Source organism: Halomonas elongata DSM 2581, from assembly GCF_000196875.2.
In the GTDB taxonomy this organism is placed as follows: Bacteria; Pseudomonadota; Gammaproteobacteria; order Pseudomonadales; family Halomonadaceae; genus Halomonas; species Halomonas elongata.
Window position 1 is genome coordinate 679,052 of record NC_014532.2, and the last position, 114,251, is coordinate 793,302.

The 114,251-nt window shown below is 62.5% G+C and carries 103 protein-coding genes and 4 tRNA genes (2 of these 107 running past the window's edge); 69 read left to right on the top strand and 38 right to left on the bottom strand.

What is annotated here, in order from left to right; translation table 11 throughout:
- Positions 1 to 55, bottom strand: the start of a protein-coding gene (uraD, locus tag HELO_RS03115; RefSeq protein WP_013331346.1) for a 2-oxo-4-hydroxy-4-carboxy-5-ureidoimidazoline decarboxylase. The gene continues 470 nt to the left of window position 1, outside the view; the window shows 55 of its 525 coding nt (coding positions 1-55); it begins with the start codon at positions 53 to 55; its stop codon lies off the left edge, out of view.
- Between the two features lie 199 nt (positions 56 to 254).
- On the opposite strand from uraD, the gene uraH reads away from it, so the two are divergent.
- The 3 genes from uraH (at position 255) to HELO_RS03130 (ending at position 2,781) form a co-directional block, all read left to right on the top strand.
- On the top strand, positions 255 to 608 hold the full coding sequence (gene uraH, locus HELO_RS03120) for a hydroxyisourate hydrolase (protein WP_013331347.1): 354 nt from the start codon (positions 255 to 257) through the stop codon (positions 606 to 608).
- A 51-nt stretch (positions 609 to 659) separates the two neighbouring features.
- Complete coding sequence (locus HELO_RS03125; RefSeq protein WP_013331348.1) at positions 660 to 1,916, top strand: urate hydroxylase PuuD; 1,257 nt, start codon at positions 660 to 662, stop codon at positions 1,914 to 1,916.
- Between the two features lie 124 nt (positions 1,917 to 2,040).
- Entirely contained in the window at positions 2,041 to 2,781 is a 741-nt protein-coding gene (locus HELO_RS03130; RefSeq protein ID WP_013331349.1) for a GntR family transcriptional regulator, read from the top strand.
- 43 nt (positions 2,782 to 2,824) lie between these two features.
- On the opposite strand, the gene HELO_RS03135 is transcribed toward HELO_RS03130, so the two are convergent.
- From HELO_RS03135 to HELO_RS03145, 3 genes are all read right to left on the bottom strand, one after another.
- Entirely contained in the window at positions 2,825 to 4,273 is a 1,449-nt protein-coding gene (locus tag HELO_RS03135; protein WP_013331350.1) for an NCS1 family nucleobase:cation symporter-1, read from the bottom strand.
- Positions 4,274 to 4,348: 75 nt separating this feature from the next.
- Positions 4,349 to 5,731 carry an NCS1 family transporter gene (locus HELO_RS03140; protein WP_013331351.1) on the bottom strand — a complete coding sequence of 461 codons (1,383 nt, stop codon included), beginning with the start codon at positions 5,729 to 5,731 and terminating at the stop codon, positions 4,349 to 4,351.
- A gap of 112 nt (positions 5,732 to 5,843) precedes the next feature.
- Positions 5,844 to 6,584: an aspartate/glutamate racemase family protein gene (locus tag HELO_RS03145; RefSeq protein ID WP_013331352.1), complete on the bottom strand. Its 741-nt coding sequence runs from the start codon at positions 6,582 to 6,584 to the stop codon at positions 5,844 to 5,846.
- A 590-nt stretch (positions 6,585 to 7,174) separates the two neighbouring features.
- Here HELO_RS03145 and puuE point away from each other — a divergent pair.
- Entirely contained in the window at positions 7,175 to 8,110 is a 936-nt protein-coding gene (puuE, locus tag HELO_RS03150; RefSeq protein ID WP_013331353.1) for an allantoinase PuuE, read from the top strand.
- Between the two features lie 134 nt (positions 8,111 to 8,244).
- On the opposite strand, the gene HELO_RS03155 is transcribed toward puuE, so the two are convergent.
- Positions 8,245 to 9,612, bottom strand: coding sequence for a YfcC family protein (locus HELO_RS03155; protein WP_232519613.1), 1,368 nt, complete (start codon positions 9,610 to 9,612; stop codon positions 8,245 to 8,247).
- A gap of 477 nt (positions 9,613 to 10,089) precedes the next feature.
- Between HELO_RS03155 and HELO_RS03160 the strand changes: the two genes are divergently transcribed.
- The 8 genes from HELO_RS03160 (at position 10,090) to HELO_RS03195 (ending at position 19,500) form a co-directional block, all read left to right on the top strand.
- Positions 10,090 to 10,626: an ureidoglycolate lyase gene (locus HELO_RS03160; protein WP_013331355.1), complete on the top strand. Its 537-nt coding sequence runs from the start codon at positions 10,090 to 10,092 to the stop codon at positions 10,624 to 10,626.
- Positions 10,623 to 11,474 (top strand): bifunctional allantoicase/(S)-ureidoglycine aminohydrolase, encoded by an 852-nt coding sequence (locus HELO_RS03165; protein WP_013331356.1) that lies wholly within the window; start codon positions 10,623 to 10,625, stop codon positions 11,472 to 11,474. The genes HELO_RS03160 and HELO_RS03165 overlap by 4 nt, the downstream gene beginning before the upstream one ends.
- Before the next feature lie 315 nt (positions 11,475 to 11,789).
- Positions 11,790 to 13,565 carry a glyoxylate carboligase gene (gcl, locus tag HELO_RS03170; protein ID WP_013331357.1) on the top strand — a complete coding sequence of 592 codons (1,776 nt, stop codon included), beginning with the start codon at positions 11,790 to 11,792 and terminating at the stop codon, positions 13,563 to 13,565.
- Between the two features lie 73 nt (positions 13,566 to 13,638).
- Positions 13,639 to 14,415: a hydroxypyruvate isomerase gene (gene hyi / locus HELO_RS03175; RefSeq protein WP_013331358.1), complete on the top strand. Its 777-nt coding sequence runs from the start codon at positions 13,639 to 13,641 to the stop codon at positions 14,413 to 14,415.
- 268 nt (positions 14,416 to 14,683) lie between these two features.
- A complete protein-coding gene (locus HELO_RS03180; RefSeq protein ID WP_013331359.1) occupies positions 14,684 to 15,571 on the top strand; it encodes a 2-hydroxy-3-oxopropionate reductase in 888 nt (295 codons plus the stop codon).
- A 293-nt stretch (positions 15,572 to 15,864) separates the two neighbouring features.
- On the top strand, positions 15,865 to 17,190 hold the full coding sequence (locus HELO_RS03185; RefSeq protein WP_013331360.1) for a glycerate kinase type-2 family protein: 1,326 nt from the start codon (positions 15,865 to 15,867) through the stop codon (positions 17,188 to 17,190).
- A complete protein-coding gene (pyk, locus tag HELO_RS03190) occupies positions 17,187 to 18,674 on the top strand; it encodes a pyruvate kinase (RefSeq protein WP_109637317.1) in 1,488 nt (495 codons plus the stop codon). Before HELO_RS03185 ends, pyk begins: the two co-directional genes overlap by 4 nt.
- Before the next feature lie 94 nt (positions 18,675 to 18,768).
- Positions 18,769 to 19,500, top strand: a complete 732-nt coding sequence (locus HELO_RS03195) for a GntR family transcriptional regulator (RefSeq protein WP_013331362.1) — start codon at positions 18,769 to 18,771, stop codon at positions 19,498 to 19,500.
- A gap of 55 nt (positions 19,501 to 19,555) precedes the next feature.
- Here HELO_RS03195 and HELO_RS03200 read toward each other — a convergent pair whose 3' ends face one another.
- A complete protein-coding gene (locus tag HELO_RS03200; protein WP_013331363.1) occupies positions 19,556 to 20,257 on the bottom strand; it encodes an FMN-dependent NADH-azoreductase in 702 nt (233 codons plus the stop codon).
- A 122-nt stretch (positions 20,258 to 20,379) separates the two neighbouring features.
- Here HELO_RS03200 and HELO_RS03205 point away from each other — a divergent pair, with 122 nt between their 5' ends.
- Together HELO_RS03205 and HELO_RS03210 are read left to right on the top strand one after the other, a co-directional pair.
- Positions 20,380 to 21,285 (top strand): LysR substrate-binding domain-containing protein, encoded by a 906-nt coding sequence (locus tag HELO_RS03205; RefSeq protein WP_013331364.1) that lies wholly within the window; start codon positions 20,380 to 20,382, stop codon positions 21,283 to 21,285.
- Positions 21,286 to 21,451: 166 nt separating this feature from the next.
- Positions 21,452 to 21,973 (top strand): DUF192 domain-containing protein, encoded by a 522-nt coding sequence (locus HELO_RS03210; RefSeq protein WP_013331365.1) that lies wholly within the window; start codon positions 21,452 to 21,454, stop codon positions 21,971 to 21,973.
- A 34-nt stretch (positions 21,974 to 22,007) separates the two neighbouring features.
- On the opposite strand, the gene HELO_RS03215 is transcribed toward HELO_RS03210, so the two are convergent.
- Entirely contained in the window at positions 22,008 to 22,499 is a 492-nt protein-coding gene (locus HELO_RS03215) for a phosphatidylglycerophosphatase A family protein (RefSeq protein ID WP_013331366.1), read from the bottom strand.
- A 260-nt stretch (positions 22,500 to 22,759) separates the two neighbouring features.
- Between HELO_RS03215 and chrA the strand changes: the two genes are divergently transcribed.
- On the top strand, positions 22,760 to 23,959 hold the full coding sequence (gene chrA, locus HELO_RS03220) for a chromate efflux transporter (protein WP_013331367.1): 1,200 nt from the start codon (positions 22,760 to 22,762) through the stop codon (positions 23,957 to 23,959).
- Between the two features lie 125 nt (positions 23,960 to 24,084).
- Positions 24,085 to 24,864 (top strand): 5'-nucleotidase, lipoprotein e(P4) family, encoded by a 780-nt coding sequence (locus HELO_RS03225; protein ID WP_013331368.1) that lies wholly within the window; start codon positions 24,085 to 24,087, stop codon positions 24,862 to 24,864.
- A gap of 31 nt (positions 24,865 to 24,895) precedes the next feature.
- Here the strand turns inward: HELO_RS03225 and HELO_RS03230 are convergent, their stop codons facing one another.
- Together HELO_RS03230 and HELO_RS03235 are read right to left on the bottom strand one after the other, a co-directional pair.
- The gene (locus HELO_RS03230; protein ID WP_013331369.1) at positions 24,896 to 25,780 is read right to left on the bottom strand and encodes an ion transporter; all 885 of its coding nucleotides are present in this window, start codon (positions 25,778 to 25,780) and stop codon (positions 24,896 to 24,898) included.
- A 27-nt stretch (positions 25,781 to 25,807) separates the two neighbouring features.
- Positions 25,808 to 26,674 (bottom strand): CYTH domain-containing protein, encoded by an 867-nt coding sequence (locus HELO_RS03235; protein ID WP_013331370.1) that lies wholly within the window; start codon positions 26,672 to 26,674, stop codon positions 25,808 to 25,810.
- Between the two features lie 108 nt (positions 26,675 to 26,782).
- On the opposite strand from HELO_RS03235, the gene HELO_RS03240 reads away from it, so the two are divergent.
- The 6 genes from HELO_RS03240 to glrR all read left to right on the top strand — a co-directional run bounded on the left by HELO_RS03240 (position 26,783) and on the right by glrR (position 34,677).
- A complete protein-coding gene (locus HELO_RS03240; protein WP_041602377.1) occupies positions 26,783 to 27,463 on the top strand; it encodes a TIGR00153 family protein in 681 nt (226 codons plus the stop codon).
- A 60-nt stretch (positions 27,464 to 27,523) separates the two neighbouring features.
- A complete protein-coding gene (locus tag HELO_RS03245; RefSeq protein ID WP_013331372.1) occupies positions 27,524 to 28,789 on the top strand; it encodes an inorganic phosphate transporter in 1,266 nt (421 codons plus the stop codon).
- A gap of 318 nt (positions 28,790 to 29,107) precedes the next feature.
- Positions 29,108 to 30,421 (top strand): amino-acid N-acetyltransferase, encoded by a 1,314-nt coding sequence (gene argA / locus HELO_RS03250; protein WP_013331373.1) that lies wholly within the window; start codon positions 29,108 to 29,110, stop codon positions 30,419 to 30,421.
- Between the two features lie 818 nt (positions 30,422 to 31,239).
- Positions 31,240 to 32,718: a sensor histidine kinase gene (locus HELO_RS03255; protein ID WP_041601875.1), complete on the top strand. Its 1,479-nt coding sequence runs from the start codon at positions 31,240 to 31,242 to the stop codon at positions 32,716 to 32,718.
- Between the two features lies 1 nt (position 32,719).
- Positions 32,720 to 33,271, top strand: coding sequence for a hypothetical protein (locus HELO_RS03260; protein WP_013331375.1), 552 nt, complete (start codon positions 32,720 to 32,722; stop codon positions 33,269 to 33,271).
- Between the two features lie 14 nt (positions 33,272 to 33,285).
- The gene (glrR, locus tag HELO_RS03265) at positions 33,286 to 34,677 is read left to right on the top strand and encodes a two-component system response regulator GlrR (protein ID WP_013331376.1); all 1,392 of its coding nucleotides are present in this window, start codon (positions 33,286 to 33,288) and stop codon (positions 34,675 to 34,677) included.
- A gap of 53 nt (positions 34,678 to 34,730) precedes the next feature.
- Here glrR and xseA read toward each other — a convergent pair whose 3' ends face one another.
- A complete protein-coding gene (gene xseA / locus HELO_RS03270; protein ID WP_013331377.1) occupies positions 34,731 to 36,092 on the bottom strand; it encodes an exodeoxyribonuclease VII large subunit in 1,362 nt (453 codons plus the stop codon).
- Positions 36,093 to 36,352: 260 nt separating this feature from the next.
- On the opposite strand from xseA, the gene HELO_RS03275 reads away from it, so the two are divergent.
- Positions 36,353 to 38,152, top strand: coding sequence for an ABC transporter ATP-binding protein (locus HELO_RS03275; protein ID WP_041601876.1), 1,800 nt, complete (start codon positions 36,353 to 36,355; stop codon positions 38,150 to 38,152).
- A gap of 41 nt (positions 38,153 to 38,193) precedes the next feature.
- On the opposite strand, the gene HELO_RS03280 is transcribed toward HELO_RS03275, so the two are convergent.
- The 4 genes from HELO_RS03280 to HELO_RS03295 all read right to left on the bottom strand — a co-directional run bounded on the left by HELO_RS03280 (position 38,194) and on the right by HELO_RS03295 (position 42,298).
- Complete coding sequence (locus HELO_RS03280) at positions 38,194 to 39,264, bottom strand: AbrB family transcriptional regulator (protein ID WP_013331378.1); 1,071 nt, start codon at positions 39,262 to 39,264, stop codon at positions 38,194 to 38,196.
- A gap of 88 nt (positions 39,265 to 39,352) precedes the next feature.
- Complete coding sequence (locus HELO_RS03285; protein ID WP_013331379.1) at positions 39,353 to 40,855, bottom strand: tripartite tricarboxylate transporter permease; 1,503 nt, start codon at positions 40,853 to 40,855, stop codon at positions 39,353 to 39,355.
- Between the two features lie 13 nt (positions 40,856 to 40,868).
- Positions 40,869 to 41,315 carry a tripartite tricarboxylate transporter TctB family protein gene (locus tag HELO_RS03290; protein ID WP_013331380.1) on the bottom strand — a complete coding sequence of 149 codons (447 nt, stop codon included), beginning with the start codon at positions 41,313 to 41,315 and terminating at the stop codon, positions 40,869 to 40,871.
- Positions 41,312 to 42,298, bottom strand: coding sequence for a Bug family tripartite tricarboxylate transporter substrate binding protein (locus tag HELO_RS03295; protein WP_013331381.1), 987 nt, complete (start codon positions 42,296 to 42,298; stop codon positions 41,312 to 41,314). Before HELO_RS03295 ends, HELO_RS03290 begins: the two co-directional genes overlap by 4 nt.
- 132 nt (positions 42,299 to 42,430) lie before the next feature.
- Here HELO_RS03295 and HELO_RS03300 point away from each other — a divergent pair, with 132 nt between their 5' ends.
- The 5 genes from HELO_RS03300 to guaA all read left to right on the top strand — a co-directional run bounded on the left by HELO_RS03300 (position 42,431) and on the right by guaA (position 48,814).
- Positions 42,431 to 43,099, top strand: coding sequence for a response regulator (locus HELO_RS03300; RefSeq protein WP_013331382.1), 669 nt, complete (start codon positions 42,431 to 42,433; stop codon positions 43,097 to 43,099).
- Positions 43,096 to 44,496, top strand: a complete 1,401-nt coding sequence (locus HELO_RS03305; protein ID WP_013331383.1) for a sensor histidine kinase — start codon at positions 43,096 to 43,098, stop codon at positions 44,494 to 44,496. The genes HELO_RS03300 and HELO_RS03305 overlap by 4 nt, the downstream gene beginning before the upstream one ends.
- A complete protein-coding gene (locus HELO_RS03310; RefSeq protein WP_013331384.1) occupies positions 44,496 to 45,524 on the top strand; it encodes an ABC transporter substrate-binding protein in 1,029 nt (342 codons plus the stop codon). Before HELO_RS03305 ends, HELO_RS03310 begins: the two co-directional genes overlap by 1 nt.
- Before the next feature lie 112 nt (positions 45,525 to 45,636).
- Complete coding sequence (gene guaB, locus HELO_RS03315; RefSeq protein ID WP_013331385.1) at positions 45,637 to 47,106, top strand: IMP dehydrogenase; 1,470 nt, start codon at positions 45,637 to 45,639, stop codon at positions 47,104 to 47,106.
- 130 nt (positions 47,107 to 47,236) lie between these two features.
- Positions 47,237 to 48,814, top strand: a complete 1,578-nt coding sequence (guaA, locus tag HELO_RS03320) for a glutamine-hydrolyzing GMP synthase (protein ID WP_041601877.1) — start codon at positions 47,237 to 47,239, stop codon at positions 48,812 to 48,814.
- A gap of 206 nt (positions 48,815 to 49,020) precedes the next feature.
- Here guaA and HELO_RS03325 read toward each other — a convergent pair whose 3' ends face one another.
- Entirely contained in the window at positions 49,021 to 50,007 is a 987-nt protein-coding gene (locus HELO_RS03325; protein WP_041602379.1) for a GlxA family transcriptional regulator, read from the bottom strand.
- A 153-nt stretch (positions 50,008 to 50,160) separates the two neighbouring features.
- Here HELO_RS03325 and HELO_RS03330 point away from each other — a divergent pair, with 153 nt between their 5' ends.
- From HELO_RS03330 to HELO_RS03345, 4 genes are all read left to right on the top strand, one after another.
- Positions 50,161 to 50,751: a cysteine hydrolase family protein gene (locus HELO_RS03330; protein ID WP_013331387.1), complete on the top strand. Its 591-nt coding sequence runs from the start codon at positions 50,161 to 50,163 to the stop codon at positions 50,749 to 50,751.
- Positions 50,752 to 50,928: 177 nt separating this feature from the next.
- Positions 50,929 to 52,014, top strand: a complete 1,086-nt coding sequence (locus tag HELO_RS03335; RefSeq protein ID WP_193875080.1) for a hypothetical protein — start codon at positions 50,929 to 50,931, stop codon at positions 52,012 to 52,014.
- A gap of 127 nt (positions 52,015 to 52,141) precedes the next feature.
- Positions 52,142 to 52,591, top strand: coding sequence for a cupin domain-containing protein (locus HELO_RS03340; protein WP_082995192.1), 450 nt, complete (start codon positions 52,142 to 52,144; stop codon positions 52,589 to 52,591).
- Between the two features lie 347 nt (positions 52,592 to 52,938).
- On the top strand, positions 52,939 to 53,802 hold the full coding sequence (locus tag HELO_RS03345) for a putative RNA methyltransferase (RefSeq protein WP_013331388.1): 864 nt from the start codon (positions 52,939 to 52,941) through the stop codon (positions 53,800 to 53,802).
- A 57-nt stretch (positions 53,803 to 53,859) separates the two neighbouring features.
- Here HELO_RS03345 and HELO_RS03350 read toward each other — a convergent pair whose 3' ends face one another.
- The gene (locus HELO_RS03350) at positions 53,860 to 54,849 is read right to left on the bottom strand and encodes a TerC/Alx family metal homeostasis membrane protein (protein ID WP_013331389.1); all 990 of its coding nucleotides are present in this window, start codon (positions 54,847 to 54,849) and stop codon (positions 53,860 to 53,862) included.
- Between the two features lie 415 nt (positions 54,850 to 55,264).
- On the opposite strand from HELO_RS03350, the gene fnr reads away from it, so the two are divergent.
- Positions 55,265 to 55,996, top strand: coding sequence for a fumarate/nitrate reduction transcriptional regulator Fnr (fnr, locus tag HELO_RS03355; protein ID WP_013331390.1), 732 nt, complete (start codon positions 55,265 to 55,267; stop codon positions 55,994 to 55,996).
- 28 nt (positions 55,997 to 56,024) lie between these two features.
- Here the strand turns inward: fnr and HELO_RS03360 are convergent, their stop codons facing one another.
- The 5 genes from HELO_RS03360 to HELO_RS03380 all read right to left on the bottom strand — a co-directional run bounded on the left by HELO_RS03360 (position 56,025) and on the right by HELO_RS03380 (position 60,739).
- On the bottom strand, positions 56,025 to 56,945 hold the full coding sequence (locus HELO_RS03360) for a U32 family peptidase (protein WP_013331391.1): 921 nt from the start codon (positions 56,943 to 56,945) through the stop codon (positions 56,025 to 56,027).
- 8 nt (positions 56,946 to 56,953) lie between these two features.
- On the bottom strand, positions 56,954 to 57,949 hold the full coding sequence (gene ubiU / locus HELO_RS03365) for a ubiquinone anaerobic biosynthesis protein UbiU (RefSeq protein WP_013331392.1): 996 nt from the start codon (positions 57,947 to 57,949) through the stop codon (positions 56,954 to 56,956).
- 95 nt (positions 57,950 to 58,044) lie between these two features.
- A complete protein-coding gene (locus HELO_RS03370) occupies positions 58,045 to 58,770 on the bottom strand; it encodes an anaerobic ribonucleoside-triphosphate reductase activating protein (protein WP_013331393.1) in 726 nt (241 codons plus the stop codon).
- 38 nt (positions 58,771 to 58,808) lie between these two features.
- Complete coding sequence (nrdD, locus tag HELO_RS03375; protein ID WP_013331394.1) at positions 58,809 to 58,976, bottom strand: anaerobic ribonucleoside-triphosphate reductase; 168 nt, start codon at positions 58,974 to 58,976, stop codon at positions 58,809 to 58,811.
- Between the two features lie 29 nt (positions 58,977 to 59,005).
- A complete protein-coding gene (locus tag HELO_RS03380; RefSeq protein ID WP_013331395.1) occupies positions 59,006 to 60,739 on the bottom strand; it encodes a ribonucleoside triphosphate reductase in 1,734 nt (577 codons plus the stop codon).
- Between the two features lie 361 nt (positions 60,740 to 61,100).
- Here HELO_RS03380 and ubiT point away from each other — a divergent pair, with 361 nt between their 5' ends.
- On the top strand, positions 61,101 to 61,673 hold the full coding sequence (ubiT, locus tag HELO_RS03385; protein WP_013331396.1) for a ubiquinone anaerobic biosynthesis accessory factor UbiT: 573 nt from the start codon (positions 61,101 to 61,103) through the stop codon (positions 61,671 to 61,673).
- Here ubiT and HELO_RS03390 read toward each other — a convergent pair.
- The gene (locus HELO_RS03390) at positions 61,615 to 62,085 is read right to left on the bottom strand and encodes a hypothetical protein (protein ID WP_013331397.1); all 471 of its coding nucleotides are present in this window, start codon (positions 62,083 to 62,085) and stop codon (positions 61,615 to 61,617) included. The two genes, ubiT and HELO_RS03390, sit on opposite strands and share 59 nt — an antisense overlap.
- A 184-nt stretch (positions 62,086 to 62,269) precedes the next feature.
- Between HELO_RS03390 and HELO_RS03395 the strand changes: the two genes are divergently transcribed.
- Positions 62,270 to 63,553, top strand: coding sequence for a dicarboxylate/amino acid:cation symporter (locus tag HELO_RS03395; protein ID WP_013331398.1), 1,284 nt, complete (start codon positions 62,270 to 62,272; stop codon positions 63,551 to 63,553).
- Positions 63,554 to 63,683: 130 nt separating this feature from the next.
- Positions 63,684 to 64,553 (top strand): glutathione-dependent disulfide-bond oxidoreductase, encoded by an 870-nt coding sequence (gene yghU / locus HELO_RS03400; protein WP_013331399.1) that lies wholly within the window; start codon positions 63,684 to 63,686, stop codon positions 64,551 to 64,553.
- 208 nt (positions 64,554 to 64,761) lie between these two features.
- Here the strand turns inward: yghU and HELO_RS03405 are convergent, their stop codons facing one another.
- A complete protein-coding gene (locus HELO_RS03405) occupies positions 64,762 to 64,968 on the bottom strand; it encodes a cold-shock protein (RefSeq protein WP_013331400.1) in 207 nt (68 codons plus the stop codon).
- 297 nt (positions 64,969 to 65,265) lie between these two features.
- On the bottom strand, positions 65,266 to 66,072 hold the full coding sequence (locus tag HELO_RS03410) for an AraC family transcriptional regulator (RefSeq protein WP_013331401.1): 807 nt from the start codon (positions 66,070 to 66,072) through the stop codon (positions 65,266 to 65,268).
- A 107-nt stretch (positions 66,073 to 66,179) separates the two neighbouring features.
- Between HELO_RS03410 and HELO_RS03415 the strand changes: the two genes are divergently transcribed.
- Complete coding sequence (locus HELO_RS03415) at positions 66,180 to 66,989, top strand: sulfite exporter TauE/SafE family protein (protein ID WP_013331402.1); 810 nt, start codon at positions 66,180 to 66,182, stop codon at positions 66,987 to 66,989.
- Positions 66,990 to 67,056: 67 nt separating this feature from the next.
- On the opposite strand, the gene HELO_RS03420 is transcribed toward HELO_RS03415, so the two are convergent.
- From HELO_RS03420 to HELO_RS03430, 3 genes are all read right to left on the bottom strand, one after another.
- Positions 67,057 to 67,944: a S66 peptidase family protein gene (locus HELO_RS03420; RefSeq protein ID WP_049786184.1), complete on the bottom strand. Its 888-nt coding sequence runs from the start codon at positions 67,942 to 67,944 to the stop codon at positions 67,057 to 67,059.
- Positions 67,945 to 68,078: 134 nt separating this feature from the next.
- Positions 68,079 to 68,399, bottom strand: a complete 321-nt coding sequence (locus tag HELO_RS03425; protein WP_041601879.1) for a hypothetical protein — start codon at positions 68,397 to 68,399, stop codon at positions 68,079 to 68,081.
- Between the two features lie 99 nt (positions 68,400 to 68,498).
- Positions 68,499 to 69,368: a LysR family transcriptional regulator ArgP gene (locus tag HELO_RS03430; protein ID WP_013331404.1), complete on the bottom strand. Its 870-nt coding sequence runs from the start codon at positions 69,366 to 69,368 to the stop codon at positions 68,499 to 68,501.
- 97 nt (positions 69,369 to 69,465) lie between these two features.
- Here HELO_RS03430 and HELO_RS03435 point away from each other — a divergent pair, with 97 nt between their 5' ends.
- The 3 genes from HELO_RS03435 (at position 69,466) to HELO_RS03445 (ending at position 71,542) form a co-directional block, all read left to right on the top strand.
- Positions 69,466 to 70,083, top strand: a complete 618-nt coding sequence (locus tag HELO_RS03435; protein WP_013331405.1) for a LysE/ArgO family amino acid transporter — start codon at positions 69,466 to 69,468, stop codon at positions 70,081 to 70,083.
- Positions 70,084 to 70,245: 162 nt separating this feature from the next.
- Complete coding sequence (locus HELO_RS03440; protein WP_013331406.1) at positions 70,246 to 70,686, top strand: DUF4399 domain-containing protein; 441 nt, start codon at positions 70,246 to 70,248, stop codon at positions 70,684 to 70,686.
- A gap of 82 nt (positions 70,687 to 70,768) precedes the next feature.
- Complete coding sequence (locus tag HELO_RS03445; RefSeq protein ID WP_013331407.1) at positions 70,769 to 71,542, top strand: META domain-containing protein; 774 nt, start codon at positions 70,769 to 70,771, stop codon at positions 71,540 to 71,542.
- Between the two features lie 79 nt (positions 71,543 to 71,621).
- Here HELO_RS03445 and HELO_RS03450 read toward each other — a convergent pair whose 3' ends face one another.
- Entirely contained in the window at positions 71,622 to 72,341 is a 720-nt protein-coding gene (locus HELO_RS03450; RefSeq protein WP_013331408.1) for a YebC/PmpR family DNA-binding transcriptional regulator, read from the bottom strand.
- A 179-nt stretch (positions 72,342 to 72,520) separates the two neighbouring features.
- Here HELO_RS03450 and HELO_RS03455 point away from each other — a divergent pair, with 179 nt between their 5' ends.
- The 5 genes from HELO_RS03455 (at position 72,521) to HELO_RS03475 (ending at position 77,435) form a co-directional block, all read left to right on the top strand.
- Positions 72,521 to 73,717 (top strand): M24 family metallopeptidase, encoded by a 1,197-nt coding sequence (locus tag HELO_RS03455; RefSeq protein ID WP_013331409.1) that lies wholly within the window; start codon positions 72,521 to 72,523, stop codon positions 73,715 to 73,717.
- A 115-nt stretch (positions 73,718 to 73,832) separates the two neighbouring features.
- Positions 73,833 to 75,731, top strand: coding sequence for an ABC transporter ATP-binding protein (locus HELO_RS03460; RefSeq protein WP_041601880.1), 1,899 nt, complete (start codon positions 73,833 to 73,835; stop codon positions 75,729 to 75,731).
- Entirely contained in the window at positions 75,728 to 76,153 is a 426-nt protein-coding gene (locus tag HELO_RS03465; RefSeq protein ID WP_013331411.1) for a RidA family protein, read from the top strand. Before HELO_RS03460 ends, HELO_RS03465 begins: the two co-directional genes overlap by 4 nt.
- Positions 76,153 to 76,428 (top strand): YrhK family protein, encoded by a 276-nt coding sequence (locus tag HELO_RS03470; RefSeq protein ID WP_013331412.1) that lies wholly within the window; start codon positions 76,153 to 76,155, stop codon positions 76,426 to 76,428. The genes HELO_RS03465 and HELO_RS03470 overlap by 1 nt, the downstream gene beginning before the upstream one ends.
- Positions 76,429 to 76,571: 143 nt before the next feature.
- The gene (locus HELO_RS03475) at positions 76,572 to 77,435 is read left to right on the top strand and encodes an outer membrane protein assembly factor BamE (RefSeq protein WP_198410724.1); all 864 of its coding nucleotides are present in this window, start codon (positions 76,572 to 76,574) and stop codon (positions 77,433 to 77,435) included.
- A 16-nt stretch (positions 77,436 to 77,451) separates the two neighbouring features.
- On the opposite strand, the gene HELO_RS03480 is transcribed toward HELO_RS03475, so the two are convergent.
- Both HELO_RS03480 and HELO_RS03485 read right to left on the bottom strand, forming a co-directional pair.
- On the bottom strand, positions 77,452 to 79,788 hold the full coding sequence (locus HELO_RS03480; RefSeq protein WP_013331414.1) for a CHASE2 domain-containing protein: 2,337 nt from the start codon (positions 79,786 to 79,788) through the stop codon (positions 77,452 to 77,454).
- Complete coding sequence (locus HELO_RS03485) at positions 79,769 to 81,034, bottom strand: FecR domain-containing protein (protein WP_013331415.1); 1,266 nt, start codon at positions 81,032 to 81,034, stop codon at positions 79,769 to 79,771. Before HELO_RS03485 ends, HELO_RS03480 begins: the two co-directional genes overlap by 20 nt.
- A gap of 787 nt (positions 81,035 to 81,821) precedes the next feature.
- Here HELO_RS03485 and HELO_RS03490 point away from each other — a divergent pair.
- The 3 genes from HELO_RS03490 to HELO_RS03500 all read left to right on the top strand — a co-directional run bounded on the left by HELO_RS03490 (position 81,822) and on the right by HELO_RS03500 (position 85,929).
- Entirely contained in the window at positions 81,822 to 83,177 is a 1,356-nt protein-coding gene (locus HELO_RS03490; protein WP_162301209.1) for a YadA family autotransporter adhesin, read from the top strand.
- Positions 83,178 to 83,893: 716 nt separating this feature from the next.
- Complete coding sequence (locus HELO_RS03495; RefSeq protein ID WP_013331417.1) at positions 83,894 to 84,637, top strand: response regulator transcription factor; 744 nt, start codon at positions 83,894 to 83,896, stop codon at positions 84,635 to 84,637.
- A 230-nt stretch (positions 84,638 to 84,867) separates the two neighbouring features.
- Complete coding sequence (locus tag HELO_RS03500; RefSeq protein ID WP_013331418.1) at positions 84,868 to 85,929, top strand: NAD(P)H-dependent flavin oxidoreductase; 1,062 nt, start codon at positions 84,868 to 84,870, stop codon at positions 85,927 to 85,929.
- 275 nt (positions 85,930 to 86,204) lie between these two features.
- Here the strand turns inward: HELO_RS03500 and HELO_RS03505 are convergent, their stop codons facing one another.
- Both HELO_RS03505 and HELO_RS19085 read right to left on the bottom strand, forming a co-directional pair.
- Positions 86,205 to 86,690: an Hsp20 family protein gene (locus tag HELO_RS03505; protein ID WP_013331419.1), complete on the bottom strand. Its 486-nt coding sequence runs from the start codon at positions 86,688 to 86,690 to the stop codon at positions 86,205 to 86,207.
- A 292-nt stretch (positions 86,691 to 86,982) separates the two neighbouring features.
- Positions 86,983 to 87,049: transfer RNA gene (locus HELO_RS19085), tRNA-Thr, on the bottom strand.
- A gap of 154 nt (positions 87,050 to 87,203) precedes the next feature.
- Between HELO_RS19085 and HELO_RS03510 the strand changes: the two genes are divergently transcribed.
- From HELO_RS03510 to HELO_RS19460, 9 genes are all read left to right on the top strand, one after another.
- The gene (locus tag HELO_RS03510) at positions 87,204 to 88,559 is read left to right on the top strand and encodes a site-specific integrase (protein WP_013331420.1); all 1,356 of its coding nucleotides are present in this window, start codon (positions 87,204 to 87,206) and stop codon (positions 88,557 to 88,559) included.
- Positions 88,546 to 89,226 carry a hypothetical protein gene (locus tag HELO_RS03515; protein WP_041601882.1) on the top strand — a complete coding sequence of 227 codons (681 nt, stop codon included), beginning with the start codon at positions 88,546 to 88,548 and terminating at the stop codon, positions 89,224 to 89,226. Before HELO_RS03510 ends, HELO_RS03515 begins: the two co-directional genes overlap by 14 nt.
- Before the next feature lie 50 nt (positions 89,227 to 89,276).
- Positions 89,277 to 89,591 carry a hypothetical protein gene (locus HELO_RS03520; protein ID WP_013331421.1) on the top strand — a complete coding sequence of 105 codons (315 nt, stop codon included), beginning with the start codon at positions 89,277 to 89,279 and terminating at the stop codon, positions 89,589 to 89,591.
- Positions 89,578 to 90,093 (top strand): hypothetical protein, encoded by a 516-nt coding sequence (locus tag HELO_RS03525; protein ID WP_232519614.1) that lies wholly within the window; start codon positions 89,578 to 89,580, stop codon positions 90,091 to 90,093. Before HELO_RS03520 ends, HELO_RS03525 begins: the two co-directional genes overlap by 14 nt.
- Positions 90,090 to 91,649, top strand: coding sequence for a DUF3631 domain-containing protein (locus tag HELO_RS03530; RefSeq protein ID WP_013331422.1), 1,560 nt, complete (start codon positions 90,090 to 90,092; stop codon positions 91,647 to 91,649). Before HELO_RS03525 ends, HELO_RS03530 begins: the two co-directional genes overlap by 4 nt.
- Positions 91,650 to 91,943 carry a hypothetical protein gene (locus HELO_RS03535; RefSeq protein WP_041601883.1) on the top strand — a complete coding sequence of 98 codons (294 nt, stop codon included), beginning with the start codon at positions 91,650 to 91,652 and terminating at the stop codon, positions 91,941 to 91,943. It begins immediately after the preceding gene.
- A 13-nt stretch (positions 91,944 to 91,956) separates the two neighbouring features.
- Positions 91,957 to 92,562 (top strand): hypothetical protein, encoded by a 606-nt coding sequence (locus HELO_RS03540; RefSeq protein WP_041601884.1) that lies wholly within the window; start codon positions 91,957 to 91,959, stop codon positions 92,560 to 92,562.
- Positions 92,559 to 93,125 (top strand): hypothetical protein, encoded by a 567-nt coding sequence (locus tag HELO_RS03545; protein WP_013331423.1) that lies wholly within the window; start codon positions 92,559 to 92,561, stop codon positions 93,123 to 93,125. The genes HELO_RS03540 and HELO_RS03545 overlap by 4 nt, the downstream gene beginning before the upstream one ends.
- A 142-nt stretch (positions 93,126 to 93,267) precedes the next feature.
- Positions 93,268 to 93,498 carry an HGGxSTG domain-containing protein gene (locus HELO_RS19460; RefSeq protein ID WP_405514833.1) on the top strand — a complete coding sequence of 77 codons (231 nt, stop codon included), beginning with the start codon at positions 93,268 to 93,270 and terminating at the stop codon, positions 93,496 to 93,498.
- A 713-nt stretch (positions 93,499 to 94,211) separates the two neighbouring features.
- Here HELO_RS19460 and HELO_RS03555 read toward each other — a convergent pair.
- The 3 genes from HELO_RS03555 to HELO_RS03565 form a co-directional block, all read right to left on the bottom strand.
- A tRNA-Thr gene (locus HELO_RS03555) sits at positions 94,212 to 94,287 on the bottom strand.
- Positions 94,288 to 94,338: 51 nt separating this feature from the next.
- Positions 94,339 to 95,652 carry a glycine cleavage T C-terminal barrel domain-containing protein gene (locus HELO_RS03560; protein WP_041601885.1) on the bottom strand — a complete coding sequence of 438 codons (1,314 nt, stop codon included), beginning with the start codon at positions 95,650 to 95,652 and terminating at the stop codon, positions 94,339 to 94,341.
- A 268-nt stretch (positions 95,653 to 95,920) separates the two neighbouring features.
- Positions 95,921 to 96,742 (bottom strand): acyl-CoA thioesterase, encoded by an 822-nt coding sequence (locus HELO_RS03565; RefSeq protein WP_013331425.1) that lies wholly within the window; start codon positions 96,740 to 96,742, stop codon positions 95,921 to 95,923.
- A 108-nt stretch (positions 96,743 to 96,850) separates the two neighbouring features.
- Here HELO_RS03565 and tadA point away from each other — a divergent pair, with 108 nt between their 5' ends.
- Entirely contained in the window at positions 96,851 to 97,318 is a 468-nt protein-coding gene (gene tadA / locus HELO_RS03570) for a tRNA adenosine(34) deaminase TadA (RefSeq protein ID WP_013331426.1), read from the top strand.
- Positions 97,319 to 97,322: 4 nt separating this feature from the next.
- Here tadA and mltF read toward each other — a convergent pair whose 3' ends face one another.
- Positions 97,323 to 98,786, bottom strand: coding sequence for a membrane-bound lytic murein transglycosylase MltF (gene mltF, locus HELO_RS03575; protein WP_013331427.1), 1,464 nt, complete (start codon positions 98,784 to 98,786; stop codon positions 97,323 to 97,325).
- A 246-nt stretch (positions 98,787 to 99,032) separates the two neighbouring features.
- On the opposite strand from mltF, the gene purL reads away from it, so the two are divergent.
- Positions 99,033 to 102,962 carry a phosphoribosylformylglycinamidine synthase gene (gene purL / locus HELO_RS03580; protein WP_013331428.1) on the top strand — a complete coding sequence of 1,310 codons (3,930 nt, stop codon included), beginning with the start codon at positions 99,033 to 99,035 and terminating at the stop codon, positions 102,960 to 102,962.
- A 129-nt stretch (positions 102,963 to 103,091) separates the two neighbouring features.
- Here purL and HELO_RS03585 read toward each other — a convergent pair whose 3' ends face one another.
- A complete protein-coding gene (locus tag HELO_RS03585; protein ID WP_041601886.1) occupies positions 103,092 to 103,301 on the bottom strand; it encodes a hypothetical protein in 210 nt (69 codons plus the stop codon).
- A 159-nt stretch (positions 103,302 to 103,460) separates the two neighbouring features.
- On the opposite strand from HELO_RS03585, the gene HELO_RS03590 reads away from it, so the two are divergent.
- From HELO_RS03590 to HELO_RS03635, 10 genes are all read left to right on the top strand, one after another.
- Positions 103,461 to 105,263: a DEAD/DEAH box helicase gene (locus HELO_RS03590; protein WP_013331429.1), complete on the top strand. Its 1,803-nt coding sequence runs from the start codon at positions 103,461 to 103,463 to the stop codon at positions 105,261 to 105,263.
- A 57-nt stretch (positions 105,264 to 105,320) separates the two neighbouring features.
- Positions 105,321 to 106,112 carry a crotonase/enoyl-CoA hydratase family protein gene (locus HELO_RS03595; RefSeq protein WP_013331430.1) on the top strand — a complete coding sequence of 264 codons (792 nt, stop codon included), beginning with the start codon at positions 105,321 to 105,323 and terminating at the stop codon, positions 106,110 to 106,112.
- 220 nt (positions 106,113 to 106,332) lie between these two features.
- Positions 106,333 to 107,271 (top strand): segregation and condensation protein A, encoded by a 939-nt coding sequence (locus HELO_RS03600; protein WP_013331431.1) that lies wholly within the window; start codon positions 106,333 to 106,335, stop codon positions 107,269 to 107,271.
- On the top strand, positions 107,268 to 108,176 hold the full coding sequence (scpB, locus tag HELO_RS03605) for an SMC-Scp complex subunit ScpB (protein WP_013331432.1): 909 nt from the start codon (positions 107,268 to 107,270) through the stop codon (positions 108,174 to 108,176). Before HELO_RS03600 ends, scpB begins: the two co-directional genes overlap by 4 nt.
- Positions 108,176 to 109,039 (top strand): 23S rRNA pseudouridine(2605) synthase RluB, encoded by an 864-nt coding sequence (gene rluB / locus HELO_RS03610; protein ID WP_013331433.1) that lies wholly within the window; start codon positions 108,176 to 108,178, stop codon positions 109,037 to 109,039. The genes scpB and rluB overlap by 1 nt, the downstream gene beginning before the upstream one ends.
- A 69-nt stretch (positions 109,040 to 109,108) precedes the next feature.
- A tRNA-Lys gene (locus HELO_RS03615) sits at positions 109,109 to 109,184 on the top strand.
- Between the two features lie 33 nt (positions 109,185 to 109,217).
- A tRNA-Lys gene (locus HELO_RS03620) sits at positions 109,218 to 109,293 on the top strand.
- A gap of 300 nt (positions 109,294 to 109,593) precedes the next feature.
- Positions 109,594 to 110,622, top strand: coding sequence for a quinolinate synthase NadA (nadA, locus tag HELO_RS03625; protein WP_041602387.1), 1,029 nt, complete (start codon positions 109,594 to 109,596; stop codon positions 110,620 to 110,622).
- Positions 110,623 to 110,754: 132 nt separating this feature from the next.
- Positions 110,755 to 112,599, top strand: a complete 1,845-nt coding sequence (gene ilvD / locus HELO_RS03630) for a dihydroxy-acid dehydratase (RefSeq protein WP_013331435.1) — start codon at positions 110,755 to 110,757, stop codon at positions 112,597 to 112,599.
- 72 nt (positions 112,600 to 112,671) lie between these two features.
- Positions 112,672 to 113,781: an oxidoreductase gene (locus HELO_RS03635; RefSeq protein ID WP_013331436.1), complete on the top strand. Its 1,110-nt coding sequence runs from the start codon at positions 112,672 to 112,674 to the stop codon at positions 113,779 to 113,781.
- Positions 113,782 to 113,813: 32 nt separating this feature from the next.
- Here the strand turns inward: HELO_RS03635 and nudE are convergent, their stop codons facing one another.
- Positions 113,814 to 114,251 carry the 3' portion of an ADP compounds hydrolase NudE gene (gene nudE, locus HELO_RS03640; RefSeq protein ID WP_013331437.1) on the bottom strand. It continues 147 nt past the right edge of the window, so the window shows 438 of its 585 coding nt (coding positions 148-585); its start codon lies beyond the right edge, outside the window; it ends in the stop codon at positions 113,814 to 113,816.

Sequence of the window (114,251 nt, forward strand, 5' to 3'; positions counted from 1 at the left end):
TGAAGGCGGCCCGATCCAGCGTGCTGGGACGGGGGGAGAGCTGCTTGTCACTCATGGCGGAGGTCTCCTTGCGGGTCGGGAAATCAGGTTAGCATTGTCGTGTTCCTACAAACTGTATACAAAAAATGTTTTGAAATGTACCCTTGATGGTACTAAAAGTGTCTTCAAAGCGACGCGTCCGCTGGCGCCGCCATCGAGGGTGAGCGTCAGGCAAGGCATGGGCACGTCGGTTCCATCGACTGGAGGAGAAACACATGGGATACCTGACGACACACGTGCTGGATACATCATCGGGGCTTCCGGGCAAGGGCATCCGCATCGAGGTCTATCGCCTCGAAGGCGACGAGCGCACCCGGCTGACCGAGGTCGTCACCAATGACGACGGTCGTTGCGATGCCCCCATCCTGGAAGGCGAGGCCTTCAGCGTCGGTGAATACGAGCTGGTCTTCCATGCCGGCGAATACCTGGATCGGCAGGGTGTGCCCGGCGATGCGCCGCGCTTTCTGGACGTGATTCCGCTGCGCTTCGGCGTGGCCGATGCGTCCCAGCATTATCATGTGCCGCTGCTGCTGTCGCCCTACAGCTACTCCACCTATCGGGGTAGCTGAGGGAAGCGTTAACCAAGACAACAACCGCATAATTCCAACGAGGCCTGACCGATGGAAGCCTATTTACTGGATTTCGCCAACCTCCTGTTGAGGTGGCTGCATGTGATCGCCGCCATTGCCTGGATCGGCGAGTCGATCTATTTCGTGATGCTGGACAACAGCCTGCGTCCTCCCAAGGCGGACGAGGACAAGCGCAAGGGCGTGTTCGGCGAGATGTGGGCCGTGCACGGCGGTGGCTTTTACCATAACCAGAAGTACGCCAGTGCCCCGGCAAAGCTGCCCGAGGATCTGCACTGGTCGTTCTGGAAGTCCTACGCCACCTGGCTTTCCGGGTTCGGGCTGTTCGTGCTGCTGTACATGGCCAATCCGAGCTTCTATCTGGTCAATCCCGGCAGCGACTGGGCGTGGGCCGCCAATCTGAGCGGCTGGCAGGCCAATGTGGTGGCGCTGCTGTTCCTGCTCGGCGGCTGGGTGGTCTATAACGAGCTGTGCAAGCGCATCAGCCCCAATATGGATCGCGACGGGATTCTGAGTCTCGCCGTGGCCGTGATGATGGTGGTGGTCGCCTATCTGAGCACCCAGATCTTCTCCGGCCGGGCCGCCTTCCTGTTGACCGGCGCGGTCATGGCCACCGCCATGTCGGCGAACGTCTTCTTCTGGATCATCCCCGGCCAGCGCCGCATGGTGAAGGCGATGAAGGCCGGCGAGACGCCGAATCCGCTGGACGGCAAGCGGGGCAAGCAGCGCTCGGTGCACAACACCTACTTCACGCTGCCAGTGGTGTTGCTGATGATCAGCAACCACTACTCCTTCGCGTATTCCCACGACCTGGCCTGGGTGATCATGACGTTGTTCATCTTCGCCGGGGCCTTGATCCGCCAGTTCTTCGTGCTGATGCACGCCGGTCAGATCAAGCCGGCCTATCCGGCTGCCGGGGTCGTCCTGATCCTGGTGGCGGTGTGGATCGGCGCGCCGGCCAGCGGCGGCGGCGATGCCACGACTGCACCCGCCGAGGCCAGCGCCACGACGAACGCCGAGTCGGGCGAGCCGGTGGCGGCTTCCGGTGTCGAGGCGGCCGGGCACGCCGAGCAGATCATCATCGATCGCTGCGCCCAGTGCCATGCCGAAAACCCGACCTATGACGGCTTCGCGGCGGCGCCGGCCGGCGTGGTGCTGGAAACGCCCGAGCAGATCCTGCGCCAGGTCGGGCAGATCAAACAAGTGGTGGCGAGTGGCTACATGCCGCTGGGCAACGTCACCAAGATGACCGACGGGGAGCGCAGCGAGATCGCCAACTGGTCGCCCTGAACCGGTTTCGACCCGCTACGCAGCGACCCGCCGCCCGCCGATTTCGGCGGGCGGCGGTCGTGTCGACGACAGGAATGCGTATACAATGAGCGGCGTATCGGGTTTGCAGGGAGATGAGCGATCCATGAACCAGCGTCGGGCCGCAACCGAGCACAAGACCAACGAAAGGGTGGGTCGTCCCGGCAAGAACGGGGATGGCCCCGAACGTCACGAGACGATCTATCACGCCATCAGCGATGCCATCATCGAGCACCGTCTGAAACCCGGTGCCCGGCTGCGCGAGGACGCCTTGTCCGAAGTGTTCGGCGTCAGCCGCACCGGCATCCGCAAGATCCTGCAGCGTCTCGCCCTGGAGCAACTGGTGACGCTGACGCCCCGGCGGGGCGCGAGTGTCACGCGGCCCACCGCCGACGAGGCCAAGGATGTCTTCGATGCCCGCCAGATGATCGAATGCGGTCTGATGCCGGAGGTCGCACGGCGCATGACGCCGGAGGCAGCCCAGGAGTTGCGTGACATGGCGCGTCGCGAACGCGAGGCGCTCAAGGGTGGCGAACAGAGTGCCGCCATCAAGCTTTCCGCCGCCTTCCACGGTCGACTGGCGCGCCTGTCGGGCAATGCCACCCTGGCGGATTTCGTCGAGCGACTCTGTTCGCGCTCCTCACTGATTCTCGCCGTCTATGGCAATGCCGGTCACCTGGGCTGCGAATCCCACGACCATGAAGACCTGCTGGGCTTTCTCGAACAGGGTAATGGCGAACGCGCCCAAGCCTTCATGAGCCGCCACCTGAAAGCCATCGAGGCGTCCCTCTCCATCCATGAGGAGGAAGAGGAAACGCCGGATCTGTATCGCATCTTTTCCGCTTGAGCGCAGACCAGCTTCCCGCGCTGGTCTTGGCGTGCTCTGACCGTCAGCCGGTGGTGACGGGCTGGCGCTGCCCCAGCATCAGCAGATAGTGGAAGAGCCCGCCCAGGGCGGCGCCGATCAGCCAGGCGTAGCCGCCCAGTGCCTCGAGAGCCGGTACCCAGACCGAAGACACCGAAAACAGCGCGGCCAGGGCGAAGGCCACCAGGGCACGACGGTTCCAGCCCTTGACGTAGTGATAGGCGCCGTCCGATTCGCAGGAGAAGACATCCTGAATGTTCAGGCGCTGGCGCTTCAGCAGGTAGTAGTCGACCACGATGATGCCGTAGAAGGGCGCTACCACCGCGCCCAGGGCGTTGACGAAGCCGGCAATGCCGATCTTGCTGATGACCGACATCCACAGGGCACCGACGAAGAAGGCGATCACGGCGGTGATCAGTCCACCAATACGGAAGCTGATGCGGCGTGGAAAGAGGTTGGCCAGGTCATAGGCCGGCGGGATGAAGTTGGCGACCAGATTGATGCCCACGGTGGCGGCGAAGAAGGTGACGGCGGCGACGATGGTCAGCGGCAGTGAATCGACGCGATCGATGATGTCCGACGGATTGGTCAGCGTCTCGCCGAACAATGCCAGGGTGCCGGCCGTGATGATCAGGGCGATGAAGGAGAAGAAGGCGACGTTGAGCGGCAGGCCCAGCAGGTTGCCGAGTTTCATCTCGCGCTCGCTCTTCACGAAGCGGGTGAAGTCGCCGAAGTTGATCACCACGGCGGCGAAGTAGGCGATCATGGTGCCGGTGATCGCCATGAAGGCGGTCACGGAATTGCCCTCGTAGTCGCTGGCGCCACTGAAGATGGTGCTGATGGCCGGAAGAAGATCGCTGCCGGCCTGGAACCAGATGATGAGCATCAGCACGACCATCACCACGTAGACCAGCGGGCCTGCCCAGTTGAGAAAGTGCTTGATGCGCTCGATCCCCTGCCAGAACAGGGCAATCTGGAAGCACCAGACGATCACGAAGGACAGCCAGTCGAGGGCCGTCATGCCGAGCCACTGGCCGCCTGGATCGCCGAACAGCGAGGTGAGCAGCAGCGACACCGCGGTGGAAGCGAAATACGTCTGCACGCCGTACCAGAAAATGCCGATGATGGCGCGCAGCATGGCCGGGAAGTTGGCGCCGTGGACGCCCATGCTGGCGCGGATCATCACCGGGAAGGGGATGCCGTACTTGACGCTTGGCTTGCCGGTCAGGTTGACCAGCACCATCACCACGAAGCCGGCGAGCACGATGGCCGCCATGACTGCCCAGCCATTGAGGCCATAGGAAATGAACAGCGAGGCCGCCAGCGTATAACCGAACAGACTCTGGATGTCGTTCGACCAGACATTGAAGATCTCGAACCAGCCCCAGGTGCGTCGTTCGGACTTGATCGGTGCGAGATCGTCATTGTACAGGCGTGGATCGCGGTGCTGGATATCCAGTTCTTGGTCCGTCATGAAACGTTGCCTTTTTGTCTTGTTGGACAATGAAGGCCCTCCACGGAAGGGAGGGCCCTCACGTTATCGCAAGGCTCAGTCGCGAAAGCGTTGGCAGGGCGCCCAGTAGTTCATCAACAGATAATAGGTCAGGCCCGCCGGGATCAGGCTGGCGTACCAGGACACGGTGGAGATGCTGAAGGCCGCGATCACGCCCACTGCAGTGGCCACCAGGGCGGCGACATTGACGCCGCGGTAGGGGCCGTTCTCGTCGTACAGCTTGCCGAGATCCAGGGTGCGGCGGCGGATCAGATAGTAATCCACCACCAGCACCGCAAAGATCGGGCCGAGGAAGGCCGAATAGGTCTGCACGAACATCTGCAGGCCAGCGGCGGATTCGTCCTTGACCAGTTCCCAGGGGAAGGTGGCGAAGGCCAGCAGGCCGACGATCACGGTGGCGGTGCGAAACTTCAGCTTGAAGGCATCCATCAGCACATAGGTCGGCGGTACCACATTGTTGAGCACATTGGTGGTGACCTGGGCGAAGGCGATGAACAGCAGGGTGGTCATCAGCAGTGGGGTATTGTCCACGGCGTTGGCGAAGACCTTGATCGGATCCGCCACGCCGGTCGCCTCGGACACCATGTAGCCGATCAGTCCCATGAACATCGTGCAGGGCAGGATCGACATGGCGTAGATCGTGGTCAGCAGGCCCGGACCTGTGCCTGTCTTGTGCTCCCGGGAATAGTCGCTGACGTTGAGCATCATGGTGCTGTAGATCCCCAGGAACAGCATGGTAGCGCCCCAGAACGGCATGCCCCAGGAGCCGTCCATGGTCAGCATGCTGGCGGAGAGTTCGTCGCCGTAGCGCTGAATCGTGCTGTAGAACATGTAGACCAGCGAGCACAGGATGAAGGCGCTGCCGATGTTCTCCAGCCATTTGATGCCCTGAAAACCCAGTACTGACAGGGCGATCTGCAGCAACTGGAAGGTGATGAAGAAGAAGATGAGGTTGTCGAAACCGAACAGGGTCGCCGAGACCATGTTCAGGGCTCCGGCGCCGATCCAGCTCTGGAAACCGTACCAGACGATGGCCGGCACGGCGCGCACCAGCCCCGGCAGGCGGGTGCCGGAAAAGCCGAAGGCGCTGCGCGCCTGAACCATGAAGGGAATGCCGTACTTGTAGCCTGGAGCACCGTTCAGGGCCAGGGCGAGGCCGATCACGAAGCAGCCGATGGCGATGGCCAGGGTCGCCTGGATCAGGTTGAGGCTTCCAACGACGCTGGAGCCCATGGTGAAGGTGCCGATCGAGACGCAGCCACCGAACCAGGCCAGCAGATAGGAAGTGCGTCCCATGATGCGCGTCTTCTGGGGCGCCAGGGATTCGTTGCCTGCCGACTTGGTGCCTGATTCGGGAGCGGGCGGTGCCGTGGGAGCGGCCTTGGCGCCATGCGGGGCGCCCGTGGGGGAAGGTGCCATGGTGATGACCTCGCAAGTGGTTCAATGATTGTCGTTGTTACCCGATTCCGACGGGAAATCGGGGAGGCTTGCGGTGTGTATCCTGAGGCGATGTCAGGAGGAGCGGATCCGGCTACTCGCTGGAGCCGGACAAGTGCTCGAAGCGGCCGACGAAGGTCTTGGGACGGGGAAAGGCAAGATCGCCATGCTTGCTGGTGCCGAGTCCCAGTCCGACCAGCGCCTCGGCCAGCTTGACGGCAGCGGTCACGCCCTCGACCACCGGCAGGCCGACTTCCTCGGCGATAACATCGGTGAGGTCGGCCATGCCGCCGCAACCCAGCACGATGGCGCCGACGCCGTCCTCGTCGCGTGCCCGTCGGCACTCTTCGATGATGCGAACCAGGGCGGCGTCACCATCGTTTTCGAGATCGAGAACGGGAATCTCGGCGGCGCGCACCCGGCGGCAGTGATGGCGAAAGCCGTACTGCTCGAGCAGATGCTCGGCGATGATGCCGGTTCTTCCCAGGGTGGTGACGACCGAAAATCGCGTGCTGATCAGGGTCGCCATATGGAAGGCAGCCTCGGCGATGCCGATCACCGGTGCGCGAGTCACTTCGCGTGCCGCCAGCAATCCGGGATCGCCGAAGCAGGCGATGATATGGGCATCCGCGCCCTCTCGGTCGCCGTTGGCCACTTCTTCCAGCACGCCCACGGCGCTGATGGCCTCATCGAAGTGACTCTCGATGGATACCGGGCCATGCGCCGGCTGAGTCGCCATGACGTGGGTATCCGGCGCGGCGATGCGCCGTGCGGCGGCGGCGATGGTGTCGGTCATGCCGCGAGTCGTGTTGGGGTTGATGACGTTAAGGCGCATGGCGGCTCCCGGATTATTTTTGTGAACAATACCGAAAAGTGTTGTACACAAAATAGAAGTGAACGATCTTGAAGGCAAGAGGTTTTTCAGTTTAATGAAAAGCGCTTTTTTCTACTGTTAAACAAGCGGTTACGGTTGTATATGCAAGCGTGAATTGTCGCCAATAAATGTATACATTTAAGTGTCCAGTTATCTTCCTCTGCTGAGCGAAGCGTGCGTCGAGTCAACTGTATACCTTTTATTCTGCCATGGCCGATTCCGCCCGGGGGCGGTTGCCATGGGACATGATGGCTGGTGAGTAATCACGATGCGCAAGGTGTCGAGCGGTGAGAGGCGGGGAACGGAGGCAGGACTTGATTTTTTGTATACAAAAGTTGAGCCTGAATAGGCAATCACCAACGCAAGATGGGCCTTGGTCAGGCGCGACTCCGACGATATTGCCCGGGAGTTGGGGCTTGCATACATAATGGGTACATTCTAGTATCTTATTGTATACACTTATTGTCGCTCAGAATGCGGCCGCCATGCGCCACGATCCATGACACCTGGCCGCTACACGAGCGTCGCGAGAACAAGAAGGAAGCTTCGTCATGACATCATCGACTCGACGCGACTATCCCCGTGACCTGATCGGCTATGGCCGTACGCCTCCCCATGCCGACTGGCCGGGGCGGGCACGCATCGCCGTCCAGTTCGTGCTCAACTATGAGGAAGGCGGCGAGAACTGCGTGCTGCACGGTGACAGTGGCTCGGAGCAGTTCCTGTCCGAGATCATCGGTGCCGAGTCCTACCCGGACCGTCACCTGAGCATGGAATCGATCTACGAGTACGGCTCACGGGCAGGTGTCTGGCGGATACTGCGCGAGTTCGAGCGCCGGGGCCTGCCGCTGACCGTCTTTGGCGTGGCCATGGCCCTGGAGCGCAACCCCGAAGTGGCGCATGCCTTCAAGGAGCTGGGACACGAGATCGCCTGTCACGGCTACCGCTGGATCCATTACCAGAAAGTGCCCGAGCATATCGAGCGCGAGCACATGCGCAAGGCGATCGAGATCTTCCAGTCGCTGTACGGCGAGACGCCGCTGGGCTGGTACACCGGCCGCGACAGCCCCAATACCCGTCGCCTGGTGCTCGACGAGGGCAGTTTCCTCTACGACAGTGACTACTATGGCGACGATCTGCCGTTCTGGACGCGCGAGGCCGACAGCCAGGGCCGCGAGCACGATCACCTGGTGGTGCCCTACACCCTGGACAGCAACGACATGCGCTTCGCCGCGCCCCAGGGCTTCAATACCGCCGATCACTTCTTCACCTACCTGCGCGATGCCTTCGACGTCCTCTATGCCGAGGGCGAGGAAACGCCGAAGATGCTCTCTGTGGGGCTGCATTGCCGGCTGATCGGACGGCCCGGTCGCTTCCGCGCCCTGCAGCGTTTCCTCGATCACATCGAGGCGCACGACCGCGTCTGGGTCACGCGGCGGGTGGATATCGCCCGGCACTGGGCCGAGCGTCATCCGGTAAGCCGGTGATTCGGTAGATGAGAATGTTCGCCCCCTTGATGGTGAACGTCTCGGCGGCTGGCCCCTGTTTCGGGGGGCAGCCGCCGCGACCGACTGCATGGTGCTGGAGAAGCCATGTCAGTGCGAGGGGCGAGAGCTGGCGGCTAGCCGACCCATTGAGTGGCTTGGGCGAACATCAGAAAGCACAGCGAGGTCAGCACCCAGGTACAGAAAAGCGGGAAGAAGAACTTGACCCACTTCTGCCAGGGGACTCCAGCCAATGCCAGAGTTGCCATGAAGTAGCCGGACGTGGGATAGAGGATGTTGCCGATGCCATCGCCGAGCTGATAGGCCAATACGGCGGTTTGTCGAGTGACGCCGATGAGGTCGGCCAAGGGGGCCATGATGGGCATGGTCACCAGGGCCTGGCCGCTGCCGGAAGGCACCACGAAGTTGAAGCCGAGTTGGGCGAAGTACATGCCGATGGCCGACAGCAGGCTGGGCAGTTCGCCGACGAGGTTGCCCAGCCCATGGACCAGCGTGTCCATGATCTGGCCATCTTCGAGCACCACGGCGACACCCCGAGCGATCCCGGCGATCATGGCGCCAACCAGGACATCGCGGAAGCCCTGATTGAACCCCTCGCAGATTTCGTCGCCCTTCAGGCCGGCGATCAAGCCGACGACAATGCCCATGATGATGAACAGGCCGGCCATTTCCATCATGAACCAGCCTTGCGCGAGTACGCCGTACACCAACAGGGCGAAGAAGCCGAAAGCGGCAAGGGCGGCGAGCTTCTGGCGAGAGCTGGCAACCAGGGCTCCTTCGTCGGTGGCGTGCTGGTAGGAAGAGCGTTTCTCCGCTTCGTTGGCGTCATCGGCCATCAGGCTCAGCGATGGGTCGTCGTGAATCCTGCGCGCATAGCGCATGACGAAAAAGATGCCGATACACAGGATGATGACGAAGGCGACTGCACGCAGAGCGAAGCCGGAATAGAGAGGCAGGCCAGACAGTTGTTGGCCGAGCCCTGTGTTGATGGGGTTGAGGACGCCGGTGGTGAAGCCGGCGGTAGTGGCGCAGAGCGCCACGGCGGCGGCGGTCACCGAATCGAAGCGCAGGGCAATCATCAAGGGCAGGATGACCGGCACGTAGACAAGCGACAGCTCCTGAGTGCCGATCAGTGTGGCCACCACGGCAAAGGTGGTCATGAGCACCGGAATCATCAGCAAGCTTCTACTGGCGAATCGTCGGCTCAGCTTGTCGACACCGATCTCGATGATACCGGTGCGTCTCAGGACCATGAACATGCCGCCGATCATGAAGGTGAAAAATACCACCTGGCCGGCACTCATCAGGCCATTGGGGATTGCCAGCATGAAATCCACCGGACCTACTGGGGTCGACTCGACGTACTGGAAGGAGGTGGCGTCGATGGTGGTGCGACCGCTGGGTCCAGGAATACGCTCGTAGGTGCCGGCAGGCACGAAATACGTGGCTATCGAGGCAAGAGCGATGAAGATGAACAGAATCACATAGATATGTGGTATCTGAAACGAGCTCTTGTGCTTTTTGCGGGACGCTCGGGCATCAGTGGTTTGAGGTTGTTGGGGCATACAGTACCTCGGGGTTGTTATTGGTGGATGAAGCGGATGTACCTTGCGGGAAACAGGTACGTTGACTCTCGAGGGGTGAGTGAAGTGCGCAGTTGACGCAAGGCGTCATGACGCCATTGCTGCCCAGTGGCTGAAACGAGGGAGGCTCGTCTATCTCTTCTTCGATATTGCCACCTCCTCGATTGAATCTTATTGTGAAAAGGATTTCCATAATTTTTTGGCAAGCCGATATATTGGTGCTCGACGGAGAACATGGCCGCTGGCGAGGGTCGTGACAGGGGATCGGTGTGCCGAGAAAAACCAATAAGCAAGAAGGCGATGGTGCCGGGCGCTTTCCAGGTGCCATAGCCGTTAGTCATGGCCGAGAGATAGCTTATCTCTCATGCAGGAGGTTATATGCTTGAACTCGAGGCACGCCCGCTGACTCAGGAGGCGTTCGCCCCCTTCGGCGAGGTGATCGATACGCGCATTGCCGATTACTTTCATATCAATGCCGGTCGTACCCGGCGTTACCATGATCTGGCGCGGGTCGAGACGCTGGGCGAGGAGGCGAGGGCGCTGATCAGCATCTTCGTCAGCCAGCCCGTCGAGGTGCCGCTGACGCTGGATTTCCTCGAACGCCATCCTCAGGGCAGCCAGGCTTTCGTGCCGATGCATGAGGAGCGCTTCTTGATCGTGGTGGCGCCGCCCGGCGAGAGTATCGATCCCGAGAGTGTGCGGGCTTTCGTCACCGACGGTCGCCAGGGCGTCAACTACCGCGCCGGTACCTGGCATGCCATTCAGTCCGTGCTGGAGCGCGAGGGTGAATTCCTGGTGGTGGACCGCGGCGGCCAGGGCAACAATTGCGACGAGTATCCCATCGAGATCCGGGTGACCCTGCCCGAGCATGAGGTCGTCGCGTCGTCAGACACTGAATTCGAGGAGAGGCAATGAGCCAGAGCCCCGTGACCCAGAGACAGTACTACGCCCCCCACGGCGGCCATCCGGGACAGAAGGTCATGACCACCGACCGGGCCATGTTCACCGAGGCTTTCGCGGTGATTCCCAAGGGGGTCTATCGCGATATCGTGACCAGCAAGTTGCCCCATTGGGAGAACACCCGGCTGTGGATACTGTCCCGGCCGCTCTCCGGTTTTGCGGAGACCTTCTCCCAGTACATCATGGAGGTCTCGCCAGGCGGCGGCAGCGAACGGCCCGAGACCGATCCGGGAGCCGAGGGTGTGCTGTTCGTGGTGGAGGGCGAGCTGGTGCTGACCCTGGGCGGCGAGCGGCATCGCATGGTGCCCGGCGGTTATGCCTTCATTCCGCCGGGCAGCGACTGGCAATTGCGCAACGAAGCCGATGAGCCGGTACGTTTTCACTGGATTCGCAAGGCCTACGAATTCGTCGACGGCATCGACGTTCCCGAGGCCTTCGTGGTCAACGAAAATGACATCGAGCCGACGGTGATGCCGGACTGCAACGAGGTCTGGGCCACCACGCGCTTCGTCGATCCGGACGACATGCGCCACGATATGCACGTGACCATCGTCACCTTCCAGCCGGGCGGGGTGATTCCCTTCGACGAGACCCATGTCATGGAGCATGGTCTTTACGTGCTCGAGGGCAAGGCGGTCTATCACCTCAACCAGCAGTGGGTGGAGGTCGAGGCCGGGGACTACATGTGGCTGCGCGCCTTCTGCCCCCAGGCCTGCTATGCCGGTGGCCCAGGGCCCTTCCGCTATCTGCTTTACAAGGACGTCAACCGGCACATGGCGCTGCCTTACAGCAAGCGTCGCTGATCGCCGCCGCTCGGCTTAACGGCGACAGTCCTCAAAGAACCCGCCCGGCGCTTGCGTCGGGCGGGTTCTTCTTGTGTATCCAGAAGGCCATGCGCGAAGGCTCGGGGCGTCGCAATGAGCCGTCATGGTGCTGTGGTCGTCTTTGTTCATGTTTTTCCGGGAAAATTTTCCATTTTTAGCAACCTATTGAATTTGCTGTCTCAAAATAACTGGAAATATTTTTCATGATGTGTTGACGGCTCCTGCCGGGTGGGCCTAGTCTCTGTATACAGAAATTATTTCCAAAGAATAAAACCCGTCACCGGAGGAATCGTCATGGCTCGCATGACCGCTGCGGAAGCTGCCGTTCACGTGCTCAAGAAAGAGGGGGTCGATGTCGCCTTCGGCCTGCCCGGCGCCGCCATCAATCCCTTCTATGCCGCGATGCGCAACGTCGGCGGTGTGGATCACGTCCTGGCGCGTCACGTCGAGGGCGCCTCGCACATGGCCGAGGGTTATACGCGTACCCAGCCGGGTAACGTCGGAGTGTGCATCGGCACCTCCGGGCCGGCCGGTACGGACATGATCACCGGCCTGTATTCGGCCTCCGCCGATTCCATCCCGATCCTGTGCATCACCGGTCAGGCGCCGGCGAACAAGCTGCACAAGGAGGATTTTCAGGCGGTCGATATCAAGGCGATCGCCGGACCGGTCACCAAGTGGGCCATCACCGTGCTGGAGCCGGCCCAGGTGCCGCGTGCCTTCCAGCAGGCCTTCCAGATCATGCGCAGCTCGCGCCCTGGACCGGTGCTGATCGATTTGCCGATCGACGTGCAGATGACCGAGATCGAGTTCGATCCGGATACCTACGAATCGCTGCCGGCCTACAAGCCGAGCGCTTCGCGCGCCCAGATCGAGAAGGCGATGGGCATGCTCAACGAGTCCGACCAGCCGCTGCTGGTGGCCGGCGGCGGCATCATCAATGCCGATGCCAGCGAGCTGCTCACCGAGTTCGCCGAGATCACCGGCGTGCCGGTCATCCCGACGCTGATGGGCTGGGGCACCATCCCCGATGACCATCCGCTGATGGCGGGCATGGTGGGGCTGCAGACCGCTCACCGTTACGGCAACGCGACCATGCTGGCGTCCGACTTCGTCATGGGCATCGGCAACCGCTGGGCGAACCGCCATACCGGTGCGCTGGATTCCTACACCGAGGGGCGCACCTTCGTCCACGTGGATATCGAGCCGACCCAGATCGGTCGCATCTTCGGGCCGGACTACGGCATCGTCTCCGATGCCAAGGCAGCGCTGGAGCTGTTCGTCGAAGTGGCGAAGGAGTGGAAAGCCGAGGGCAAGCTCAAGGATCGCAGCGCCTGGGCCGAGGAATGCCAGGAGCGCAAGCGTACCCTGCTGCGCAAGACTCACTTCGACAACGTGCCGGTCAAGCCGCAGCGCGTCTACGAAGAGATGAACAAGGCCTTCGGCAAGAATACCCGTTACGTCAGCACCATCGGGCTTTCCCAGATCGCCGGCGCCCAGTTCCTGCACGTCTACAAGCCGCGCCACTGGATCAACTGCGGTCAGGCAGGTCCGTTGGGATGGACGATTCCGGCTGCGCTCGGGGTGCGTCGTGCCGACCCGGAGACCGATATCGTCGCACTGTCGGGCGACTATGATTTCCAGTTCATGGTCGAGGAGCTCGCCGTGGGCGCGCAGTTCAACCTGCCCTACATTCACGTGCTGGTGAACAACTCCTACCTGGGGCTGATTCGCCAGGCCCAGCGTGGCTTCGACATGGACTACCAGGTGCAGCTCTCCTTCGAGAACATCAACTGCCCCGAGATCAACGGCTATGGCGTCGACCATGTCTCCGTGGTCGAAGGTCTGGGCTGCAAGGCGCTGCGGGTCACCGATCCCGAGAAGATCGGCGAGGCCTTCGCCGAAGCCCGTGAGTTGATGCAGCAGCATCGTGTGCCGGTGGTGGTCGAGATCATTCTTGAGCGGGTGACCAATATCTCCATGGGCACCGATCTCAAGGGAATCAACGAGTTCGAGGAGCTGGCCGAGAATCAGGAAGACGCGCCGACGTCCATCGCCGCTTTGACCTGAGACATGCATAACGCACAAGGGGCCGCCGAAGACAGGCCCCGCTAAAAAACCAACGACCCAGAAGGAGATCAAGATGCCCAAGTTTGCCGCCAACCTCAGCATGTTGTTCACCGAGGTGGACTTTCTCGATCGCTTCGAGGCCGCCGCCAAGGCTGGCTTCAAGGGGGTCGAATACCTCTTTCCCTACGACTTCGAGGCCGGTGAGATCAAGCAACGCCTCGACGACAACGGTCTGACTCAGGTGCTGTTCAACCTGCCGGCCGGTGACTGGGGCGCCGGCGAGCGCGGCATCGCCTGTCATCCGGACCGTGTCGAGGAATTCCGCGCCGGTGTCGACCGGGCGATCGAGTATGCCAAGGTGCTGGGCAATACCCAGGTCAACTGCCTGGCCGGCATTCAGCCCGAAGGCGTCAGCGACGACGAGGCGCGCAAGACCCTGGTGGATAACCTGCGCTTCGCCGCCGAGAAGCTCGAGGCCGCCGGCATCCTGTTGATCGCCGAGCCGATCAACACCCGCGACATCCCGGGGTTCTTCCTCAACCGTACCGAGCAGGCGCTGGCGATCTTCGATGAGGTGGGTAGCCAGAACCTGAAGCTGCAGTACGACATTTACCACATGCAGATCATGGAAGGGGACCTGGCGCCGACCATCGAGAAGCATTTCGGTCGCATCGCTCACGTGCAGCTTGCCGATAACCCCGGTCGTCACGAGCCGGGCACCGGCGAGATCAACTATCCCTTCCTGTTCGATCATCTCGATCGCCTGGGCTATGACGGCTGGATCGGCTGCGAGTACAAGCCGGCCGGGTCTACGCAGGAAGGGCTGGGCTGGCTGGATGGCGTGCGCTGAAACGTGACTGTGCCCGGCATCTCGATCGCCGGCGGTGCTCGGAGTCCTCATGTACTGACACCGCTGAGACGCGACTGCGCTTGCCCGGGCTACTTTGGCGGGATGAGCTTTTCCGTCGCCAAGACATCGCGAGGGCGCTGTGAACCCCTCCATGGGCGCTACCTTTGCCATCCATGGCAAAGGACCCTCGCTTTGTCTTGTCCCCGGCGCTCATCCCTTTGAAGCCTCGGATCCAACGACACTTTGGTTACGTGACAGGAGAAATATCATGAGCAAGATCGGTTTTATTGGCCTTGGCATCATGGGGCGTCCCATGGCGGGCCACCTGCTGGACGCCGGCCATGAGCTGACCACCGTCAAGCGCGGCAGCCTGGACGAGACCCTGGCCTCCAAGGGGATGAAGGAGCTCGACAATCCCAAGGCGGTTGCCGAAGGGGCCGAGGTGGTCATCACCATGGTGCCGGATACCCCCGATGTCGAAGAGGTGCTGTTCGGCGAAGGTGGTGTCATCGAAGGGCTCAAGCCCGGCACCCTGGTGATCGACATGAGTTCCATCGCACCGCTGGCCACCCAGGAATTCGCCAAGCGCATCCACGATGCCGGCGGCGAATATGTCGACGCGCCGGTGTCCGGCGGCGAGGGCGGTGCGATCAATGCTGCCCTGACCATCATGGTCGGCGCTACCCAGGAAGGTTTCGAGCGTGCCAACCCGCTGCTCGAGATCATGGGCAAGACCATCACCCACATCGGTGGGCACGGTGCCGGCCAGACCTGCAAGGTGGCCAACCAGATCGTCGTGGCGCTGACCATCGAGGCGGTGTCCGAGGGCCTGTTGTTCGCTTCCAAGGCCGGTGCCGACGTGTCCAAGGTGCGCGAATCGCTGCTCGGCGGCCTGGCCCAGTCGAAGATTCTCGACGTGCACGGCCAGCGGATGATCGACCGCACCTTCGATCCGGGTTTCAAGATCAAGCTGCACCAGAAGGATCTCAACCTGGCGCTCGAAGGCGCGCGCAGCCTCGACCTGGCCCTGCCCGGTACTGCCAATGCCCAGCAGTTGTTCCAGGCCTGCGCCGCGAACGGTGGCGCCGACTGGGATCACGCCGGCATCCTGCGTGCTCTCGAACGGCTCGCCGACCACGAAGTCGGTAGCCGCTGAGTTCTTCCCGCCGGCCGTCGTGGTGGCCGGCGGGGGACAGGGGAGATGACTGCTCCCTAATGGTAGGCGTCGGGTCGTCGTCTGCCAGGCCGGTTACACGGCCATTGCCCGGTGACGGACTTCCCCTGAAGCACCCCTGGTCACCGGGCCCTTTTTTGGGACGTACTGCATAAGTCCCGGTGTACCTCCCGCCATCCGCATGGTAACCGTGAAAGTCAGCGAGCGGAGCGGTTGCGACGAGAACGGCGTCCGCCGATTTATGCAGTACTTTCCTGCGTGAAGGAGACCCTCTGATGAATGCCCTTTCCCCGCTGCTTTCCTCCGATCGGCCCGAGGCCGTGCGCAGTTGGCTCGTTCGCCTCGGCGAGACCGCCGTTGAAGCCGTGCATCCGGATTCGCTGTTGCCCGACAAGCTGCCGACACCGCCGGCCGGCCGCACTCTGGTGGTGGGGGCCGGCAAGGCCGCTGCCGCCATGGCGGCGGCCCTGGAACGTGCCTGGCAGAGCCGTTATCCCGAGGCGCCGCTCGAGGGCCTGGTGGTCACTCGCTATGGCCATGGTCCACAAGGGCAGGGCGCCGAATGCCGCCATATCGAGGTGCTGGAGGCATCCCACCCGATGCCCGACGACCTGAGCGAACGCGCCGCGCGCCGCATGCTCGAGTCCGTCGAGGGGCTCGGCGAGGACGACCTGGTGATCGCGCTGATCTCCGGAGGCGGTTCGGCGTTGATGACCCTGCCGGCACCCGGGGTCGGCCTGGACGAAAAGCAGGCCCTCAACAAGGCATTGCTGCGCTGTGGCGCGCCGATCCGTGAGATCAACACGGTGCGTCGCCACCTGTCCGCCATCAAGGGTGGGCGCCTGGCCGCCACCGCGCATCCGGCGCGCGTGCTGACCTGGCTCATCTCGGACGTGCCCGGTGACGAAGCTTCGCTGATCGCTTCCGGCCCGACCCTGCCCGATGCCACCACGCCGGCCGATGCCCTGGCGATTCTCGAACGACACGGCATCGAGATATCGCCCGACGTGCGTCGGCACCTGGAAGCGCCCGGCGAGGCGCCCCGTGCCGGTGATGCAGACTTTTCCCGGGACGAAAGCGAGATCCTCGCCCGGGCCCGGGATGCCCTGGCCGCCGGTCAGGTGGCCGCCGAGGCCGAGGGCATCGAGGTGCGCCTGCTGGGTGACGATCTGGAAGGCGAGGCCCGCGAACTGGGGCGGGCCCAGGGGCGGATGGCGCTGTCCGCGCAGGATGGCCTGACCCGGCCGTTGCTGATCCTGTCCGGCGGCGAGACCAGCGTGACCGTCCGTGGTGACGGCCGCGGCGGGCGCAATGTCGAATACCTGCTGGGGCTTTTCTCGACCCTCAAGGGCGCGCCGGGCATTCACGCCCTGGCCATCGACACCGATGGCATCGATGGCTCCGAGGACAACGCTGGCGCCATCTTCGGGCCAGCCTGCTGGGAGCGCATGCTCAAACTCGGTCTTGATCCGGACGACTATCTGTCACGTAATGACGCCTATACTTTCTTTGATGCGCTGGATGACCTGATCGTTACCGGTCCGACGCGCACCAACGTCAACGACTTTCGTGCCATTCTGGTATTGCCGAGGACCTCATGACGCTGCCCCCCCATGCTCCGATCCACGAGCCGATTCGCCGCACCAAGATCGTCGCCACCCTCGGGCCGGCCAGCGACCGGCCCGGCGTGCTCGAACGGATGATCGCCGCCGGCGTCGATGTGGTACGCCTCAACTTCTCCCACGGCTCGGCCGACGACCATCGGCGCCGGCTCGTCGAGGTGCGCGAGATCGCCACCCGACTCGGCCGCAGCGTGGCCGCCCTGGGCGATCTGCAGGGCCCCAAGATCCGCATCGCCCGCTTCCGTGACGGCGCCGTGGAACTCGAGCAGGGCCAGGCCTTCGTGCTCGACGTCGCCCTGGATGGCGAGGCCGGCGACGCCGGCCGGGTCGGCTGCGACTACAAGGCCCTGGCCGACGATGTCGCCCCCGGCGATCGCCTGCTGCTCGACGACGGCCGCCTGGTGGTCGACGTCACCCGTGTGGCCGGCAGCGAGATCCACACCACCGTGGTCCAGGGCGGCCGGCTCTCCAACAACAAGGGCATCAACAAGCAGGGCGGCGGCCTCTCCGCCCCGGCACTGACCGACAAGGACAAGGCCGACCTGGCGACCGCCATCGACATCGGCGTCGACTACCTGGCGGTGTCCTTCCCGCGCAGCGCCGCCGACATGCACGAGGCTCGGGCACTGCTCGGCAGCGCCGGCGCCGAGATCGGCCTGGTGGCCAAGCTCGAGCGTGCCGAGGCGGTGGCCGACGACGCCACCCTGGACGGCATCATCGAGGCCAGCGAGGCGGTGATGGTGGCGCGCGGCGATCTCGGCGTGGAGATCGGCGACGAGGCCCTGATCGGCACCCAGAAGCGCATCATCAAGCATGCGCGCAGCCACAACCGCGCGGTGATCACCGCCACCCAGATGATGGAATCGATGATCGAGGCGCCGCTGCCGACCCGTGCCGAGGTGTTCGACGTGGCTAATGCCGTGCTCGATGCCACCGATGCGGTGATGCTCTCCGCCGAGACTGCCGCCGGCGATTTCCCGGTGGAAACCATCGAGGCCATGGCGCGGGTCTGCCTGGGCGCCGAGCGCGAGCGCATCGCCCAGGAATCCGGGCACCGCATCCACGAGGGCTTCTCGCGGATCGACGAGACCATCGCCCTGTCGGCGATGTACGCCGCCAACCACCTCGCCGGGGTGGCGGCCATCGCCTGCATGACGGCCACCGGCTACACGCCGCTGATCGCCTCACGGATCCGCTCGGGGCTGCCGATCGTCGGGCTGGCCCACAACCCCGTCGCCCAGCGGCGCATGGCGTTGTATCGTGGGGTGATCTCCCTGCCCTTCGACACCAGCGAGATGACCGCCGGCGAGCTCAACGATCGCGCGCTGGAGCGTCTGGTGGCCCAGGGCATTGCCGAGCCGGGCGACCATGTGATCCTCACCCGGGGCGATCACATGAATGCCCACGGTGGCACCAATACCCTGAAGATCCTCGATGTGGGCGATGACCACGGTGCCGGCTGAATGACGGAAAACTGTATACAAAGCTGGGGTCGACTGTGGCCAGCTAGCGTGAAACATGCGAAGGTCTCGACAAACAATCCCGGAGAGACAATCCATGAATAACGCCTGGCACAAGGAGATGCTGGCCGAGGTCAAGGCCGGCGGTCGCATCAGCGACCAGGATATCGTCGAGAAGGTCAGACGCGCGGTCTTGATGCAGCGTCTGCCGCCGGATACCAAACTGCCCGAGGTGACGCTGGGCGAGGTGTTCGGTGTCAGCCGCTCGGTCGTGCGCAAGGCGTTGACGCGCCTGGCTTCCGAGCATGTCGTCGACCAACGGCCCAACCAGGTGGCTCGGGTGCGTGCGCCGAGCATCGAGGAAACCCGCGAGACCTTCGAGGCGCGTCGTCTGGTCGAGGGGGAAGTCGTCGCGCAGTTGGCCGGACAACTCGATGACGAGATCATGGCGACCCTGGAAACCCAGGCGCGGCAGGAAACCGAGGCCTATGAACGCGGCGACGAGCCGGCGCGGATCGAGCATTCCCTGACGATCCACCACCTGCTGGCCGAGCACTCGCCCAACCGGGTGCTGGGCGCGATGCTCACCGACCTGGTGCTGCGCACTTCCATCGTCATCGCGCTCTACAAGCGTCCGAGCCTGGCATCCTGCTATCTGGAAAACGACCACCCGCGCCTGCTCGACCGGCTCGGCAAGGGAGACGGCGAGGCCGCGCGCACCTGCATCCACGAGCATCTGCACAGCCTCGAGGCCTTGCTCGACCTTCGTCCCCGCGAGAACAGTATCGATTTGATGTCGATCCTGGGGCGTACCGCCGAACAAACCTAGACCTTGCCGGACCTTTGCTCGCCGGCTTTTCCGACCAAGGCCGGCCTGGTGCCTCTCAGGCCGGTTCTTCTTGCTCTGCCGTGTGCAACGCCGGCGCGAGGTGCGCGATCAAAGCGTCCACCTGATGCTCCGCCGCGTCGATGGAGTCTGCCAGCAATTTTCCTCCGGTTTCCTGATGCTCGACGGCGATCCGGTGGATCCGGGTGATGCCGATGAACTCCAATACCGTGGTCAGGCTGGGTTCCAGGTGATTCATGTGGGCCAGGGGGCCGCCTGGACCGAGACCGCCTTCCCCCCGGGACGACAGGATGACGGCGTGACGAGGGCGTTCGGCCAGCAGCGGGATGAACGGATCTTCCGGCTGGCTCGGGTCGTAGTCCACCGTGCGGCCCAGGCGCACGACCTGATCCACCCAGGCCTTCAGTGTTGCCGGCATGCCGAAGTTATAGAGCGGAGCCCCGATGACCAGGATGTCGGCCGCGATCAGTTCGTCCACCATCTGGTCGCTTTCGGCCAGCACCTCCGCCATCCAGGATGAGCGTTGCGCCGCTGGAGTAAAGGCGGATTGAATCCATGGCTGGTCGATGAAGGAGGGCGGGGCGGCGCCGATATCCCGGTAAGTGACGGTGTCGTGCGCGTGCCGGCTTGTCCAGCCGGTGGCGAATCGGTGCGTCAGTCGGCGGCTGATGGAGCCGTGTTCGTCGGTGCCGGCACGGCCGGGGCGAGCGCTGGCGTCGAGGTGCAGGATATGAGTCATGGGTGCTGCTCCTTAGTGTGAGTCTGTTTCAGGTATCCTTCAGTAGCCAGGTCAGCCTAGAATCACGGCATGTGGGCAACAAACGATCTTTTCTTGCGCGTTGAGATGAGCTGAATTCAGTCATGAGTCCTCGTCGATTACCCTCCCTGTCCTCCTTGAGGGCATTCGAAGCGGCCGCTCGCCACGAGAGCGCCAAACAGGCAGCGCAGGAGCTGTCGGTGACCGCCACGGCCATCAGCCACCACATCCGCGGGCTGGAAGAATCACTCGGCGTGACCCTGTTCGTTCGCAAGCCCCGGCAACTGGTGCTTACCCGGCAAGGGGATGAGTTGTTCCGGGTCCTGGAGTCCGCTTTCGACGGTATCGGCGAGGTCGTCGAACGGCTGAAGACGGTGCCGGCTCGTCAGGCGGCGACGCTCTCGACGACGCCGGCGGTCGCGGCGCGCTGGCTGTTGCCCTGGGTATGCATGCTGCGCGATGCGTATCCGGACATCGATCTGCGTATCCATGCCTCCCACGACCCCGTCGCGCTGGATGGCGTGACGGCTGACCTGGCCATCCGCTACGGCGACGGCCACTGGCCGGGGCTGGTGGCGGAGAAGCTCTTCGATAACACCTTCATTCCGGCCTGCAGTCCGCATCTGGCTCTGAACGATGTGACGGAACTGCCGTCACAACCGCTGATCCACTTTCGCCCTCAGGGTGTCTCGATAGCGCCGCTGGACTGGGCCGGCTGGCAAAGGCGGGCCTGTGTGGCGGACCTCGATGTAGGCGCTGGCCTGGTGTTTTCCGATGAAACCCACGCCATCTCCGCTGCGGTGGGCGGCGAGGGCGTCGCGCTGATGAGCCGTCCACTGATCGACGACGAACTGGCGGAAGGGCGATTGGTACAGCCCTTCGGGCCGGAACTGGAAGGCAAGCCGTTCTATCTGGTCTACCCCGAGAGCCGCCGCAATGATCCTACTATCCTCGCCATTCGCGACTGGGTGATGCAGGTGTCGGGTGGCCTGTGCTCAATGGGCGGGTAAGAGGGGGGCCGGCTGTAGGACGGAGCTGACGTATCTTCCAGATAACCGTGCCGTCGGCTACAGTGATGCCTTCTGGAGCATGGCGTCACTTGATCCAACCGGAACCGGCGGGCAAGGCGTTGTGTACTGCCCGAGCGTTCGTATCCCAGCCATCGAGGGGGCCCTCATGAACCCGACCCGTCGCCACCTGCTGCAGGGCATGGCGCTCTTGCCGTTGCTGAGCCTGTGGCAACCTGATGTCCAGGCCTCGACATTGCCCGCTATGACGTTGCCCACCACGACGCTGACGGTTCATAGCGCACAAGGGCCACATCGCTTGACGGTGGAGCTGGCCAGCTCGACCGCCGAACGCAACCAGGGGTTGATGGAGCGCGATACGCTGGCCGAGGACGCCGGCATGCTGTTCCTCTATGACGCTGTCCAGCCCGCGGCGAACGGCTTCTGGATGTACCGCACGCGTATTGCCCTGGATGTCGCCTTTCTCGATGCCGAGGGGCGTATCAACGACATCCGTCACATGCAGCCCTGCCGTTCGGCTTCCCCGAGTGACTGCCCGGTGACGCGCCCCTCTCAGCCCTATCACGCCGCCCTGGAGGTCAATGCCGGTTACTTCGAGGCCAAGGGAATCGAAGTCGGTGATTGCGTGAGCTGGCCGGAGCGCAGCGGTGGAACCTGTCGTCAAGAGTGAGCCGCGCCCAGGTTCCGGAATGGTCGAGCGGCCTTTACATGGGACCTGAATGATCATTCCGGGCGTGGCGCCGCCATAGTGCGATCGTCACGGCGAGCACCAGCCAGGCATACAGGGCCGCCACGACATCATCCAGCATGATCCCCAGCCCTCCGCCGATGGCTTCGACGTGGCCGATGGGCGGGGGCTTGGTGATATCGAACAGCCGATACAGCGCGAATGCCACCCCGATCATCCAGGGGCGGCGTGCCGCTGCAAGGCCCAGCAGAACGATCGGAAAGGCCAGAATCTCATCGGCGACGATCGCCGAGGCGTCGCCCCCGCCAAGCCATATCGAGGCCCAGTGGCAGAGCGGTACGCCAATGGCCAGCAGCAGGACGAGAGTGATGAGCTGTGTGGGAAGAGGGCGGCCGAGCAGCCACCAGGCCAGGGGAATGCCGAGCAGCGAGCCAAAAGTTCCCGGTGCCCAGGGCAGCCAACCCAGCCCGAGCCCGGTGGCGAGCAATAGCATCGTGCCTTCTATCATCAGTCCTTTGTCCTCGCTTTATCGGCCTGCAACATTTCCTTGATATCAATCGTCTGCGTTTCTGTCGTCTGTGGAGTAGCCCGTTGGCAACGCCATGGAGGCGGATGAACCGGTATTGCGGGATACGTTTGCTCCGATGATACGAAAATCCGCTATCGATTTTCGTGAACGATCATGGGCATGTTGACGGCCAGGGCAGCGATCTGCCGTCGAGGCCGGGAGGCCTATCCGCGCCGTGAAGAGACACAGGAGCCCTTTCGATGTCGGATGCCTCACGCTCTGTCGAGCGTATCAAGGAAGTTTTCATCGCCTTTCTGTTGCTGGGCCTGACGTCTTTCGGCGGCCCTATCGCCCATCTTGGCTATTTTCGCTCCGAATTCGTGGAACGTCGCCGCTGGCTCACCGAGCGGACCTATGCTGACCTGGTGGCGCTGTGTCAGTTCCTGCCGGGGCCGGCCAGCAGTCAGGTTGGCTTTACCCTTGGCCTGATGCGGGCCGGGCCGTGGGGAGCCGCGGCGGCCTGGACGGCTTTTACGCTGCCCTCGGCCATTGTGCTGGTGCTGTTCGCCATGGGCGCCGCCAAGCTTGATGGGCCCGTCAGCCAGGGCATCATTCACGGTCTCAAGGTGACGGCCGTGGCTATCGTCGCCCACGCCGTATGGGGCATGGCGCGTAGCCTGTGCCCCGACCGCCGGCGCGCCGGCATCGCCCTGGCCGCTGTGTTCACCGTGGTGCTGGTCAACGGGCCGCTGGGGCAGGTCATGGCCATCGTGATCGGCGCTCTGGCAGGGATGATGTTGTGTCGATCTCACGCCGAGGCCGACGTACACGAACTGGCGTTACCCGTCTCGGCCCGTGCCGGCTATCTGGCGGGGGGCGTCTTCGTCATCCTGCTGCTCGGCTTGCCGCTGCTGGCCTGGGCCAGTCCCTCCGCGACCCTGGCGGTCATGGATGCCTTCTATCGTGCCGGGGCCCTGGTGTTCGGCGGCGGGCATGTGGTGTTGCCGCTGCTGGAGGCCGAAGTGGTGCAATCCGGCTGGGTCAGTGCGGACGAGTTCCTGACAGGTTATGGCGCCGCCCAGGCCGTGCCGGGGCCGCTGTTCACCTTTTCCTCCTACCTGGGAGCGGTGATGACGCCGCTCGGCGGCAGCCTGTTCGGTGCGGCCCTGGCACTGGTGATGATCTTCCTGCCCGGGATGCTGCTGTTGGTGGCGGTGCTGCCGCATTGGAATCGATTCCGTCGCTGGGACAGCGCCCAGGCGCTGATGCGCGGCGCCAATGCCGCCGTGGTGGGCGTCCTGGGGGCTGCCCTCTATCAACCGGTCTGGACCAGTGCCATTCTCGGCCCCCGCGAGTTCGCCCTGGCGCTGACCGGCTTTCTCCTGCTCGGCGTATGGAAGCTGCCCGCCTGGGCGGTAGTGGCCATCCTTGCGGGTGGCGGTATTCTCATCTCCCTGTAGTTCTAATTTGAACGTCCAATAAAAATAAAATATGATCATTCGGTCTTTTTTCGATAACAAAGCGTGATCGAGCTGCCCGGAGAATCAGGCAGCGCTGTTCGAGATCACCCAAGCAGGAGATGTTCATGATGCTGTTCGGCCGCAATACACTGCTCGCCGCCGCCCTGTTCGCCGGTGCGGCGCCAGTTGCCAGTGCCGCCTCCGACGCGGCGACCGATGGCGAGGCCATCTGTGCCCAGGCTGCCTATTCCATGGGGCTTCGCTATCAGCAGCGTTCCGCCGAGGTCGCTGCCTTGCAGCGTCAGGGCTTTGCTCTGGCCACTCTGCGCCTCGAGCAGGCCATCGCCGATCATGAAGAGGGCGCAAACCTGGCGATCATCACCGATCTGGACGAGACGGTGCTCGATAATAGCGCCCTGCTGGCCCGCGACATGCAGGCATGCCATGACTACACCACCTGGGATACCTGGAAGCATTGGGAGCGTGAGGGAGAGCCGCGCCTGATTCCCGGCGCTGCGGACTTCCTCGAGTTCGCCGACGAGCAGGGCGTGGATATCTTCTATGTTTCCGACCGCTACCAGGAGAACGAGGCCGATACCATCGCGAGCCTCGAAGCCCTGGAGCTGCCCCAGGTATCGAAAGACAGCGTCATGCTGCTCGGGCCGCCCAAGGCGGAGCGTCGGGCCGAGGTCGTCGAGAACCACACCCTGGTGATGCAGCTCGGCGACTCGCTGCATGACTTCTCCGGCAAATTCGCCGATGCCGATCTCGAAGGGCAGCGTCGCCTGGTCGAGGAGAACGCCGAGCGATTCGGCGACGACTGGATCGTCTTCCCCAACGCCGGCTATGGCGACTGGAGCGAAGCCGAACTCGACGCCTGGGATGCGCCACTCGAAACTGAGTGATCATAGACCCGCTGGCTCTGTAAGGTGCGCCTCATGGCTTGTCGCCATGAGGCGCATCGTCGTTTTCGGCTCTCGGGTCCGGTGTCTCTTCGTCCAGCCAGGTGCCGCAGTGCAGGCAGTAGCTGGCGCGCTTCTCGTGCCGATCGTGCCCACAGCCGGGGCAGGCCTCGTCGGAGTAGCGGTCGGCGCGAATCGAGCGGATCACCTCGGCGGAGAAGACGCCGGTGGGCACGGCGATGATCGAGTAGCCGGTCAGCATCATCATCACCGAAATGGTCTGGCCCAACGGCGTCACCGGTGTGATGTCGCCGTAGCCGACGGTGGTCAGGGTGACCGCCGCCCAGTAGATCGCCTTGGGAATGCTGGTGAAGCCGGCCTCGGCCGGCTCGATCAGGTAGACCAGCGAGGCAAAGATGGTGATCAGCATGCAGACGGTGAACAGGAACAGGAATATCTGTCGGGCACTGCGCTTCAGGGCGTCGAGCAGCAGGCGCCCCTCACCGATGAACTCCATCAGGCGCAGCACACGGAAGATGCGCAGAACGCGCAGCAGACGCACCACCACCAGGGATTGCGCCCCTGGCAGCATCAGTGCCAGCCAGGTGGGCAGGATGGCCAGCAGGTCGATGATGCCGTAGAAGCTGCGCAGGTACTTCCAGGGGCGCTCCAGGCAGTAGAGGCGCACCGCCAGCTCGAAGGTGAAGATCAGGGTGAAGCCCCATTCCAGCCAGTAGAACCAACTGCCATAGCGCTCGCGCAGCGGCGCGACACTCTCCAGCATCACCACCAGCACGCTGCCCAGAATCACTCCGATCAAGGCGATATCGAAGGCCTTGGCCAAGGGCGTGTCGGATTCGAAGATGAGCTGGAAGATTCGGGTACGCAGACCTTCCGAGGCAGGCTTGAGGCTGTTCACGGTGGGCGTCGTCCTTGTCGTTGAGACTCAGTTGAGGGCGGCGTCTCCTGGCAAACGGCGTGACAGGGACAGCGCATGCATGCCGAAGGCTTCGTTCAGCCAGGCATCGTCGTCCAGGGCCTTGGCCAGCCAGCGGGCGTCGCTCGCGGTATCATCGCCCAGTTCCGCCAGACATTGAAAGGCGGCTTGTGCTTCGCGGCGCCAGGTCGGGTCGCCGGTATCGCTCAGGGCATCCAGGGCGACGCTGGCGCGATGCAGCCAGGCAGCGGGGCTGCCGCCTTCGGGCAGCTGCCACTGCCCGAGGAGCAGGGCGCCGCCCCGGGCCGCCTTGCTGGTGTCCGAAGGGCGCAGGGGGACGTGTTCGGCGAGGGTGGCGGCGAGTGCATGCAGGGCGTTCTCCGCTCCTTGCTTGAGCTCGAGTTCCAGCTCGCGGATCCTGGCCGTTCGCTGGCCTGCCCGGATCTCGCCGCTATCCAGCGCCACTTCGATGACGGCATCGCCGTCTTCCACCAGCCAGGTCTCGCGGGTGAAGTCGGTGACGAAACGCGGCTCGAGGCGTGCCAGGATGTCCTGGCCGAATTCGGCCATGGGGGGAATCTCGGCGAGTCCTTCATGATCCAGCCCCGGGCCTTCTACCGGCCATTCCCATTCGCCCCGGCTCGAGAGGCCGCCTCCGCCCTGGCCCCGGGTCTTCACGGTCTGCAGCAGCCGCTCGCCATCACGGCGCAGGCGCAGGGCGCTGCGTGCGGCTTCCAGATCGCCCTCGGGGGTGTCGAAATAGGTATTGCCCAACTGGCTGACCCGCGAAGGCAGGGCGGCGAGTCGTGGATGGCGGCGCAGGGCATCCGGCCCCGACTCGCCGAGGGCCAGCTTGAGTTCGATTTCGCTTGCCATGACCGGCTTGCCTCGTATCGATGAAATGAAAGAGAGGTTAATTTTTCATGACGCATGGATGGTCAGTCACTATACTAACGCCGCCATTTTCCAAGTGTTCAGATGCCCATGGTGACATCCAATCCTTTTTCCGCGATGTTTGGCCGTTCGCCATTCCAGCCGTTGCTGGCGCATATCGTCAAGGTCAATGATTGTGCGGAGCAACTGCTGCCATTCTTCGAAGCCACGCTCAATGGCGACTGGCAGGAAGCCGGCGTTCACCGCGAGACCATCACGCGTCTCGAGCACGAAGCCGACGAGCTCAAGACCGAGCTGCGCCTCAATCTCCCCAACACCATGTTCCTGCCGGTCTCTCGTTCTGACCTGCTGGATTTGATCAGCGTCCAGGACAAGATCGCCAACAAGGTTCGCGACATCACCGGCATCATGCTGGGCCGCAGCATGCAGGTGCCGGAAGCGCTGGCCGGCCCCATGCGCGATTACATGCAGACCTCCGTGGCCTGCGTGGGTCAGGCGCGCCAGGCGCTGGAAGAGCTCAAGGATCTGCTCGAGTCCGGCTTCGGGCGCAACGTCTCCGACGTCATGCAGAACCTGATTCGCGAGCTTCACACCCTGGAGCAGCAGGCCGATAACCAGCAAATCGCCATCCGCCGCCAGTTGTTCGCACTGGAGGACAGCCTGCCACCGGTGGAAGTGATGTTCCTCTACAAGATCATCGACTGGGTCGGTGAACTGTCTGACCGCGCCGAGCGTGTCGGCAGTCGCCTTCAGATCATGACGGCCAATTGATCGGGATCTCTCCCGAGCACTATCCGCCACTCTTACTGACCGCAGAAGGGACATCGTCCTATGTCGATCATCGCGCAACATGGCGACATCTTCATCATTCTTGCCTGTCTATTCGGCCTCTTCATGGCCTGGGGCGTAGGGGCCAACGACGTGGCCAACGCCATGGGCACCTCGGTGGGGTCCAAGGCAATTACCATCAAGCAGGCGATCATCATCGCCGTGATCTTCGAGTTCCTCGGTGCCTGGCTGGCCGGCGGCGAGGTCACCGATACCATCCGCAAGGGCATCATTGACCCGGCCATGCTGCAGAGCGATCCCCAGTTGCTGGTCTACGGCATGCTGGCCGCCTTGCTGGCGGCGGCGACCTGGTTGATGATCGCTTCTATGCGTGGCTGGCCGGTTTCCACCACCCATTCCATCGTCGGTGCCATCGTCGGCTTCGCCATGGCCGGGTTGGGCCTCGAGGCCATTGACTGGTCCCAGGTCGGCCAGATCGCTGCCAGTTGGGTGGTCTCGCCGCTGATGTCCGGCTCCATTGCCTTCATGTTGTTCAGGTCCGTCCAGCACCTGATCTTCGAGAACCGCGATCCCTTCGCGGCCGCCAAGCGCTATGTACCGATGTATGTCTTCCTGGTCGGCTTCATCGTCGCCATGGTGACCTTCACCAAGGGGCTCAAGCATGTCGGCCTCGAGCTAGGTTTCGGTGCCAGCCTGCTGTATTCCATTCTGCTGGGACTGGCCCTGATGGGGCTGGGGATACTGCGGGAGCGTCGCGTGGGCGCCGGCAAGCGCCAGGACGATACCTTCGGCTTCGGTGGCGTGGAGCGCGTCTTCGGCGTGCTGATGCTGTTCACCGCCTGCGCCATGGCCTTCGCCCACGGTTCCAATGACGTGGCCAACGCCGTCGGCCCCCTGGCCGCGGTGATCAGCGTCGTGGAAAGTGGCGGCAATGTCGGCGGCGAAGCCCTGGTGCCCTGGTGGGTGCTGATCCTCGGCGGTGGCGGCATCGTCGTCGGCCTGGTGACCTATGGCCACAAGGTCATCGCCACCGTGGGTACCGGCATCACCGAACTGACGCCGAGCCGTGGATTCGCCGCGACCCTGGCTGCCGCCACCACCGTGGTGCTGGCCTCGGGTACCGGCCTGCCGATCTCCACCACTCACACCCTGGTCGGTGCGGTGCTCGGTGTGGGCCTGGCACGCGGCATGGCGGCGCTCAACCTGCGCGTGATCGGCACCATCGTGATGTCCTGGCTGATCACGCTGCCGGCGGGCGCGGCGCTGGCGATCATGTTCTTCTTCATGTTCAAGGGAATGTTCAGCTGAAGCGCGGTGATTAGCTGCTGCGCTCGACATCCTGGCCGCCAGCGGCACTCGGGACCCTCATTTACGCTCATGTAAACTGTAGTTCTCGTGTTCCGGTGGCGGCCAGCCTACCTTCGCTCGCCACGCCAATCCCTCGCGCTCAGGTCGGCCGAACTTCGAGTTTCGAGAGGCGAACTCACCGGACAGTAGCCGCCATTGGAAGATGCCTGGTTCCCGGCTCGTAGCCCGAGGTTCGTGGCCCGCCGTGGTGCCGCCGTTTTCATGGGTCTGATATAGTCAAGGTTCGCGTTTACTTTCACCTGCTGCCGGAGCGCGGCCTTGGATACTCGTTTCCCCTTCGTTGATTGGTTTCGCAATTCCTCTCCCTACATCAATGCGCATCGAGGACGTACCTTCGTCATCCTGATCGAGGGCGAGGCGGTGTCCGAGGGACGCGGCGAACAGCTCATCCAGGATCTGGCGCTGTTGCACACCCTGGGCGTTCGTCTGGTGGTGGTGCTGGGGATTCGCCCTCAGGTCAATGCCGCCCTCGAGGCGGCGTCGATCACGCCGCGCCGCCATCACGGGCGCTGGGTGGCCGACGATGCGATCATGGAGCGGGTCGAGCGGGTCGCTGCCGAGCAGCGCCTGTGGCTGGAGGCACGGTTGTCTCTGGGGTTGCCCAACTCGCCGTTGCACGGTGTCGAGATGACGGCCGTATCCGGCAACCTGGTGATGGCCAAGCCGCTGGGTGTGCGCGACGGTGTCGATTTCGCGCGTAGCGGCGAGGTGCGCCGGGTTCGCGAGACGGCGATCAGTGGCCTGCTGGAACAGGGCTCCCTGGTGCTGCTGCCACCACTGGGCTATTCCAGTACCGGTGAAGTCTTCGATCTCGACGCTGCCGAAGTTGCCCAGAAGGTGGCGACGGCGCTGGCCGCCGACAAGCTGATTCTGCTCGGCGAGGCCAAGGGCCTGTTCGATGCCCAGGGGCAGCTACAGCGTCAGTTGACACCGGATGAGGCGAGTGGGTGGCTCGACGAGACCTCGCCCGGTGACGAAGCCCATCGCCATCTGGGAGCGGCCTGCGCCGCCGCCCGACATGGCGTGGCGCGTACTCATCTGCTGTCGTGGCGTGATCACGATGCCTTGCTCGGAGAGCTGTTCACCCGTGACGGCGTGGGCACCATGATCTCCCGGCACCGCTATGAGCAGTTGCGTGCCGCCGAGGTCGCGGATGTCGGTGGCTTGCTGGAACTGCTCGAACCGCTGGAGCGTCGCGGCATGCTGGTGCCACGCTCCAGGGAACGGCTGGAGTACGAGATCGACGATTATGTCGTCATCGAACGCGACGGCATGGTCATCGGTTGTGCTGCCCTGCATCCCTTCCCCGATGCCAGCATGGGAGAACTCGCCTGCGTGGCAGTGCATGTCGACTATCGTGGCGGTGCCCGAGGCGATCTGCTGCTGGGCGAGGTGGAGCGTCGTGCCCGTCGGCTGGGACTGGACTCGCTGTTCGCCCTGACCACCCATACGTCGCACTGGTTCTTCGAACATGGCTTCGGCGCCGCCGACCTCTCCGACCTGCCTCCCCTCAAGCGTGATACCTACAATCATGCCAGGCAGTCGAAGGTGTTGATCAAGCCGCTCGTCTGAGGGCGGCGGCACCCTGTCCTGGTTCTGCAAAAACTAAAATGTCGCCTTATGGCGACATTTTAACTTTCTGTTTTTCAGTGGTTTTTTGTCATGTGGTCGAATTGCGTCGCAATGTGGCGACGTTTTTCGGTGTCCGTTGACGCCCATATCGCTGAACGGGGGACATGTCACATAAAGCTGTCTGTATAACTGGTTGAATGAAAAAGGTTTTTGTTTTTGTGGCATGCATATGGCAATACACAGGGTGAGCAAACGGAGAACGATTCATACGGCTCGAATCATTCTCCGGTCGCCGCGAGGCATGCGACAACACTGCCCTGTGCGCCCGGCCTCGAAGCGACCAACGTCTGCTCCAGCGATGTGTGACTTTAGGTTGCGATGAGACGGTACCGACAACGTCATGGACGTGTACCGAAAAGGGCAAGGATGCTCTGGCATGGACGCCTCTCCCCCGAGATGGGGGACGAATTGCGCACCGGCGCTCCGTGAAGCGACGGTGCCAGGATCGAAGCGGGGTGGTTCGCCACCCGGCACCTGATGACCGGCCCCTGGTGGCAGACGGATATCGGGTGGCTTCGAGGGTCTTCCCAGGCCCATGGAGAGTCGATCGACGGACGGGACCAGGCCAGTCGATCGAGCGGCTTTCCAACCCTTCAGTTCCCTGCGTATTGGGCCGGCTCTGCCGGCCTTTTTTTTGCTGCGCATGTTCGTGCGTGATTATCCGTAAGGGATGTATTGCAGGCTGGCCGGCGAAACTCTGGTATTCTCGAGCAAGAGCGATGGTGCTTCCTTTCACTTTTTTCTATAGAACGCTGGCAATGACTTCAGCCGTTTCCCGTCGCTGGCGCCCACGCTCTCTGCTGCAGCTGGTGTTGCTGGCCTTTCTCATGGTGATGCTGCCGCTGGCCGTGTTGATGTTCCAGGCCGGCCAGGCGCTTTCCGAATTGTCGCGTCTGGCCGATGTCAGTGCCCGCCAGGCGGTGGAGGAAACCCGCCGTGCCCGTACCCTGGGCGCTCTGGCGCTGGAGCTGGAACGTTCCGCCCGCCAGTATGCGGTGGTCGAGCAGGAGAGCCTGCTTGATATCTACGACGAACGCCTGGCGGAATTTCGTCGCCTGCTGGCCAGGCAGCGTGAGTTGCTACCCGATGATCCGGATGTCGCGGCACTCAGCGAGCAACTGGACGAACTCGCCGAACTGCCCGACCTGCCTGTCGAGCAGTTGAAGGAGCGACTCTCGGCTTTCCTGCCGTTCGCCCAGCATACAGAGGCCATGCGGCAGGCCACCAATCGACGTATCGACGAGCGGCTTGACGACATTCGTGCCCGGGCCGAGTCGGTACAGACGCGCCTGTGGTGGCAGACGGCAGCCCTGGTGTCGGCCAGCCTGCTGTTGATGCTGCTGTTCACGCGCCTGATCATCCGTCCGATCCGCCAGCTCGAGCGGCACATCCTGGGCATCGGCAGCGGTAGCCAGCAGCAGAGCACGGCACCCGTACAGGGACCCGCCGAACTGGTGCGACTGGATGAGCGCCTGGACTGGCTTTCTTCCCGGCTCGACGAGTTGGAGGAACAGAAGCAGCAGTTTCTGCGTCACATGTCCCATGAGCTGAAAACGCCCCTGGCGAGCGTGCGCGAAGGCTCGGCGCTGCTCACCGATGGCGTGGCCGGTGAACTCACTCAGCATCAGCGCGAGATACTCGAGCTGATCGATGCCAGCGGCAGCGAGCTGCAGCATCTCATCGAGCAACTGCTCGACTATAACCTGCTGCAGCACAACCGGCGCCTCGAACTCGAACGTCTTGATCTGGCAACGGTTGCCAAGGAAGTGCTGGCCAAGCATCGGCTGGCATTGCAGCAGAAGGAGATGCGGGTCGAGTGCTTTGATGGTCCCGTGTCCTGGCGAATCGATCGCATTGCGACGGGCAGGATCCTCGATAACCTCATTTCCAATGCCGTGGCCTATGGCGAGGATGGCGGTGAACTGGAGATTCGCGCTCGTACCACCCCGTCCTCGCTGGTTCTCGAGGTCGCCAACAGCGGCGAGTCGATTCCCGACGAAGACCGTGAGCACCTCTTCGAGGCCTTCTATCAAGGGCGTATCCGTCGCAAGGGGGCGCTGAAGGGATCCGGTATCGGCCTCTCGGTGGCCGCCGACTGCGCGCGTTTGCAACAGGGCACGCTGGAGCTGGTCGAGGATCGGCTATCGGTGTGTTTCCGCCTGACACTGCCTGTCATGGATGACGATGAAACAGAAACATTACCCGCACTGACGGGAACAGACGCAAGGAACGGATGATATGAATGCACGAGCCCTGATCGTCTGCCTGGCTGCGGCCTGGTTGGCGGGTTGTCAATGGCTGCCCGAACAGTCCCGGACTACTACGACAGCGGGGGTCGACGCCGTGGCCAAGGACGAAATAGAGAGCTGCTACGCCGAAGTGCCTGGCTTCGCCGACGACGCCTGCCTGTTGCATGACTGGGTGGCCTTCGGCCTGGCCTCGCAGCGGGGCGATGACGAGTGGCGTGCACGCATGCGCGAGCGACTCGCCGGTTCCCGGACCGAGGCGCGCCTGGCCAGGGCCGTGGTGCTGTCCTGGGGGCCACCATCGCAATGGAAACAGGCCTCCGAATTGTTCAAGGCTGACCTGCACGCGGCACCGCCGCGCTTGCAACCACTGCTGCGCTACTGGCTCAACGAGATAGAAAGGCGTCGCGATCAACAAGGCCGCCTGACCGACAGCGAGCAGGCACGTACCGCCCTGGTGGAGGAAAAGGAGGCATTGACGCAGAAGCTCGATGCCTTGACCGATATCGAGCGAAACATCAATTCGCGACAGCGGACCGAATGACGCGGAGACACGACATGATCTCGACCGGACACTCTCAAGCCAATGCCGACCAGACGGCCCATATCCTGCTGGTGGACGATGACGTCAGCCTGCTGAAGCTGCTGGGAATGCGGCTGGAGAGCCGTGGATACCGCGTGACCACCGCCGAGAGTGGCCGGGAGGCGCTCAAGCACCTGGATACCGGCCGGCCGGATCTGGTGCTTTCCGACATGCGCATGGACGAGATGGACGGTCTGGCGTTGTTCCAGGAAATTCAGCGGCGCCTGCCCGGCTTGCCGGTGATCATCCTCACTGCCCATGGCTCGATTCCCGATGCCGTCAGCGCCACGCGCCAGGGGGTCTTCGGCTTTCTTACCAAGCCGGTGGATCGGGACGAACTGTTCTCCACCATCGACGACGCTCTGGCCCACACCTCGGCGGCGTCCGGCGAGGACGACAGCTGGCGCGAAGCGATCATCACCCGCAGTCCGGAGATGGAGCGCATCCTCGAGCAGGCCAGGATGGTGGCGAGCTCCGATGTCAGCGTGCTGGTCACCGGGCCCTCCGGTTCCGGCAAGGAACTGCTGGCCGGCGCCATCCACAAGGCCAGCCGGCGTGCCGACAAGCCCTTCATCGCCATCAACTGCGGTGCACTGCCCGAGCAACTTCTCGAAAGCGAGTTGTTCGGCCATGCCAAGGGCGCCTTCACCGGGGCGATCAGTGACCACCGGGGCCTGTTCCAGGCCGCCGACGGCGGCACCCTGTTTCTCGACGAGATCGGCGATATGCCGCTGGCCCTGCAGGTCAAGCTGCTGCGCGCCTTGCAGGAGCGCCAGATTCGTCCCCTCGGCTCGACCGCCTCGGTACCGGTGGACGTGCGGCTGATTTCGGCGACCCATCGCGACCTGGGGCAGGCCATGCACGACGGAGAATTCCGCGAAGATCTCTTCTATCGTCTCAACGTGGTCAACCTGAAGCTGCCGCCGCTCAAGGAACGTGCCGAGGACGTGCCGCTGCTCGCCAAGTATCTGGTGACCCAGGCCGCCGAACGCCACAAGCCCTTCGTCAAGGGCTTCTCCAAGGAGGCCATCAACCTGCTGGCCTCGAGCGCCTGGCCGGGCAATGTGCGTCAGTTGGTCAACGTGGTGGAGCAGTGCGTGGCCCTGACCAGCTCGCCGATCATCCCCGAAGCGCTGGTGGCCCAGGCGCTGGTGGCCGAGGAGAACGCCCTGCCGACCTTCAATGACGCCCGGGCCGGGTTCGAGCGCAGTTATCTGATCAAGGTGCTCAAGATCACCGAAGGCAATGTCACTCAGGCGGCGCGGATCGCCGGCCGCAACCGGACCGACTTCTACAAGTTGCTGGCCCGCCACGAACTCGAACCCTCGACCTTCAAGCCGAACGCCGACCACAGCCAGCGTGCGTGAAGCCCGATGAACGGGCTCGATGAAAACGGGCTCAAGGAAAGAGCCCGGCCCCTCTATCCTTGACCGGCAGGTGATTCGCTCGATGGTGGCAAGACCTCGAGTGTCAGTTGGCCCTCGCCCAGCCTGGCCTCGAGCCGTTCGCCGGGCCGGGTGTCTCCGGTTCGCTTGATCACGCGACCTTCGGGGCTCTCGAGAATCGCATAGCCGCGGCCGAGTATCGCCAGGGGGCTGACTGCCTGCAGCTCCCGTGACACGGCGGCGAGGCGCTCGCGGTGGCGCGCCAGTGCTCGGGGCATGCTTTGCTGGAGCCGCCGGGCAGCCAGCGTCAGGCGTTGCTCGGCCTGCTCCACCTGCCTTTGTGGCGAACGCAGCGTCAGGCGCTGACGCAGATGGCGTTCGCGTTCCCGCCGTTCGGCCAGTCCAGCGTTCATGGCGCGGTGCAGGCGACCTTCCAGTTGCTCGAGCTGTCGGCGGCGATAGGCAAGCACCTCGCCGGGATGACGCAGCCTCGCTCTCAGGTGATCGAGCCGCTGGCCCTGGGTGTCCAGGCGGGCCCGCTGAGAGCGGATCAAGCGTTCCTCGAGCTGGACCAGACGCTGGCGCAGGGCGGCGGCATCCGGCACCAGCCGTTCGGCGGCTGCCGATGGTGTGGGCGCGCGACTGTCGGCGGCGAAATCCGCCAGGGTGACATCGACCTCATGGCCCACCGCCGACATGACCGGCAGACGAGAGTGGAAAATGGCTCGGGCCAGGTGCTCGTCGTTGAAGGCCCAGAGATCCTCGAGGCTGCCGCCGCCCCGGGTGATCAGGATGGCATCGCGCTCCGGGTCCAGAATCGACTGGCGATTGAGCAGCCCGAGGGCGGCGATCAGCGCCGGCGCTGCCTCGCGGCCCTGGACCGGCACGGGAATCAAGGTGACCTGAGACAGTGGCCAGCGCGCGGCGAGTACCGCGAGTACATCGCGAATCGCCGCACCGGTGGGGGAAGTGAGCACCAACAGATGCCGGGGCGGAAAGGGCAGGGGACGGGCATTGGCGAACACGCCCTCGGCATCCAGCTTGGCCTTGAGGCGTTCGAAGGCTGCCAGCAATTCCCCCTCGCCGGCCGGTTGCACGGCCTCGGCGATGAGCTGGAAATTGCCGCGGGGCTCGAACAGCGACACTCGACCGCGCACCTTGACCCGGTCGCCATCGCGCATCGGCGCGGTCACGAAGCGGGCGCGGGTGCGGAACAGCGCGCAACGCAACTGGGCGTGTTCATCCTTGAGCGTGAAGTAGACATGCCCCGAAGCCGGCCGCGAGACACCGGACAGCTCGGCTTCCACCCAGATCTCACCGATCCCGCTTTCGAGAAGCTGGCGAGCGTTGCGGTTGAGCGCCTCGACCGAGAGCGGTTGTTCAGCGGTGGATGACATGGCCCGTCCTGACAATGGCTTGGGACGCCTAGGCTATCATGATTGTGGACGCCAATGAGATGGTGAACTTTTTCGATAACGGTGATTATTCCTTTAACGCTCGAGCATAGAGATCCTTTGGTGGTCGAGAATCATCAATAGTTAGAAATAATTTTTAACTATTTCATCAAGGAGAGTTTTCTTGTGAGCGTATAAGATGAATGTTGCCTGGGTTGGCGTATGAAAGGAGCCAGGAGAAGGTGTAAAGGGAGTTTTGATATATGGGTGGGTTCCTGGAGGATATTCGGCGCTTCTTTAGGGTTATGGATTTCTCAAAAAGTGGCAAGAGGGTTAGGTCGCTTTTTGTTGTATTGGCTTTGATGTCCATTGTTAGTTCAGTGTTGACGGTTGCTCAGCCGTTCCTGTACATGGAGTTGATTGATAGTATTGTGGGGGAAGGTGGTGGGTTGTTAGGGTTTTCAACCGAAACCATTATTCTTGTGTATGGAGTCTGCTTTCTTGTTGCAAGGGTCATCGATGAGCTCTGGAAGGCTGTCTTTACTAATTTGACGCTGTCGGCCCAAAGAAGTCTCGCGGAGAAGGCGTTCGATCATATCATAAGGCTGCCAAGCTCCTTCTTTTTAGGGAAGGATAAACACTCGTTGTCTGAAATTATTTCCAAGGCCAGGTCTGGTGTTCACGAGATAATATCAGTCTCTTTGGAAACGATTGTGCCCGTTGTGCTAGAGTTTTTCTTGGTTTCGTTAATTGTTTATATGTTGTTTCCTGGTTCTGTTCTGGCTATCTTGATAGCATCTGTTGTTGTCTTTGTTGTTGTGGCCATTGTCGGCTCGGAAATGATCCGGCCATGGCAAAGGGGGTTCACAGAAGAAAATAATAAAACGCATCAGGTTCTGGGGGAGATTCTTTCTTCTGAAGAAACAATTAAGTCTTTTAATGTGGAGGATAGCTTCAAGAAGAGATATCTATCTCATATGGCGGTTTTTGAGAATTATTGTTATAAGTTTTTTAGATGGTCGGCTTTTATAGGGTCTATGCAGATGCTTGCAATAGGCGGCGCACTGATTCCTATGCTTTTTATTTCTTTTAATTTCCTCAAGAATGATGCGCTTACCCTTGGTGCATTTGTCATGATCAATGTGTTGACAATCCAGCTCATTATGCCGCTGAGAAGGTTGGCTTACGCGTATCGTCAAGTTAAGGAGAGTGCTGTTGATATAGAGCAGTTAGATAAAGTCATGTCGATTCCCTCTGAAACGCAAAGATCGGATGATGGTAGGGGTGAAGTTATATTAGAGTCGCCGTCAATATCCTTTGACAATGTGTGTTTTTGCTATGAGGAAGGAGAGGAACCTGTTCTCAATGACGTGTCATTTACGGTTCCAGAGGGTAAGGCTTACGCCTTTGTAGGAGCTTCGGGGGCAGGAAAGTCTACCATATCAAAACTTATAATGAGGTATTATGATGTCTCTAGCGGTAATATATTGTTAGGGGGTAGGAATGTAGAAGGTTTTCCCCGGGATGCTGTAAGGCGGTTTGTTGGGATGGTTTCTCAAGATGTTGTCCTGTTTAATGATACGTTGAGATTCAATCTTGATTTTGGAGAGTGTGTTGAAGATGCGAGGTTGGTGAGCGCCCTAAAAGCAGTCGACCTGGATGGTTTTGTGGATGCACTTCCTAATGGCGTGGATACGATGGTTGGAGACCGTGGTATGCGGTTATCTGGAGGGCAGCGCCAGCGTGTAGGTATTGCAAGGGCTATTTTGAAAGACCCTAAAGTCCTGATCTTTGATGAGGCGACATCTTCGTTGGATATGCATACTGAGAAGACGGTATCCGAGAATATAAATATTGTTTCTGAAGGGAAAACCACCATCGTCATTGCACACAGGCTTTCAACGATAATCAATGCTGATAAGATATTGGTCCTTGACCAAGGAGAGATCGTTTCGAGTGGTACTCATGGTGAGCTTATCGAAAGCTGTGATGTATATAGGAAGCTATATATGAGCGGAGGTGCCACTTCTGTTGACCAGCCTTTGCAGATGTTAAGTGACTGACTTTCATGACTGCTGGGGCTGTTTCGTTGTAATCAGTCCGCCTAAGCACTCCGCTTCTTGTAGTAGTTCAGCAACACCGGCATGGCCAGTATTAGCACCGAGATGCGCAATAGGTGGTGCGAGGTGACGAAGGCCGGGTCGATGTTCAACGACAGCGCGACCAGGCTCAGCTCGGGCGCACCGCCCGGCATGTAGGCGAGCAGGGCCGCTGCCGGTGAATAGCCGGTGAGTTCGTGGGCGCCCCAGGCGGCGAGCACGGCGACCAGCAGCAGCATGACTGCCTGGAGTGCGGCCATCAGCAGGTTGCGGCCCATCTCGCGCAGGGAGGTGCCGGCGAAGCGCACGCCGACGGACACGCCGATCACGACCTGGGCCAGCGCCATGACCGTCGGTGGTATCGCTGCCTGGCTCATGCCGGTGATATGCAGGGCTGCCGATACCAGGGCGGGGCCGAACAGCAGGGCGTTGGGCAGTCTCAGTCGACGGCCCAGCCAGCTTCCGCCCACGCCAGCGGCGATGAGCCAGCCGGTCTCGCCCAGCGAGGGTAGCCACAGCCACTGGGCGAGATCTCGAGTGCCGGGTTGCAGGCTGACATGGCCGATGCCCTGCAATATCGGCGGGATGGCGAGCAGGAGTATCAGGATGCGCACGGCGTGGGTCATGCCGACGATGCGCAGGTCGGCGCGCGAGTTCATGGCCATCAGGGTCACCGCCGAGACGCCACCGGGAACCCCCGCATAGAGGGCGGTATCCGCCGAGTAGCCGGCCACGCGGCGCGAGAAGCTCACCGAAATGGCCATCATCACGGCCGTGGCCAGCAGCATGATGATCAGGCTGGCGCCCCAGTGGAGCAGGTCGCCGGACATACCGGGCGAGAAGGCGGTGCCCAGCATCACGCCGATGATGACCAGCACCACCTGGCGGGAGCCGCCCGGCGAACGCAGGCGTACGCCCGTCAGACTGGCGGCCGTGGTGACGAGCATGGCGCCCAGCAACCATGGCAGCGGAAGCCCCGCCCCGTAGGCGAGGGCGCCGCCGACCAGGCCGAGCAGCAGGGTCGGCAGCAGGCGTCGTGTCGCTTTCCATCCGTTGGCGAGAGTCCCGCTCAGCACGTTGCGATCTCCGTTCCTTGGGGGCTGCGGGTGGTGGGCTCGCCGTCGTTCCCTGACGAGCCCGTGCCACTGAGGCGGAGGGCGATGCTCACCCGCGTGCCAGCCTGGCCTTGGCGGCCGGCAACACCCAGGGCAGGATCAGCAGGGCGGCGGCCGCGATCCAGAGCCCCACCGAGATACCGGATTGCCAGAGGATGTCGATGTCGCCGCCACTGATCGAAAGCGCTCGGCGCAGGTTCTGCTCCATCAGCCCTCCGAGGACATAGCCGAGAATCACCGGTGCCAGAGAGATGCCGAGCTTGCGCAGCAGGTAGCCGAGAATGCCGATGATCAGCATCAGGTAGATAGCGGTCAGATCGGAGTGCAACTGATAGACGCCGACGAAGGCGAGCAGGGCGATGCCCGGTACCAGCACCCAGCGCGGAATGGTCAGCACCCGGGCGAACAGGCCGGCCAACGGCAGGTTCAGTGCCAGCAGGACCACGTTGCCGATGTACAGCGAGGCGATCAGACCGCCGGCCACCTCGGGGCGTTCGGTGAACATCATCGGGCCTGGGGTGATGTTGTAGAGCATCAGGGCGCCGAGCAGTACCGCGGTAGTGCCGGAACCGGGAATGCCGAGCGTCAGCATGGGCACGAAGGAGCCCGCCGCCGAGGCGTTGTTGGCGGCCTCCGGTGCTGCCAGACCGCGCATGTCGCCCTGGCCGAAGGTGTCGTCCTTGTCGGAGATACGCTTCTCGGTGGTGTAGGCCACCGCGCTGGCCACCGAGGCGCCGGTGCCGGGCAACACGCCGATGATGAAGCCCAGCAGGCCCGAGCGACCCATGGCGCCCTTGCAGGCGAGGATTTCCTTGAGGCTGACGAAGACGCGCCCCAGCGGCGGGATGCCGTCGTCCTGGCCATCGCGCCGGTTACCATGTTCGAGCATCAGCAGGATTTCGCTGATGGCGAACAGCCCGATGATCATCACCACGAAGTCGATGCCGTCGTAGAGCTCGGCCATGCCGAAGGTGTAGCGCATCACGCCGGTACCCGAGTCGACGCCGACGGTGCCGATGAGGATGCCCAGTATCGCGCCGATGGCGGTCTTGAGCGGATCCTTGCCCATCATCACCGACATGGACGCGAAGGCGAACACCATCAGGGCGAAGAACTCGGCGGGGCCGAACATCACGGCCACTTCCGCCAGCAGCGGGGCGAACAGGGTAAGGCCGATGATGGCGATGGTGGCGCCGACGAAGGAACTGACCGCCGACAGCCCGAGTGCCGGTCCGGCCAGGCCCTTCTTGGCCAGCGGGTGGCCATCGAGGGTACTCATGACCGCACCGGCGTCGCCCGGCACGTTGAGCAGAATGCTCGACATGCGGCCGCCGTATTCCGAGCCGGTGTAGATCCCGGCGAGCAGGATCAGCGCCGATTCCGCCGGCAGTCCCAGGGTATAGGCCAAGGGCATCAGGATGGCGATGCCATTGATGGGCCCGATGCCCGGCAGGGAGCCGAACAGGGTGCCGAGCAGGGCACCGAGGAAGGCCAGTCCCAGGTTCATGGGGGTCAAGGCAACACCGAAGCCATGAATCAGAAAGTCGAACATGGTGACGTGTCCTCTAGACGATGCCTTCCAGGTAGCCATCGGGCAGCGAGATGCCCAGGCCACTGGTGAACAGGAAGTAACTGCCGATGGCCATCAGGGTGCCGGTGATCAATGCCTTGCCCCAGGTCGCGCCGAACAGCCGTGCCAGGGCCGTTGCCGCCAGCAGCGAGGCGGGGATGTAGCCGATCTGCGTGAACAGCGCGGCGTAGATCACCAGCAGCACGAGCACCATCAACAGCTTCACTGCCAGGGCACGGTGCGGCCACTGACCATTGGCGCCGGGCCTGATCACCAGCACCAGGGCCAGGATGGACAGCAGCAGGGCCAGCCCCAGGGGAAATGCCCTGGGGCCCACGGGTTCATAGCTGAAGGGAATCTGCCACTGCAGGGCCTGGACGGCGACGAACGCCGCCAGGCCGAGCAGGACGAACCCCAGCAGCCTGTCGGCTGTCACTCTCATTGGCTCAGTCCCACTTCCTGCGCCAGTGACTTGAAGTCGGCGATCTGTTGCTGAACGTACTGATCGAAGTCGTCACCGAAGCGGGACATCGGGAAGAGGCCGCGTGCCTCGCGCAGTTCGGCGAACTTAGGATCCTCGGAGAGCGCTTTCAGGCGCTCGACCCAGGCGGAATAGGCTTCGTCGCTGACATCGGGGCCCATGTAGTAGCCGCGCCAGATGGGCCACTGGACGTCATAGCCCTGTTCGGCGGCGGTGGGGATGTCGGCGAAGGGACCGCCCATGCGTTCCTCGGACAGCGAGGCCAATACCCGGATCTTGCCGCTCTCCAACTGGGACTTGAGCTCGGAAAGGTCGCCGGTGAAGACCTGGATATGGTTGCCGAGCAGGGCAGCGAGAGCCTCGCCGCCACCTTCGAAGGCAACGTAGCGCAGCTTCTGCGGTGAAACGTCAGCGGCCTTGGCGGTCAGCGCCGCCTTCATCCAGTCCTGGCTGCCCACGGTACCGCCGGCGCCGAAGGCGATTTCGCCCGGCTTGTCCTTGAGGTCCGACATGAGGTCGTCGAGGTTCTCCCAGGGGGCGTCGGCGTTGACCACGATGGCGCCATAGTCGACGCCCAGCGCGCCCAGCCAGCGAACCTCGTCGCCGCTGTAATCGCCGAACTTGTTCAGGGCCAGGTTGACCGCCGCGCCGGTGCTGGCGGCGACGATCAGGTCGGAGTCGTCGGTGCGCACGCCATTGAGATGGTTGTAGGCGACCGCGCCGATGCCGCCGGGCATGTAAGTGACCATCATCGGCTGCTCGATCCGGCCGGTTTCCTCCAAGCCGTTGGCCGCCAGGCGGCAGGTCAGGTCATAGCCGCCGCCCGGCTTGGCCGGCGCGATGCATTCGGTTTTTTCGGACTGGGCCTGAACGCTGCCGGCCAGCAGCAGGCTGCCCAGCAAGGCGAGGCAGGATGCGTGGCGTAGAGCCGTGTTGATCTTCATGGCGAACTCCTGTTCTCTTGTTGTGGCCGAGGCCGTGGTCTCGGCGTCATCGGGGATGACGGGAGTGATCCTAGGAGCGCTACCTTTCATCAACCTGTCATGCCGTGAATCACCCTGTGAGACTTTGGTCGCATGCGCTTGCTCGTCGTCGAGGATGACCTCCTGATTGCCAGGTCACTGGACAATGCCCTGACCCCGCTCGGCAACATCGTGGAGGCCTTCACGCATTGCGCCGAGGCGGGTGCTGCCTTGCGCCAGGGTGGTTTCGACCTGGTGCTGCTGGACCTGGGGCTGCCCGACGGCGATGGCCTGACGCTGCTCGAGGCCATGCGCGAGCGTGGCGACACGACGCCGGTGCTGATTCTCACCGCCCGGGATGGCGTGGAGGATCGCGTGCGAGGCCTCGACCTGGGCGCCGACGACTACCTGGCCAAGCCGTTCTCGATCGCCGAGCTCGAGGCGCGGGTGCGGGCGCTGCTCCGGCGCAGCCAGCAGCGCAGCGACAACCAGCTACGCCTGGGGCCGCTGTGCTTCGACCTGGCCTCCGGTCGCGTGACCCTCGATGAAACGCCGCTGGAGCTGCCGCGCCGCGAATTGTTGCTGCTCGAAGGCTTGCTCTCCCAGGCGGGCGACATTGCCCCTCGCGAGATGCTGGAGGGGCGGCTGTTCGGCTTCGGCGAGGTGGGCTCGAATGCCCTGGAGGTATATGTCAGTCGGCTGCGCAAGCGGCTGCAGGGCAGTGGACTGCGCATTCGCACCTTTCGGGGGCTGGGCTATCGCCTCGAGGAAGAGCGAGCGTGATCGAGGTCGATGGTTCGCTGAAACGGCGGCTGGCGATATGGCTGCTGGTCACGGTGTCGGGGCTCGGCACTCTGCTGATGATCGAGGCTTATCTCGGCGCTCAGCGTGCGGCCCAGCGCGCCTACGACAGTCAACTGGAGGCCGCTGCCTTGACCATCGCCGAATCGGTGCAATGGCGGGAGGGCGAGCCGGTGCTGGAGATTCCGGCGGCCGCCTTGCAGATCCTCGCCACCCGGCACCAGGAGCGAGTGTTCTATGCGGTACTGGATGCCGATGGGCGCCGCATTTCCGCCAACCTGCCGCTCGATATCGCCGAAGACGACCAGCATCACGTCGCCCGCGAGCCGTTCTGGCGCGATGTGACCTGGCGCGGGGAAGACTGGCGCCTGTACGGTCGGGAATACGACTCGGCGGGCTGGGAGACCCAGGACCCGGTGCAGATCTGGGTGGGGCATACCATGGCCGGTCGACGGGCCCTGGCGGGGGAGCTCTTCGAGCGTGCGGTGACGCGCTTCCTGGCCATGGTACTGCTGGCCGGCCTGTTGATGCTGCTGGCCATGCGGGTGGCGCTGACGCCGATGCGACGGCTTCGGCAACTGCTGCGCCGCCGCGATGCCGATGACATGGGGCCGCTGGATGCCCGCGTGCCCGAGGAACTGCGCGAACTGGCCGAAACGCTCGATACCCTGTTCTCCCGCCAGCGCGACAGCCGCGATGCGCTGCTGCGTTTCACCGCCGACGCCAGCCATCAGCTCAAGACGCCGCTGGCCGGCCTGCAGAGCACCAGCGAGCTGGCGCTTGCCCAGGACGATCCCGAGACATGGCGGACGGCCCTGGTCGACGTCAACGAGGGGGCCGCACGTACCAGCCGCCTGGCCAGTCAACTGTTGAGTCTGGCTCGGCTGCGCCATGTCGGTGGTGACGGCGACATGACGCACCTCGATCTGGCCGCCATGCTGCGTGAGGTGACACTCGACTGGGCCGGCCGGGATGCCGCCCGGGAGCACGATCTGGGACTCGCCGAGCTGCCGTCCGCGCCGGTTGTCATTCTGGGGTCGTCCTGGGCGCTTCGCGAATTGCTGGGCAACCTGATCGACAATGCCCTGACCTATACGCCGGCGGGCAGCGAGATCACCCTGGGTATCGAGATCGACACCCGGGTGGCGACCCTCTACATCGAGGATGACGGCCCTGGCGTGCCGGTCGACCTGCTCGAGCGCCTGCACCATCCCTTCGAGCGCGGAGGACGTCAGGACACCCGGGGCTCCGGGCTGGGGCTGGCGGTGGTGGACTCCATCGCCAAGCGACATGGCGCCGCTTGGCAGGTTAGCAATCGCGAGCCTCGAGGACTCCGTGTGACACTGCGCTTTACCCTGTCGAGCCCGGAGGAACGCTGATGCGACCATGGAGCCTTGTCGCTTGCATCGGTCTGCTGATGGCCACGGTGAGCGACGTCGTCGACGCCGAGTCCCTGGTCGTCGAGGCCGCGCTCGACCGCCGCGTGGTCGCGCCGCTGCTCGAGGCCTTCGAACAGTCGCACCCTGACATCGAACTGGTGTTTCATGATCGCTCGACCCTCGAGGTCGACACCCTGGTCGAACGGGCCGACCCCGCCCCGGACGTGGTGATCAGCTCGGCGATGCCCTGGCAGATGGCGCGCGTCAACCAGGACTATGCGCGTCCCCTGCATTCCCGGGAGGCGCGGGCATGGCCGGACTGGGCCAAGTGGCGCGATGAGGTGTTCGGCTTCACCTTCGAGCCGATTGTCATGGCCTACCGGCTCGACTTGCCGCGACACATGATGCCGCCCTCGACCCATGCCGATCTGCATACGCTGCTGACTACCCGGCAGGACATGCTGCGCGGCAAGGTGACCACCTATTCGCCGGCGCGCAGCGGTGTGGGATATACCCTGTTCCAGCAGGACGCGCGCTACACGCCCCGCTTCTGGGATCTGGTCGCGGCCATGGGCAACGTCGATGCCCGCCTCGAGGAGAATACCCGCGCGATGCTGCAGGGCCTCACCGAGGGTCGCTACTGGCTGGGCTACAACCTGCTGGGGTCCTATGCGATGGTCTGGGCCCAGCATCACCCCGAGGTGATCGTTCAGGTACCCCAGGATTACTCGCTGGTGATGATGCGCATGGCGTTCATTCATCGTGATGCCCCGCATCCACGTCAGGCCGGCGAGTTCGTCGACTTCCTGCTCAGCCGGGACGGTCAGCGCGTGCTGGCCGGGCAGACGCCGCTGTTCAGCGTGCGGCCGGACGTAAAAGGGCCCTACACCGCGCAGCGGCTGCGCGACCAGGTCGGCGACCGGCTGTACCCCATCCCGATCAACGCCTCGCTGCTGGCATTCGTCGATCCGCAGCGCCGCGACGCTTTCATGGCGCGCTGGCGTCGCGAATTCCAGCAACGTCGCTGAAGGGGCCAGGCGGGAGAAAACACCGCCACATTGCCTGAAATCGGTGCCCCGCGTTATAATGGTTGATTAACTTCACTCCCTCCTCCCACCAGCTCACTGGGTGTTGCCGACTATGTTACGTATGGCCCAAGAAGCTCTTACGTTCGATGACGTATTACTCGTACCCGGCTACTCCGATGTCCTGCCCAAGGACGTCAGCCTCAGGACTCGCCTGACCCGCAACCTCTTCCTCAATATCCCGCTCGTTTCCGCCGCCATGGACACCGTTACCGAAGCCCGCCTGGCCATCGCCATGGCGCAGGAAGGCGGCATCGGTATCATCCACAAGAGCATGACCATCGCGCAGCAGGCCGCTGAGGTGCGCAAGGTCAAGAAGCACGAGAGCGTGATCGTCAAGGATCCGGTGACTGTCGGTCCCAAGGCCAAGCTGGCCGACCTGCTGGCCATGGCCAAGGAATATGGCTTCTCGGGTTTCCCGGTGGTGGAGGGAGAAACCCTGGTCGGCATCGTCACCGAGCGCGACATGCGCTTCCAGCCGAACCATGGCGACAGCGTGGCCGACATCATGACGCCCCGCGAGAAGCTGGTCACGGTGGCCGAAGGCACCGAGTTGTCCGTCATCAAGGGCAAGATGCAGGAGCACCGCGTCGAGAAGATGCTGGTGGTGGACAATGACTTCCGCCTGCGTGGCCTGGTCACCTTTCAGGACATCGAGAAGGCGCGCACCTTCCCGCATGCCGCCAAGGATGCCGATGGCCGCCTGCTGGTCGGAGCCGCCGTGGGTACCGGCCCCGAAACGCCGGATCGCATTGCCGCTCTGGTGGAAGCCGGCGTCGATGCGGTCATCATCGATACCGCCCACGGTCATTCCAGGGGCGTGATCGACCGCGTGGCCTGGGTGAAGGAGCATTACCCGCAGATTCAGGTGATCGGCGGCAACATCGCCACCGCCGAGGCCGCCAAGGCACTGGCCGAGGCGGGTGCCGACGGCGTCAAGGTGGGCATCGGCCCGGGCTCGATCTGCACCACCCGCGTGGTGGCCGGTGTCGGCGTGCCGCAGATCACCGCCGTCTCCAACGTGGCCGAGGCGCTCAAGCCCTACGACGTGCCGCTGATCGCCGATGGCGGCGTGCGCTTCTCCGGCGACCTGGCCAAGGCCGTAGCCGCCGGCGCCAGCTGCGTGATGGTGGGTGGCCTGCTGGCTGGTACCGAGGAGGCGCCGGGCGAGGTCGAGCTCTATCAGGGCCGGACCTACAAGGCCTATCGCGGTATGGGGTCGATGGGTGCGATGTCGCAGACCCAGGGCTCCAGCGACCGTTACTTCCAGGACAAGAGCGAAGGCGTCGAGAAGCTCGTGCCAGAAGGCATCGAGGGTCGCGTGCCCTACAAGGGCCTGATGGGCGCCATCGTCCACCAGATGATGGGCGGGCTGCGGGCCTCCATGGGCTACACCGGCTGCCGCGACATCGAGGAGATGCGCACCAAGCCGGAGTTCGTGAAGATCACCGGTGCCGGCTTCAATGAATCCCACGTCCACGACGTGCAGATCACCAAGGAAGCGCCCAACTACAGAGCGGGCTAATGCCCGTTTGAGACGGAAGAGGGAAGGGAGAAGCAGGAAGGGACCCCTTCCTCTTCACTCTTTCCTCTTATTCTTTATCCGGCAGTGCCTTTGTCTGGGTACTCGAATTCATTACGGCGGTGGCCCCTCCATGACCGACATTCATGCCCACAAGATCCTGATCCTCGATTTTGGCTCCCAGTACACCCAGTTGATCGCCCGCCGGGTGCGCGAGATTGGCGTCTACTCTGAAGTGCGTGCCTTCGATATCACCGAGGACGAGATTCGCGCCTACAACCCCAACGGCATCATCCTCGCCGGTGGCCCGGAATCCGTCACCGAGCTCGACTCTCCCCGTGCGCCGCAATGCGTCTTCGAGATGGGCTTGCCGGTGCTGGGTATCTGCTACGGTATGCAGACCATGGCCGAGCAGCTCGGCGGCGGCGTGGAAGGTTCGCAGAAGCGTGAATTCGGCTATGCACAGATTCGCCTCGACGGCGAGAGTGCCCTGTTCGAGGACATCGCCGACCATATCGAGGATGAGAGTGGCAAGCGCCTGCTCGATGTGTGGATGAGCCACGGCGACAAGGTCGCCCGGGTACCGGAGGCCTTCAGCGTGATCGCCTCCACCGAGAGCTGCCCGATCGCCGCCATGGCCTGGGAGGAGAAGCGCTTCTATGGCGTGCAGTTCCACCCCGAGGTGACGCATACCCTGCAGGGGCAGCGCATTCTCGAGCACTTCGTGCTGGGCATCTGCCAGGCGGAGCGCTGGTGGACGCCGGCGCAGATCATCGAGGACCAGGTCGCCCGGGTTCGTGAACAGGTGGGCGACCGCCACGTGCTGCTGGGGCTTTCCGGCGGTGTCGACTCCTCGGTGGTGGCCGCGCTGTTGCACAGGGCCATCGGCGACCAACTGACCTGCGTGTTCGTCGACAACGGCCTGCTGCGCAAGGACGAAGGCGATCAGGTGATGAAGACCTTCTCCAGCCACATGGGTGTGCGGGTGATCCGCGTCGACGCCGAGGAGCAGTTCCTGTCGCGCCTCGAGGACGTGCATGACCCCGAGGCCAAGCGCAAGATCATCGGCAACACCTTCATCGACGTATTCGATGCCGAGGCAGCCAAGATCGAGGGCGTGGAATTCCTCGCCCAGGGCACCATCTACCCGGATGTGATCGAATCCGCCGCCGCCAAGACCGGCAAGGCGCACGTCATCAAGTCTCACCACAACGTGGGCGGCCTGCCCGAGACCATGAAGCTGCAGCTCGTCGAGCCCCTGCGCGAGCTGTTCAAGGACGAGGTGCGCAAGCTCGGTGTCGAGCTCGGCCTGCCCTACGACATGGTCTATCGTCACCCCTTCCCGGGGCCGGGGCTCGGCGTGCGCATCCTCGGCGAGGTGAAGAAGGAATACGCCGACATCCTGCGCGAGGCCGACGCCATCTTCATCGAGGAACTGCACAAGGCCGACTGGTACCACAAGACCAGCCAGGCCTTCGCCGTCTTCCTGCCGGTGAAATCCGTCGGCGTGGTCGGCGACGGTCGCCGCTACGAATGGGTCATCGCCCTGCGCGCCGTGGAGACCATCGACTTCATGACCGCCCGCTGGGCACACCTGCCCTACGAGCTGCTGGAAACCGTCTCCAACCGCATCATCAACGAGCTGGAAGGCGTCTCCCGCGTTACCTATGACGTGAGCAGCAAGCCGCCCGCGACCATCGAGTGGGAGTGAGTTTTTAAATTTATTTTGAAAATAAAAAACCGCCGAAAGGCGGTTTTTTTATGTCTTTGATGTTTAAAAAAGGGCGGGTAGTGAGTGTGTGATCTGCGATAATGTTAGACCGTTTTTTTGAGGGAAAAGCCTAAGCTAAAGTGAGGTTGGTGTTGTTTTTTGTGTTTCTATAAGTGCTCGAATAACTCGCTCCGGAAAGCATGCTTTCAGTTAATTCGAAACCTGTTACGATACTCCGTAGGGGTCATTTTCAAGGTGCGGTGAAAGGCTCGAATGAGCGTGTCGACAGTATTCAGTCCACTGATGGCTGCTATGCGATCTAGGGGGTCATCGGTAGTTTCTAAGCGGTTACGGGCAATTTCGACTCTGGCTGATTCAATATAGGCGGCAGGAGTCATTCCTAGTTCAGTCTTGAAAATACGGGTCAATTGCCGGTCACTGACGTGAATGTGTTCGGCCAGCTCGGTCACTGTCAGCGGGTTGGCCGCATGTAGGGTGATGTAATGCCGAATTTTATCGACACGACGAGTGGTTGAGATCGGCTCAAGGGGAACACTGAACTGCTTTTGCCCACTTGGTCGCTTGAGATAGACCACTAGTTGTCGGGCGACACGCTGGGCTAAGACCTCACCATAATCATCCGCGACGAGCGCAAGTGCTAAGTCTATGCATGCGCTCAGTCCTGCCCCTGTCCAGACATCATCTTGGCGAATGAAGATCGGATCAGCATCGACCGTAATCTGAGGGTGCTCTGCTGCGAGTTGCTGGGCTGTCGACCAGTGCGTCGTCGCTCGCTTGCCATCGAGCAGACCAGCAGCAGCAAGCACATGGGCTCCGACACACACGGAAGTTACCCGACGTGTGTTATCGGCGAGTTTACGTACCCACTCCACGACCATCGGATCAATTAATGCGCGAACCCTACGATGCTGATCAACTTCAACCGCCCCCGGCACGACCAGGGTATCGATGGCTTTATTTGCGATCTCGGTGAATGTCGTATCCGGGAGGATCTGGACGCCTGCTGAAGTCGTCACTGGGTCCATGGTCTCAGCTGCGAGCACCACTTTATAACCAGTGGGCTCCTCCATTTCACGTTGTAGAAGTGAGAAAACCTCGGGCGGTCCGGTGACATCAAGTAGGTCCACTTGCTCGAACAAGACTATGACAATAAAGCGTTCTATGTAAGTCATGGTGCCTAAAACGTCTAGTTGGTTGTGATTAAAGCAGGATGTCGGTATTTGCATATTTTATGGCATTGCCGACATTTGTGCCATGTCCGTAGTATTAGTGAAGCCACAAATCGAATATTCCTAAATCTCCGAACTAGACTCAGGAGAATATAGATGACGACTACAACACTACGTCAACTCAATGGCTTTGACGATGCTCCCGCATCGTTGCGAGACTCGACTGTCATCATGGTCGACTACCAGAACACCTACACCCGTGGTGTGATGGAACTTGATGGTTGGGAACCTGCCCTATATGCCGCAGCAGAGTTGCTTGAGAAGGCTCGGGAAGTGGGGGCAACGGTCATCCACATCGTCAATGACGGTGGCGATGGCACTCCGTATGACATCAAAACCGAGATCGGTCAGATCCATTCCAAGGTTGCTCCCATTGAGGGTGAGGCCGTGATCGCCAAGACATGCCCCAATGCCTTCGTTAACACCGACCTAAACCAACATGTTGACGCGGCGGGGAATGAAAGCGTGGTCATTGCTGGGTTCATGACCAACATGTGCGTGCAGTTCACCGCTGAGGGTGCGTTTCTACGCGGAAACAAACCCACCATCGTCGCCGATGCCTGTGCGACTCGTCCGCTACAGACTGTCGTGTCCGATGTCTCCGCTAGTCAGCTTCATAATTCCGCGTTGGCAACTATCGCCGACCTTTACGGCGTCGTCGTTCGTGCTTCCAGCGACTTGAAGTGAGCAGGTTGGCATGGCGCATCCCAGTGGAGTCGCTGCGATCAGGAAAATCTCTCTGCTGGCGTGATCCATTGCTTATTTTGACCAGAATCTACTCTAGGGGAGTTCACGCAGGGACGTAGCCGGAGTTGTCACAAAGCCATTCCTATCCAATAGGGGGGCCAATTGAGGAAAGTCATTATGAATCATATGGAAAAGCAATGCCCGGTAGGTCACAACAATAAGCATTGCAGTGGAAGCGAAGTGTACCCTGAGGGCTATCGCAATGGTGAGATTGATCCACATGACCTAGAGATGGTTGCTTACTGGTCAGATTCTAAGGTCCGCGCCCGCAATGCAATTTTTCAGGTTGACTCAGAAATGCGTCGTAACTATGCGGACCTGAAGGCTGAGTTGATCGATCATCTGACCCCTGTCATCGTTGTCAATAACGACCCCAAAGGTGGTGAGTACACGCTGATCTACAAAGGAAAGATCGAAACTCTCCAGCCTGTATCTGAGATCTTCGAGATGGCAAAGTCCATTGCTCACGTACCATTGGGTATCTTCTCAATTATCGCTCCCTACCTTAAAGGCTCTGACACGGATGCGTGGATTGCCAAGCTGGAGGAGTTTTCAAATACATTACGTACTGCTCGCGCGGAGCTTAAGAGCTCTGAAATCCCTGAAGAACTTGAGAGATCATGTGCTCGAATTCTTGATTCAGGAATTCGGTTCATCGAGAAATCGGTTGACATGGGCTATGTCAGTATCAGGTCGTTCGAAATGTTTTCGGGTAGTGTGTACGATTGCATTCGCACGAACATGTGGTACGCCTCGGAAGCACAGATCACCGGGGTTAGCAAGACAATGAAGCGCTGGAGAAAGAAGGTTGGCGACCAGAATTGGCAAGATCTCTACGTTGTGGTGCTTTCAATCTGGACAACTTCAGTGCTAAATCAGAACTCCATAATTGTTCGCGAGTTTATGGATTCTCGTGCTGTTGATACTCATCTTATTGATATTCCCACTGCTGAAACGCCGGATGATTATCTTTACGTTGCCCTAGATAATCTCGCCCGGATAGTACAGGACAACGTAGCGGCTGAGATGGTCTTTCCTACCGATCAAGAGATTGCAGATGCTCTTAAGGGCACTGAGGATCTTCTCTCTGATACGATTATTCAACAACTTCACTGTCCCTTTCAGGGAGAGCGTTACCCCGCAGGAAGTAACGGTTCTTCCTGTTCGCAGGGTGGAGATGAACTAGTTCGCTCAAGTAGATAGTACTCTGCGGGAGTGTTGCTTTCGCTTATATATTGGTATTGCATAATTTTTGTCGAAGCAGTTAGTTAAGTCTTGTTGGTGTTCTGCTTGGCGAGATTCGTGGCTCTCAGGAAATAGAGGTTATGAAATGAGAAAAGTTGTGAAGATAGCTCTTGTGTTAGCTGTAGTATTGCCTTTCTCTTCTTTGGTGCTGGCTGAGGATGTAGAGCCGGAAGGCGGAATAGTTTCCGCTGCAACGCATGAGTTGAATTGGGTCGAACTCCCGGAGTCGGGTGGGATAAAATACGCTAATGTCCGTGGTGATATTGTCGGAGAAGGGCCCTATGAAGCCTTCGTCCTTTTTCCTGCAGGTAAGGATAATCCCTTTCATTATCATTCAGAAGCTATCCCTACGGTAGTAATACAAGGAACATTCTACGCGGAGATAGACGGAGAGCGAACTGAATATCCCGCAGGTTCCTTCTACGATGTTCCAGGGAAAAAGGACCATTATAGTGGTTGTCTTCCCGGCATGGACTGCCTTCTCTTTCAGTATCAGGAGGATCGCTTCGACCTAGTGCCACAGCCGGAAGAATAAGGATGTAGCGGACACCTGCTCATGGTGATCGTCGTGACACATCCGCTTAAACTACAGCACTCGCGTAGCAGGCCTTCGCAGAAGGGCTACGAGATTGACCTATCGCTCATCTGACGGGAACCAGGTTGGTGGGGGTGAAATGCCTCATCAACCACCCAACCTGTGTGTCCGAAATGTAGCGTCATTGCTCGGGATGTGACTATTAGACTTGGGGAACCCCATACCTGAATCGCTCTATCCAATTAATTCGGGGCACTTCGGGACGAGGAGCTTCTGTATAGTATGACGGGGCAGGGCCGGCAGTCGGTGTCGGCTCGGAATAATCGAGATGAAGAGGGTCGGTGGGGATGAGCACTACACCGTTCGGGGCGTTGGCCTGTCCGTTGGATGGCGATCCGCTGGGCAAGAGCGATCGCGTGTGGCGTTGTGCGGCCGGGCACAGCTTCGATATCGCTCGCCAGGGCCATGTGAACCTGTTGCCGGTGCAGAACAAGCGTTCCCGCGACCCGGGCGACAGCAAGGAGATGGTGACGGCGCGTCGGCGTTTCCTCGAGGCCGGCCATTACCAGCCCATCGCGGAGGCGGTGAGTCGGGCCGTGCTGGCCGACGCGCCTGCCGGTGCCAGCTTGAGCTGCCTGGATGCGGGCTGTGGCGAGGGCTATTACCTGCGCGAGTTGGCCAGGGCCTGCGAAGAAGCGGTCGGCGATGAACGGTCGCTGGCCCTGCTGGGTGTGGACATCTCCAAGTGGGCGATTCTCGCCGCCGCCAAGCAATGGAAAGGCGCGACCTGGGCGGTGGGCACCAATGCGCATCTGCCCGTGCAGGCAAACAGTCTGGATCGTGTACTTTGCCTGTTCGGCTTCCCCGTCTACCCGGAGTTCGCGCGCGTGCTGAAGCCGGGCGGCGAGCTGCTTCAGGTCGATGCCGGCCCGGACCATCTGCGCGAGCTTCGCGAGATCATCTATCCCACTCTCAAGCCGCCTCGTGCCGATGACGAGAAACTCCCCGAGGGCTTCACGCTGCTGGGCAGCGAGACGCTCCGCGAATCCATCGAACTGAGCGGTCCCGAGCCGATCGCCGACCTGCTGGCCATGACCCCGCACCTCCATCGCGCCAGCGCCGAGGGTCGGGCGAGGGTGGCGTCGCTGACGTCGCTCCGTCTCACCGTGGACGTTCGGCTGACGCGTTGGAAACCTGAAGACGTGGCTTGATCGACCTCCGTACCTGCCTGATCGGCACACCGGCGTTCAGCAACGCTTTTTACTCCATCAGGCGCTAGCCCGATCGCGGCGATCCTTGAGCCAGCTTGCCATGCCTGTGGCCACCAGCGTGCCGACGATGATGGTCATCGACAGCCAGATCGGAATCTCGGGGATCGCTTCGATCGGGTGGCCGCCGTTGATGAACGGCAGCGTGTTCTCGTGCAATGCCTCAAGCACCAGCTTGACGCCGATGAAGGCCAGAATTATCGACAAGCCCAGCCCCAGGTAGACCAGGCGTGACAGCAAGTTGCCGAGCAGGAAGTACAGCTGTAGCAGCCCCAGCAAGGCGAAGGCATTGGTTGTGAAGACGATATACGGCTCGCGCGTCAGTCCATAGATGGCGGGGATGGAGTCCAGCGCAAACAGGAGATCAGTAAAGCCAAGCGCCACAATGACCATGAAAAGCGGTGTCACCATGCGCTTGCCATCGACCTTCGCCAGCAACCGCTGGCCGTGATATTCATTGGTGACAGGTAGCCAGCGCTGCGCCAAGCGTTCCGCTAGATTGGGGTGGTATTTCTCTTCTTCGTCGCTGTCCTCAAAGCTTTCCTTGCCCAGCTTGTAAGCCGTCCAGAGCAGGAAGGCACCGAAGATATAGAAGACCCAACTGAACTGATGGATCGCCGCCGCGCCCACGGCAATGAAAACGCCACGCATCACCAAGGCAATGACGATGCCGATCAACAGGGCTTTCTGTTGATGGATACGCGGCACCGCGAACTTGCTCATGATGATCACGAACACAAACAGATTGTCCACCGACAAACTCTTCTCGGTGATGAAGCCGGCAAAGTACTCAGCGCCGTGCTGCGCACCCCATACCCACCAGAGCCCACCTCCGAACGCCATGGCGATGGCGATGAAGATGCACGACCATACCGCCGCTTCCTTGAAGCTCGGTTCGTGCGGCCTGCGGACGTGAAAGAAGAAATCGAAAAGGAACAGTACGATGATGCCGGCCACAGTGGCCAGCCATACCCACAAGGGGACGTGCATGGGTCTACCTCCGGTCAACGGTCAACGTTGCCGAAGGTCTCTCCCGCTCGGTATGCATGCCGAGCTGCTGTCACCGGGGCATTGCGCCCGTGCTGACGATGACCGCACGAAACGGGCCATTCGACCCGCGTCGGGAATACTCCCCTTCTGCTGTGGCGCCATTGTGGGGCGAGGCACATCGCAACACAACATTTATCGTTGCCATGCGGCTATTCTCGGAGAGTATCCACGCGAACCTCTGGTCCCGGTCCGCCCGGCCGAAAGTTCATGTGCTGGCCTGCAGCGGGCCGCCCCTTGCCTCGTTTACCTCGCAATATCATCCCGACTACCTCCAAAGAGTTGTCGGGAGCGAAGGGGGTATTGGATACCATCACCTTGATGCTGTTGCGAAGTCCCCAGGCAAGGAACGACACCCATGACCCGTACCGCCGCGCTGAGCGAATCACATGACAGTTGCCAACATTGCCGTCTGCGTACGCTGTGTTTGCCCGACAACCTGACGAAGTCGGACATCGGCAAGCTCGAGGGCATCATACAGCGCCGCAAGCCGGTATCGCGGGGCGCTTCCCTGTTCCAGTCCGGGCAGCGGTTCCAGGCGATCTACGCGGTGCGCAGCGGGGCGGTGAAGACATTGATGCCCATGGCCAACGGAGACGAGCATGTCTCCGGATTCCATCTGCCGGGCGAGATCATCGGCCTCGATGCCATCGTCATGCGGCGTCACCCGTCGAGTGCGGTTGCCCTGGAAACCGCCAGTCTCTGCGAGTTTCCTTATAGCGCACTGGAAGCGCTGAGCGATCGTATGCCGGCCCTGCAGCGTCAACTGATGCGCGTCATGAGTCGCGAGCTGCTTGCCGAGCAGAACACCAACCGCCTGCTGGCACGCCGCTCCGCCGAACAGCGCCTGGCCCATGTGTTGCTCAAGTTCTCCGAGCGCTTCGCCAGTCGCGGGCTCTCGGCACGACGCTTTCGGCTGCCGATGTCACGCCTCGATCTCGGCAATTACCTGGGGCTGGTGCCGGAAACCATGAGTCGCACCTTCCGGCGCCTGGAGGAGCAGGACATGGTCAATATCGACAGAAAGGAAGTCGAGATCGTCGATATCGACGCGATGAAGTCGCTGGCCTTCGGCACGGAAGGAGCATGAACGCGGTAGCGGAGTAAGCCCGGACGACTCATGGAGCCGTTCTGCCACGGCTGTTGTCGATGCCGGGGCGAGCGTTCCAGTAGCCGTCGCATATCTCGACGTCGACCAGGGCGAGCGGGTCGGGGGCGGGCAATTCGCCTTGTCGAGCGGCATCGAAGGCGGCGACCACCTCGGCCATGCCTTCGGCACGCGGGCTCAGGCGTGCCACGTCAACGCCCATCTCGAGCATGTCGCTGACCTCGTGGCGCAGATCCTGACAGGCGCCGGAGAGGGTCTGGATGCCGTTGAGGGTGAAGACGTCTCGTGACTCCTGGGAGCGCAGTGCCAGCCCTTCGGGATACTGTTGGCACACGAACTGGCAGCGATCCTTGGGGGTGCGATGGCGTCGTGCAGTGAAGCAGCGCGACGACCAGGCCAGCGGCAGGTGCCCATAGGCGAAGACCTCGCAGGCGTGATGGAGCCCTTGGGCGCGGCAGTCGGCCAGCAGGCGGGCAAGATCGCTGCGCGACATTTCCACTGGCGCGTGCCAGCGTTGCATGTTGGCGCGGGCCAGGACGCCGATCGTGGCGGGATTGTAGAGATTGAGCGCCGGTCCGGCGATGAAGGGCAAACGGGCGGTGGAGAGGTACTGCAAGGCGCTCTGGTCATTGGCCTCGATGCTGAACTCGCCGTTGTCGCAGAGTTTGCGCAGATCGCGAAGATCGGCCTCGGATTCGATCAATGCCTGGCTCGACAGCACCACCTGCTTGCCGCTCTGGGCCAGCTCGCGGCCGATACCCAACCAGTCGTCGAGCTTCATGTCGCGGCGGCGCGAGCAGACCAACTCGCCCAGGTAGACGATGTTCACCGGCCAGTCGGCAGCCTCGCGGTAGAAGGCGGCGTAGCGTTCGCGGGTCCAGTAGAAGAGCACTGGACCAAGCGAGAGCTGCAAGGTTTGCTCGATGGGCATGGTCGCTCCTATTTCCAGCGGCGCTCGTAGGCGCCCAGGGTGGTGGTGGTGCCCTCGGAGACCTCGCCGAGTCCGGCGATCCAGGCGGGTTCGGGATGAAAGCGTTCGGGCGTACCGGCCAGGCGATCCAGCGCCTGTCGCCATATGCGGGTTACCTTCGAGACATAGGCGGGGCTGCGCTGACGGCCTTCGACCTTCACCGCGCTGATGCCCAGCTCGGCAAGTTCCGGCAGGAGTTCCAGGGTGTTGAGGCTGGTGGGTTCCTCGATGGCGTGGTAGATCTCGCCGTCCACCTCGAAACGCCCCTTGCACAGGGTCGGGTATCCGGCCCGCTCACTTTCGCCGTAGCGGTCGATCAATACGCCGTTCAGGCGTGACTCCAGGCCTTCGCCGGTCTGTTCCCAGCGCACATGGGCCGCCGGCGAGCAGACGCCGCGAGTGTTGGGCGATTCGCCGGTCAGGTAGGAGGAGAGATAGCAGCGCCCCTCGGCCATGATGCACAGGCTGCCGAAGGCGAAGACCTCGAGTTCCACCGGGCTTTGTTTGGCCAGGTCGCGCACCTGGGTGATGGAAAGTACCCGTGGTAGTACGGCGCGCTTGATACCGAAGTGGTCGTGATAAAAACGCAATGCGGCGTGGCTGGTGGCCGAACCCTGTACCGAAAGATGACGGGAAAGTGCCGGGTGGTGCCGTGTGGCGTAGTCGAGAAGCCCCATGTCGGCCAGGATCAGGGCATCGACACCGAGCTCGGCGGCCTGGTCCACGGCGTGAGTCCATTGCGCCCAGCTATCGGGCTGCGGATAGGTGTTGATGGCGCAGAAGACCCGCGTACCACGGGCATGGGCGTAATCGATACCTTCGCGGGCTCGCTTGTCGCTGAAGTTCAGACCGGCGAACTGTCGGGCGTTGGTGGCGTTCTGGAAGCCGAAATAGACGGCATCGGCCCCCTCGTCGACGGCCCGTTTCAGGGCGGGCAGGTTGCCGGCCGGGCTGACGAGCTCCATGGCGTTCTCCTCGTGGTGTTGACGTCTGGCCATGCTAATCGACGATTCGCCAGCGTCTGTTGACTCGGCGCATGATTGGGTGTGATTGGCCGCATTCATCGACGCAGTTCTAGCCGCTGGAAGGCGGGGCGCAGTGTCTCGACCAGCGACGCCAGGGCGTCGGCATGCCAGGGCCCGGGGCCCGGTTCGGCATAGCGGGGGGCCAGGCACTGCCCCGGGCGTGCCATTTGAATGGCATAGTGCGCAACGCCACGCTCGGCGAGTCCAAGCGCCAGTCGTTGCAGGCTTGCCAGGTCGAAGTCGTGCCAGTGCACCGTGGTGCGGCATTCGAAGCGAATGCCGCTCTCTAGCAGCAATGCCAGGCTGCGTTCATGGGCGGCCGCCATGCCGGGGCGACCCACGATGCGGTCGAAGTCGGCGCCTGGCCCCTTGACGTCCAGACCCACCCAGTCGAGCCGGGGCAGCAGTGTCTGCAAGCGGCGCGGATAGATCCCGGCGGTATGCAAGCCCACCTTGAAGCCCAGGGCGTGGACACGCTCGATGGCTTGGGCGAGATCGGCGTGCAGGGTGGGTTCGCCGCCGCTGAACACGACGGCTTCGAGCAGGCCGCGACGGCGCTCCAGAAATGCCTCGACCTCGGCCCATTCGCTTGGCTCGGCCTGTCGGGGCGCGAGCATCTGCGGGTTGTGGCAGTAGCCGCAACGTAGCGGGCATCCCTGAAGGAACACCACACAGGACAGGTGGTCGGGGTAGTCCAGGCTGGTCAGGGGCGTGAGGCCGGCCACGGCTAGCCGCGGCCGGTGGGGTGTGGCTTGTGTCATGGGCCATACTCGAGCCGGATGCCGGAGGGGCTGTCGCGTCAGGAGCCGGACGTCGCGGCGCGCTCGGTGAAGTGACGGCGCTCGCGATGCTCGGATTGCTTGCCGCGATTGAACTGGCTGATCGGGCGGTGATAGCCCATGACGCGCGTCCAGACCTCGCAGGGCTGGCGCTGATCGGTCGGCAAGGTGTCGATTCTGGATGTCATGGTCGTGCTCCGTTTCACTGGGGGAGAGGTCAGGCGGAAAGATCCGCCTGAGGCGTGCGTTTTGCCCGAAGCGCGTCGTCGCACTTCGGGCAGAACTCGTGTTCGCCGGCCAGGTAGCCGTGTACCGGGCAGATCGAGAAGGTCGGGGTGACGGTGAGGTAGGGCAGCCGGAAGCGTGACAGGGCCGTGTGCACCAACTGCTTGCAGGCCCGCGGCGAGGAGAGCTTCTCGCGCATGTAGAGATGCAGCACGGTGCCGCCGGTGTAGCGGGTCTGAAGCGGGTCCTGGTGGAGCAGCGCCTCGAAGGGGTCGTCGGTGTGACCCACGGGCAGTTGGCTGGAATTGGTGTAGTAGGGAGCTTGCGGTGTTCCGGCCTGGAGGATGCCGGGAAAGCGTTTTTGATCCTCTCTGGCAAAGCGATGGGTCGTGCCCTCGGCCGGTGTCGCTTCCAGGTTGTAGAGATGGCCGGTGGTGGCCTGGAACTCGCGCATGCGTGCGCGAACGTGGTCCAGCAGCTCCAGGGCCAGTTGCTGCCCTTCCGGGGTGGCGATGTCCAGGCGGTCGTCGCTGAAGTTGCGCACCATCTCGTTGAGGCCGTTCACGCCCAGCGTCGAGAAGTGGTTGCGCAGCGTACCCAGGTAGCGCTGGCTGTAGGGATAGAGGCCGTCGTCCATCCATTGCTGGATGCACTCGCGCTTGATCTCCAGACTGTCGCGGCCGAGTTCGAGCAGTCGATCCAGCTCGGCGAAGAGTCCCGCTCGATTGCCGGCGAAACGGTGGCCCAGGCGCGCGCAGTTGATCGTCACCACGCCCAGCGAGCCGGTCTGCTCGGCACTGCCGAACAGGCCGTTGCCACGCTTGAGCAGCTCGGTGAGGTCGAGCTGCAGCCGACAGCACATGGAGCGCACCATGTGCGGCTCCAGGTCGGAGTTAAGGAAATTCTGGAAGTAGGGCAGGCCGTACTTGGCGGTCAGCGCGAAGAGCCGCTCGGCGTTGTCGCTATGCCAGTCGAAGTCTGCGGTGATGTTGTAGGTGGGGATCGGGAAGGTGAACACCCGGCCGCGGTAGTCGCCTTCTTCCATCACCTCCAGGTAGGCGCGATTGAGCAGGTCCATCTCGGCCTGAAGTTCGCCGTAGGTGAACGCTTGTTCCTCGCCGCCGATGCTGGGGACCTGATCGCGCAGGTCCGCCGGGCAGGTCCAGTCGAAGGTGAGGTTGGTGAAGGGAGTCTGGCTGCCCCACCGCGACGGCACGTTGAGGTTGTAGATGAATTCCTGGACGGCTTGTTTCACCGTCGGGTAGTCGAGCCGGTCCTTGCGCACGAAGGGCGCCAGGTAGGTATCGAAGGAGCTGAAGGCCTGGGCGCCGGCCCATTCGTTCTGCAGGGTACCGAGAAAGTTGACCATCTGGCCCAGAGCGCTGGTGAGGTGGCGGGGTGGAGCGCTCTCCGCACGCCCCGGCACGCCGTTGAAGCCTTCGATGAGCAGGCTGCGCAGCGACCAGCCGGCACAGTAGCCGCTGAGCATGTCCAGGTCGTGGATGTGCAGGTCGCCCTGGCGATGTGCCTCGCCCACGGCGGCGGGATAGACCTCATTGAGCCAGTAGTTGGCGATCAGCTTGCCCGAGGCGTTGAGAATCAGCCCGCCCAGGGAATAGCCCTGGTTGGCGTTGGCATTGATGCGCCAGTCGGCACGCTGCAGGTATTCGTTGACGGTTGCGGCGACGTCGACGGTGTGATGGCGCGGCGTGGAGAGTCCTGTCACCGTTTGCTCCCATATATAGTGCCTGGTGGTCAAAAAGCCTGCTATATGATGTGTTGGAGCGTAGGTGCCCCGGCGCGGAAAAAACATGACGTAAGTCAGGAAAGGGGCGATTGATGGTCGAGATCGTTCTCGGTGTAGGGTGCTGACGCTGCTCGGAGCCTTCCCTCCAAGACTCAACCGGTGTTTGCCGGCGGCAACTGGTCGGCGGCGGCAATCTGCACAAGCGAGCGCGTCGGTTGGGTATCAAGTAGCGGGAACGTCCAGCCGGGAGGTAGAAGTGTGGCTGCCTTGATATAGATCAGGTTCAGGTCGCCCGTACGGTGGCACGCTTGGTGGTTGCCGCTTATCGAGGAGGGACATCATGGCGTTGCCGCTACCGTCACCGTTACTGCTCTTGCGGGCGCTGGATCAAACGGCCCCGCTGGCCGTCAAGCGTCGCCTGGTCGAGCCGCTGCTCAACCGGACCTTCGCCGAGCCGCTTGCCGAGGGAGAGTTCGATGCTCTCGAGGGGCGCCGCATCTCGCTGATGGTCGAGGACCTTGACCTGATGCTGACCCTGGGGCTCGAGGCCGGGCGCCTGGTGCTCTGCCGCGAGGCCGGCGAGGCGACCATTCGCGGCGGCTGGCGCGAGTTCCTGTGCTTGGCGACCCGTCACGAGGATCCCGATGCGCTGTTCTTCCAGCGCCGCTTGCTGATCGGAGGCGATACCGAGCTGGGCCTGACGGCCAAGAACCTGCTCGACGGCCGTGAGGAAGGACTTGCCCAGGGGCGCCTGGGCAAGTGGCTGGAGCGACTCGAGCGATGGCAGGGCCATTCCGGTGCCGCCCTGATGGGGAATCCGCCCGGGCATGACATGAGGGTGCCAGCCAGGCGCTTCATATCCAGAACCAGCCGTGGCTGCCTGCCACCGCTCCCGCGATCGTCACCAGGCTGATGGCCAGCAAGAACCAGTGGAGCCCCTGGATGAGCCGAAAGGTGGACGCGGGAGCGCGTTTCGCCCGCTCCTTGAACCAGCGATGCAAAAACAACGGCTCGAACACGAACAGCATCAGTGTGAAGATCAGCCAGACCGCGATCATGGCATGGATCCACCAGAACTCGGCTACCGCCAGGCGCTGCCAGCCGAGGACGTGCAACATGTAGAAGCCGCTGAGACCTGCCAGCAGGGTGGTGATGCGTGACTGCCAGGCAAAGCGCGCCTCCACCCGCTCGAAGAACTCCACCCGTTCCTCTTCGTGCTTGAAGCGCTTCACGGCCGGCAGCAAGACGGTCGTCACCATCGCCACGCCGCCGATCCACAGCACGATGGCCAACACATGCACGACTCGGGCCAGATAGTATTCCATGACGTTACAGGCTCCTCGATCATGGCCGCTTTCCGGGGCTGCCGGCTAATGTATAGCACAGGCGCCCGGCCGGGCGACCGAGGCTTTCCAGGTAGGGGGCTTTCTGCTGGACTGAGCACACCCATTGCACGATAGGCGTCGCGGACCTATGGTTCGCGACGCTTGTTCATTTCGAGGAGACTCCATGTTCGCCCCTCTGACATCCCTGTGGCGCGGCTATCGTGATTCGTCGCTGATCCTGCGGGTGACCCTCGCGCTGGTGCTGGGCGCCGTGGTCGGCCTGGTCGGCGGGCCGGCCGTCGGCCAGGCGCTGGCACCGCTGGGTGAGCTGCTGATGCGGCTCTTGAAATTCATCATTCTGCCTATCGTGCTGTTCACGTTGATGGCGGGCATCAATCAGGGGCAGGCCGGCCGCCTGGGGCGGATCGGCCGCAAGGTCTTCCTTTATTACCTGGTGACCTCGGCGTTGGCGATCATCGTTGGCCTGACGGTCGCCAGCCTGCTGTCGCCGGGGGAAGGCATGTCGCTGGAGGGGGCGGCCTCGGTGTCGGTGCCCGAGAATCCCGGCATTCTCTCGGTGGTGCTGGGCATCGTGCCGACCAACATCATCGGTGCCTTCGCCGAGCAGGACCTGCTCGGCATCATCTTCACCGCCCTGGTGTTCGGCCTCGCCGTGGCTGGGTTGCGGCAGTCACAGACGCATGGCGAGCTGGGCGAGCGACTGGCGGGGCTGATCGAAGCGCTCAACGTCGTGACCCTCAAGGTGATGAGCGGCATCCTGCATGTGGTGCCGGTCGGGGTGTTTGCCATCGTCGCCGGCACCGTGGCCGAGCAGGGCATGGGAACCTTGCTGTCGCTCGGCGACATGGTCGTGGTGCTTTACGTGGCGCTGGGCGTGCACTTGCTGGTCTATATCGGTTTGCTGAAAGGCTTCGGCGTGCCGCTACGGGCCTTCTTCCGCGAGGCACGCACGCCCATGGCGACGGCGTTCGCCACCCAGAGCAGTTCCGGCACTTTGCCGCTGACCCTCGATGCCGCCCGTCGCCTGGGTCTGTCACGAGGCCTCTACGGCTTCAGCCTGCCGCTGGGCGCAACGTTGAACATGGACGGGGCGGCGATCCGCATCGCCATCTCGGCGGTGTTCGCTGCCAATGTGGCGGGGGCGCCGCTGGATTTCGTCAGCATGCTGCAGGTCGTGGTCATCGGCACCCTGATCTCGGTGGGCACGGCCGGGGTGCCCGGTGCCGGCATCGTGATGATCGCCACGGTGTTCTCCCAGGTGGGCCTGCCCATCCAGGCCGTTGCCTTGCTCACGGCCATCGACGCCCTGGTCGGCATGGGCTGCACGGCGCTCAACGTGACGGGCGATCTGGTCGGCACCGCTCTGATCGGCCGCAGTGAGGGAGAGCGTATCGACGAGTCGGGAAGTGCGGAAGCCGAGGTGGTCTCGAACCCTGAAGGGCCCTGAATCTGAGTGTCCAGAATGTGGTCGAGGGGTCGAAAGGTAACTTTTAACAGGCTATCTTTCCCCTGTCGGAGGCAGACGGCGATGTGGAAATGCATCGTCGAGCCCACAACGCACTCGCACAGGAATTCCCATGAGCCAAGATACCGAGTACACCCCGCCGAGGGTCTGGACCTGGAGCCAGGCGAGCGGCGGCCAGTTCGCCAGCATCAATCGCCCGATTGCCGGGCCCACGCATGACAAGGAACTGCCGGTCGGCAAGCACCCGTTCCAGCTCTATTCGCTGGCCACGCCCAATGGCGTCAAGGTCACGGTGATGTTCGAGGAGCTGCTGGCGAAGGGCCACGAAGGGGCGGAATACGATGCCTGGCTGATCAAGATCGGCGATGGCGATCAGTTCGGCAGCGGCTTCGTCGAGGTCAATCCGAATTCCAAGATTCCGGCGTTGATGGATCACGGCACCGAGGAGCCGACCCGGGTCTTCGAGTCGGGCGCGATTCTGCTCTATCTAGCCGAAAAGTTCGGCGATTTCCTGCCGACGGACTTCAAGGCCCGTACCGAGGCGCTCAACTGGCTGTTCTGGCAGATGGGCAGCGCGCCCTTCCTGGGGGGCGGCTTCGGTCATTTCTACGCCTATGCGCCGGTGAAGCTCGAGTACCCCATCGACCGCTATGCCATGGAGACCAAGCGTCAGCTCGATGTCCTCGATCGCCATCTGGCGGAGCATCGCTACCTGGCCGGCGACGAGTACAGCATCGCCGACATGGCCAACTGGGCCTGGTATGGCCAACTGGTGCTGGGCCGTCTCTACGACGCCGCCGAGTTCCTGCAGGTGCATACCTACGAGAACGTGGTGCGCTGGGCGCGAGAGGTCGATGCGCGTCCGGCGGTGCAGCGAGGACGCATGGTCAACCGGACCTTCGGTGAGCCGGAGCTGCAGCTTCATGAGCGTCACGATGCCAGCGACTTCGAGCACAAGACGCAGGACGTTATCGGTTCCTGAGCTGCCGGACGTGCACATCGAACGCCGTGGGCCTATGGTCCGCGGCGTTTATCGTTCCAAAGAGGAGGCACGGCTCACTCGCCAGAACGACGACGCCTCCTTCGTGACGCCTGCCTATTGGGCGCACGGACACAATGAAACGGGGCCCGCATAAGCGGGCCCCGTTCAACGAACCGCGAGGGTTCGCGTGCTCTCGTGATCTCTGGGATCAGCCGAGAGCCTTGATGTTGGAGGCCTGGAGGCCCTTCTTGCCCTGGGTCACGTCGAAGGAGACGCTTTGACCTTCCTGGAGGGACTTGAAGCCTTCAGCCTGAATTTCGGAGAAGTGGGCGAACACGTCGTCACCGCCGTCGGCAGGAGAAATGAAGCCGAAACCCTTGGAATCGTTGAACCACTTGACGGTACCAGTCGTCATTTGAAAATCCTCTCGCGCTAAGCGCCTTGTAAAGTTTCTGGTATTACCCAGGATCAGTAGCGGGTACAACAAGAAATACAATTACAGGCTGTCGAAAAGAATCGAATGCTTCTGGAACCATGCTGCTTGCTCACCAACTGGCGCCACAATGTCACGCTGCACCGCCCAGGTCAAAGACTTTCGAATACTATTTTTCTGCAGATTGCCACCGGTGCCGGGCTGTTCAGCGAGCGGGTGTATCGCAGGTCCGGCCGACCGGGGCGATGCGGGTTCTCTGGAGGGCAACCTGGTTCGCCTTCAGCTATCCGCTGGCGGCTCGTTGAGGGTGTCCTGGTTCCGGGTGCGTTCGGTGAATTCCGAGGGCGATTCGCCCAGCGTCCGGCGGAACATGGTGGCGAAGGCACTAGGGCTGGCGTAACCCAGCGTCAGGGCGATGCGGGTCACCGGCACGCCGGCCGAGAGCTGTGGCAGGGCTGCCAGCAGGCAGGCTTGCTGGCGCCAGGCACTGAACGACAAGCCGGTCTGTTGCTTGAAGAAGCGGGTGAAGGTGCGATGGCTACGGTTGAGGCGCTGGGCCCAGTGCGCCGGTGAACTGCGCAGGTCCGGGCATTGCAGGAAGGCAGAGCATTGCCGCGCCAGCTCGGGGTCGCGGGGCAGGGGAGCGAAGAGCGGCAGTGTCGCGCTCTGGCGCAGTTCGTGCAGTATCAGCCGTACCAGGGCGCCGTCGCGACCTTCCACGTCGTAACGGGCGGGGAGCTCGGCCGAGGCGAGCAGTAGCTGGTGCAGCAGCGGGGTGACGAGCAGTACCTCGCATAGTGGGCCGGGCCGCGGCGCGACCGCCGGTTCGATGTACAGGCTGCGCGTGCTGACCCCGAGCATCTTCACCTGGTGCGGCTTGCCGGCGGGAATCCAGACCCCGGTATAAGGGGGTACCACCCAGGTGCCATCCTCGGTGCCGACCTCCATCAGTCCCGTCATGCCGTAGAGGAATTGGGCGCGTCGGTGGCGGTGGGTGTCGAGCAGGGTACCGGGCAGATAGTCGGTGCCGATCGCCATGACTTCTCGGGGAATGCCGTCCACATCGTCCAGGGGAATGTTGCGCATGACGTATCTCGATTGGCCTGTACGCGAGCATTATTGACCGGCTGTCGAATGTTGGCCATTTCTCGGTGGCGTACTCTGCGCTCTTATCCTGTCGATGGAGCGCAGTCATGTATTTACTGCTGCTGGCATGCGGTGGCCTGGCCGGTGTCACTACGGTGCTGTTCGGATTCGGGGGCGGCTTCTTCATGGTGCCGCTGCTGTATGCGGTGCTGTTGGCCACTCATGGCGCGGACAGTGCCGTAGGCCAAGTGGCCATGCATATCGCCGTGGCTACCTCGACCAGCGTGATGATCGTCGGCGCCGGTCTGGCCACGCGCCGTCACCATCGGGCCGGTACGCTGGACTGGCGATGGATTCGCCCGTTGGTGGGATATATCGCCATAGGGGCGATCGCGGGGGCCGCGACTGCGATGGCGATGCGTGGTGACTGGGTACGCTGGGCCTTCATCGCCTACCTGGCCATCACCATCCTCGACGCGCTGCTGCGCCCGGGGTTCCTGGCGCATACGGCGGCACCGCCTCGTACGCCGTCGAACGGCGCGATGGCTGTCTTCGGCCTGGGTATCGGAATGGTGGCGGCCCTGCTCGGGGTCGGTGGCAGCGTGATGACGGTGCCGCTGATGCGTCGTCGCGGTCTGCCGATGGCCCGGGCCACTGCGATGGCGACACCCTTGTCGCTGCCGATGGCACTCGCTGGCACCGCTGCCTACATGCTGTTGGCTCGGGGAGAGCTCGCGGTGCAGGGACCCTGGCAGGCAGGCTACGTGGATCTGCGCGCCCTTGCGGCGCTGGCGGCTGGTTCCTGGATCGGTATTCGCCTGGCGTCTCCCTGGATAGGACGACTACCCGACGGGATTCACGCCAGGGCTTATCTGGCCCTGCTGGCCGGTGTGCTGGCGACGATGGTGGCGCTCTGAGGTGAGAGGCCGGCGGTCGGCTCCGTCTACGGCCCCGCAGGGTGGTACAGCGCTGGCAGGGCGCGGGCTAGTCGTCGATGGTGAGACGACTGCCGGCGATGCGGCCGGTGGCGCCATAGCGCCAGGGGCGGTTGTGCAGGCCGTGGCCGCTCGGCAGGCCGGTGTAGAGCGGTAGCCCGAGCGGGGTCAGGGTCTCGGCGACGATGGCTTCCAGCGGCGTATCGCCGTAGGGCTGGCAGCCCTCGAAGGTGCCCAGGCACACCGCGGCGGCCCGGTCCAGGGCGCCGCCGTGCACTAGCTGCCACAGCGCACGTTCCAGGCGATAGTAGGGCTCGCCCACGTCCTCGAGGATCACCAGCGAACCGGGCGGGGCGCGAAAGCTCAGCGGAGTGCCGACCAGGCTGGCGAGAGTGGCGAGATTGCCGCCCACGACGGGCCCTTCCAGGGTGGCTGGAGCGTCCTTGTAGGGTGCCAGGGGGTAGTCGAGAGGTGTCGGCTCCTGAATCAGCGCCAGGGTCTCCTCGAACTGGCGCCGCACGATCTCGCGTTGATCGGCCTCGCCCTCGAGCACGCCGGCGGCGGCCTTGGCCACCGGCCCATGGATGGCCGGCACGCCGTGGCGGTGGCAGTGATCGAGCAGCACCGTCACGTCGGAGTAGCCGATCAGCGGCTTGTTCGAACGCGCGAGGCGCGACCAGTCGATGCCGTCGACCAACTGGGCAGCGCCGTAGCCACCGCGCACCGCCCATACCGCCCGGGTCTCGGGGTCGTCGAAGGCGGCGTGAAGCTGGGCCAGGCGATGCTCGCGGCTGCCGGCCAGGTAGCGCCTCGGCGTCTGCAGCGGCTCATTGCAGCGCACCTCGGCGCCCAGCGCCTCCAGGCCGCGGATGCCGGCATCGATGGCCTCGGGAGCGGTGTAGGACGACGGGGCGATGAGGCTGACGGCGAGCGGCATGGAAGACTCCTCGTGGGGCGAAGGGCGCAGCTCGGCATTGTCGACGGGATCCGGCCGACTGTCACGGGGTGATGGCCTGCTCGAGGGGACCTTGAGCGCCACCTCGCCTGTCGCGGGGTGGCGGGTCGTGGTCATCAGGGTTTGGGGCCGGTGGTGGCCTGTTCGAAGAGCTCCGCCTTGGCATCGCGCATGATGCCTTCGCAGGCGGCCTGTTGGGTGAGTTCGGTGAGCAGCTCCTGAGACATGACGAAGCCCTTGCCGAGGCAGTCGTCGACGTCTTCCCGCGATATCCGGGGCTCGGTGTAACAGTCGAGCTTGATCGTCCTTCCACCGCCGTCCAGGCGGTCGGCCAGTTGTCGCAGTCGCCAGGCGAGGCGAGTCTTCCAGCTGTCCGATGCTTCCGCGCCTTCGGTCACGCTCAGGGTGCAACGCCATTCGGGCTTGTAGACCTTCATGCGAACCTCCTTATCGGCTTGGAATGAATGATCGATCGTAGGGCAGGCTCCGTCCGAGGAAGAACACAGCGGCCGGCTCGGGGCCTGGCACCGTTCTGCTCAGGTTAGTTGCACCGTGCGCAGTGTGCTCGTCAGCCGCTCCAGCAGGGCGCCGCTGTGTCGCCAGAAATGCCAGTAGAGAGGAACCTCCAGGGCATGGCCCGGCGCAAGGCTGGTCAACTCGCCCCGGGCGACCGGGCCCGGCACCTGCATCATGGGCATCATGCCATAACCCATGCCGGCGCAGGCCAGGCGCACGAAGCCTTCCGATTCCGGGCAGAGGTGGTAGGGGAAGTGGCCGTGATAGCCGCACTGGGCGAGAAAGCGGTGCTGAAGCTGGTCATGGGGGCCATAGACGATGGCCGGGGCCCGACGGAAGGCCGCTTCGGTCGGGCCGTCGGGGAAATAGCGCTCGATATAGGCCGGCGTGGCCATCGGGTGATAGGTCATCTGGCCCAGCGGCACGCAGCGAGCGCCGGCAATCGGCTGGTCGCTGGCGCACAGGCAGGCGGCCACGTCGCCATCGCGTAGTCGTTTCAGTCCTACGTCCTGATCCTCGACCACCAGGTCGAGCAGTACATCCTCATTCTGGCAGAAGTCGCTGACCACCGAGGCCCACCAGGTCACCAGACTGTCGGCGTTCAAGGCGATTCTCAGGCGCGGCGTGGCGACCTCGAGGGTCGGCAGGGTCTTGCCCAGCTCGCGTTCCAGCAGGCATACCTGCTGATAATGGTTGAGCAGCCGTTGCCCGGCCGGCGTCGCTGCCAGGTGCGGATGGCGCACCAGCACGGGCTGGCCGAGCCGTACCTCCAGGGCCTTGATGCGTTGCGAGATCGCCGATTGCGAGAGCCCCAGGAGTTCCCCGGCGCGTTCGAAGCCACCGGATTCCATGACGGTGGCCAGGGCTTCGAGCAATTTGTAATCGAGCATAAGTATTATTAATACAGCATTAGGAGAATGATTTTTTAGTATATCGGCATGTCGTTAATCTGGCGTCATCTTCGGGAGCCAGTAGAGGACGATGTCGATGTTCGAGAGTTATCTGACCGGACTGGTGGTGAGCGGTGGCATCATCATCGCCATCGGCGCCCAGAATGCTTACGTATTGGGCCTGGCCGTGCGCCGCGAGTACCACTGGTGGTCGGCCGGGTTGTGCATGAGTACCGACCTGCTGCTGGTGACCGCCGGCATGTTCGGCGTCAGTGCCATGTTGCTGGCGGTGCCCGAGGCCCTGGCGGTCATGCGCTGGTTGGGGGTGGCCTTTCTCGCCTGGCTGGCGGTGCAGGGGCTTTATCGTGCCGCGACCGGGCGTCAGGGGCTGGTGCGCGACGAGACCGGAGAGCGTGGATTGGCACCTGTGCTGCTGGCCACGCTGGGCGTGACGGTGCTCAACCCCCAGGTATATCTGGATACCCTGTTGCTGATTCCCTCGGTGGGTGCGCAGCAGGAGAACGCCGCTGCCTTCGTGGCCGGTGCCGGCAGTGCCTCGGTGCTGTGGTTCAGCCTGTTGGCCTGGGGCGGTTCCCTTTTGTCGCCCTGGCTGTCACGGCCCATGGCCTGGCGTCTGATCGATGGTGGCATCGCGGTCATGATGGCCGCCATCGCCTTGCAACTGGCGGGAACCGGGGTGGATCAGTTCGTATGAGCTGTATTGCGGAGATACCGCTGCGAGTCTCGTCATTACATCAATGTCTTCTTATTTGTCGGTGTGTCGCTGCTACACTGGGAATGGCCCGGAGAGGCGGGTTCCGATCATGCCCGTCGGCGTTACGCCACGGCGGGCTCCAATGGAAGAGGAGATATCGCCATGCAACGCTTGATCACCACGATTGCCGTCTCACTGTTCGGCAGCGCCTTGATGGCATCGTCGGCCATGGCCGAGATGGAAGCCACGGCACCGGCGGAAGGCGCCGAAGTCTATTTCATATCGCCGCAGGACGGTGACACCCTGTCGAGCCCCGTCACCGTGCGTATGGGACTCGAAGGAATGGGAGTGGCACCGGCGGGTACCGAGGTCGAGAATACCGGCCATCACCATCTGCTGATCGACAAGCCGCTGGATGAGGTGGATCTTTCCGCTCCGCTTCCTGCCACCGAGCAGACGCTGCACTTCGGTGGTGGCCAGACCCAGACCACGCTCGATCTGCCGCCCGGCGAACATACCCTGCAATTGCTCTTCATGGACTATCGCCATTTCAGTTTCGATCCGCCGGTGCATTCGGAGCCCATCACCATCACTGTCGAGTGACGGCCGATGGCGGGCTGTATCGAACCTTTGGCGGCCCAGCGGTCCAAGAATCATCACACTGCCATTGCTAGGATGAACTGCCATGAAACGGATGTTTCTGTTTTGTTATTTTCTGCTGGCCGCCGTGTTCCTGGTCGGTTGTGCCGCGGCGGAGCGTTCGGGGACAGAAAAGGCCGAAGCGACGTTCGGTGAACTGCCGGCCAGTTTCCGTGGCACGCTGCCATGTGCCGATTGCCCCGGTATTCGCTACCAGTTGTCGTTGTTCGCGGATGGTGTCTATACCCTGGAAACGGTCTACCTGGGCAGTGACGAGGCCAACCGTTACCACGAGAAGGGCGAGTGGTCGCTGGATGGCGCCGGCAAGACACTGACGCTTACAGACGACGAAGGGACTCGCTTATGGCGGGTACAGGATGCCTCCACCCTGGAGGCGCTGGATCTCGAGGGCAATGAGATCGAATCCTCCCTGGACTATACCCTGAAGCGCACCGATGGCTTCGTCACCGAGACGCTGGAGGACAGTTACTGGAGGCTCGTCGAGTTGAAGGGCGAGTCCGTCGAGGCATCTCAGGGGCAGCGCGAAGCGCATCTGGTGCTGCACTCCGAGGCGAACCGGGTGGCCGGAGCCACGGGCTGCAACCAGCTATCGGGCAGTTATCGGCTGGAGGGCGATCGGCTGAGCTTCGGTCCTCTGGCGACCACTCGCATGGCCTGCATGAACGGGGCCGATGTGGAGTCGCGCTTTTTGGCGGCGCTGGAAGACACGACGTCCTACCGCGTGCTGGCCGATCGGCTGGAACTCTACGATGACGAGGGAAAATTGCTGGCGCTGTTCGCGGTGCAGCACCTCACCTGAACGCCAGCGGTCGCTCTCGACACTGACCTGGCCGGCCCTCAGGGCCGGCCTTTTTTTGCGCTGGCTTTCTGCGAGGTGCTCAGGGCAATTCGCCGCTGTGAAAAACGTTCTGCACATCGTCCAGATCGTCGAGCATGGAGAGCAGTTTCTCGAACATGGCGATGTCGTCGCCTTCCACCGGCGTCGTGGTCTGGGGCACGAACTGGATCTCGTCGATCTCGAACTCCAGCTCACCGAAGGCATCGAGTAGCGCCTGCTTGGCCTTGGCATACTCGGTGTGGGGAGCGAAGACGGTGATGCGACCTTCTTCGTTCTCGATGTCGGTGACATCGACATCGGCTTCCATCAGCGCTTCGAGGATCGCTTCCTCGTCCTCGCCATCGAAGGCGAGAATCGCGCAGTGGTCGAACATGTGGCTGACACTGCCGGGAGTGCCGAGCTTGCCCTTGCACTTGGTGAAGCAGGTGCGAACATCACCGATGGTGCGGTTGGGATTGTCGGTCAGGCACTCGACGATGACCATGGCATTGCCCGGGCCGAACCCCTCGTAACGGGCGGGGGAATAGTCTTCGCCGCCACCGCCGCTGGCCTTGTCCAGAGCCTTGTCGATGACGTGAGCGGGAACCTGGGCTTTCTTGGCTCGCTCGATCAGCCCCCTCAGGGCGAGATTGGCATGGGGATCGCTGCCTCCCTGCTTGGCGCATACATAGAGCTCACGCCCATATTTGCCGTATACCTTGGCCTTGGCATCCGACGTCTTGGCCATGGATTCCTTGCGGTTCTGGAAGGCCCTGCCCATTGCGTTGTCCTATTGCCGCTAATGTTGTGCAGGATTCTACGAAACCGCAGGAGGTGGGAACAGTCTTATTTCGGCTTCCCGGAACGACCACCTACACTGGAAACGTTGTCGTGTCGCCCAGCGCAGGCGTTCATGCCGGGAAATATGCGCAGGAAGTGCCTGCTGTCAGGAGCGCTGTCATGGATTATCAGGCCTATCGCCAGGCTCTCGCTGCCACCCAGCAGGGGAGCGAACTGACGTTCATGCCGCAAGAATTCACGGCGCGCCGCCGCGAGGTGCGCCGTCGAATGCGCCAGATGGGCATCGATGCCCTGTTGCTCACCGATCCGGCCGATCTTTACTACCTGACCGGCTATCACTCCTTCGAGGTTTCGGTGCATGCCTGCCTGGTGGTGACCGCCGAGCGTCTGGTGCTGCAGGTGCCGTCGATCGAGACCGGCCCGGCGGTGGTCACCGCCATGGTCGACGAGATTCTCGGCTATCGTTGGGAAAGTATCGATGAGGTGGTCGAGCCGCTGGCCGAGACCCTGGCGCCGCATGGCGTCATCGGACTGGATGCCTTCAATGCCGGGCTACGTCACGGTGTGATCGGCGAGCTTCAAGCCAGGCTCGGGGCGGCGCGGTTCCGCAACGATGGCGGCGAGTTGCTCGATGGCGTGCGGATCGTCAAGAGTGCGGCGGAGCTCGAGTGTCTGCGCGAAAGCGCCCGGATCACGTCCCTGGGGCTAGGTGCGGCGGAGGCGATCATCGAGCCCGGCGTCACCGACAATCAGGTGGCGGCCGAGGGCGCCAGGGCGATGCTGGCGGCGGGCAGCGAGTTCATGAGCCTGCAGCCCATCGTGACCAGCGGGCATCGCAGCGGCACCATTCACGTCAATCACAAGCGCCGGACGATCGAGCAGGACGAGCCGGTGTTCCTGGAGTTCGGGGCGGCTTTCCAGCGTTACACCGCGCCGATGATGCGGACCGTCGTGGCGGGGCAACCCAGCCGCGACATGCTGGCGCTCGGTGAATTGTGTCGGGAAATCGGTGAAACGCTGTGCACGGCCATGCGGCCGGGCAATACCTTCGATGAGGCGGCGCGTGCCGCCGAGGCGGTGCTGGCGTCCCAGTCCGAGCGAGCATTCTTTTCCGGCGTCTTCGGCTATGCCGTGGGCGCCCAGTTCCCGCCGAGCTGGGTCGAGGGGACGGGCTTCATCGCGCGAGGGCAGGTGAGGGCGTTCGAGAGCGACATGGTCTTTCATCTGCCGCTCTGCCTGCGCCTGCCGGGTGAGTGGGGCATCGGCCTGAGCGATACCGTCAGGGTCACGCCGGAGGGCGGCGTGGCGTTGACCGACAATGACTGGCGGCTCGCGACTCCGGACAACGCCAGTTGAGTGGGCGGAAGCGAGCGATGGGTAACGGAGTTGGGTGTCGCTCTTGACCTCAAGTTTACTTGAGGAATTATCTTGCAAGCTCGCATTGCCCGTATTTCTTTTCGAGAGCGTCGCTATGTTCCGTTATTTCGAGAATCTGGTGAATCCGTACCCCGAGGGCGAGCCTCGGGTACCACCGCGTGGGCTGTTGCCCTTCATCGTGCATTTCTCCCGACCGGTGGCCGGCCTGCTGGTGGCCATGTCGCTGGCCACCGCCCTGGTGTCGGCCGCCGAGGTGGTGTTCTTCCACTACATGGGCGAGCTGGTTGACTGGCTTTCCAGCGCCGAGCGCGAAGGCTTCCTCGCCGAACACGGCTGGCGCCTGGTCGGCATGGGATTGCTGGTCGTCGTGGGGCTGCCCCTGCTGGTGCTCTTGCAGTCACTGCTGACCCATCAGGGCATCTTTGGCAATTACCCGATGCTCGGTCGCTGGCTCTCGCATCGCCATATGCTGCGCCAGAGCATGTCATTCTTCCAGGACGAGTTCGCCGGACGCGTATCCCAGAAGGTCATGCAGACGGCGCTGGCGATCCGCGAGACGGTCATGAAGCTGATGGACCTGTTGGTCTATGTGGCCGTCTACTTTACCGGCGCCATGCTGTTGCTGGGCAACGCCGAGCCGTGGCTCATGGCGCCGCTGGTGGTATGGCTGGTGGGGTATGTCGGCATCATGTGGTTCTTCGTACCAAGGTTGCGCAACGTTTCCATGGCCCAGGCCGATGCCCGTGCGCGCATGACCGGTCGGGTGGTGGACAGCTACAGCAACATCCAGACCATCAAGCTGTTCGCCGACACGCGCCGCGAGCAGGACTATGCGCGTGATGCCATGGAGAAATTCATGGTCACCGTGCATCGCCAGATGCGATTGGCCACCCGGCTGTCGGTGAGCCTGACGCTGCTCAACTCGCTGCTGCTCGTCGGGGTTGCCGCGATGGCGGTGGGTGCCTGGTATCTGGAAGCCGTGTCCCTCGGCGTGATCGCGGTCGCCATCGGGTTGGTGATGCGCATTCGCTTCATGTCCGACTGGATTCTGTGGGAGGTGGCTGGCCTGTTCGAGAACATCGGTACCGTGCAGGATGGCATCAATACCATCGCGCGGACGCCGGCGGTGCTGGATGCGCCGGATGCCGCCGAACTCGAGGTGCCCAGCGGCGAGATTCGCTTCGAGGCAGTGCGGTTCGGCTACGACTTGCCCGACGGTGAGGCGCGGCGTGTCTTCGATGGCCTCGACCTGAACATCGCTCCCGGCGAGAAGGTCGGCATCATCGGTCGCTCCGGTGCCGGCAAGTCGACCCTGGCCAACCTGCTGCTGCGCTTCTATGACCTGGAGAGCGGGGCGATTCGTATCGATGGGCAGAACATTGCCGAGGTGACTCAGGAATCGCTGCGTCGTCACATCGGCATGGTGACTCAGGATACCTCGCTGCTGCATCGTTCGGTGCGTGACAACATCCGTTACGGTAGTCCCGATGCCAGCGAGGAGGACATACAGCGTGCGGTGCGACAGGCCCATGCCGACAGCTTCCTCGATGACCTGGTTGACCCACAGGGACGCCGAGGGCTGGATGCACATGTCGGGGAACGCGGTGTGAAGCTTTCGGGTGGACAGCGACAGCGGATCGCCATCGCACGGGTGCTGCTCAAGAACGCGCCTATCCTGGTGCTCGACGAGGCGACTTCGGCGCTGGATTCCGAAGTCGAGGCGGCCATTCAGGAACAGCTCTATGCGCTGATGGAGGGCAAGACGGTCATCGCGATTGCGCACCGGCTGTCGACCATCGCCATGCTGGATCGCCTGGTGGTGATCGATGAAGGACATATCGTCGAGACCGGCAACCATGAGCAACTGCTGGCCCGGGATGGCATATACGCTGCGCTATGGCGGCGCCAGTCGGGCGGTTTCCTGGGGCTCGAGGCTTCCTCGGAGACCGACGAACGAAGAGATCAGCGGCCCATGGAGGAAATGCCGTCATGATGCGCGAGTCGATCAACCCGCACTCCGTGGCCGATACGCTTCAGTATGGCTTCAGTCAGGCCGTCGTCGTGAGCGGCGGTCATCGCGTCTATCTGTCCGGCCAGGTGGGCATCGATGCCCATGAAGTCCTGGCCGGCCCCGATATTGCCACCCAGACACGGACGGCACTCGATAATATCGACACGATACTGCGGGGAGTCGGTGGCTGCCTGGCGGACGTGGTAATGCTGCGCCTCAATGTGGCCGAATGTGCTCGCTATGAGCAGGAAAGCGTGATCGGCGTGTTGCGCGAGCGATTCCCGGCATCGCCTCCTGCGACCTCCTGGACCGTTGTGCGCGGGCTGGCCGAGCCCGAGTGGTTGATCGAGCTCGTGGCCGAGGCCGTCATCCGGGAAGTGCTGCCAGGAGAGGAGACAGCGTAGTGAAAGCCCCCCATCTCGATGATCCTCTGACACTGAGAATCGGCCATGAGGAGCTGATCATTCGGCGACGCTATGAAACGCTCAGCATCGCCAATGATTTTCTCATCGCCATCTGGTTTCTCGTCGGTAGTGTGCTCTTCCTTTATCCGAGCCAGGAAACATTGGCGGTCTGGATGTTCATCATTGGCAGTTTTCAGTTTCTGGTGCGTCCGGCCATTCGGTTGGCCAGTCATCTTCACTTGAAGCGTATTCCCGATAGTGAATGGCAGAAGTGAAGTGCTATACAGAAGAGCGATACGAGTGAAATATCAGGACGCTACGGTATGACCGGATATCGATCGGGCCTGGCGGGACTGTCTGTTACTCTGCTGCTGCTGTCGTGAAGACGCGGGTGCGATAGACTTGATACCGATAAGGCTTGCAGAATCCGGCAGCCAGAGGCGGGAGACGGGGTGACGTGAACCTCACGAAAACGTTCAGGGAAGCGCTCGGAAAAGTATCGAGCGCCATGCATGCCAGTGATCGACCCGTATCGGGAATGCCTTCCGGTGTCGTCAGGCAGGCATCATTGGGAGCCGCTTTGGCGGTGTCGCTGATGTTGAGTGGCTGTTCGACGGTGGGAGGAGACGGTGATGGTTTCCCCGATCCGGATGATGCCTACATGCGGGGGGGAACCCTCGAATCAGCGCAGGCGATCAAGACGATACATTCCGGCATGACCAAGGATCAGGTCCGGGATTTGCTGGGAAATCCGCATTTTTCCGAAGGATTGTTCAACGTCCGGACCTGGAATTACTTGTTCGAGCTTGGTGCCGATGACGATCATGAGTCCATGATGTGCCAGTTCCAGCTGGCCTTCGACGAGGAGATGCGCGTCGCGGAAACACGCTGGAAGACGGCCCGATGCGCCATGCGTTTTTCGTCCATCCAGGTCGAGCCGATCGAGGGTTCGAGCATGGTTCAGTACTACCGTCTGCCCATCAAGGGCATGTTCTCGGCGGATGGTAACCTGACCGACAAGGGGCGGCGTGTGCTGGGCGACTTCGTGGATATTTCGCGGCATGAGCTCCTCGATCCGGTGCTGTCCATTGGCAGCTACCCGGAGCCGGGACAATATCTAGCCCAGCGTCAGGCGGTGCAGCGCTTCCTGGAGGCTCGGGGAGGAAACGCCATCGAGGATATTTCGCTTACATCGGCGGCTGTCTCGCCCTGCCTGGGACACGATGGCACCAAATCCTGTCGGAATACGCAGCAGATCGTCATCGAGATTCGCGAACCCTGAACGGCCGGCATACGGCTCACGTCGTTGCCGGGTCGTCGTGTATCGTGCCGTCGACGTCTGCCGTGCCGGGAGATTCCGAGTAGCTCGGCAAGGTGAGGCGGAATCGGGTGCCGACGTTTTCGGTACTCTGGCATTCGATGGTTCCGCCATGCCGCTCGATGACCGACTTCACCAGCGACAGGCCCAGACCATGCCCCGTGGATAGGTGAGCGCCGGAACTGCGCTGGTAGCTATCGAAGATATGGGGCAGATCCTGCTCGGGGATACCGATCCCCTGGTCCTGAATATCGAAGACAATGCCTTTCGCTGTCTCCCTGGCCTCGATCGATATGCAGGTGTCGGGCAGGCTGTATTTGATGGCGTTGTCCAGCAGGTTGAAGATCGCTCGCAACAGATAGGCTCGATCACCCTCCATCGGGCATTCATCCTCGATATCGTGCTTGATGCGGATGCCCCTTTGCTGAGCCGCCGGCCAGGCTTGATCAATGGCTTCCAGGATGACGTCGGAAAGCAGTACGAATTCCTTTTCCATGGCGCCGAACTCGATCTTGGTCAACTGCAGGAAACTGTCCGTGAGCGTCAGGGCATTGCGTGCCTGCTGGGCGACGCGGTCGAGAAGCTCCTTTTCGGACAAGCGTGATGACGCGCTGTGCTGGAGCTGAATCAGGGCCAGGATGCTGGATTGAGGGGCCTTGAGGTCATGCGAGAGAAAACGCAGCAGGCTGGCGCGCTGCTCTTCCGCCTGTCGTTTACTCGTTACATCCACCAGGCCTATCAGCCAGCCGACCTCGAAGGCATCGACGGCAGTGACCAGTGACGACACCTTGAGGCGATAGTGCCGTTCGTCATTGCCCTTGTATAGCTGGTCGTCGAGTGCTCCAAGGTCGTCGGTCTCGAGCCGCCTGCCAGCGGCCTGGCCCTCCGGCGTCATGCTCACCAGCAGATCGTGCACCGATCCCTCGTCGGGGATCTCGTAGTGTCGAAGCAGTTGTTTGGCCTGGGCGCTGGACAGAATGATGCGACCCTGCATGTCGACCACCAGGGTGGCGATGGGCATGGAATCCATCGCGTCGGAGATGAACCGGTGAGTATTGCGCAGGCGGGTGATGGCACGCTTGAGTGAGAACAGGCGGCGATGCAGCACGAGCCCCCATTCCTTCGTCGGTACGGCGACGGGCGCCGGGATGATGCCGGGTTCGTTCTCCAGGTGTCCGATTTCCTGCTGGAACCAGGTCAGGGCCGTGGCCTGGCAGCGCCAACTGATGAGGATACTGGCGGCGATGACCGCGCCGAAGCTGATCGTGGGCGGCCACCACCATCCGCTGACCAGCAGGCCCCAGGTACTCATCGCGATGACAGTCAGAACGGCGAGGGTCAGCTTGGCCATGTGCCGGAACTGGAGGGCTCGGACGAGGCCCATGAAGACCAGCAAGGGCAGAATGGAAAAAATGGAGGCCAGCCAGGTCGGAACGTCCCGGATGATATCGCCTTGCAGCAGTCCGTCCAGGAGATTGGCCTGAATTTCGACACCGGGCATGCCGCCGTCGGCGGCCCCGAATGGGGTGGGGTGACGGTCCCCGAGCCCCTTGGCGGTGGCGCCGACCATGATGATGCGATCTTCCAGCAGGGAAGGGGGCAGGCGTCCTTCGAGGATGTCGACGTAGGAGACGCGTGGATAGTGATACGTTGGCCCTCGATAGGGGATCAGGATATCGAGACCAGCGTTGTCCCTGGACAAGAGGTGACGGGTGACCTCCGGGGGCGCGACCCTATCATCCTCGATGAGGTCCTCGTAGAGCCGCAGCGTCAGTTGAGGTACGGACCTGCCCCGCAAGTGAATGCGGCGCACGGTGCCGTCGTCGTCGGCCCGAATATCGATGTGGCCGAGACCCCGGGCGGCATTACGGAGCGGTTCCGCGGGTAGCAAGTAACGGGGAATCGACGATCGCCCGCTCGTTTCGGGAAGGATGATGGGCAGATAGGTATGCCCCTGGCGCCTGATAGCGTCGGCGAGGCGTTGATCGTGGTCTGGCTGACGCGAGGGTTCGATGAACACCACATCGAACAGTACGGCACTGATATCGGTAGCGGCCAGACGGTCCAGCAGTGCTGCGTGCATGTCGCGCGGCCATGGCCACTGGCCCAGCGCGTTCAGGCTGCGCTCGTCGATGGCCACGATCAGGATGTCGTCATTCGGTGGCTGTATCCGGGTGGTCAGCAGACGATCATATACATAGGCATCGGTGGACCAGGAACGCTGTCCAGCCCACCAGGTCAGCACTATCAGGCAGAGTCCAATCAATAGCCAGGTTCTGGTCAGGCCATGTAACAGGTTACGGCTGGTGTGCGGCACCTTGCCTCCCGGAGGCCACTACAGGAGAGTCAACGAACTTGCCCGCGTCACCGGATACCTGCAGCCGCCAGAAGAACTCGTCCGTGGGCAGGTTGCGCAAGGTGACGCCTTGACTGTCCGAGAATGACCGACTCAAGAAGGGGTCACTGAACGAACTGTCCTCGGACAACTGTAGGCGATATTCCAGTCCGGGGATATCGGTCCAGCGGAAGGTGTAGCCATCATCGCTGGTGTCCAACGCCGTCTCGACCGGACGATGGAGGACCAGCCGACGGCCATAGCGGCCCTCGATGCCGAGCGCATCGAGGGCCGACCCTCGTGCGTAGTAGAACCCCCGGGGAACCGAGTCGAAGGTCAGAAGGCGCGTGTTGCTCTGTTCGTCGCGAAAGATGGTCTGGAAGTCGGGATCCCGCGCCAGTTGCACGCGATAGGATTCGGCGCCCGCCACTTCGGAGAGTTGGATCTGCAGGGGGTGGTCGAAGGAATGTTCGTCTGCTTTCAGTTCGGGCGGGGGAAGAAGGATCGCGACCTGGGGGAAGGCATTCGTGCGTGCCAGTACCCCCTGGCCGGCGGGGACACTGGTGGTGCGCTCACCTTGCTTCAGGACCACCTTGCCTTCCAGGGTGCTGACACGGATGCCATCCTCGGCATGGGTCACGCGGAGTCTAGTGCCGCGCACCCCGATGACCCCGGTGGGCGTATCGATGTCCAGTACCTCGTGATAATCACGTTGTGTCGGTACATGGGCCTCCAGTTCGCCTTGCTTGAGGTACAGTCGGGCATGGCGTCGATTCTGTTGCTTGAGTGTTACCCGGGAGTTGGATGGCAGAACGACATCCTCGCCGTGCGGCAGACGTAGCGATACGAAGGTCCGGCTCCCGGTCTCCAGAGTATCGCCGGGCGCAATGAGCATGTCCTCGTGTAACGGTACACGCCTTCCGTCCTCCCCGATCAGCCAGGCGCTGCCTTCGCAATGTCGGACCTCGGCGGTCAGCTCCGGCAGGCGCGGGAGATCGAGAATATCGCCGGGCTGTAGCCGGCGGGGATCTTTCACGCCATTGGTCTCGCGCAGTATCGGCCACTCGCTAGCATCGCCCCGGTAGCGCTCGGTGATTTCCCAGAGTGTATCACCCGGCTGCACACGATAGCGTTCGGTCTCGACAGGGTCATGGGCGGGTGCCGCCGCACTCAGAAAAAAGGCGGTGCAGCATAGGCCAGCCAGGCCGTATCGGTACCATCTGTTCATCTTTTCACTCCCATGCACGACATCGCGTGAAAACGGCAGGCCATTTACCGGCTAGCATACGCGAAAGCATGGCACGACGTGTCCTGTTGGTAATGTTTGTTCATATCATGAGGATGCCTCGGGTATCTCCGTGTTTATTGGCATTCATGCATGTCGGCTTTGGACGATTTAGCGAGACGAAAATCCCGTGATGCTTCTTTGTATGCGTCACTATCCTGGAAATTCAGGTGGTTGCCGGGGAAAGGATTTTTGGCTTTCTGGTGCTTTTATGCATGTCGATGTTAGGTGCTTGGAGGTGGTTGGAGGTGGGCTATCGTGAGTGGTGGCGGGAAAAGTCAGGTGACTTATGAATGTTAAAAATTGTTAATTATGTTAACTATTGGTTACTTTTGTGATGGAATTGACATGCGAACCGTCTCTCCGTGCTTTGACGGGTCGCGTAAGGGAAATGCTGAATAAATAGCCGAGCATAGTGAAGTGCAAGGCGCCAAGGGCACAGAAGGCGATACATGACATGAGGTTGGACGAGCTTTCGAGCACCGAAGCTATTTGCATGCGCAGGCATTCATTTAGTGTTTCCTGTGTTCCGGGAGCCATGAGTACAGCAGAGAAAATATGCCAGGAGATCAGGCCTGGTGCCCATATATCGGAATGAAGCCTCCAGCGCCTATCGAGGAAGAACCCTGAAAGGTCGGGGGTGTTAATGATCAACATGTTTCACCTGATCTGGAACGGTTCCCGTGGTTGTCTGGAGGGATGCAGCATGACTCGTTGCACGGGCAGATTCATGATTTCTCGAGGTATTGCTGGCGGCATGCTGCTGGGTGTTGCGTTCATCATGGGACTGGGGGCGAGTGGCGATGTCCAGGCCCGGAAGTTTGCCTCGGATGGCAGTACCTGTGTCTCGAGTACCGGCGATACGGCCGTCGGCCGGACTGTCACTCCTCTGACCGATAGTGATCCCATGGATGGGTCCGGGACCTATTCCACAGTGGCTGGCTGCAATGCCGATGGTAATGGCCAACTCGCGGCGACGGTGTATGGCACGTTTTCCGAGGTGACGGGAAGAGGGGGAAGTGCCTTCGGCTTCTTGAGCGAGACCGGAAAATGGGCGTCCGCACTGGGGCTCGAAGCCGTCGCCACGGGAACCGGCGGCTCGGCCATGGGGTTCGGGAGTCGTGCGACCGCCCTCAATTCCGTTGCAATCGGTGGCGCAGCGGGGGATGGCGCCAACCCTCTGGCCGTGGAGAATTCCACCACGGCGTCCGGTCAGCACGCCATTGCCATTGGTGCGAATGACGTACGCGGGGCCCAGGCTACGGGAACGTCCGCTATCGCAATAGGCGGAGAAGCCACGGCGAGTGCAGTGTCGACGATCGCCATGGGAAGTGGCGCGACGTCCACGGCGGATGGCGCGATGGCCCTGGGAGACGGCGCCTCGGCCAAGGACACGGGCAGTGTGGCAACTGGTCACGGAGCCCGGGCCGAGACTGCTGGCGGGGTGGCTCTTGGAGCGGGCTCGCAGGCAACTCGCGAGGGGATGAACGGCGCCGAGGAAGCTTTTTCCAGCGAAGTCGTGGCGTCGACACAGGGTGCGGTCTCAGTGGGCCGTGACGGCGGCGAGCGTCAGGTCACTCATGTGGCGGGGGGAACCGAAGATACGGATGCGGTCAACGTTCGCCAGTTGGAGTCGGTGCAGGCCGGTGCGGTGAACTATGACCGACATGATGATGGCAGCGTGGACTACCGTGCGGTGACCCTGGGCCATGGAGGCAGGCCGACTCAGTTCCACAACGTGGCACCAGGTGAAGCGTCGACCGATGCGGTCAACGTCGGGCAGCTGGAGGAGCTGAATGGGCGGTTCAGTCGGCAGATCAGTGGGCTGGGCAGTCGTATCGACAACGTCGAGGACAACGCCAATGCGGGTACCGCCAGCGCCATTGCCGCAGCCTCCGTACCCCAGGCCTACCTGCCTGGCAAGAGCATGGTGGCTGCCGGTGCGGGAACCTACAGTGGCGAGTCGGCTGTCTCCGTGGGAGTGTCCCGACTCTCCGACAATGGCCGCTGGGCGGTGAAGCTCAATGCCACGGGGGATTCTCAAGGCAACTTCGGTACCGGCATCGGGGCAGGCTTCCATTGGTGATCAAAAAGGTCGCGGTCATGCGAGATAGCCCTTGTTAGGCATGCGGTGTGGAGTCGGCTTCTCTGGATCTTGACAGCGACTCAATCGAAGGTGCCTGGTGAAATGCCATCGCAGGATTCAGGCCGATTTTCCAGGATCGGGTACATGGCATGCTGGGACGATTACCCTGTGGGGCTAAAGCCATGCTCGATCGAGACTTGGCCTTCATATGACAATAGTGAGGATGCAATGCCCGGGGACTGGCTCACTGCTGGTAATCGATTCGCCCTGATACCGATTGATATAGCGTTTTTATAGTGACCTGGAATGTCGAAGGATAAGGGGTTGTTGGTTATGAGCATAAGGGGCTGACATATACTCGTCATATCGGATCGAATCCGTGGTGGGATACAAGGGGGCTCATGAAGGGGGTTGGTCGTCGATGAAGATGAGGGTGTTAAAGGGGATAATTGGTCCTTTGTAGCAAGCTAAGACACATTCTTTCATAAAATATTTCTTAATACATCACGAGGTGTCGCTTACCATTAGAAGTGTCATGGATTCTTCCATGGCTCCCTGCTTTTGCCTGGCTTTTTGCCAGGCTTTTTTATTTTTTACGCATAATATGATGTTTTGAATCGCTTTGATGTGTCAAAGTGTGAATGATTGGCTATAATATATGCTCTGATCGAAAAAATTAATAGATTTAAAGTTTGCGCTGTAGGAGCTGTGTCTTGATGTTTATCGCCATCCTCGAGGACGACCCAGTATGTCTCGATCAGTTGACGAGGCTATTGCATACCGCATCGGAAAAGAGTTCACAGGAGTGGCAGGTCGACGAAGGAGAGACAGGGTGGCAGGTCGATGGATACCAGAATGCCAAGGACTTCGTGCGTGCTGTCAAACGGAAGACCTATAATCTCGTGCTTCTCGACTGGATGTTGCCGGATATGAATGGGCCGGAGATCCTGTATTGGATGGACGAATATTTCCAGTCTCCACCTCCCGTCATCATGGTGACCAACCGGGATTCCGAGCAGGATGTCGTTGAAGCATTGAAGGCGGGTGCGGAGGACTTCGTCAGCAAACCTTTCCGCTCCGAGGAGTTGATAGCGCGTGTGCTGACGACCCTGCGCCGCCATCATGTGAGTGGCAGGCATCGCAATGAATCCTTCAGTCAGGGAAACATCACCATATCCCCGAAGGAAGAAACCATCTATATCAATGACGAGGCCGTTAAGCTGACGCATCAAGAGTACCGCCTGGCGCTACTCTTGCTGCGTAACCTGAACCATCCATTGAGCCGTTCCTACTTGTATGAAACGGTCTGGGGGCAAGAAGAAAGCCCGATGTCTCGCACGCTGGATGTACATATCTATCGCTTGAGACGAAAGCTGGGGTTGAACGCCGAAAGTGGTTGGAAGCTGTCGTCTGTATACCGTTATGGATATCGACTTCAGAGAGTGGATGAAGGCGAATGACCCAGGCGTAATTCGGGCTTGGCTTTCTGCATGTTGCCATTACCGGTCAGGTAGCGTTCAGCGCTCCGGAAGAAGCCTTGACTGCGCTCGGCATACCATGGCATATGGGCCTTCCTGGCGACAGGGTTCTTCGATGCGTGATTGACTCCTTGCTTGCCTCTTCAGGGGGATTGCAAGAGACGCCATTGTGGCTTTCCCTTGTATATGGATCTCTTGCCAAGGAGTTAGCCATGTCATCCGCCGATGCCTTCTTGCAGCGACTCGGTCTCCGTTACCCCATCATTCAGGCTCCCATGGCGGGTGTATCCACGCCGGAGATGGCGGCGGCTGTCACCCAAGCCGGCGGCTTGGGCTCACTGGGGCTGGGAGCACTCAGTGTGGAGCGGGCGAGGGAGCAGATCCATGCCGCTCGCGAGCTGACGACGGAGCCCATCAACGTCAATCTGTTCTGCCATTGCTCCGCGGGGCGGGATTCAGGACGTGAGTTGTCCTGGCTCGGCCATCTGGCACCGTATTTTGCCGAGTTCGACGCTCGTCCGCCGGACGAACTGCGCGAGATCTATCGCAGCTTTGTCGGGCATGACGAGATGCTCGAGATGTTGTGCATGGAACAGCCGGCGGTGGTCAGCTTTCATTTCGGGCTACCTGGCCGCGAGGTGGTGCAGCGCTTGAGAGAGGCCGGGTGCATGACCCTGGCCTGCGTGACGTCCCTTGAAGAAGCCGAACGGGCCGAGAGCGAGGGGGTCGATGCGCTTGTGGCCCAGGGCATCGAAGCAGGCGGGCATCGCGGGGTCTTCAACGCCGAGCGGGATGATGGCATTGGCACCCTGGCGCTGGTGAGGCTGCTGGTGGCGCGAACCCGGCTACCGGTGGTCGCCGCGGGCGGCATCATGGACGGGGCCGGCATCAATGCTGCCTTGCAGCTGGGAGCCGCGGCGGCACAACTGGGCACGGCCTTTGTGCTGTGCCCGGAGTCCGCCGCCGATGCGGCCTATCGCGAGCGACTCAAGGGGGAGGGGGCGCATCATACGCGCATTACCGCGGCCATTTCCGGTCGCCCTGCGCGTGGGCTCGTCAATCGTTTTCACGAGATCGCCGATGATACCGCATTGCCCGATTATCCCGTGGCCTATGATGCTGCCAAGGCCCTGCATGCAGCGGCCCGTGCCACCGGCAATCACGATTTTGCGCCGCACTGGGCAGGCCAGGGGGCTCCCTTGGCTCGGGAGTTGCCCGCCGCTTCCCTGGTAGGAAAATTGGCAGAAGAAATGCAGGAAGCTCAGAGGCATTAGATGCGATGAGAAAGAAAGGGAAGAGTGATATATAAAAGGGTAGTTTCATAAAAGTTCATGAGAACTGCGTGGAAAGTGCTAGGCGTTATGCGGGGTTTTCGCTAGAGTTGTCAGTGCGATATCCACAATAGTGCGAGATCGTGCCTTGCCAGGGACGGCATCCTGGATCATGAAGATCGAGGAAAAATAGGCCCCGTCTTTACGGGGCCTGATTAAAGGGAAGTGATGTAGAGCGTTGTAGCGGTAGGCCTTGTCACGGACGACATGGCCGATCGTCAGGCAGTGCTTTCATTTCTTGACTCAATCTGCTGGAATTGAGACTTCCCTGAGCCAAGACTGTTGATCTCGATTTCGCGCGGCTTCGCTTCTTCGGGAATTTCGCGCAAGAGATCGATCACCAGCAAGCCGTTTTCCAGGTTGGCTCCCTGAACTTCAATGTGATCCTCAAGCCTGTAGGTCAGCTTGAAGGAATCGCGGCCGATGCCATGGTGCATGTAGGTGATGTTCTGGTCGTTCTTGTCATCGGCCTTGGTGCCAGTCACTGTCAGGACGCCGTTTTCCAGCTTGATGCTGAGATCCTCTTCGGAAAATCCCGCGACTGCCAAGACTATTCTATATTGGTTCTCTCCGTGCTTCTCAATGTTGTACGGAGGGAAAGTTGATGCCGAACTTCCCTCGAGGGCTCGATCAAAGAGATCGCTGAACCTGTCAAAGCCGATGGAATGACGGAAGAGCGGTTCGAGTGAAAGTGCAGTGCTCATCGATATGTCCTCCCTACTGTTTAGCGAAGTCATACCTACTGCCTTTTGGCCCACCTGTCTGGCTACCGCTCTGGAAGGTGGGCTGTCTGACATGAACAGAAATTAGGACGACAACGGAGATTTCAATCCTTCAACTTATAACGATTTTTCATGTTTTATGGCGGCTGGATATAATGCTGTCGGTTGATGCTCTCACTGTACCGATTGGCAGGTGGCTTCGTTATCGAGCTGCACCCAAACGCAAAACGGCCACTGCGATGTTTCGCTGAGTGGCCGTTTTCCATGATCTTTCTGGTGCCGGTGAGTGGACTCGAACCACCGACCTACGCATTACGAGAGCGTGATTATAGGAAATCGGCAGAAACGAGCGTCACCAATAGGACATCTAGATACTCAATTAAAACAGTATCTTGATCGGGTGTTGAAGGTTTCTCGTTGTTGCCTGCTATACCCTGTTATATCCTTCCAGTGGAACCTATTTGGAACCTATTTGGAACCTATAAAGGATAGGGCATGGCCAAGCAGACCGAAAAACTCACGACCCGGGTGCTCGAGCGGCTGGCCCGTGAGCTGCCCGAAGGTGACGAGGTGTGGGACAGCGACCAAGCCGGCTACCACGTCCGCGCCGGCAAGCGTGGCCTATCGCTGCGAGTGTCCTACTACAACTTGGCCGGCAAGCGCCGCGTGCTGACCCTTGGCCGCTATGGAGTCGGTAACATGACGGCCGCTAAGGCCCGCAAGGATGCTGGAGAAGTGCTGGGCATTGTGGCTCAGGGCGGCGATCCGCGGGCTGTGCTGGAGGAAGCCAGGGCTGAAGCCGAGCGCCAGGACCAGCAGACCCTACGCGCTTACCTGGATGGTCCCTACACTGCTTACCAGAATCGCCTGAAGGATGGGGCGGCCACTCTACGCCGGATCAAGCAAGACTTTCCCGGCTGGTTAGACAAGCCGATGGGCAGCCTGACCCGTGCCGATGTGGAGCGCTGGCAGGCCGATCAGGAAGCGGTGGACAAGCCCCGCGCCTTTGGCACCCTGAAGCGCAACTACGATGCCCTGTGCGGGCTGTTGGCCCACGCTGCCGAGCGCAAGGTGATACCGGCCCACCCGCTGAAAGGCGTGAAGTTGCAGAAGCCGGCACTGAACGAGGAGGAACTCGCCGAGCAGGGCGCCGAGCGGCGCTATTTGGAGCCCGAGGAAGTCGAGGCGCTGTTCACCGGCCTCGAGGCCTATCAAGACCAGCGGCGCCAGCAGCGCCGCAATAGCCGTGCCCACGGCAAGCCATACCTGTCCGACCTGGACGGGGCGGCCTACGTGGATCACGTCAAGCCGTGGATCTTGACGATGTACTTCACCGGCTTTAGGCCCGGCGATCTGTTCGGCCTGCGCTGGGAGCACGTCAACCTTACCTTCGCCACGATCCGCAAGGTGATCGAGAAGACCGCCCACAAGCGCCCGGAGCCCCAGACCTTCCCGCTGTCCAGCGCGGCGGTGGACGTGCTCAAGACTTGGCACAAGCAGCAGGGCGAACCGAAGGCCGGCCTAGTGTTCCCGTCACCGATCACCGGTAAGCGGATGAGTGCGACGGCAATGCAAAAGCCCTGGGCGGCCGTCCGTGGGCTGGGCGGGCTGCCCGAGGATCGGCAGCTCTACACCTTGCGCCACAACTTCGCGTCCCAACTGGTCATGTCAGGTACCGACCTGCTGACCGTCTCCAAGCTGATGGCCCATGCCGACATCCAGACGACCATTGCCCACTACGCCCACCTGGCTCCCGATCACAAGCGCGATGCCGTTGAGGTGTTCGCCCAGCTGGCGCCAGGGCAGGGTGGAGAGACCGCCAAGGAGGAGGCCGCATATGTCACTGCGTGATGATCAGCTTGAATGGCTGGAAGACGCTATTAGCCAGGTGCTGCCGCTATCAGAGAAGTACGGGATGGAGGACGACGACTGGCTCTCCTTGGTTGCTGAGCTGGCAGCGGCGAAATGGATGGCCCATAACCCACTGGGAGCGATGGGTCGCGCGCATCGTGGCCCCACCCTGCTGACTGAGGGACTGCCGAAACTAACATCGGAAGAAACTCAGGAGAGAAAGGAGGAGGCTGATACCACCGAGCACAAGGTTCATGCCGAACTGGAAAGAGCGCTGGCCAAATATTTGGACAGGGAGCATGACGGCGCTGAGTTTAAGCGCCTCTTGAGTGACGTGGCGGAGGCAATCAGGGAGCACCATTACTACACAGGCCCAGATGATGCGGGTGGGCTCCGTCAGAGGAAGATAGGCGCCGTTGTGGAAGATGCGCTGGCATATAGCCGCGGGCCTGGAAGACCCCACGGTAATCAGGAGTTCATCGACCAGATTGTGTCGGTCTGGCGGGAGCTGATCCAAGAAGGCAAGGCAACACCGTATAAGTGCCCTCGAAGCAAGATCGTTGCGCGGTTGTCAGATATCAACCTCTCTGAGGACCAAGTGAGAAGGGTTATAAACTCTCCGGCAGGTAAAGCGGCGGTAAACACCCGCCTTATCGACCCCCTCTAGCGTGCGGCAACAAAGATCATCAAGGCATACCCAGCAACAAGGATGCCTCGATGTCCCACACCATAAACGATCCCGCCGCTATCCTGGCCAGTGCCCTGGCCCATCACCGCGACGGCTTGGACCCAGAACTTATCGAACTGCCCGAGTCGGCCGTCTTCCCGCACCTGATCCCGGCTCAGCCTTCGACCGCGCGTAAGTCCCGCGTCACCGGCACCCTGCTGGGGAAGCCGACGCCACCCTTCGTGAAGCGCGGTCGCAGCGTTCGTTATCGCCTGAAGGACGTGCTCGACTGGCTCGCCGATGGCGATGCCTATGGCAACACCGCCGAGGCCTGCCTGGCCGGAGGTGCTCATGGTGATGCCTGAAACGAAAGCGCCCGCCCCGGCCAGGGGGCGAGCGCATCAAGGTAGATCCAGCACATCTTATGTTACCACCGGCCCTGCCGATGTGTATGCCTTGCTGGATCGTCTGGACAAGGTGAAGCAGACGCGGAGTGATGCTTGGCAAGCGTGCTGCCCAGCCCATGACGATCGGCGCCCCTCGCTGAATGTACGCCTGTCTGGCGATGGCACAATCCTGCTCAAGTGCTGGTCGGGGTGTGGTGCTGCGGATGTAGTGTCGGCTGTTGGCCTCGATCTGAAGGACCTGTTCCCGAGACGCGAGCGCGATACCTGGAGCAAGCCTGTTTCCCCCAGCCAGCGCTGGGTGCCCCGAGATGTTATTGCCAGCCTGGCTCACGAGGCGCTGATAGCGGCTACCGGAGCCGAAGAGGCAGCCAACGGAACCATTCATACCGCTGAGGATCGTCAACGCCTGATGGTGGCGGCTGGCCGTCTCCGGACGGCGGCCCAGGAGGTAGGGTTATGACTTCTGCCGTCTCCGATTCTATTGAAGATCGAGGCGTCGCCTGGCTGGACCAGCATCGTGCTGAACAGGACGAGGAAGGTGGCCGGCTTGCACGCATCCGGTCTGCGATATCGAGACTTGAAGACGATCCCGGTGCACTGTTCGAGCAGAGCATCCTCGATGATATCACCTCCGTTCGCCAGGAGAGCCCCGCCGATTGGCAGCGCATCCGGGCCGCCGCCAAGAAAGCCAAGGTGCAGGTCGGCGAACTCGACAAGCTGACCAAAACGCTGGGCAGTGGCGAGGGGGGCGAGATGTTCCCCACCGTCGAGCCATGGCCCGAGCCGGTGGATGGAGTCGCCCTGATCCGCGAGCTATCCGATACGCTCCGGCGTTTTGTGGTGTGTGACCCTGAGGTGGCCGACGCCGCTGCGCTGTGGATCACCTTCACCTGGTTTATTGATGAAGTGCATGTCGCACCGATCGCCAACATCACCGCGCCGCTGGCGAACTGTGGCAAGTCCACTCTGCTGGAGTTCATGGAGACATTCGTCTATCAGCCGTTGAAGTGTGACGGCATAAGCCCTGCTGCGCTGTTCCGGTCCATGGATCGATGGCAGGCCACCATGCTTGTCGATGAGGTCGATACCTTCCTTCGCGATAACGAGGATGCGCGCGGTGTCATCAACTCCGGGCACCGCCGAAACGGCTTCATCATCCGCGTGGTGGGGGATGACCATGAACCGAAGCGGTTCGCGACCTGGGGGGCCAAGGCGCTGTGTGGCATCGGTTCCATCGCCAACACGCTGGCCAGCCGCTCCATCCGCCTTGAGCTTCGCCGGAAGATGCCCCACGAAACGGTGGAGAACATCCGCTTCATGCCTCCGGAGCTTCGCCAGCGGCTTCAACAGCAGCTGGCCAGGCTGCATGAAGACCTGGCTGACACGGTGGCCGCTGCCCGTCCTACCCCTGTCCCCGGCTTGAGCAACCGCGCTGCTGACAATTGGGAGCCGTTGAAGCAGATCGCCGACGCCGTAGGTGGCGAGTGGCCGGAACGTCTCAAGGCAGTGGCCATCACCGTGACCCGCATGGATGACGAGGAACAGGCCAGCGATGTAGGGACTGAGCTGCTGAAAGACATCAAGGGAGTGTTCGAGGAGAAGAAAGCCAACTCGATCTTCACGGCTGACCTGACGGAAGCACTGTGGGCCGATAGTGAAGCGCCTTGGAATACCTGGAACCGTGGAAAGCCGATGAGTGCCAGGCAGCTATCGGCCAAGCTTGCTGACTTCGGTGTTCGCTCTAAGCAAATCCGTATCGGTAGCAGTACCAAGAAGGGGTATCGGAAAGAAGACTTCAAGGACGCCTTCGACCGTTATCTTCCCACCGACACCCCATCTCAAAGCGAAACAGCGAAACAATCCCACAACCATGGGGATTACAGCGACTTTCCAAACGAAACAGAGAGCCCCGGTGTTTCGGACGCGAAACGCTGCGAGCCCCATAACCACGCGGGTCGTTTCGATGTTTCGGAAGAAACACCCCGCCCCAGTGGAAAAAACCGGGAGGTGTTCTAAATGGCCACCGTTGATTACCTCCGAGCGCACAACCTGCAAGCCGAACCGCTGCCCGGTGGAAGGATCAGCGTCTGGCCTGCCGAGAATATCACCGACGAGACGCGAGTCTGGATCAAACGTCACAAGGCTGAGCTGCTTCAAGAGCTGGTCCCGACGAACAGCGACAAGCGTTATTCGTGGCGCGTCATTCGTGGCGGTAAGTCCATCTCCACCTTGGTGGGAGGGCTCCGCAGCCGCGAAGAGGCACTCGAGGCCGCCCGCGCTCGGTGGTCCGATGCCCGTGTAGAAGTGTGAAGGAGACTAAGCAATGTCTGATATCGATAAAGCAGTAGAGGCCTTCTACGGAGCCGCTGATTCACCAGCGTCACCGGATACGGGGGAACCAGATCAAGCACAAACAGATGACCCGGCAAGTCGGTTCTACAAAGACGATGAGAAACAAGCAGGTAATCCTTACGCGCTCGAGAAGGATGTCGTGGATCAAATGTATGGCGGATCGGACGCCGTCCAGTTGCCTGAAGATCTGGACCTCTCACCGCTGACGGCAGGCGATCCCAATGCTGATACCACTACGCTCAGTAGGAACCTGGGCTATATGGCTGCCGAGGCTGGCGCGACAGCCAATGATGTTAGCGCTTTGGTAGGCATGGCCAGCGAGCACGTGAGTGGGGGGAAGGTCGTTGACGATGCGACGCGCGAGCAGTCGATCCACGAAGTGCTTGCTCCCTACGATGGGGATCACAGCAAGCTTCAGGATGCTATCGATCTGGTAGCGACTTATCCCGAGCTAAGCGATTGGTTAACACAAACCGGTGCCGGAGACGATCCGCGCATCGTCAGCAAGATGATTGAACTCGCCCAGACTCCACGCGGCCGTGCCCGCCTGCAAAAGTTCCGAGGTATGCAGTCATGATGAACCCCGAGACCATGTCGACGACCAAACTCTCCCATCGCCTGAAGCATCTTGTGACTCAGGAGCGCCAGCTCCAGATGGATCTGGGGAGCGATCCCGATGCCATCCTGGGCGAGGCGATCTCTCTCACCGATATCGCTGAAGAAAAACGGCTCATTGCCTTGGAGTTGAAGAGGCGCGATAAGCAAGCCGACCAGGACCGCAAGGCTAAGATCGATCAAAAAGTCGTAGAACGCGACGAGGCCTTGAGTCAGGTTGCTGAGCTTAGCGCCCAATTGGCCGATAAAGCGGATGACCTCCAGGCGTTTGTCGACCTCTATCGAGATTTGATAGAGGCCTCGGCAAAGGCGTACGGCTGCAATGAGGCCCTGAAGCTCAGTGGTGAGTCGAGGATGAGCCTCCATCGCCTCTCGCGTGATAAGCACTGCGAATCGATTCGCGCCTTGGTCATTCAGGCCTTTGGCGTTGAGCCGTTTCTCGACATCCAGTTACGGGAGAAGGCGATTCACTGGAACTTCGACTTCAAGCAAGAGCTGCTGAGGCTCCAACACCCACCCAACTGAGGCTTGAGCCGGGCTCCTGATCCGAAGGTGCCCGGCCCATCGGCTTGGTCCCTGGGGATGTATTCAGGTGAAGCAAGGGGGAGAAGCTATGCGGGATACTCAGGTTGAACTGAGAAAGCGATTTAAGGCGTGGGCCCGAGCGATGGATAGGGGCGAGCACCCGCCCTTTCCCGAAGAATGTCGCCGCTTGTGCTGTGGAGCCAAGACCCGAGCGGGAACCCCCTGCAAGCGTCGTGACTTGTATGACTCGGGCCGCTGCCGCCTTCACGGTGGGTTATCAACGGGCCCCAAGTCTGGCCCACGAGCCAAGAAGGATCTGAAAACGCCAGTGGAAAGTTCCAGAGTCAATCCCGATCCCCTTCTACATCGATAAAGGCTGAAGGTCTTAATTAAACCCCATGAAGGGTTGATAAATGTTGAGATTGGGACGGATGGTTGAGGGAGGCTTGAGCTCCGCCATTTCCGCAAGCTTTCAAGGTAGGGGCGGGTGAACTATCGCGACGGCCGCGAATATTGGCAAAGACCAGCACAAGGCTACGGCATGGCTGACGACCACAGGGAATGAGCGGTGAAGCATATGTCGTTTTAGAAAGGAGGCATGGAAGACCACAACATAAACCATCACCGCGAGCACTATGCCGACCCATGCCGCCATGGTCAGTAGGCTCCCAGGAAGCACCCAGAGCAAGGTGTGCGCTTCTTTGAAAGCTATCCCTAGGGCGCCAACATAGAGGGCTAGCAAGGCCCACCGTGCATCCTTTCTGGATAGACCTGCTGGAACCTCGTATTGGAAGAAGACCCCAAGTTCTCGACAAACGGTAGGAATGGGAGCGTCTTCCTCGCATAAGGGAGGTCTCGGTCTGAGAAGCGACCCTTGCACGCTTCGGCCCATCCGTACTGGTATCCATCGGCCCTTTACCATAATGCCTTCCTCAAGATGGTCAGCCCCTGGCCAACAGTAGCGCAGCCGTGAGCAATTGGTCTTCTGAGTTTTGGTTGGGCGGAACCTATTTGGAACCTAAAGTCGTGGATAAAGAAAACGGCCACCGCGATGCTTCGCTAAGTGGCCGTTTCTATTGATGTTTCTGGTGCCGGTGAGTGGACTCGAACCACCGGCCTACGCATTACGAGTGCGTTGCTCTACCAACTGAGCTACACCGGCGCGCGAAGTATGATACTGGCATGCGCGCCGGTATGCCAGATCCGGGTGTGTTCAGTAGGCATAATCGCGACCGGCCGCCTTGGCACGTTCACGAGAGCTTGGATTGACCGATTCGCGGAAGGGCATCTCGCAGACTGTCGCGGCTACCGGCTGTCCTGGAATGTCGAGGAATTCGTCGGGTAGCCAGGCCACCAGTTCGGTACCCAGTTCTGCCGAAGAGACGGGCACATAGGCCATGGCGATGTTGGTGCCGAGTTCCGGCGAATACCAGGGCGAGGTGATCCAGCCATTGGGTTCGCTGCCGGCATCCGGGCCTACCAGCCAGAAGTCCGGTGCGTAGTCTTCGATGGGCTTGCCATCGAGCTTGAGCCCCACCAGTTGGTGGCTGAACGGAGGCCGACCGGCCTTGACCAGTTCCCGGGTGCGCTCCAGGGCTTCTTTACCGATGTAGTCCGCCTCCTTGGCCTTGGGCACCATGTGGCCAAGATTGCATTGGAAGGGGTTGGTCTCGTGGTCGAGATCCTGCCCGTAGGACAGGATGCCGGCGGCGATGCGACGGTGGTGGGCCGGTGCGATGACCATCAGGTTGTATTGTTCGCCGACGTCGAGAATGGCGTTCCAGACGGTCTCGGCGTTCAGGGTCGAGTCATGGGCATAGACTTCGTAGCCCTTTTCGCCGGAGAAACCGGTCTGGGAGATGAAGACGTCGACGCCCTCGATGCGGGCGGCCATCAGGCCGTAATAGGGCACTTCGCGTACCGCTTCGCCGACCAGGTCGGCCAGCAGGTCCTCGGACTTAGGTCCTTGAACCTGAAGCGGGCTGACGTCGATCTCGTCGATCTCGACGTCGAAGCGCATGCCATGATTGACCCCCCGGAACCAGTAGGCCAGGTCCGAATCGCTGATGGTGAACCAGAACTCGTCCTCGGCGACGCGCAGCATGACCGGGTCGTTGAGCACACGGCCGTGTTCGTCGCAGAGCACCACATAGCGCCCCATCATGGATGGCACCCGGGTCACGTCACGAGTGCAGACGTAGTTGCAGAAGGCCTCTGCCTCGGGGCCCTTGACGCGAATGGGCCGCTCGACGGCGACGTTCCACAGGGTCACGTCGTTGACCAGCGCGCGGTATTCCTCCATGGCGCCGCCATCCTCGGGGCGCACATAGGCGCGGGGGTGATACATGCGATTGTAGACGGTGGCCTTCCAGCAGCCGGCCTCGACGGAGAGGTGCCAGTAGGGAGACTTGCGAACCCGATTGGAGAGCAATAGCTGAATGCCAGGGTCGCCACTCTGACGGAGGTTGACCGGCACCCGGCGCTCGCTCTGGTCGATGGACTGCTGGAAGTTGACGTTATGTGTCATGGCGCGGCACTCCTCGTCCTTGGCTGATGGTCCGAGCGGGTGTCGAGGAGACGTATGCCTTTCGCCGTCGCTCTCGAGCGCTCGGACCTCGCTGTCGGAGGCCCGGGCGGGCATCCGCTCGACGGCGTCATCTGAGTCATGTCGGTCGTTGCGGATGAGGGCCGCCGATATCTTCAAGGTAGGCGTGAACGCGCGGATCACCGTTCCAGCGGCGACGCCGGTATTCCCGGGTACGACACACCGAGTACAGGCACTTTGCGTGCAGGTCCTAGCGCGGTGCCTCGTGCAGCCTCGTCAGTCCTTCCTGGGCACTGGAAGCGACCAGGCGTCCGTCACGATCGTAGATGCTGCCACGGGCGAAGCCGCGCGCGCCGCCAGCCCAGGGGCTGTCCATGTCATAGAGCAGCCAGTCGTTGACCTTGACGTCGTGGTGGAACCACAGGGCATGGTCGAGACTGGCGATCTGTAATCTGGGATCGCCGAAGACGAGATCGTGGGGAACCAGCGAAGTGGTCAGCAGATTGAAGTCGGAACTGTAGGCCAGCAGGTAGCGGTGCAGCGCCGGGTCGTCGGGCAGTTCGCCGGCCAGGCGGAACCACAGGCGCTTGCGAGCTGGCTGGCCGGGTTCGGCGCTGTCCTCGAGGTGGCGAAACTCGATCGGATGGCCGGGGAAGCGGGTCACTCCGGCGTCGCTCTCTTCCGGGCATTCGGGGGGCGTCACCTCGGGCATGCGCGGCTGGTGGGCGATGCTGGTTTCCTCACCGTGGAAGGACGCGCTGCAGAAGAAGATCGGCCGACCCTTCTGAATCGCCGTGATGCGACGGGTGGTGAAGCTGGCGCCGTCGCGCACGGCGTCGACCTGATAGACCACCGGCATCTGGGCATCGCCCGGACGCAGGAAGTAGCCGTGCAGTGAATGTACGCGGCGCTCGGCGCTCACGGTGTGGGTCGCCGCCGAGAGGGCTTGGCCAAGTACCTGGCCACCGAACAGTTGCGGCAGTCCCAGATCCTGGCTGCGGCCTCGAAAAAGGTTCTCTTCCAGGGGTTCCAGGGCGAGCAGGTCGACCAGGGCGTTTAGCGCGTCGGACATTCGGGGGTATCCTCCTGAGAAGGGTGTTGGCCCGCCTTGAACACCTTCCCTGGTGAGTCGTGTCGGACCATCATCGACATGCCGAGCAGTCTACTGGAGTCAACGTTGATGCGCAGCGATGAGTATTACATGCACCGAGCCATGGATCAGGCGCGTCGCGCGGAGGCGGCGGGGGAGGTGCCGGTGGGCGCGGTGGTCGTGGATCGGGCCGGCGAGATCGTGGGGTCTGGCTTCAACGCGCCGGTCAGTGACCATGACCCCAGTGCCCACGCCGAGATTCGTGCGTTGCGCGATGCCGGTACCCGGCTTGGCAACTATCGCCTCGATGGCTGCACGCTCTTCGTGACCCTGGAGCCCTGCCTGATGTGTACCGGTGCCATCATTCATGCTCGCCTGGCCCGAGTGGTGTATGGCGCGGCCGAGCCGCGCAGTGGCATGGTGGAGTCGCGTGCCAACCTGTTCGCACAGCCCTGGTACAACCATCGGGTCGAGGTGGTCGGCGGGGTGCTGGCCCCGCGTATCGCCAAGCACCTCAAGGCCTTCTTCGCCGAGCGACGGGACACCGCCGAGCCGTGAGCGTTCAGGTGCTGGGCGGGATGACGTCGAACGTCTCGCGACTCGCCTCTTCGGGCAGCCGGGCGTTGAGCGGATGGAACTGCTCCTGGCTGCGGTCCACATAGGCCAGGATCTCGTGATAGCGGCGAATGTTGCGGACATAGATCACCGGTTCGCCGCCGCGGGCATAGCCATGACGGGTCTTTTCATACCAGCCGCTCTCCTGGAGCAGCGGCAACGAGCGTCGTACATCCTCCCAGGCATCGGGATCGCCGCCGCGCTGACGGGTGATGTCGCGTGCGTCGTAGAGGTGACCCAGGCCCACGTTGTAGGCCGCCAGCGCCATGTAGAGGCGGTCGTCGCCGGTGATCGACTCGGGCAGTCGTTGCTCGAGACTTCGCAGGTAGCGTGCACCGCCCTCGATGCTTTGTGCCGGGTCGAGGCGATCCTCGATACCCAGATCACTGGCGGTGGGGCGGGTCAGCATCATGAGCCCGCGTACGCCGGTGGGGGAGGTGGCCTCGGGATTCCAGTGGGACTCCTGATAGCCCACCGCGGCCAGCAGCTTCCAGTCGAAGCCAGTGTCGCGGGCGGACTGGCGGAACAGTGGTGCGTAGTCCGGCAACCGCTTCTGGGCGTGAGAGATGAAGGTGCGCGCGCCGACGTATTCGAGATAGTTGTCGCGGCCGAAATAGCGCGTCTCGAGTCGCTGGAGCAGGCCGTTGTCCTGCATGTCGGCGAGGAAGCGATTGGCCTCGCGGACCAGTCCCAGGCCCTGTCCGGCGGGAAAGGCCCAGGCCAGTGATAGCGGCTTGCCCAAGCGGAAGCCGTCTTCGACTTCGGGGAAGAACAGGCGATTGAGCCGGAACTGATGCTCGAAGACCACGGCGGCGTCCAGGTCGCCGTTCGCGACCTGGCTCAGCAGCGAAGCGACCTCCATGTCGCGGGATTCCTTCCAGCTCAATTTCGGGTGCTCGGCCTGGAGCTCGCGCATGACGGTATCGGTGCCGGTCCCTCCAAGGGTGCCGATCTCCAGGCCCTGGAGGTCTTCGATGCTGCTGGGCGGCGGCAGGCCGCGGCGGTAGACCAGCAAGGGCTGCAGCGGCATGATCGGGCGACTGAAGATCACTCCCTCGCGCCCTGGATCGAGTGGCAGGGCGGCGGCGCCCATGTCGCCTTGCTGACGCACCGCACCGAGTACATCGGTGGTGTTGTGGTCATCATTGAGTGCCAGGCTGACGCCGAGATGGTCGGCAAAGCGCCGCATCAGCTCGTATTCGAACCCGGTGGGCCCCTGGCGGCCTTCATAATAGGTGGTCGGGGTGTTGCGGGTATGCACGCTGATGAAGTCCCGTTGCATCACGTCCTGCAGGTGCGGCCCCGGCTCGTTGCTCGGCAACACAGGGAACAGCACGAGCAGCAGGGTGGCGCACAATGTCAGGTAACCGCGCCAGCGGCGGCGGACATGGTTGAACCAGGATGCGAGCATAGTAGCGATGAGCGGCGACAAGGCCCTTCACCTTACCCAGCCTCCCTCCGGCTGTCATCATTCTCGATTTCTCGCGACCGGCGCTTTCCAGTATCATAAGGCCTCCTTGCCGCCGGCCGCGGCCTTCGGGAAAACCGGATGAACGCCCACGTGGCTCAATCATGGCATGGCCAGCCCCGTGGTTGAGGTCATGAGTCGGTCGTTCGGCGCTTCCTTCATTTTCGCTTGCTTCAGAGGCCCGAGGATATGCTCGAACTGCGCGGTGCGCCCGCTTTATCCGCTTTTCGTCACGCCAAGCTACTGGATGCCCTGCGTAGCGTGGCGCCCGATGTCGAGGCGCTCGAAGCCGACTACGTGCACTTCGTCGATCATGACGGGGAGCTGGCCGATGAGGACCGGCAGCTGCTCGAGCGCCTGCTGGACGACGGCACGGCTCGCGAGGCGTCGCCCAAGGGGCGCCTGTTCCTGGTCGTGCCGCGGATCGGCACCCAGTCGCCCTGGTCGTCCAAGGCCACCGACATCGCACACAACTGCGGACTGACGAAGGTTCGTCGCCTGGAGCGGGGGATCGCCTATCGGGTGCAGTTCGCCGGGGAGCTTTCCGAGGCGGACTTCGAGGCCGTCACGGCCGCGCTGCATGACCGCATGACCGAGACGGTGCTGTTCGATGCCTCGGACGCCGCCCGCCTGTTCGCGCATCACGAGCCGGCCCCGCTCGGCCAGGTGGATCTCCTGGAGGGCGGCCGCGCAGCGCTGGAAACGGCCAACGTCGAGCTCGGCCTGGCGCTCGCCGAGGACGAGATCGACTATCTGTGCGAGGCCTTCCGCGGGCTCGAGCGCAATCCCACGGACGTCGAGCTGATGATGTTCGCTCAGGCGAACTCGGAGCATTGTCGCCACAAGATCTTCAACGCCGACTGGGTGGTGGACGGCGAGGCGCAATCGCACTCGCTGTTCAAGATGATCAAGAACACCTTCGAGGCTTCGCCGGACGACATCCTCTCCGCCTACAGCGACAACGCGGCGGTGATCCGGGGCAGCGAGGCCGGGCGTTTCTTCGCCGCCCCCCTGACCGGCAAGGCGGCCGATCGTGCCGTCTACGGGACCCATCAGGAGTCGGTGAACATCCTGATGAAGGTGGAGACCCACAACCACCCGACGGCCATTGCTCCGCACCCCGGGGCGGCCACCGGTGCCGGCGGCGAGATCCGCGACGAAGGCGCCACGGGGATCGGCGGCAAGCCCAAGGCGGGCCTGACCGGCTTCACCGTTTCCAACCTGCGCATTCCCGAATTCGTCCAGCCCTGGGAAGCCTTCGACTACGGCAAGCCCGAACGCATCACCAGTGCGCTTTCGATCATGCTCGAAGGGCCCATCGGCGGCGCGGCCTTCAACAACGAGTTCGGCCGCCCCAACCTGACGGGCTATTTCCGCAGCTATGAACAGGATGCCCTGGGTGCCGACGGCATCGAGCGCCGGGGCTATCACAAGCCGATCATGATCGCCGGCGGCTATGGCAACATCCGCGAGGATCATGTCCAGAAGGGCGAGATTCCCGTCGGTGGCAAGCTGATCGTCATGGGCGGGCCGGCCATGCTGATCGGCCTGGGCGGCGGCGCTGCCTCCTCGATGGCCTCCGGCGCTTCCAGCGCCGATCTGGACTTCGCCTCGGTGCAGCGCGACAACCCCGAGATGGAGCGTCGCGCCCAGGAAGTCATCGATCGCTGCTGGGCGCTGGGCGACGACAACCCGATCCGCTTCATCCACGACGTCGGTGCGGGCGGACTCTCCAATGCCCTGCCGGAACTGGTCAAGGACGGCGAACGGGGCGGACGCTTCGAATTGCGCGAGATCCCCAATGCCGAGCCCGGCATGAGCCCGCTGGAGATCTGGTGCAACGAGGCCCAGGAACGCTATGTGCTGGCCGTGGCGCCGGACGATCTCGAGACCTTCGAGGCGCTGTGCCGTCGTGAGCGTTGCCCCTACGCAGTGGTCGGCGAGGCCACCGAGGCGCATCATCTCGAGGTTCGCGATGGCCACTTCGCGACCCGACCGGTGGATTTGCCGATGAGCGTGCTGTTCGGCAAGCCGCCGAAGATGCAGCGTGAATTCGAACGGCAGGACCGCGAGTTGCCGGGCATCATGCTCGACAACCTGGATCTGCGCGAGGCCATGGACCGGGTGCTGCGCCTGCCCACGGTGGCCTCCAAGAGCTTTCTGATCACCATCGGCGACCGTTCCATCACCGGTCAGGTGGCCCGCGACCAGATGGTCGGGCCCTGGCAGGTGCCGGTAGCCGATGTCGCCGTGACGACCGCAACCTTCGATACCCACGCCGGCGAAGCCATGGCCATGGGCGAACGCCCGCCAGTGGCGTTGATCGATCCCGCCGCCAGCGCTCGCCTGGCGGTGGCCGAGACCATCACCAACCTGGCGGCGGCGCCGATCGCCAAGCTCGGTGACATCAAGCTCTCGGCCAACTGGATGAGTGCGGCCAGCCACCCCGGCGAGAACCAGGCGCTTTACGATGCCGTTCGGACGGTGGGCATGGAACTCTGCCCGGCGCTGGGCATCGCCGTGCCGGTGGGCAAGGACTCGATGTCGATGCGCACGGCCTGGGAGGCCGAGAACGACAAGGGCGAACGCGAGGAGAAAAGCGTCACCGCGCCGCTGTCGCTGATCACCACCGGCTTTGCGCCCGTCACCGACGCCCTGCGTACCCTGACCCCCGAGATCAACCTGGAGCAGGACGAGTCCGACCTCATCCTGATCGATCTCGGCGGTGGCCGGAATCGTCTCGGTGGCTCGGCCCTGGCCCAGGTCTACGGGCAGGTCGGTGACGAATGCCCCGACCTGGACGACCCGGAGGATCTCAAGGCGTTCTTCTCGGTGATCCAGGGGCTCAACGCCGACGGCAAGCTGCTGGCCTATCACGATCGCAGCGACGGCGGGCTGCTGGTCACGTTGCTGGAGATGGCCTTCGCGGCCCACGCCGGCCTGGAAATCAAGCTCGACTGGCTGATCGATGAGCCCACCGATGCCTTCAATGCCTTGTTCGCCGAGGAACTCGGTGCGGTCATCCAGGTCTCCCGCGAGCATACCGAAGACGTGCTGGCGCAGTTCGCCGGTGCGGGCATCGAAACGTGCGGCGTCATTGCCCGGCCGCGCTACGACGACCAGGTGCGGGTGACCCTGTTCGAGGAGCCGTTGCTCGAGACCACGCGCCTGCTGGCGCAGCGTACCTGGAGCGAGACCAGCTACCGCATGCAGGCGCTGCGCGACAACGCCGAGTGTGCCAAGAGCGAGTTCGACGGCCTGCTCGACGGCCGCGATCCGGGGCTTTCGGCGACGCCGACCTTCGATGTCGACGAGGACATCACCGCGCCCTTCGTGAACACGGCGCGCCCGCCCATGGCCGTGCTGCGCGAGCAGGGCGTCAATGGCCACCTGGAAATGGCCTGGGCCTTCGACCGGGCCGGCTTCGAGGCCGTCGACGTGCACATGAGCGATATCCTCGAGGGGCGGGTGAGCCTCGACGACTTCAAGGGCCTGGTGGCCTGCGGCGGATTTTCCTACGGTGATGTGCTGGGCGCCGGTGGCGGCTGGGCCAAGTCGGTGCTGTTCAATGAGCGTGCTCGCGACCAGTTCGCCGGCTTCTTCGGCCGCGACGACAGCTTCGCGCTGGGTGTCTGCAATGGCTGTCAGATGCTGTCCCAGCTCAAGGAACTGATTCCCGGTGCCGAGAACTGGCCGCGTTTCGTGCGCAACGAGTCCGAGCAGTTCGAGGCTCGGGTCTCCATGGTGCGCGTGGAGCAGAGTGCCTCGATCCTGCTCGCCGGCATGGAAGGCTCGCGCCTGCCGATCGCCGTGGCTCATGGCGAAGGCCGTGCCGAGTTCCGTGACAGCGCTCATCTGCGTCGCATGCAGAGCAGTTCGCAGGTGGCCCTGCGCTATCTCGACAACCACGGGCAGGCGACCACGCGTTATCCTGCCAACCCGAACGGCTCGCCGGGCGGTATCACCGGCCTGACCACCCCGGATGGTCGCGTGACCATCATGATGCCGCATCCCGAGCGAGTGGCCAGGGCGGTGACCAATTCCTGGCGGCCGACTGAGTGGACGCGTGACGGCGCCTGGATGCGCCTGTTCCGCAACGCCCGGCACTGGCTGGGCTGAGCGACGCGGGGCCTGAGCGGGCCCCGCACGCAAGACGCCGACGCCCGGTCGTCTGCCAGGCGTCGGCGTCTTGCGTATTCGTCATGCCATCAACCGCTGGTCAGCGTGCTGTCTCGGCACGGAGAGCGGTCAGGAGCGTGCTTCGTCGTCCGGGTGCTTCAGATGCGATTCCACGTCATCGAGCAGATGACGGAACTGTGCCTGGAAGTGATCGAAACGCCCGAAATCATGACCGCACTCGTCGCAGTACACGTGGTACTGGCTCTCGCGGCCCGGCGGCAGACGTTTCCGGCGGTTACCGCATTCCGGACAATCGGGACTGATTTTCTCAGTGGTCATGCAAGGGCTCTCCTTCAAATGAGATATGCGACATTGCGTCTCATACTACCTAGGTATCATGCCTGTGTGGCCTCAGGTCAAGTCATGCCCTGGCGTTGCGCTGTCGGCATTGGCGACGCAAGGTGACAAGATGGCGACATTTTACCGCAAGAGCGCCCCATGAGTTCCTCTTTCGCACCACGATTGCGTCCTTATCAAAATGAGGCGGTGCGTCGCGTGATCGAGCATTTTCGTGCCTGTCACGACCCCGCCGTGGTGGTGCTGCCCACCGGCAGCGGCAAGTCGCTGGTGATTGCCGAGCTGGCACGTCTGGCACGAGGGCGGGTACTGGTGCTGGCCCATGTGCGCGAGCTGGTGGAGCAGAACCATGCCAAGTACGAAGCCTACGGGCTCGAGGCGGATATCTTCAGCGCCGGCCTCGGCAGCAAGCGGGCGGCGCGGCAGGTGGTATTCGGTTCGGTGCAGTCGGTGGCGCGCAACCTCGACGCCTTCGGCGAGCGGGTCGATGAAAGGGGCGAAAAAAGCGGCGCCTTCTCGCTGTTGGTGATCGACGAATGCCACCGGGTCTCGCTGGACGAGGACTCGAGCTACCGGCGCGTGATCGAGGCCCTGCGTCGCCACAATCCGCGCCTCAAGATTCTCGGTTTAACCGCCACGCCGTACCGGCTGGGGCAGGGCTTCGTCTATCACCGACACCATCATGGCATGGTGCGTGGCGACGCTGACTGCTTCTTTCGCGATTGCGTCTTCGAGCAGCCGCTGCGCCTGATGGTCAAGCAGGGCTATCTGGCTGAACCGCGGCGCATCGATGCGGCGGTGGCCCGCTATGATTTCTCGCAACTGGCGCCCGGGGCCGGTGGCCGTTTTCAGGAGGCCGAACTCGACCGAGTAGTAGCCGGCCACCGTGCCACGCCGACCATCGTCGCCGAGGTGGTGGCATATGCCGCCGAGCGCCGGGGAGTGATGCTGTTCGCTGCCACTGTGGCGCACGCCGAGGAGATCCTCGACCACCTGCCGGAGGGGCAGGCGGCACTGATCACCGGCGCCACGCCGTCCGAGGAGCGTCAGGCGCACATCGAGGCCTTCAAGGCACAGCGTCTCAAGTATCTGGTCAATGTGTCGGTGCTGACCACCGGCTTCGATGCGCCCCATGTCGATCTGATCGCCATCCTGCGACCCACCGAGTCGGTCGGGCTCTACCAGCAGATCGTCGGGCGCGGCCTGCGGCTGGCCGAGGGCAAGCATGACTGCCTGATTCTCGATTATGCCGGCAACCCCTGGGACCTCTACGCCCCCGAGGTGGGCAGCCCGAGGCCGGCCCCGGACACCGAGCCCGTTCAGGTCGAGTGTCCTGCCTGCGGGCACGCCAATCTCTTCTGGGGGCGCCGCGACGGCGAACTGGTGATCGAGCATTTCGGGCGCCGTTGCCAGGGGTTGGTCGAGGATGACGCGGGTCGCCAGCGCCAGTGCGACTTTCGCTATCGCTTCAAGGAGTGCGAGCACTGTGGCGCCGAGAATGACATCGCCGCGCGTCGCTGCCATGGCTGCCAGACGCTGCTGGTGGATGCCGACGACAAGCTGCGCGAGGCCCTGCGGCTGCGTGACGCCATGGTGCTGCGAGTGTCCGGCATGGTGCTCGAGGCCGCGCTCAACGGGCGTGGCCTGCCGCGTCTCAAGGTCACCTATCACGATGAGGACGGCGCGACCCTGAACGAGTGGTTCGCGCTGGAGACACCGGCCCAGCGAGGCGCCTTCGCGGCGGTCTTCCTGCGTCGCCATCTGCGGGCGCCGGGGACTTCCTGGTGGCCACAGGGGCCGGCAGAGGTGGTGGCGGAGCGTCATCGTCTGAAAGCGCCGGACTTCGTTGTCGGCCGCAAGGTCGGTCGCCATTGGCAGGTGCGCGAAAAGCTGTTCGATTATGTCGGGCGATACCGAACCGCCGATGCGGCCGAGGCGACGTGATATGCAATGCGTGGAAAACGGTCGTTTGATTGATTTTCGGAGGCTTGCCACACTGGCATGACGCTCAATCACGGGAGAGTCGAGGTGACAGTGGAGGCGTTTCACGCACGGGTGACCCTGGGGGTTCAGGACGGTGTGGCCGAGGTGTGCCTGACCAGGCCGCAGCAACACAATGGCCTGGACTGGTCGATGATCGAAGGGTTGCTGTCGGCCCAGCGGCGATTGGTCGAACTCACTCGGGAAGGGGGCGGCGACATAGGTGCCGTGGTGCTGTCCGGAGAGGGTGAGAGCTTCTGTGCCGGGCTCGACATGAAGTCGATCATGAGCGAGCCGCAACGCATGCCATCGCTGCTCGAGGCCGACGAGGCGGGCGTCAACCCGGTGCAGCGCCTGGCGTTGGGATGGCGCGAGGCCGGCGTGCCGGTGATTGCCGCCCTGCAGGGGCATGTCTACGGTGGTGGACTGCAGATCGCTCTCGGGGCGGATATCCGGGTGGTGTCGCCCGATGCGCGCCTGGCACTCCTGGAAATTGCCTGGGGCCTTGTTCCCGATATGGGCATCAGCGTCACGGCGAGCCATATGCGCGATGATGTGTTGCTCGAGCTGGCCTGGACGGGCCGCGAGGTCGGTGGTCAGGAAGCGCAGACGCTGGGCCTGGCGACCCGGCTTGCCGAGGATCCCCGGGCCACGGCGCTCGAGATGGCCAGCACAATGGCTTTCCGGTCGCCGAAGGCGGTGGCGGCGGCACGAGAACTCTTCTCCCGGGCGCCGACTCTCTCCCGACGTGAACGGCTGGCGCTGGAAGCCCGTCTGCAGCGCGGCTTGATCGAGGATCTGGGACCGTTGTGAGGTCTCCGCCATTCTGATCGACCAGTCGCCTGCTTGCTGTTCGTGATGGTTGACCGGGCCTGAAGGGCCGGCCAGCGGTCGGTTGGCACGCTGGCTCTGGCCCCTTGTCGTGTCGCTGGAGGCAAACGCGGCTTACCTTGATGGGGCGGCTCTTGCTAGACTTCACGATCAACCAACGGGCGCGTTCCCGCCAGCAACGTCGCAGGAGGCCAGGCCACGCGTGAGCGATACGCCAACGACCGCCGATGGTGAGGTGAGTGCCGCGCATGAAGTCGAGAATAGTGCGGCGGTGCTCGGCCGACTGTTCGACGAGCCGATCACCCAGTTGCCGGAGGATCTCTACATCCCGCCGGAGGCGTTGCGTGTCTTTCTCGAGGCCTTCGAGGGGCCGCTCGATCTGCTGCTCTACCTGATTCGTCGCCAGAACCTGGATATCCTGGCCATCGATGTGGCGGCCATCACCCATCAGTACATCGAGTACGTGGAGCTGATGCAGGCCATGGAGATCGAGCTTGCCGGCGAGTATCTGCTGATGGCGGCGATGCTGGCCGAGATCAAGTCGCGCACCCTGTTGCCGCGCCCGCCCAAGGAGAACGACGAGGACGACGAGGAAGACCCTCGCGCCGAGTTGATTCGTCGCTTGCAGGAGTACGAGCGGCTCAAGAACGCCGCCGAATCGCTGGCCGATCTGCCGCGCCTGGGACGTGACTGGTTTCCGGCGCGGGCGGCATTGCCGCCACTCGAATCCCGGGTGATTCATCCCGATGTGGAGCTCGACGAATTGCTGGGCGCACTGGCCGGCATATTGCGCCGGGCGGAGCTCAACCAGTCTCACCAGATCAGCCGGGAGGTGCTCTCCACCCGCGAACGCATGCTGGCGATCATGGAGCGCTTGAGCCACGAGCATCACACTCCCTTCGAGGCGTTGTTCAATCTCGAGGAAGGACGCGCCGGCGTGGTCGTCACCTTCATGGCGATTCTCGAGCTGGCCAAGGAATCCTTGATCGAGATCGTGCAGAATGCGCCGCTGTCGCCGATCCATGTGCGTGCCCGTGCCGAGACCGAGGCGCAGGAAGGCGACGAGGATTTCGAAGAGGAGGGCGACGTGGGCGAGAGCCCCTTCGCAATGCAGGACGAGGATGGGAGCGAACCGGCATGACCGCCATGGAATATCCCGAGGCGCTGGACGACATTCTCGAGGCTGCCCTGCTGGCGGCCGGCGAGCCCTTGTCGCTGGAGCGCCTCGAGGCGCTGTTCGATGACCACGAGCGCCCGCCGCGTCGCGCCCTGCGCGAGTCGCTGGAGCGTGTCGAGGGGCGTCATGAGCGTGGTGCCATGGAATTGCTCGAGACCGCTTCGGGCTACCAGTTGCGCATTCGGCCGCGGCTGTCGTCCTGGGTGTCGCGGCTGTGGGACGAGCGCCCTCAGCGCTATTCGCGGGCACTGCTGGAGACCCTGGCGATGATCGCCTATCGTCAACCGGTGACGCGGGCCGACATTGAGGAGGTGCGCGGGGTATCGGTGAGCGGTTCCATCATGCGCACCCTGGTCGATCGGGGCTGGGTGAGGGTCGTGGGGCATCGTGATGTGCCCGGACGCCCGGCGGTCTATGCCACCACGCGCTCCTTCCTCGACGACTTCGGCCTCAAGACGCTCGACGAACTGCCACCGATGCACGAACTCAAGAGCTTCGGCGAGGAAGAGATCTATCAGGAGGATGAGCCGCCGCCGCCCCAGCAGGACGTGCTGGCGCAGGCGGATGAGTCGCTCGAGGAGTCCGAGACGGAAAGTGGCACCGAGGGTGAAGTCGAAGCAGAGAGCGGCCGCGAACTCGAGGAGTCACCGGCAGCGACCGGAGCCGAGCAGGCGGAAGCGCCGGCTCAGCCTGAAGAATCATTGGCCGGGACGGCCGACGAGGATGAAACACACGCCGGGACGGCGTCCGAGCGGACGAGTCCGAGCTTTGCCGATATCGAGGCTCGGCTGTCCGAGCGTGCCCGTGGCCGCGTCGACGAGGACGCTGCTGCGGGGACGGAATCCACGACAAGTGAGACAGACGACTGATGAGTAACACCAGCGAAAAACTGCAGAAGGTCCTGGCCCGGGCGGGGTTGGGCTCGCGCCGTGAAATGGAGACCGCCATCGCCGACGGGCGTGTCAAGGTCAACGGCCAGGTGGCGACCCTGGGAGATCGGGTCGAGCTGCGCGACAAGGTAGCCTTCGATGACCGCCCTGTGGCCCTGCGTGGTGCCGATGAGGTGCCGCGCCGGGTGATCATGTACAACAAGCCGGAGGGCGAGCTGTGCACGCGCAAGGATCCGGAGGGGCGTCGTACCGTCTTCGATCGCCTGCCGCGCCTCAAGGGCGAGCGCTGGATCGCCATCGGCCGCCTGGACATCAACACCAGCGGGCTGCTGCTGTTCACCACCGACGGTGAGCTGGCCAACCGCTTGATGCATCCCTCCACCCAGATCGAGCGCGAATACGCGGTGCGCGTGATGGGCGAGGTGACCATGGATCACATCAAGGCGATGGTCGAGGGCGTGATGCTCGATGATGGTCCGGCACGCTTCACCGATGTGCAGGAGTTCGGCGGCGAGGGCATCAACACCTGGTTCCATGTGGTCATCATGGAAGGGCGCAACCGCGAGGTGCGTCGCTTGTGGGAGTCGCAGAATCTCACCGTCAGCCGCCTCAAGCGCGTGCGCTATGGCAACATCTTCCTCGACAAGCGGGCCAAGGCGGGGGAGTGGGTCGAGCTCGGTCAGGACGAGATCGACGACCTGGCCGAACAGGCGGGGCTGCCATCGCGCAAGGTGCCGGAGCTGACGCCCGACGAGAAGAACCGTTGGAGCCGCGACAAGAACAAGCGTCGGCCGGTACAGGGCGTGCGCAAGCCCAAGTCATCCCGGTCTCGAGGGCGTTGATCGTCCAGCGATAAAAAAATCGCTTGCCAGCGACCGGGCCCATACGTATTATGTGCACCCGTTCGGCAGGGGTCGTTAGCTCAGTTGGTAGAGCAGTTGGCTTTTAACCAATTGGTCGTAGGTTCGAATCCTACACGACCCACCATCCGAACCCGTTTTGGCCTTCGTGGCCACTGCAGGGTCGTTAGCTCAGTTGGTAGAGCAGTTGGCTTTTAACCAATTGGTCGTAGGTTCGAATCCTACACGACCCACCAGATATTACGCCCCCGTCTCGTTTCGAGGCGGGGGCGTTTTCGTCGGTCGGGCCTTCGTATCGTGACGCGCCGCCGGGCCTGCCGAGCTTGCAACCTGAACGTGTCAGCGTCATTATCGAAAGACGTCATTTTTCTTGCGCCGATGATCGCGGAACGCGAGTCGGTCGCAAGCGGCGCGGGTCGACCACAGCGAGAGACGCAGCGGTTGACCCTCTGGTGTGTCGAGCCGTGCGGAGCGCACGAGTCCCGGCACCTGGTGCAATGCAGGGGGATTCCCTGCCGGTCACAGTGGTAGACACGATGACGATCATGACTTCCCGTGCCGAGCTGCGCGAACAGCTGGCACGTAGCTATTGCCCCACCCGTATTCCCGCCGAGGACGAGGCGCGCGTCGAGGAGATCAAGCGACTGCTCGAGGCCAACAACGCCGTCCTGGTGGCCCATTACTACACCGACGATGCCATCCAGCAGCTGGCCGAGGAGACGGGCGGTTGCGTCGCCGATTCCCTGGAGATGGCGCGTTTCGGCGCCCGTCACGAGGCCGATACCCTGGTGGTGGCCGGCGTGCGCTTCATGGGCGAGACGGCCAAGATCCTGTCTCCCGAGAAGCGCGTGCTGATGCCGACCCTCGAGGCGACCTGCTCGCTGGATGTCGGCTGCCCGGCCGACGAGTTCGCGGCCTTCTGCGATGCGCACCCGGACCGCACCGTGGTGGTCTATGCCAATACCTCGGCGGCGGTGAAGGCGCGTGCCGACTGGGTGGTGACGTCTTCCATCGCCGTGGATGTGATCGAGCACCTGCAGGCGCGAGGCGAGAAGATCCTGTGGGCGCCGGACAAGCACCTGGGCGGCTACATCCAGCGCAAGACCGGGGCCGACATGCTGCTCTGGGACGGTGCCTGCATCGTCCACGAGGAGTTCAAGGCCAAGGGCGTCGAGGACCTCAAGGGGCTGTATCCCGACGCCGCGGTGCTGGTGCATCCGGAATCGCCATCCTCGGTGGTCGAGCTGGCCGACGTCGCCGGTTCCACCTCGCAGCTGATCAAGGCGGCCAAGGAGCTGCCCCAGCAGGAACTGATCGTGGCCACCGATCGGGGCATCTTCTTCAAGATGCAGCAGGCGGTGCCGGACAAGACGCTCTTCGAGGCACCCACTGCCGGCGATGGTGCGACCTGCAAGAGTTGCGCCCACTGCCCGTGGATGGCGATGAACGCCCTGAACAACCTGGCCGGAGCCCTGCGCAACGCCAGCGGCGAGATCTTCGTCGACGAAGCGTTGCGGCAGCGTGCACTCAAGCCGCTGGAGCGGATGCTCAACTTCAACGCCTGACCATCGGGCCCCGGCAGCCTCCGTCTGGCATGCCTGCGCCTCTCATGCCAGAATCGATGTCCAACCTGGACATCGAGACCGTCAGGCGGCAAAGCGCCCGCCCGAGGCGGCGTGACTGAGCAAGAGGACACCATGCCCGAGTATCGCTCCCGAACCACCACCGCCGGCCGCAACATGGCCGGCGCCCGCGCCCTGTGGCGTGCCACCGGCATGAAGGATGATGATTTCCACAAGCCGATCATCGCTGTGGCCAACTCCTTCACCCAGTTCGTGCCGGGGCACGTGCACCTGAAGGACATGGGCCAGTTGGTGGCGCGGGAGATTGAAAAAGCCGGCGGCGTGGCCAAGGAATTCAACACCATCGCCGTCGATGACGGCATCGCCATGGGCCACGACGGCATGCTGTATTCGCTGCCGAGTCGCGACATCATCGCCGACAGCGTCGAGTACATGGTCAATGCGCATTGCGCCGATGCCCTGGTGTGCATTTCCAACTGCGACAAGATCACCCCGGGAATGCTGATGGCCGCGATGCGCCTCAACGTGCCGGTGATCTTCGTCTCCGGCGGCCCCATGGAGGCCGGCAAGACCAAGCTTCTGGATCATGGGCTGGACCTGGTCGATGCCATGGTCATGGCCGCCGACGACTCGGTGGACGACGAGACGCTCTCCGAGGTGGAGCGCAGTGCCTGCCCGACCTGCGGTAGCTGCTCGGGCATGTTCACCGCCAATTCCATGAACTGCCTGACCGAGGCGCTGGGACTGGCACTGCCGGGCAACGGCACCGTGGTGGCGACCCATGCCGACCGGCGTCGCCTCTTCGAGACGGCGGGGCATCGCATCGTCGAGCTGGCCAGGCGTTACTACGAGGGCGACGAGGCACACCTGTTGCCCCGTGCCATCGGCTCCAAGGCGGCCTTCAAGAACGCCATGACGCTCGATATCGCCATGGGTGGTTCCACCAACACCATCCTGCATCTGCTGGCCGCCGCCCAGGAGGCCGAGATCGATTTCACCATGACCGATATCGATCGGCTTTCCCGGGAAGTGCCCCAGTTGTGCAAGGTGGCGCCCAACACCCAGAAATATCATATCGAGGACGTGCATCGTGCCGGCGGCATCATGGCCATTCTCGGCGAGCTGGACCGCGCGGGCGTGCTGGATACCCGGGTGCCGACGGTGTATGGCGACAGCCTGGCCGAGGCGCTCGCCGAGTGGGACATCATGCGCTCGCCGAGTCCCGAGGTAGTGGAGTTCTTCCGGGCCGGCCCCGGCGGCGTGCCGACCCAGGAGGCATTCTCCCAGAGCTCCCGTTGGCCGAGCCTGGACGGCGATCGCGCCACCGGCTGTATCCGTGACCTTGAACATGCCTTCTCGAAGGAAGGCGGGCTTGCCGTACTGCACGGCAACATCGCGCGCGACGGCTGTGTGGTGAAGACTGCCGGCGTCGACGAGTCGATCCTGGTGTTCGAAGGGCCGGCGCATGTCGTCGAGTCCCAGGACCAGGCCGTGGAGCACATCCTCGGCGGCCAGGTGAAGGAAGGCGATGTAGTGGTGATTCGCTACGAAGGCCCCAAGGGCGGTCCGGGCATGCAGGAGATGCTCTACCCGACCTCCTACCTGAAGTCGAAAGGACTGGGCAAGGCGTGCGCCCTGCTCACTGACGGCCGTTTCTCCGGCGGTACCTCGGGGCTCTCGATCGGCCATGTTTCGCCGGAAGCCGCGGCGGGAGGCGCCATCGGCCTGGTCGAGAACTGCGATACGATCCGCATCAACATTCTCGGCCGCGCCATCGATGTCCTGCTTTCCGATGACGAACTCGAGCGGCGCCGGCAGGCCCAGCAGGCGCGCGGACGAGACGCCTGGAAACCGACCATCCAGCGTGTGCGCAAGGTCTCCGCGGCACTCAAGGCCTATGCGCTGCTGGCCACATCCGCCGACAAGGGCGCGGTGCGTGATCTGACCAAGCTCGATTGAATACTTGGTTGCCTGGATCGCCCCGGCTGGCGTGCCGGGGCCTCATCTTCGTTGTTGCTAGGACGCCTTGATATGAAGACTCAGACCCTCAACGTTGGCCTGATCGGCTTCGGCATGGCCGGCAGAACCTTTCACGCGCCGCTGATACAGGCGGCGCCGGGCCTGGAGTTGTCTGCCGTGGTCAGCGGCGACACGGCGAAGGTGCAGGCGGTGTATCCCCAGATGACGGTGCACGCCAAGCCTCAGTCGTTGTTCGCCGACCCGAATATCGACCTGGTGGTGATCGCCACGCCCAATGAGTCGCACTTTCCACTGGCCAAGTCGGCGTTATCCGCCGGCAAGCACGTGGTGATCGACAAGCCCATGTCGGTATCGCTGGCCGAAGCGCGACAGTTGAAGTCGCACGCCGACAATGCGGATCGCTTGCTCAGCGTCTTCCACAACCGGCGTTGGGACAGTGACTTCCTGACGCTCAAGTCGCTGCTCGAGCGGGGCGAACTGGGCCGGGTCGCCGCCCTGGAATCGCGTTTCGACCGCTTCCGGCCCCATGTCAGCGACCGCTGGCGGGACCATCATCAGCCCGGCAGCGGTATCTGGTTCGACCTGGGCCCGCACCTGCTCGATCAGGTTCGGGAGCTGTTCGGCATGCCGCGGGCGATTCTGCTGGAGCTGTCGACCGCGCGGGACGGCGCCGAGATCGACGACGACTTCCTGGCGGTGCTGGACTACGACAATCTGCGCGTGATTCTCGGGGCCAGCTCCCTGGTGGCCGAGCCGACCCCGCGCTTCGCGGTATATGGCACCCAGGGCAGTTTCGTGAAGTATGGGCTCGATCCCCAGGAGGCCTGGCTCAAGGCCGGCGAAACGCCGGAAGAGGGGTGGGGCGTGGATGATAGCCCCGGCCGCCTGACGCTCGACGAAGGGCAGGGCGACGAGGTATCGCTGGTCAGCCGTGAGCTGCCCGGCGAAGCGGGGGACTACCGGGCCTATTATGACGGTATCGCCGAGACGCTGTTGCACGGTACGCCGCCACCGGTGACGGCCGAGGAGGCCCTGGAGACGATGTCGCTGCTCGAGGCCGGGCTGGACAGCTACCGTCAGGGGCGCTGGGTCAAGCTCAAGGAAGGCAACGGCGTTCGCCGCCGCCTGCTGCATGCCCAGGGAGGCGACGGCTCTGCCTGATAACGTCTTGCCGCCGGTTTACTACAGTCGTCTCACCACCAGGAGGAAGACGCGGGTGACTCGGCGCGCAACTTGTCCCTGGCGATGAACAGGGCCGCGATGGCCCGGGCCTCATGGAAATCATCCCTTGCCAGCAGGGCGCCGATTTCGTCGATGGCATGGGTCTCCACGATCAAGGGCTCGGGCTCGTCGCCCGGAAGCCGCTTGGGGTAGAGATCGGTGGCAAGCATGACCTGCATGCGATGGCGCATGTAGTTGGGCGCCAGGGTCAGTTCCACCAGCGGCTCGAGGCGATGGGCACCAAAGCCGCACTCTTCCATCAATTCGCGATTGGCGGCGGCCACGACATCCTCGCCGGGGTCGACCAGGCCCTTGGGCAGGGTCAGGGTGTACTCCTCGAGGCCGGCAGCGTACTCGCGAATCAGCAGCACATGCTCGGGGTCGGGCATGGCGACGATCATCACTGCTCC

Coding starts and splice junctions, on each gene's coding strand:
- HELO_RS03350 (WP_013331389.1), bottom strand. CDS start 54,849: ATGCACGTCCCCTTGTGGGTATGGCTGGCCACTGTGGCCGGCATCATC.
- HELO_RS03200 (WP_013331363.1), bottom strand. CDS start 20,257: ATGACTCATATCCTGCACCTCGACGCCAGCGCTCGCCCCGGCCGTGCC.
- nrdD (WP_013331394.1), bottom strand. CDS start 58,976: ATGACATCCAGAATCGACACCTTGCCGACCGATCAGCGCCAGCCCTGC.
- HELO_RS03330 (WP_013331387.1), top strand. CDS start 50,161: ATGACGACTACAACACTACGTCAACTCAATGGCTTTGACGATGCTCCC.
- HELO_RS03430 (WP_013331404.1), bottom strand. CDS start 69,368: ATGCTCGATTACAAATTGCTCGAAGCCCTGGCCACCGTCATGGAATCC.
- HELO_RS03275 (WP_041601876.1), top strand. CDS start 36,353: ATGGGTGGGTTCCTGGAGGATATTCGGCGCTTCTTTAGGGTTATGGAT.
- HELO_RS03135 (WP_013331350.1), bottom strand. CDS start 4,273: ATGACGGACCAAGAACTGGATATCCAGCACCGCGATCCACGCCTGTAC.
- glrR (WP_013331376.1), top strand. CDS start 33,286: ATGATCTCGACCGGACACTCTCAAGCCAATGCCGACCAGACGGCCCAT.
- HELO_RS03215 (WP_013331366.1), bottom strand. CDS start 22,499: ATGATAGAAGGCACGATGCTATTGCTCGCCACCGGGCTCGGGCTGGGT.
- HELO_RS03165 (WP_013331356.1), top strand. CDS start 10,623: ATGAGCCAGAGCCCCGTGACCCAGAGACAGTACTACGCCCCCCACGGC.
- HELO_RS03565 (WP_013331425.1), bottom strand. CDS start 96,742: ATGTCCGACGCGCTAAACGCCCTGGTCGACCTGCTCGCCCTGGAACCC.
- HELO_RS03255 (WP_041601875.1), top strand. CDS start 31,240: ATGACTTCAGCCGTTTCCCGTCGCTGGCGCCCACGCTCTCTGCTGCAG.
- HELO_RS03445 (WP_013331407.1), top strand. CDS start 70,769: ATGAAACGGATGTTTCTGTTTTGTTATTTTCTGCTGGCCGCCGTGTTC.
- HELO_RS03585 (WP_041601886.1), bottom strand. CDS start 103,301: ATGACCACTGAGAAAATCAGTCCCGATTGTCCGGAATGCGGTAACCGC.
- HELO_RS03240 (WP_041602377.1), top strand. CDS start 26,783: ATGGTGACATCCAATCCTTTTTCCGCGATGTTTGGCCGTTCGCCATTC.
- HELO_RS03235 (WP_013331370.1), bottom strand. CDS start 26,674: ATGGCAAGCGAAATCGAACTCAAGCTGGCCCTCGGCGAGTCGGGGCCG.
- HELO_RS03560 (WP_041601885.1), bottom strand. CDS start 95,652: ATGACACATAACGTCAACTTCCAGCAGTCCATCGACCAGAGCGAGCGC.
- mltF (WP_013331427.1), bottom strand. CDS start 98,786: ATGCTCGCATCCTGGTTCAACCATGTCCGCCGCCGCTGGCGCGGTTAC.
- HELO_RS03495 (WP_013331417.1), top strand. CDS start 83,894: ATGTTTATCGCCATCCTCGAGGACGACCCAGTATGTCTCGATCAGTTG.
- ilvD (WP_013331435.1), top strand. CDS start 110,755: ATGCCCGAGTATCGCTCCCGAACCACCACCGCCGGCCGCAACATGGCC.
- HELO_RS03285 (WP_013331379.1), bottom strand. CDS start 40,855: ATGTTCGACTTTCTGATTCATGGCTTCGGTGTTGCCTTGACCCCCATG.
- HELO_RS03185 (WP_013331360.1), top strand. CDS start 15,865: ATGAATGCCCTTTCCCCGCTGCTTTCCTCCGATCGGCCCGAGGCCGTG.
- HELO_RS03210 (WP_013331365.1), top strand. CDS start 21,452: ATGAACCCGACCCGTCGCCACCTGCTGCAGGGCATGGCGCTCTTGCCG.
- HELO_RS03300 (WP_013331382.1), top strand. CDS start 42,431: ATGCGCTTGCTCGTCGTCGAGGATGACCTCCTGATTGCCAGGTCACTG.
- HELO_RS03415 (WP_013331402.1), top strand. CDS start 66,180: ATGTATTTACTGCTGCTGGCATGCGGTGGCCTGGCCGGTGTCACTACG.
- tadA (WP_013331426.1), top strand. CDS start 96,851: ATGCGCAGCGATGAGTATTACATGCACCGAGCCATGGATCAGGCGCGT.
- HELO_RS03295 (WP_013331381.1), bottom strand. CDS start 42,298: ATGAAGATCAACACGGCTCTACGCCACGCATCCTGCCTCGCCTTGCTG.
- rluB (WP_013331433.1), top strand. CDS start 108,176: ATGAGTAACACCAGCGAAAAACTGCAGAAGGTCCTGGCCCGGGCGGGG.
- HELO_RS03460 (WP_041601880.1), top strand. CDS start 73,833: ATGTTCCGTTATTTCGAGAATCTGGTGAATCCGTACCCCGAGGGCGAG.
- HELO_RS19460 (WP_405514833.1), top strand. CDS start 93,268: ATGGATAGGGGCGAGCACCCGCCCTTTCCCGAAGAATGTCGCCGCTTG.
- HELO_RS03590 (WP_013331429.1), top strand. CDS start 103,461: ATGAGTTCCTCTTTCGCACCACGATTGCGTCCTTATCAAAATGAGGCG.
- HELO_RS03540 (WP_041601884.1), top strand. CDS start 91,957: ATGTCTGATATCGATAAAGCAGTAGAGGCCTTCTACGGAGCCGCTGAT.
- nadA (WP_041602387.1), top strand. CDS start 109,594: ATGACGATCATGACTTCCCGTGCCGAGCTGCGCGAACAGCTGGCACGT.
- HELO_RS03340 (WP_082995192.1), top strand. CDS start 52,142: ATGAGAAAAGTTGTGAAGATAGCTCTTGTGTTAGCTGTAGTATTGCCT.
- HELO_RS03225 (WP_013331368.1), top strand. CDS start 24,085: ATGATGCTGTTCGGCCGCAATACACTGCTCGCCGCCGCCCTGTTCGCC.
- HELO_RS03410 (WP_013331401.1), bottom strand. CDS start 66,072: ATGCGCAACATTCCCCTGGACGATGTGGACGGCATTCCCCGAGAAGTC.
- xseA (WP_013331377.1), bottom strand. CDS start 36,092: ATGTCATCCACCGCTGAACAACCGCTCTCGGTCGAGGCGCTCAACCGC.
- uraH (WP_013331347.1), top strand. CDS start 255: ATGGGATACCTGACGACACACGTGCTGGATACATCATCGGGGCTTCCG.
- HELO_RS03160 (WP_013331355.1), top strand. CDS start 10,090: ATGCTTGAACTCGAGGCACGCCCGCTGACTCAGGAGGCGTTCGCCCCC.
- HELO_RS03245 (WP_013331372.1), top strand. CDS start 27,524: ATGTCGATCATCGCGCAACATGGCGACATCTTCATCATTCTTGCCTGT.
- HELO_RS03180 (WP_013331359.1), top strand. CDS start 14,684: ATGAGCAAGATCGGTTTTATTGGCCTTGGCATCATGGGGCGTCCCATG.
- HELO_RS03465 (WP_013331411.1), top strand. CDS start 75,728: ATGATGCGCGAGTCGATCAACCCGCACTCCGTGGCCGATACGCTTCAG.
- HELO_RS03325 (WP_041602379.1), bottom strand. CDS start 50,007: ATGACTTACATAGAACGCTTTATTGTCATAGTCTTGTTCGAGCAAGTG.
- ubiT (WP_013331396.1), top strand. CDS start 61,101: ATGGCGTTGCCGCTACCGTCACCGTTACTGCTCTTGCGGGCGCTGGAT.
- HELO_RS03530 (WP_013331422.1), top strand. CDS start 90,090: ATGACTTCTGCCGTCTCCGATTCTATTGAAGATCGAGGCGTCGCCTGG.
- HELO_RS03520 (WP_013331421.1), top strand. CDS start 89,277: ATGTCCCACACCATAAACGATCCCGCCGCTATCCTGGCCAGTGCCCTG.
- HELO_RS03145 (WP_013331352.1), bottom strand. CDS start 6,584: ATGCGCCTTAACGTCATCAACCCCAACACGACTCGCGGCATGACCGAC.
- gcl (WP_013331357.1), top strand. CDS start 11,790: ATGGCTCGCATGACCGCTGCGGAAGCTGCCGTTCACGTGCTCAAGAAA.
- HELO_RS03420 (WP_049786184.1), bottom strand. CDS start 67,944: ATGCCGCTCGCCGTCAGCCTCATCGCCCCGTCGTCCTACACCGCTCCC.
- HELO_RS03390 (WP_013331397.1), bottom strand. CDS start 62,085: ATGGAATACTATCTGGCCCGAGTCGTGCATGTGTTGGCCATCGTGCTG.
- yghU (WP_013331399.1), top strand. CDS start 63,684: ATGAGCCAAGATACCGAGTACACCCCGCCGAGGGTCTGGACCTGGAGC.
- fnr (WP_013331390.1), top strand. CDS start 55,265: ATGACCCGTACCGCCGCGCTGAGCGAATCACATGACAGTTGCCAACAT.
- HELO_RS03405 (WP_013331400.1), bottom strand. CDS start 64,968: ATGACGACTGGTACCGTCAAGTGGTTCAACGATTCCAAGGGTTTCGGC.
- HELO_RS03310 (WP_013331384.1), top strand. CDS start 44,496: ATGCGACCATGGAGCCTTGTCGCTTGCATCGGTCTGCTGATGGCCACG.
- HELO_RS03485 (WP_013331415.1), bottom strand. CDS start 81,034: ATGAACAGATGGTACCGATACGGCCTGGCTGGCCTATGCTGCACCGCC.
- HELO_RS03510 (WP_013331420.1), top strand. CDS start 87,204: ATGGCCAAGCAGACCGAAAAACTCACGACCCGGGTGCTCGAGCGGCTG.
- HELO_RS03515 (WP_041601882.1), top strand. CDS start 88,546: ATGTCACTGCGTGATGATCAGCTTGAATGGCTGGAAGACGCTATTAGC.
- HELO_RS03395 (WP_013331398.1), top strand. CDS start 62,270: ATGTTCGCCCCTCTGACATCCCTGTGGCGCGGCTATCGTGATTCGTCG.
- HELO_RS03290 (WP_013331380.1), bottom strand. CDS start 41,315: ATGAGAGTGACAGCCGACAGGCTGCTGGGGTTCGTCCTGCTCGGCCTG.
- pyk (WP_109637317.1), top strand. CDS start 17,187: ATGACGCTGCCCCCCCATGCTCCGATCCACGAGCCGATTCGCCGCACC.
- HELO_RS03360 (WP_013331391.1), bottom strand. CDS start 56,945: ATGCCCATCGAGCAAACCTTGCAGCTCTCGCTTGGTCCAGTGCTCTTC.
- puuE (WP_013331353.1), top strand. CDS start 7,175: ATGACATCATCGACTCGACGCGACTATCCCCGTGACCTGATCGGCTAT.
- HELO_RS03535 (WP_041601883.1), top strand. CDS start 91,650: ATGGCCACCGTTGATTACCTCCGAGCGCACAACCTGCAAGCCGAACCG.
- HELO_RS03205 (WP_013331364.1), top strand. CDS start 20,380: ATGAGTCCTCGTCGATTACCCTCCCTGTCCTCCTTGAGGGCATTCGAA.
- HELO_RS03490 (WP_162301209.1), top strand. CDS start 81,822: ATGATTTCTCGAGGTATTGCTGGCGGCATGCTGCTGGGTGTTGCGTTC.
- scpB (WP_013331432.1), top strand. CDS start 107,268: ATGACCGCCATGGAATATCCCGAGGCGCTGGACGACATTCTCGAGGCT.
- HELO_RS03140 (WP_013331351.1), bottom strand. CDS start 5,731: ATGGCACCTTCCCCCACGGGCGCCCCGCATGGCGCCAAGGCCGCTCCC.
- HELO_RS03440 (WP_013331406.1), top strand. CDS start 70,246: ATGCAACGCTTGATCACCACGATTGCCGTCTCACTGTTCGGCAGCGCC.
- HELO_RS03125 (WP_013331348.1), top strand. CDS start 660: ATGGAAGCCTATTTACTGGATTTCGCCAACCTCCTGTTGAGGTGGCTG.
- hyi (WP_013331358.1), top strand. CDS start 13,639: ATGCCCAAGTTTGCCGCCAACCTCAGCATGTTGTTCACCGAGGTGGAC.
- HELO_RS03345 (WP_013331388.1), top strand. CDS start 52,939: ATGAGCACTACACCGTTCGGGGCGTTGGCCTGTCCGTTGGATGGCGAT.
- HELO_RS03455 (WP_013331409.1), top strand. CDS start 72,521: ATGGATTATCAGGCCTATCGCCAGGCTCTCGCTGCCACCCAGCAGGGG.
- guaB (WP_013331385.1), top strand. CDS start 45,637: ATGTTACGTATGGCCCAAGAAGCTCTTACGTTCGATGACGTATTACTC.
- HELO_RS03260 (WP_013331375.1), top strand. CDS start 32,720: ATGAATGCACGAGCCCTGATCGTCTGCCTGGCTGCGGCCTGGTTGGCG.
- HELO_RS03635 (WP_013331436.1), top strand. CDS start 112,672: ATGAAGACTCAGACCCTCAACGTTGGCCTGATCGGCTTCGGCATGGCC.
- HELO_RS03500 (WP_013331418.1), top strand. CDS start 84,868: ATGTCATCCGCCGATGCCTTCTTGCAGCGACTCGGTCTCCGTTACCCC.
- ubiU (WP_013331392.1), bottom strand. CDS start 57,949: ATGGAGCTCGTCAGCCCGGCCGGCAACCTGCCCGCCCTGAAACGGGCC.
- guaA (WP_041601877.1), top strand. CDS start 47,237: ATGACCGACATTCATGCCCACAAGATCCTGATCCTCGATTTTGGCTCC.
- HELO_RS03525 (WP_232519614.1), top strand. CDS start 89,578: ATGGTGATGCCTGAAACGAAAGCGCCCGCCCCGGCCAGGGGGCGAGCG.
- purL (WP_013331428.1), top strand. CDS start 99,033: ATGCTCGAACTGCGCGGTGCGCCCGCTTTATCCGCTTTTCGTCACGCC.
- HELO_RS03195 (WP_013331362.1), top strand. CDS start 18,769: ATGAATAACGCCTGGCACAAGGAGATGCTGGCCGAGGTCAAGGCCGGC.
- HELO_RS03595 (WP_013331430.1), top strand. CDS start 105,321: ATGACGCTCAATCACGGGAGAGTCGAGGTGACAGTGGAGGCGTTTCAC.
- HELO_RS03130 (WP_013331349.1), top strand. CDS start 2,041: ATGAACCAGCGTCGGGCCGCAACCGAGCACAAGACCAACGAAAGGGTG.
- HELO_RS03335 (WP_193875080.1), top strand. CDS start 50,929: ATGAATCATATGGAAAAGCAATGCCCGGTAGGTCACAACAATAAGCAT.
- chrA (WP_013331367.1), top strand. CDS start 22,760: ATGTCGGATGCCTCACGCTCTGTCGAGCGTATCAAGGAAGTTTTCATC.
- HELO_RS03505 (WP_013331419.1), bottom strand. CDS start 86,690: ATGAGCACTGCACTTTCACTCGAACCGCTCTTCCGTCATTCCATCGGC.
- HELO_RS03435 (WP_013331405.1), top strand. CDS start 69,466: ATGTTCGAGAGTTATCTGACCGGACTGGTGGTGAGCGGTGGCATCATC.
- HELO_RS03545 (WP_013331423.1), top strand. CDS start 92,559: ATGATGAACCCCGAGACCATGTCGACGACCAAACTCTCCCATCGCCTG.
- HELO_RS03370 (WP_013331393.1), bottom strand. CDS start 58,770: ATGACACAAGCCACACCCCACCGGCCGCGGCTAGCCGTGGCCGGCCTC.
- HELO_RS03425 (WP_041601879.1), bottom strand. CDS start 68,399: ATGAAGGTCTACAAGCCCGAATGGCGTTGCACCCTGAGCGTGACCGAA.
- HELO_RS03450 (WP_013331408.1), bottom strand. CDS start 72,341: ATGGGCAGGGCCTTCCAGAACCGCAAGGAATCCATGGCCAAGACGTCG.